The sequence below is a fragment of the Rhodopseudomonas faecalis genome, assembly GCF_003217325.1.
Taxonomy (GTDB): domain Bacteria; phylum Pseudomonadota; class Alphaproteobacteria; order Rhizobiales; family Xanthobacteraceae; genus Rhodopseudomonas; species Rhodopseudomonas faecalis.
In genome coordinates, this window is sequence record NZ_QJTI01000005.1 from 1 (window position 1) to 111,044 (window position 111,044).

The following is a 111,044-nucleotide window of genomic DNA, read 5'->3' on the forward strand; positions in this document are numbered from 1 at the left end:
GCCTCTGGCAGGTGCCACGCGCCTTGCGCGGCGAACGCCTCGCCGTGCGGCCGCTCGACCAGGACGGTCGCTATGGCATCTTCTTCGGATCGTGGCCAGTCGCAACGATCGACTTGACCACGCCCAAAAGTGTCAGTGATGTCCCCGAACAGGTGTCCGACATGTCCCCGGGCTAAACAACAAGCGCGGGCATGACGAGTCAATGGTAGGAGCCGTTGGTGTGAGCTGTGTCCCCGCTTGATGATCAGTCGATAACGCTTGCCTAGCTCGTGTTCGATGCCCGCCACGCCCGCAGCTTAGCCATGCGCTTGATGGCGGTCGCAGCGAGGTTTTGCGCCAGATCGAGCGACGCCTGATCGTTCGCGCGCTCTGCTTCATCAAGGTAGATGGCGGCAAGCTGCTCAGCGTAGCGGATCGCGCGCTGCGGGGCATGTTCAGGAGCGTTGGTGTCGGGCATGCGGAGCAACTCGACGTCGTCCGCCTCGGGGATCGCATAGCCGGCTGCCGCGAACAATTGGTTCCGCTCAGCGTCAGCCAGCATCATCGACCACCGAACTACTTCCTTGAACAACAGGCTCTCGATCAACGCCGCCGACAACAGATTTCCCGAACTCTGGCTGCCGCTTTCAGTGTTTATGGATTCACGTTCCGCCCGCCAGGCACGCCGACGCTCGTGACGAAGGATGCTGGCGTCGAACAGTGCTTCGCGCGCGAAGCCTTCTGATTCCGATTGCACTGACGTCTCGATCGCATGTGCCGCAACGTAGGTCCAGAACACAAATTCACGTTGCCGGTGACGCACTGCCAATTGCCACACCTGGGATGGTGTCGACAGCGCCGAGTCCGCAATGTCGGACAGTTCCTTCGATGGAACGAGATTAGTAGCGGCGTCCGGCCAGGACCGCGCGAGCAGCGACTTGTCTGCAGAGTATTGACACCGTAATATAATCCTATCGCCGCGTGTTCGCTCGTGCTCGCACAGTAATTCGACGGCGTTGCGAACCTGAGCCATCGCACGATCCGCTGCGTTGGTCAGCGACATTGCAAGATCGCGGTACCTGCTGGTTGAGCGTTCCGCCTGCGCGATAGCGAGCGCGTAAAGTTCCGGCAAAGTTGTGACCACCTTGGTCGGAGGTGCAGTCAGAAGCGGAGTGTCACGCATAGCAGCCTCCAAAACAGCCGCGTGAATTATGCTTCTTATTTGCTCCGGAGCAAATAAGCGCCTTCATCGACTGCTATTGAGAGTTCGACCACGCAACGCACAACAAGCTGGAAGTGGGCCGTTGAGAACATTGCGCGCCATCCTGGTCCTTCTGGTTGTCGTACTGCTCGGCACTGTTGAGGCAGACGCTGCCGGCCGGCTCGACCAGTTCCTGTCGCGGGCTGCTCCGGCTGAACTGGTTCCCGGCGCCGACCGGCTTGGTTCGCTCCAAGGTGATCCCGCGATTGCGCCAGCCTATCAAGGCGATCGGCTGTTGGGGTTTGTCTATCTCAACTCAGATTTCGCCAATTCGGTCGGCTACTCCGGTAAACCCATTCACATGTTGGTGGGCATCACGCCAGCGGGGGTGATCACTGGCCTGAAGCTGGTCGAGCACAAAGAACCGATTGTCCTGATTGGCATTCCGGAAGCCAAGATCCTCGCTGCGGCCAACAAGCTGATCGGCGCTGATATTGCTCCGGTCGTGCACGGCCGGGGGTCGGCGCCGCAGGTCGATATTGTCAGCGGCGCGACGGTGACAATGCTGGTGATCGGCGACAGCATTGTGCGTTCGGCAACCAAGCTGATCCGAAGCGCGCGGATCGGCATGGGGGCGGAACAAGTCGTAAGCACGGCCGCGCCGCCCGTCGTGAAGACGATTGATCTTGAAAGGAGCGAGATACGCGAGTGGGAGGGGCTGCTGGCCGATGGTGCCGTGCGGCGGCTGGTGCTGACCAATGCCGATGTCAATCACGCGTTCGAAGCGTCGGGCAATGCCGAAGCTGCAAGCCGGCCTGAGCCAGGCGATCCGTCGGAAACCTTCATCGAGCTGTACGCCGCTGACGTTGCCGTTCCCACGATCGGGCGCAGCCTGCTCGGTGACACCGGCTATGCGCGGCTGTCGGCGCGTCTCAAGCCGGGGCAGCAGGCGCTGGTGATCGGCGGACGCGGCAATTATTCGTTCAAAGGCTCGGGCTATGTGCGCGGCGGCATCTTCGATCGCATCGAGCTGATCCAGGACGGCAACAGCATCCGGTTCCGAGATCATGACCACACAAGGCTCGGCGATTTCTTGGCCGCCGGTTCGCCCGACCTGCCGGAGATTGGGCTGTTCGTCATTCCCAGCGATTTCGGCTTCGATCCCGTCGAGCCCTGGTCGTTGCGGCTGTTTGTGCAGCGCGCGACTGGCGTCCGGGATAAGGCGTTTCTGACGTTCGACCTCGGCTACACGCTCCCCGACGCTTTCATCAAGCGCGAGCAGCGCGCCGTGACGGTCAGCGAACCTGCCACGCTCCAGTCGGTACCCACGGCGGCGCCGAGCGGCTCCACGGCTGCGGAACAGGCTGCATTGCCTGATCTGCCACATGAGGAAGCGCTGTGGATTCGGATCTGGCGCGGCGACGTGATCAGGATCGGGCTGCTCAGCCTCGCGCTGGGAGCGCTGACTCTGATCTTCTTCTTCCAGAACCAGTTGGTGAGGCGGCCGACGCTGTATGTGTGGGTGCGGCGCGCCTATCTGGCGTTCATTCTGGTGTGGCTCGGCTGGTACGCGAACGCTCAGCTGTCGGTGGTCAACGTCCTGACCTTCACCAATTCGCTGATCACCGGCTTTAGCTGGGAGTATTTTTTGTCGGCGCCGCTGATCTTCGTGCTGTGGGCGTCAGTGGCGGCGGCGCTGCTGTTCTGGGGCCGGGGACCGTATTGCGGTTGGCTGTGCCCATTCGGCGCGCTGCAGGAACTGCTCAACAACGCCGCGCAGGCCCTGAAGGTGCCGCAGTTCCGAGTGCCGTGGGGGCTGCATGAACGGCTGTGGCCGATCAAATACATCGTGTTTCTCGGTCTGTTTGGATTGTCGCTCTATTCGACGGCGGCGGCCGAGCATTTCGCCGAAGTTGAGCCGTTCAAGACCTCGATCATTCTAAAATTCGCGCGCGAATGGCCATTCGTGGTGTACGCGGCGACGCTATTGTCAATCGGTCTGTTCATCGAGCGGTTCTTCTGTCGCTATCTGTGTCCGCTCGGCGCCGCGCTCGCGATCCCTGGGCGCGTCCGGATGTTCGAATGGTTGCGGCGTTGGCCGGAATGCGGCTCGCCGTGCCAGCGCTGCGCCAATGAATGTCCGGTGCAGGCCATCCACCCCCAGGGGCATATCAACGTCAATGAGTGCATCTACTGCATGCATTGTCAGGAATTGTATTTCGACGATCATCGCTGCCCGCACATGATCCAGGTGCGCCTCAAGCGCGAGAAGCGGGAAGCGCTGTCGTCGACCTCGATGCGTAGCGGCAAGGGACCGGCGACGGTGATCGTCGGCAGCGGCAGGCAGATCCACGGACCAGAACTCTGAAACGTCAACCACTCGCCAAGGTCGAGAAACCGGAGGAAGACGATATGAGCGATCAGGAACAGGGCAATCCGCTCAGCCGGCGAACGCTGCTCGCCACCAGCGCCGCGGCCGGCATTGGTCTGGTCGGCGGTGCAACACTGACCTCGCGCGGCGCCATGGTGCCGACCGCCGAAGCGCAGACTAGGCCCAGTGCGCCGGCACGGGCAGCGGTGCAGAAGACCGAAGTGCATCCCGGCGAGCTCGATGAGTACTACGTCTTTGCATCATCCGGTCAGACCGGCGAGCTGCGTATTCTCGGGCTGCCGTCGATGCGTGAGCTGATGCGTGTGCCGGTGTTTAACCGCTGCAGCGCCACGGGATGGGGGCAGACCAACGAGAGCCTCAAAGTGCTCACCGAAGGTCTGCTGCCCGAAACCCGCGAGTTCCTGAAGACCCGCGGCGGCACCTATATGAATGGCGACCTTCACCATCCGCACGTCTCGTTCACCGAGGGCACGTATGATGGTCGCTACGCCTTCATGAACGACAAGGCCAACACCCGCGTCGCCCGGGTTCGGCTCGACGTGATGAAGTGCGACAAGATCATCCAACTGCCGAACCAGCATACCGTGCACGGCCTGCGCGTGCAGAAATATCCACGCACCGGCTACGTGTTCTGCAATGGCGAAGACCGCGTGCCGGTGCCGAATGACGGCCTGAATCTCACCAAGACCAAGGATTATCACGCGATCTTCACGGCGATCGACGGCGACACCATGAAAGTGGCCTGGCAGGTGATGGTCGACGGCAACCTCGACAACGTCGATGCCGACTATCAAGGCAAATACGCGTTCGCCACTTGCTACAATTCGGAGGAGGGCGTCACCGCCGCCGAGATGACCGCCAATGATCAGGATTGGGTGGTGATCTTCAATCTGAAGCGGATCGAAGAAGCGGTGAAGAAAGGCGACTTCAAGGAGATCAACGGCGTGCCGGTGATCGACGGTCGCAAGGGATCGCCCTGCACGCGTTACGTGCCGGTGTCGAACAGTCCGCACGGTATCAACACCGCGCCAGACGGCATTCATGTGGTCGCCAATGGCAAGCTGTCGCCGACCGTCACTGTGATGGACGTGCGCATGTTCGACCAGTTGTTCGACGACAAGATCAAGCCGCGCGAGGTGGTGGTCGCCGAACCGGAATTGGGGCTCGGGCCGCTGCACACGGCTTATGATGGCAGGGGCAATGCCTTTACGACGCTGTTCATCGACAGCCAGGTTTGCAAGTGGAACATCGATCTGGCGCGGCGCGCCTACAAGGGCGAGAAGGTCAATCCGATCGTCGACAAGCTTGATGTGCATTACCAGCCGGGCCACAACCACACCTCCATGGGGCAAACCAAGGAGGCAGACGGCAAATGGCTGATCTCGCTGAACAAGTTCTCCAAGGACCGGTTCCTGAACGTCGGGCCGCTGAAGCCTGAGAACGATCAACTGATCGATATCTCTGGCGACAAAATGAAGCTGGTCCACGACGGACCGAGCTTTGCCGAGCCGCACGACGCCACCATCGTGCATCGTTCCAAGATCAACCCGATCTCGGTCTGGGAGCGTGCCGACCCGATGTTCGCCGACGCAGTGAAGCAGGCCAAGGCGGACGGTGTCACGCTGGAATCCGATTCCAAGGTGGTTCGCGATGGCGACAAGGTGCGCATCTACATGACCTCGAGCGCGCCAATGTTCAGCCTCACCGAATTTCAGGTGAAGCAGGGCGAACACGTCACCGTCTATGTCACCAACATCGACTCGATCGAAGACCTGACCCATGGCTTCTCGATCGTGAACTACGGCATCCAGATGGAAGTGGCGCCGCAAGCGACCGCGTCGGTGTCATTCACCGCCGATAAGCCCGGCGTCTATTGGTACTATTGTTCGTGGTTCTGTCACGCCATGCACATGGAGATGAAAGGCCGGATGCTGGTCGAACCGAGGACCGCCTGATCGTGGTGACAACGATGCGCGGACTTGCGACTGCGATGGCGGCGCTGCTGGTCGGCTCGGCGGGGGGCGCAGCTTCCGCCGCGCAGATCGACGTGGTGCCGGCATCGGATCTGCAGTCCGTGCTGAATGCGGCGAATGATGACGACGTGATCAGGCTTGCACCGGGCGATTACCTCGGTCCGATCCGCATCGAGCGCAAGCTGACGCTGATCGGCCGGGCCGGCGCTGCGGTGATCGGCCAAGGACAAGGCAGCGTCATCACCGTGGCGGCGCCCGACGTGACGGTGCGCGGGCTGACGGTGCGCGGCTCGGGACGCGATCTGCAGGCGATGGATTCCGGCATTTTCCTGATGGAAAGCGCGGAACGCGCCGTGGTGGAGGGCAACGCTATTGTGGGCAATCTCTATGGCGTCAATGTCTATGGCGCGCGCGGTGCGCGCGTCAGCGCCAACGCCATCGACGGGTTGCGCGGCCTGCGTTTGAACGAGGCCGGCAACGGCGTCAGGGTCTGGAATGCACCGGGTGTGGTGGTGGACGGCAACACTATCCGTTACGGCCGAGACGGAATTTTTTCGATCACCAGCACCAAGGATCGTTTCACCAACAACCGCTTTGAAAAGCTGCGCTTTGCTGTCCACTACATGTACACCGACGACAGCGAGGTCAGCGGCAATGTCTCGGTCGCCAATCACGGCGGCTTCGCGATCATGTATTCCAAGCGCCTGATCATTCGCGGCAACGTGTCCGAGCGCGATCGCGACTTTGGGCTGCTGTTCAACTACGCCAACTATGCCAGCGTCGACGGCAATCTGGTTGTTGGTGGTCCGTTGTCAGGCATCAGCGCCGATTTCGATGTCACTGACAACGAGAAGGGCATGGTGCCCAAGCAGGAGGCGTCGGGCACGGCCGATATCGGGCCGGGCAAATGTGTGTTCATCTACAACAGCAACAAGGGCCGGTTTCGCGACAACTGGTTTGAGTCCTGTGGCATCGGCGTGCATCTGACGGCGGGCTCCGAAGGCAACGAGATTGCCGGCAACGCCTTCGTCGCCAATCGCAACCAGGTGAAATATGTTGGCACCCGCGACCTTGACTGGTCGAAGGGCGGGCGCGGCAATTATTGGAGCGACAATCCCGCTTTCGATCTTAACGGCGATGGCATTGCCGACACCGCTTATCGACCGAATGATCTGGTCGACCGCGTGCTGTGGACCGCGCCAACCGCGAAACTGTTGATCAACAGCCCAGCGGTGCAGGTGCTGCGCTGGGCGCAAAGCCAGTTTCCGGCGCTGTATCCGGGCGGTGTGGTCGACACCCACCCGCTGATTTCGCCGCCCAGCAAACCTTCTGCGCGCAGGATTGAGCCATGAGCGCGACCGTCGCATTGCATGATGTCGCCAAGAGCTATCGCGCGGTGCGCGCGCTACGTGGCGTGTCGTTCGAACTGGCGCCGGGGCGGATCAGCGCGCTGGTCGGTCACAACGGCGCCGGCAAGACCACGCTGATCAAATTGATGCTCGGGCTGATCCAGCCCGATCGCGGCACCATCAGGGTGCTGGGCGAAGATCCGGCCGCGGGTGCGTTCGCCGGTCGCCGTGCGCTCGGCTTCCTGCCGGAAAACGTCGCCTTCAACGCCGCGCTGACCGGCAAGGAAACGCTGGCGTTTTACGCGCGGCTGAAGGGCATCAATCCGCGCGATGGTGCGGCGCTGCTCGACCGGGTCGGTCTTGGCGAGGCGTCGCGTCGCCGTGTCGGCACCTATTCCAAGGGCATGCGTCAGCGGCTCGGTCTCGCGCAGGCGCTGCTCGGGTGGCCGCGCGTATTGTTGCTCGACGAGCCGACCACAGGGCTCGATCCGGCACTGCGGCAGAGTTTTTATGACATTCTCGATGAGCTGCGCCGCGACGGCGCCACCGTGCTGATCTCGTCGCACGCGCTCCATGAACTGGAAGACCGCGCCGAGCAGGTGTTGATCATGAATCAGGGCTCGCTGGTCGCCGACGGCACGCTGGCCGAGCTTCGGGCGCTGTCGCGATTGCCGATCCGCATGACGCTCAAGCTCGCCGAACACGTTGCGCGGCCGGATTGGATCCCCAATCACGCCGCGCTGCGCGGCGGCGCATGCGAGGTCGACATCATCGATCCCAGCGACAAGATGCGGCTGCTGCGCAAGGCCGCGGCCGATCCCGCGGTGCAGGACATTGTGGTAACCGAGCCGACGCTCGATGAACTCTACGCGCATTTTCTGCGCGCGCAGGAGCAGGCGGCATGAGGGCGATCCTGTTCATTGCGCTCAAGGAAATCCAGGAGGGCCTGCGCAATCGCTGGGTGCTGGCGGCGACGCTGCTGCTCGCGGGACTGTCGCTGTCGCTCACGCTGCTCGGCAGCGCGCCGACTGGGCGGATCGGAGCCTCCGCGCTCGACGTGGTGATCGTCAGCCTGTCGAGCCTGACGATCTTCCTGCTGCCGCTGATCGCGCTGCTGATCTCACACGATGCCATCGTCGGCGAGATGGAGCGCGGCACGATGATCCTGCTGCTCAGCTATCCGGTGTCGCGCGCCCATGTGGTGCTCGGCAAATTCTGTGGCCACATCGTGATCCTCGGCTTCGCCACGCTGATCGGCTATGGCGCCGCCGCGGCAGCGTTGGTGCTATCGGGCGCAGCGATCGCGCCGGAGAGCTGGCCGGCGTTCGCCTCGATGCTCGGCACCTCGGTGCTGCTCGGCGCGGTGTTCGTCGCCATCGGTTATGCGGTGTCGAGCCTGGTTCGACAGCGCGGCACCGCGGCTGGCATCGCGATCGGCGTCTGGCTGCTGCTGGTCTTGGTGTTCGATATGGCGCTGCTCGGCGTGCTGGTGGTTGATCAGGGGCGGCTGATCACGGCTGGCGTGCTGGATGCGCTGCTATTCCTCAACCCGACCGATTTGTATCGGCTCAGCAATCTCAGCGGCACCAATGTCAGCCAGTTCGCCGGCATGGCCGGGCTCGCCGGATCGGTCGGGCACAGTTTCGGCGTGCTGATGGCGGCGATGGTCGTGTGGATCGCACTGCCGCTCGGCCTTGCCATCGTCGCCTTTGGCCGGAGGGACTTATGAAAGCTTCGATCATCGCGGCAGTTCTGCTCGCCGCTATACTCGGCGGCTGCAACGATCGCAGCGGCAGCGCGGCGATGCCGCCGCCGGTCGCGCTCAATGCCGATGCCATGGGCGTGTTCTGCGGCATGAACTTGGCCGAGCACCCGGGCCCCAAGGGCCAGATCATCACCGCAAGCCGGATCGATCCGTATTGGTTCTCGTCGGCGCGCGACGCCTTGGCGTTCACCCACATGCCGGACCAGCCGCGCGACATCAAAGCGATCTACGTCTCCGATATGGGCCGTGCCCAAAGCTGGGATCAGCCGGGCGAGACCAACTGGATCGACGCCAAACAGGCATACTACGTCATCGAGAGCCGCAAGCAGGGCGGTATGGGTGCGGCCGAGGCGGTGCCGTTCGGGGAGCGCACCGCGGCTGACACCTTTGCCGCCGCCAATGGCGGACGGGTGGTGCGGTTTGATCAGGTTCCGCAGAGCTATCTGCTCGGCAGCGATACGTCGACGGCCGACGATTAGTCGCCGGCATTCACGACGAACCATCGATTGAAGAGGCGAACATGCCACAAGCCGCCATCACCCGCCGCCGGTTCATCACCATCGCCGCATCCGGAATGGCGATCGCGGCGCTCGGCAATGTGCGTGCGGCATGGACGCGTGACATTGCGCCGATGCGTTGGCGCGGCAGCGCGCTCGGCGCGCAGGTGTCGATCGAGATCCATCATCCGGACCCGCGCGCGGCGATGGAACTGGTCGACGCCAGCGTTCACATGGTGCGGCGGTTTGAACGCCTGTTCAGCCTTTACCGGTCGGATTCGGCGATCTGCGAGCTTAATCGCAGCGGCGTGCTGATCGCCCCCGAACCGGACATGGTCGAACTGCTGCGCGCGGCGCTGCGGCTATCACAGCTCACGGACGGCGCGTTCGATCCGACAGTGCAGCCGCTGTGGCAATGCTGCGAACGGCATTTCGCGCGTGCGGGTGCCGATGCCGCGGGGCCGCCGCCGCAGGAGCTTGCCGAAGCGCTGGCGAAGGTCGGCTATGCCGGGCTGCGGGTGTCCGATGATCGTATCGCGCTGGCGCGGCGCGGCGCTTCGATCACGCTCAACGGCATCGCGCAGGGCTATGCCACCGATCGCGTGGTCGAGCTGCTGCGGCGCGGCGGACTCTCGACCACGCTGGTCGATATTGGCGAGATCCGCGCGATCGGCGCGCGGCCGGACGGCACGCCGTGGCGGATTGGCCTGGCCGATGCGGACGCCGCAGGGCGAACATTCGCCACCATCGATCTGATCGATCGCGCGGTTGCGACCTCGTCCGGATCGGGCTTCCGTTTTGATCGCGACGGAAAGTTCAATCATCTGTTCGATCCGGCGACCGGTCGAAGTTCTGCGCGCTATCGATCGGTCAGCGTGGTCGCTGCCACTGCGACCGAGGCTGACGCGCTGTCGACGGCGTTCAGCGTCATGAGCGAGCAGCACATCGCCGAGCTGGTGGCGGCGCGGCCCGGGCTGGAAGTGGTGTTGTCCAATGCAGCCGGACAGCTGCGGACGCTGCGCAGCTAGTTGGACGAGTGCGGTGCTCGACTGGCCGACCATGTTCCGCATCATCCACGTGCTCGCCGTGGTCCATTGGATCGGTGGGCTGCTGTTTGTCACGTTCGTGCTGCTGCCGAGCCTTTCGGAATTCGAGCCGGCACGCCGGCTGCCGCTGTTCGACGCGCTGGAGCGGCGGTTCGCACGGCAGGCGAGGGTGTCGACGCTGCTCGCCGGCATCTCCGGCTTCTACATGCTGTACGCCTATGACCATTGGAGCCGGGTGCTCGACCCGCGGTTCTGGTGGCTCGGCGCCATGCTCGCGCTGTGGGCGCTATTCACGGTCATGCTGTTCGTTGCCGAGCCGCTGGTGCTGCACAGGTGGTTCAGCGCGGCGGCGAAGCGCAATCCCGATCGCGCGTTCCGGATCGCGCTTCGTGGCCACCGCGTGCTCAGCACGGCGGCGCTGATCACCGTGCTCGGCGCGGTCGGCGGCGCGCACGGCTTGTTCTTCTGATCGTCGGCTGAGCGCGGCTTTCGTTCGGGAGCTTGCTCCAGAACAACTTGCGCTTGGCGCCGCAGGCTAATTTGTCGGCCTTGGCAGGAGCAGGGCACGCATGAGCAATCAGGCCGCGAGGGTGGATGACAGCCAGCGTTGGCATGACGTCGACGGGCTCCACATCGACGTTCGCGGCCTGCCGTGCCCGGAACCGATGGTGACGGTGCTGCGCCTGATCGATAGCGGCACGATCGAGGGACCGCTGCTGGCGCATATCGGCCAGGAGCCGCTGCTGCTCTATCCCGAACTCGACGCGCGCGGCTGGACTTATCAGTTGATCGCCGAAAGCGACGCTGACGGCGTGGTGCTGCAGATCACGCGGGCCGCGCCATGAATGCCGGCGCCTTTCTCGGCTCGGCCAAAAGCCGGCTGTTGCCGGCCTCGGTGCCGTTCCGGTTCTTCATCGCCGCGCAGGCCTGCCACATCCTGCTGTGGGTGGCGCTGATAGTCGCAGCCGCCGATTTTACGCGCTTTCGCGGCGGTGCCGGCCCGGCGCTCGCCACGGTGCACCTCCTGACCATCGGCGTGCTGACGCTGACGGCGATCGGCGCCGCGGTGCAACTGCTGCCGGTCGCGACAGTGAAACCGCTGGCCGCGGTGTGGCCGATCAGGCTGGCGTTTTGGCTGCTGCTGCCGGGCGTGGCGGCGCTGATTGCCGGCATGGCGATCGTCGACGTCACGCTGATGATCGGCGGCGCGCTCGCCTGCACGCTCGGGCTCGCTTTATTCGCGGCGCTGCTCGCCGCCAATTTGCGCCGCGCCGGCAGCATGCCGGTGGTGAGCGCCTATGGCTGGGCGGCGTTTGGATCGCTGATCCTGCTGGTCGCGCTCGGCGTCGCGCTGGCGCTCGATAACAGCTCGGGCTTCCTGTCCGATCATGCCGGTGTCGCGCTCGCTCACATGATCCTCGGCGGCTTCGGTTTCATGGGCATGCTGGCGCTCGGGTTCAGCCACATCCTGGTGCCGATGTTCGCGTTGTCGAACGCGCCCAAAACATCGCTGGCCTGGAGCGGATTTGGTGCCGCCTTGGCCGCGCTCGTGCTCGGCGTGGCTGGCGCGCTGCTCGCGGTGCATGCGCTACTGATCGCGGCCTGCATGATCGGCGTGATCGCCGCGGCGCTTCATCTGTGGCTGATGCACACCGTGCTGATGAACGGCATGCGCAAACGGCTCGGGCTGTCGTTCGTGCTGGTGCGCGTGTCTTGGGCGATGCTGGCGGTGACCCCGTTGTTTGGCGTTGCCGCCGTGCAGGGCTGGGCCGGCGATGGCGCGCCGACGCTGTTCGGGCTGATCGTGCTCGGCGGCTGGCTGACGACGTTTCTGTTCGGCGTGCTGCAACGGATTCTGCCGTTCCTGGCGTCGATGCACGTCACCCGCACGAGCGGCGGCCCGCCGCTGCTAACCGACCTCGGCGGCGCGATGCCGCTGCGCATTCACGCCGTCTGCCATCTGGCCGCGTTGGCCGGCCTCGCGGCCGCGATCGCGATCGATAGTCCGCCGCTCGCGGCGGTCGCGGCGCTGATCGGCCTGGGCGGCGCGCTGGCGTTCGCCGCCTATGTCGCCGGCATTTTGAAGGCACTGGTCGCCGCGCCGGTGCCGCGCTCAACACACAAGGGAGCCCGTCATGTTCGCCAACCGCATCAGCCAGACCCTGCACGATGAGCACCGCGCCACCATCGCCTTGATGGAACGGCTCGAGCGCGCCATCACCCGCCGCCAGCCGATCGACGTCGCCGACAGCGAGGGCCGGCGGCTGTTGGACGACCTTGCGGCGGCGATCGAAGCCGACACGCTCCGCCATTTCGATTTTGAGGAAACCGAGCTGTTCACGCTGTTCGATTCAGTTGGTGATCAGTTGATCGGCGATCACCTGACCGAGGAACACAGTTTTATGCGGCCGCTCGGCCAGCAACTGGTGACGCTGGCGCGCCGTGCCTCGGCCGGCGGCTTCGACACTGACAGCTGGCACGAGTTCAGCCGGGCCGGTGCCGAACTGGTGCAGCGCATGGTGGTGCATGTGCAGAAAGAGGAAATGGCGCTGCTGCCGCTGCTCGATCAGACGCTCGACGACGCCACCGAAGCGCGGCTGCTCGACGCTTATCTCGGCACGGCAACCCCGGCGTCTTGAGGCGGTGAGACGCGCCTAAGGCATTCGCGAGCTTGCTCGATGGCTCCTGCATCGCTGTCCAGTTCGGTATCTAGTTTCAAGAAGGGGAACGAGGAGTCTGCGTATCGATCCGATTCCGGATCGCGTCTGCGATGTGATTGGTTGAATAAATTACCACCGAAATCAGAGCGCTGGTGAAATAGATGATTGCCGCAAGCATTATGTCCATGATGGAGCGGCTGTTGAAAGCCAATGCGAAGCAGACCACTAGAGCGACAACACTGACAACGACCGTGAACAGATCGCCAGATCGCGCAGCAAAGATCAGAGGCGCAAGTGCTGTCAGCAGCAGGCAAATGGCGATGGCTAGTACCGCTACAACCGAGCCTCCATTCGAAATGGATGGCATGAGCTGCTTAGCCAAGCTCGTAATGTCAGGAGCCGGCAAGTCTCCCATATAGATCAAGCTAATATATGCTCCGATGACGATCAAAATTGTCAGGGAACCGAGCAGTTTAACGGTGAACTTCACGTATTCCATTGACCGCGGTCTCTGTCTGCTGAGGACACGCGTCATTCAACTATAAGCTGTAAGGAAAGGAAAGGTTGGTTGTATTTTGCTTGCGGCGAAACCGCCAACTTAAATCGGTCGCAAGGATGTGGTCGCCTGAACGCCCCCGAAAACGTTCGCTTAACCCGCGATCAAAATCTTTGCGCTTGCGGTAGATATGGTGAGCGCGGAGGGACTCGAACCCTCGACCCCATGATTAAAAGTCACGTGCTCTACCGCCTGAGCTACGCGCTCACGTGAGGGCTGTGTAGGGGGCGGACCGCGCCGGGTCAAGCCTGCATGCAATCCTAGCCGGACCATTTCCGCAGCCAAATTGGCCGCGAAGGCCACGGGCTTACAGCTTTGTCTTCACCTTTAGCTGTAAGCCGCGTGGAGAGATTTTCCCGTTCTTACCGGACGCCGTCCTTGGGCAATTCCGAGCCGACCGGCTGCCGCGCCGGAATCGCGCCCGGCAGCCCCACCGGCCGCAGGCCGATCAGTTCGGCGGTGCGGATGCCGGTATTGCGCCAGAACGCGAACGAGTTGATGCGCGAGTTTTCCAGAATCGCGATCGCCACCGCGGCCAGGAACGGCAGGCTTTGCAGCACCAGCACGCCCGCGAAGATGTAGATCTCATGGATCTCGCGATAGGCGTTGGAAGCCAGCAGCACCGCGGCGCCGACCAGCAGCAGCACGCCGATCACCGCTTCCCAAAACGCCTGGAACTCGACCGACATCATGGTCAGGCCGCCCTTGGAGGTGCGGGCGAAGGCGAGGTGCTCGGTGATCAGGCCCTGCGCCACCGCGCGCGACACCGTCCATTGCACCGACATCGCCGCGATCATGGCGCCGAGCATCTGCGGCACCTTGATGGCGACCCGCAGCCGGTACAGCACCAGGAAGTGCATCAGCGTCACCACGAACGAGGCAATGATCGGCAGCGTCAGGATTTTGTCCGGGATCGCGATGTCGGCGAACGCCACGATCGGCACCCAGATCAAATTGAGCAATGCCACCACCACGCCGATGCTTTCGGCGCCGAGCCAGTTCAGCCAGCCGAGCGCGAATTCGCGCCTCTGATCGGGCGTCAGCCGGCTGGCACCGGGCATGAACCGGCGCCAGTGCTTCTTGATGATCTGGAATCCGCCATAGGCCCAGCGATGGCGCTGCTTCTTGAACGCCTCATAGGTGTCCGGCAGCAGGCCGAAGCCGTAGCGGGTGTTGGTGTAATGGGTGAGCCAGCCGTGCTCCATGATCTCGAGGCCGAGGTCGCTGTCCTCGCAGATGGTGTCGCTCGACCAGCCGCCGGCCATGTCCATCGCCGCGCGCCGGATCAGGCACATGGTGCCGTGCACGATGATGCCGTTGACCTCGTTGCGCTGCACCATGCCGATGTCGAAGAACCCGGCATATTCGCCGTTCATGATGTAGTGCATCAGCGAGCGGTCGCCGTCGCGATGCTCCTGCGGCGCCTGCACCAGGCCGACCCGCGGGTCGTCGAACGCCGGCACCAGGTCCTTGAGCCAGTTCGGCGTCACCACATAGTCGGCGTCGATGATGCCGATGATCTCGGCGTCGGCCGCGGTGCGCTCCATGGCGATGCGCAGCGCGCCGGCCTTAAAGCCTTGCACCTTTTCGGCGTTGATGAATTTGAAGCGCTCGCCGAGCTCGCGGCAGTGATCCTGGATCGGCTGGGTGAAGGCCGGGTCCGGAGTGTTGTTGATGATCACCACGCATTCGAAATTCGGGTAGTCGAGCCGCGCCAGCGCGTCGAGCGTCTGCTTCAGCATCTCCGGCGGCTCAAAATAGGCCGGGATGTGGATCGACACCTTGGGCGGCAGCGGCGCTGCGGCGGGCTCCGGCTCGGCGGCCGGTGACAGCGGCGCATCGGCAGCGTCCGTGGCGGCGAGCGACTTGATCTCGGATGGCGCGGCGGCGGCGGGCAGGGCGGCCATGTCGGCGCTGGCTTCCGGCGCCTTCCACAGCCGGCGCGGACCGCGGCCAAAGGCGATCGCGGCGATTTCCTCGATGCGCGCCATCGCGATCAGCACCAGCGGCACCAGCAGCGTCAGGCCGAGGGTGAGCGCGAATGCCGAGCCCCAGACGAAATAGTGCCCGGTCCAATAAGCGAACACGGTCGCGACCCAGGCGCCGACGCCATTGGCGGCCGCTGACAGCAGCAGCGCCTGCATCATGGTCGGCCGGGTCAGCCGGAAGATCGGGGTGGAGAGCAGGAAGCCGACCAGCAGCGCCACGGTCGCGAGCTTCCAGTAGTCCTTGTTCACCACCGGGCCGGTCCAGTTGAACTTTGGCTCGCGGGAGGCGTTCAGGATGCCCCAGTAAGGACCGACGCCGCCTTCAAAGAACTTCCAGGGCTGATCGATCGCTTCAACGATGTTGTATTCCATGCCGACCGCTTCGGCGCGGTGCACGAAGTTGCGCAGCGTGACCGCCTGCTCGAACGGCCCGGGCATGGCCTTCTTGAGATTATAGCCGGCGCTCGGCCAGCCGAATTCCGCGATCACAATGCGCTTGCCGGGGAAGGCGTCGCGCAGCTTCTGATAGATGATCAGCGCCTGGTCGACCGCCTGCTTGTCCGAAAAACCTTCCCAGTACGGCAGGATGTGCGCGGCGATGAAGTCGACCGAGGACGCAAGCTCGGGGTGCTCGATCCAGATGTTCCAGATTTCGCCGGTCGTGACCGGTACGTTGACCTGGCCCTTCACGCGCTGGATCAGCTTGATCAGGTCTTCGACCTTCTGCTCACCGCGGTAGATGGTTTCGTTGCCGACAACGATGCCGTTGACGTTGTTGTTGCGCTTGGACAGCTCGATCGCCGCCTGCATTTCGCGTTCGTTGCGGTCGAGATTTTTGTCGATCCAGGCGCCGACCGTGACCTTGAGGCCAACCTCATTGGCGATCGGCGGGACCAGTTCGACGCCGCCGGTCGACGAATACAACCGGATCGCCTTGCTCATCGGCGCCAGTGTTTTCAGGTCGGAGCGGATTCGTTCGGTGGTCGGAATATTGTCGACGTCCGGGTGTCCGGTGCCGTCAAACGGCGCGTAGGACACGCTCGGCAGCACGCCTCGGAAATCAGGCGCTGGTTGCGATTCTCTGAGGAGACCCCAGAGCCCAGCGTGAACAGCGGTGACGAAGATCAGAACAGCGACGACAGCGCGCATCGCGACACAACCATACGGGGCTAGCATGGCAGGGAAACGGACCCGTCCCCGAGGTCCGACCGATTAGAGATTGTGCTGCCGGATCACGACACAATTCATATCACGACAACTCATATCACGACGTGGCGAATTGAGGGCGGCGCGAACGCCAACCCCGAATATTCGCCATCGTTCCGATCCGCACTGGCCAAGGCATGTGATCCGACCCTTGATCCCAAAACCATTTTTGTAAGTCCTGGGGTCAAGGTGTTGGTTCAAACCGAAGCCTTGCGGCGTCTTACTTGCCGGCCGGAGCCGGCGCCGGGGCCGGTGCCGGAGCCGCGGGTGCAGCCGGCGTCGCGGCGGCCTGCGGCTGGGCATTCGGATTGACCCAGCAGGCATGCACGCGGCCGCTCAGGCTTTCCGGCGCCTTCGGGTCGATGCCGCCGATTCGAACCAGGCAGCGGAAGGTGGCCTGGACATGGCCGCCCGGGCAGCCGAAGCGGTCATAAAGGTCGAGGTGACGGAAGGCGGTGTCGAGATCGTCACGCCACATCAGCCCGACCACACGCCGGCCCAGCCAGACGCATTCCGGGTTGCCGGCCGGACCGTTGATCGCCTGCGCCGCTTCGACGAATTCGTCGGTCTTGCGCTGGTTGTCCTTGGCGGCATCGCTCGGCGCGGTCGCGGCCGGGGTGCTCGGATTGGCGGCTGGCGCTTTGCCCTGATCCTGGGGGCGCAGATCACCGCTCTGGGCGAGAGCGCCTCCGATTCCAAGGGTCAGCAGCAAGCCAGTTGCAGCTACGCAACGCACGACGGCAGTTTTGCGCTCGATCAGCAGTCCACGCATGAAGTCCCCGATTATCTCTGGCCTTCCCGATCAGCCATCACAGCTCTTGATGGCCTTCATTGGTCCTGAAATCGGCCAAGGCCCGGCAGATTCCCATGACTGACATTTTCAGCTTTGTCCAGCGAAGGCGATTACCTCTTGTAACATGACTGGCAGGTGAACAGCGCGTTGCTGAACGGCTAGCCTTTAGGAGGGATTTGCCATGTTCATTCCGGCCTTGGCAGATCGGCGGTGAACGGCTATCGACGGTCCGCCTTTTGCGGAGGACGGAACCCATTTCTTATCGGACGCCACTGGCGCTTCTCCTGGTCTCGCTCAGCCTCATCGTTGCCGCGTGGTGGTGGCTTGCCACTCCCGTGTCGCTGAGCCGTGCCCCCATCGATCCGAGCGATAAGCTCGAATGCGTGTCCTATGCCCCGTTCCGCGGGAGCCAGACGCCTTTGATCGCCTCGACACAGATCGCCGCGGAGCAGATCGCGGAAGATCTGGCGCAGCTTGCGAAAATCTCGAAATGCGTGCGCACTTATTCGATCCAGAACGGCATGGATAAGGTGCCGGAGCTGGCCGAGAAGGTCGGGCTGAAAGTGATGCTCGGCATCTGGCTGGGCGGCGACCGCTACAAGAACGCCGCCGAGATCGCCGGCGCCGCCGCTCTCGCCAAGGAATATCCCGGCGTGATCACCGCGGTGGTGGTCGGCAACGAGGTGCTGCTGCGCGGCGAAATGACTGCCGCCGATCTGGCTGCGACGATTCGCCAGGTGAAGCCCAAGGTCAAAGTGCCGGTCACCTATGCCGACGTCTGGGAATATTGGCTGCGGCATCGCGACGTCTATGACGCGGTCGATTTCGTCACCATTCACATCCTGCCTTATTGGGAAGACCTGCCGGTGCGCGCCCGCTACGCCGCCGCCCATGTCGATTCGATCCGCAAACGCGTTGCGGTGGCGTTCCCGAACAAGGAAATCCTGATCGGCGAGACCGGCTGGCCGAGCGCCGGGCGGATGCGCGAAGGCGCGCTGCCCTCGCGCGCCAATCAGGCGCGGGTGGTGTCGGAAATTCTCAGCCTGGCAAAGCGCGAGAACTACCGCGTCAATCTGATCGAAGCCTATGACCAGCCGTGGAAGCGGCAGCTGGAAGGCACGGTCGGCGGCTATTGGGGTCTGATCGACGCCGACCAACGGGCGTTGAAATATCCGGCGGGTCAGCCGGTCAGCAATTATCCGTTGTGGAAGATCTATCTCGGCTGCGGCCTTGGGCTTAGCGTGCTGGTGTTCGGCGCGGCGATGCTGACCGCGCGGCGCCGGCCGTGGTCGCCGCGCTTCTTGTCGTGGCTGGCGGTCGGGGTCTCGGCGACCGCGTCCGGCGTGCTGTTTGGCATCGCCGTCGACAAGATGATCTATGAAAGCCTCGGCTATGGCGGCTGGGCGATGTGGGGGCTGCTGCTGGCGGCCGGTACGCTGGCGCCGATTCTGGGCGCGAGCGCGCTGATCGCGGGCCGGGCGCTGCCGAGTTTCCTCGAACTGATCGGACCGCGCGAGGGCCGCACCAAATCCTGGCTGGCGCGTGGTTTGGTGCTGTGCTTCGGCGTCACCACCGTGATTGGGGCGATGACCGCGCTCGGCTTCACCTTCGACCCGCGCTATCGCGACTTCCCGTTCGCGTCGCTGACCATGGCGGTGCTGCCGTTCCTGGCGCTGGCGCTGCTCAACCGGCCGACGCATGGCACGCGGCCTATCGCCGAAGCGGTGTTTGCCGGGGTGTTTGCCGTGACCGCGATCTATACCGGCTTCAATGAGGGGCCGAAGAACTGGCAGGCGCTGTGGACGGTCGCGGCCTATCTGATGATGGCGGTGACGCTGTGGCGGGCGCGGGGCGAGCAGCCCCACGACGACAATAACCGGCCGGCGCAGTCCGAGCCGAGGCTGGACGCTGCCGCCGCCCTGTAAAGGCGACAGCGAGACCTGACGACAAGCGCGCGCTGCGGTTCTGATCACACCAGAGCCGCAGCGCGCTGCGTTTGGGCGGGCTTTTTGGGGTGTGGCTGCGCTGGTTGCCGCGAGCCTGCCGGAGGGCCTCGCCGCCCAACAGGTGGTCTCGCACGCAAAAGCGTTCCGTGCGCTCACACAGCTGCGGCGACCATTATTTGCTGAATCGTCGGGAAGCGACGGAGCGGTGGCCGGCGCTGGTGAGCAGCGCCGCCACTTGAGCGATTGCCGCTACGCCGTTTCCGGCGCGGGGCGGGCAAAGCCGAGGATCAAAAGGCCGATCGCCACGCCCGACAGCGCCACATTGTAGAGCACAATGCCGAAGCCCGCGGCCACCAGGCCCGCGGTGAGCAGCACGATCGACGGCCGGATCACGTGCAGAACCGCGATCACCAGCGCGGCAATGCCGAACACCGAATGGCGGAACAGATAGGTCATCAGCGATCGGGTCTGGCACAGCATGCTCTGCTGGCCGGCCTCGCAGGCCAGCGACACGGTCGAGAATTCGATCGCGAGATAGCGAAGGTAGAGCGCATAGCCGACCGTCGTGAAGCCGACGATCAACAGCCACTGCACCTGATAAGGCGTCAGCCGAAAGGGATGTTTCTTCATCTCGTAATTATGCGGCGATTTGCGACCAAGAACAACCGCGACGGACGGCGCAAGCTTTGGCGAAAGTCCCGTTCAGCGCAGGCCGAACAGCGAGTTGAGCGATGACGGCTGCAGCGACGAATGCGGCGGCGGTGTCGGCGGGTTTTGCGGCTGCGGCGGCACGTGCTCCGGCTCGGGCTCGGGCGAAAACCGGGCGCTGGTGCGCTTTTTGGTGGTGGTCGGCTGCGGCTGCGGCGGCGGCGCGGGCGTCGCCCGTTTGGTCGACAGCCGCTGGCCGTCATACATCGCGGTTTCGCAATACTGATCGGCCGCGGTCAGCCCGGCGCACAATTTGGCGGCGGTCGCGGCGTCGGTGATCGGCCCGGCGATCAACCGCAACTGGGTGCTGGAGCCGCGCTCTTTGACCGTTACGACCGGGGTCAGAGCGCTCAGCGTCTTGTGGGTTTTGATCATGCGCGCCCACATCACCCGCAGATTGTCGAGCGAGTTGCCGCCGCCAAGATCAATGCCGAATTCGGTGCGCGGCACCGGAACGCTCGGCTGCTTTGGCTCGGCCGCCGCCGGTTCCGGCTCCTGGGTGGTGCTGACCACCGCCGGTGGCGCCATTGGGCGCGGCGCCGCGACCAGGCTTGCGCGCGAGGCTAGATGCGGGTCGGTCGGCGACGCCGTGGCGGCAGCCGGCGTGGTCGCAGCGGCGGGGTCGATCAGCCGCCCGGCGGCGGGATCGGGCGGCCCCAGCATTGCTCGCGAGATCACCACTTCCGGTTTGGAGGGGGCGGACGGCGGCGCGGACGGGGTCGCGGCAGCTCCGGCGGCCGCCGGGGCAGGCGTTTCGGCAGGCTTGGGCGCTCCGGTCTCAATTTCCGGTCGGGACGCGGGCACCGGCACTGGTTCCGCCGCGGGGGACGCCGGCCGCGCGGCTTCGGCGACGGTTTTGTCGCCGTCCTGCGCCGGTCCTGGAGCCGGGGGCGTGGCCCGTGCGGCTGATTTCGGCGCTGGGTGGGCAGGCTGAGCGGCCACCACCGGCAGATGCGGCGGGAAGGCGGCCGCGCCCCTGGCGATCGATCCGGTGACCGATTCCAGGTTCTGCTCCATCATAGTGACCCGGGTGAACAGCCGGTCGCGATCGCTGTTCAGGGTTTCGATCGCGGCGCCGAGCCGGGACAGCTCGCTCTGGGCCTCCTTGGTCAGGCGCTGGATCTGCTGGGCCTGGCGTGCCAGATCGGCAGAGACCATTTGGCCGTGCTGGTCCTGCCCGGAGGATTGGCTGACCAGGATCGCCAGCACCAATGCACCGACCGCGCTCACCGCCCATGAGCCGAGCCGCCACAGCGCGCGCTGATCCAAATCCTCTTCCTCGGCCAAAACGCCGAACAGACCCCGATCGGGGTCGGTATGCAGGCGTTCCGCCAAATCAGCGTGTTTGGTGGTCATACGATCTCTGCCGGCCCCTTCGCGGCGCGAATCATGGGCCAAGGATATCAGGGAAAGCGAACTGCATCGTGGCTGATGGTATCCCCGGACGAGGCGGCAAGGTTTGCAGAACCGCCGAAAGGCATTATGAAAACCTTCCCCGCCGCCTGAGGATCGTGACCGAATCCATGTCTGCCCGCACCAGCCTAACCATTGTGCTCGCCGCTGGCGAAGGTACGCGAATGCGTTCGTCCTTGCCGAAGGTGCTACATCGCGTCGCAGGTGAGACCCTGCTGGCGCATGTGCTGAAGGCCGCGCCGGGCGGCGATGGCGCTGCGCTCGCCGTGGTGATCGGTCCCGATCACGCCGCGGTCGCCGAGGAGGCGCAGCGCGTCCGTCCGCAGGCCGAAACTTTTGTGCAGAGCGAGCGGCTTGGCACCGCGCATGCCGTGCTGGCGGCGCGCGCCGCGCTCGAACGCGACGCCGACGACGTGCTGATCGCGTTTGGCGATACCCCGCTGATTTCTGCCGAGACGTTTGCGCAACTGCGCCAGCCGCTGGCGCAGGGCGCGGCGCTGGTGGTGCTTGGTTTCCGGCCCAACGATCCGACCGGCTACGGCCGGCTGCTGGTCGAAAACGGCGCCCTGGTCGCAATCCGCGAACATGCCGACGCCTCCGAGCAGGAGCGCGCCATCGGATTGTGCAATGCCGGCTTGATGGCGATCCGGGGCGATGTGGCGCTGTCGATCCTGGAGCGGATCGGCAATGCCAATGCCAAGGGCGAGTACTACCTCACCGACGCGATCGCGATCGTCCGCGAGCGCGGCCTTCAATCGATCGTGGTCGAAGCCGACGAAGACGAAGTACGCGGCATCAACACCAAGGCGCAGCTCGCCGAGGCGGAAGCGGTGATGCAGGCCCGGCTGCGCCGCGCCGCGCTCGACGCTGGCGTCACCATGATCGCGCCGGAAACGGTGTTTTTGGCGGCTGATACTGTTTTTGGAAAGGACGTCACCATCGAGCCGTTTGTGGTGATCGGCGAGCGCGTCTCGATTGGCGACGGCGCGGTGATTCACGCCTTCTCGCATCTGGCGCAGGCGGTGGTCGGCAAGGACGCCTCGGTCGGTCCTTATGCGCGGCTGCGGCCCGGCACTTTGCTCGGCGACGGCGCCAAGATCGGCAATTTCGTCGAGACCAAAGCGGCGCAGATCGATGCCGGCGCCAAGGTCAATCACCTGACTTACATTGGCGACGCCCATATCGGCAGCAAAGCCAATATCGGCGCCGGGACCATCACCTGCAATTACGACGGCTACGGCAAGCACAAGACCGAAATCGGCGCTGGCGCCTTTGTCGGCTCGAACACTTCGCTGGTAGCGCCGGTCAAGATCGGCGCCGGAGCCTATGTCGGCTCGGGCTCGGTGATCACCCGCGAGGTGCCGGATGACGCGCTGGCGCTCGAGCGCGCCGAGCAATCGGTGCGGGAGGGCTGGGCCAAGCGCTATCGCGACGCCAAGACCCGCGCCAAATCCAAAGATAAGTCACATCGCGCGTGAGCCGTGACCGGCAGCGGTTGCGACCCACGCGATCGCTTGTCTTAGTTCGCAATGAATATTGATTATCTGCGATTGTAGAGAACCCAGTAAGACACGCGAGACGTTTGGGGCTGTCTGCATTCGATTCTGGAGTAGTTGATCCGCATGTGCGGCATTGTCGGCATTTTGGGGCAGGGTCCGGTCGCGGATCTGCTGGTGGATTCGCTGAAGCGGCTGGAATATCGCGGCTATGATTCAGCAGGTGTGGCCACGCTGGAAGGCGAGCATATCGAGCGGCGCCGCGCCGAGGGCAAGCTGCGCAATCTTGAGGCGCGCCTGAAGGATGCGCCGCTGCAGGGGCGCGTTGGCATCGGCCATACCCGCTGGGCGACGCATGGCAAGCCCACTGAAAACAACGCCCATCCGCACGCCACGGAGCGCGTCGCGGTGGTGCATAACGGCATCATCGAGAACTTTCGCGAGCTGCGTCAGCAGCTCGAAAGCACCGGTGCGCAATTCACCAGCGACACCGACACCGAGGTGGTGGCGCATCTGGTCAACTCCTATCTGGAGCAGGGCCAGTCGCCCGAACAAGCGGTGCGGCTATCGCTGCCGCAGCTGCGCGGCGCGTTCGCGCTCGCGTTCCTGTTCACCGGCCATGATGATCTGATGATCGGCGCCCGCAAGGGATCGCCGCTTGCGATCGGTTATGGCGACAGTGAAATGTATCTCGGCTCGGATGCGATCGCTTTGGCGCCGTTCACCGACACGATCAGCTATCTCGAAGACGGCGATTGGGTGGTGCTGACCCGCACCGGCGCGGTGATCCGCAACGCCGATGGCGAGGTGGTGAAGCGCGAAACGCTGAAATCCGGCGCGTCGTCATTCGTGGTCGACAAGGCCAATTTCCGCCACTTCATGGCCAAGGAAATTCACGAACAGCCCGAAGTGGTCGGCCATACGCTGGCGCGCTACATCGACATGGCGACCGAGCGCGCGGTGCTGCCCGCCGAGCTGCCGTTCGATTTCCGCGACATTCAGCGCGTCTCGATCACCGCTTGCGGCACGGCGAACTACGCCGGCCACGTTGCCAAATACTGGTTCGAGCGTTTTGCGCGGCTGCCGGTCGAAATCGACGTCGCGTCCGAATTCCGCTACCGCGAAGCGCCGCTGTGCCGCGGCGATCTTGCGATCGTGATCTCGCAATCGGGCGAGACCGCCGACACGCTGGCCGCGCTGCGCTACGCCAAGGAGCAGGGGCTGCATACGTTGTCGGTGGTCAATGTGCCGACCTCGACCATCGCCCGCGAAAGCGAGGTGGTGATGCCGACCCTGGCCGGGCCGGAGATCGGCGTAGCGTCCACCAAAGCCTTCACCTGTCAGCTGATGGTGCTGGCGGCGCTGGCGGTGGCAGCCGGGCGGGCGCGTGGCGAATTGTCGGAGGCCGACGAAACCAAGCTGGTCCATGGCCTGATCGAAGTGCCGCGGCTGATGTCGGCGGCGCTCGCCACCGAGCCGCAGATCGAACGGCTGGCGCGCGACATCGCCAAGCGCCAGGACGTGCTCTATCTCGGCCGCGGCACCAGCTATCCGCTGGCGCTGGAAGGCGCGCTGAAGCTGAAGGAAATCTCCTACATCCACGCCGAAGGCTATGCCGCCGGCGAGCTGAAGCATGGCCCGATCGCGCTGATCGACGAGAATATGCCGGTGGTGGTGATCGCGCCCTTCGACCGGGTGTTTGAAAAGACCGTGTCGAATATGCAGGAAGTGGCGGCGCGCGGCGGCAACATCATTTTGATGACCGATGCCAAGGGCGCGGCGGAAGCCAGCGTCGAGGCGCTGGTCAACATCGTCTTGCCCGACATGCCGTCGGCGTTCACGCCGATCGTCTATGCGATCCCGGTGCAGTTACTTGCCTATCACACGGCCGTCGTGATGGGCACCGACGTCGACCAGCCGCGCAATCTGGCGAAATCGGTGACCGTGGAATAAGGGCAGGGCACGGCTAGGTCGCGGAGTGCACCGCCCGGTTGCACCGCGGCCACAATTTCCCGATAAGCTTTGGACAATTCTGGCCAGCGGCGATTGCGCCCGCGCCGTTGGCACCAGATATGCAATACTCCAGCTGCGCGTGCGGATTCTCTCGCGGTGTCCGGCACTGGCGGCTAGCGCGAGTGTTCATGACTGAACTGCATGACTGACCTGGATGCCCAATGACCGGCGACGATAAATCCCTGCAGCCCGCCATCGACAACAAGACGGAGCCGCCACGCGGCTTCGCGGGACGCATCCGCAACTACTTTCTGACCGGCATCATCGTCGCTGGCCCGATCGCCATCACCTTCTATCTGACCTGGGGTTTCGTAAACTGGGTCGACAGTTTTGTGCGCCCGTTCGTCCCGGTGGATTACCGGCCCGAAACCTATCTGCCGTTCGCCGTGCCGGGGTCAGGTCTGGTGGTGGCGTTTGTGGCGCTGACGCTGCTCGGCTTTCTGACCGCCAATTTGATCGGCCGCACCTTGGTCGATTTCGGCGAACGGCTTTTGGGCCGGATGCCCGTGGTGCGGGCGATCTATCGCGGCCTCAAGCAGGTGTTCGAGACGCTGTTCTCGGCAACCGGGTCGAGTTTCCGAAAAGTCGGTCTGGTCGAGTTTCCGGCGCCGGGTATGTGGTCGATCGTGCTGATCTCGCAGCCGCCGAGCGTTGAAGTGTCGTCAAAATTGCCGGGGCGTGAGGAGCACATCTCGGTGTTTCTGCCCTGTGCGCCGAACCCGACCACCGGCTTCTTCTTCTACGTTCCCAAGAGCAAGATCATCGAAGTCGATATGACCGCGGACGCTGCGGCGACGCTGATCATGTCGGCAGGCGTGGTGCAGCCGGGCTCCGATCCGCAGAAGAAGATCGCGGCGCTGGCTGGTTCGGTGATCGCGGCGCGCGCCGCGGCCGATCAGCCGGAATCGGCGTTTTCGCGCCGCCGCGTCAAAGCGGACTGATCAGCCGGCGCCGAGCAGCGGCAGCGCTTCGTCGCGCTCATAGAGATAGAGCAGGCAGCGCAGCGCTTCGCCGCGCGGGCCCTGCAGCTTGGGATCTTCCTTGAGGATGGTCAGCGCTTCGTCGCGCGCCTGCGCGATCAGCTGGGCGTGCACCTCGGAACGCGCGATCCGGTAGCCGGGCAGGCCGCTCTGCCGCGTGCCGAGCACGTCGCCTTCGCCGCGCAGCTTCAAATCCTCTTCGGCGATCCGAAAACCATCGGTGGTTTCACGGATCACCTTGAGGCGCGCCGCCGACATCTCGCCCAGCGGCTCGCGATACAGCAGCAGGCAGGTCGAAGCCTCCGAGCCACGGCCGATCCGGCCGCGCAGCTGATGGAGCTGCGCGAGGCCAAAGCGCTCGGCATTCTCGATCACCATAATGGTTGCGTCCGGCACGTCGACGCCGACTTCGACCACCGTGGTTGCGACCAGCACGCTGATCTGCCGGCCGGCGAATTCGGCCATCACCCGGTCTTTCTCGGTGCCGCGCATCCGGCCATGGACCAGTCCGACCTGATCGCCATAGCGCTCGCGCAGGCTCTCGAAACGCTGTTCAGCGTCGGTCAGATTGACCGCCTCGGATTCCTCGACCAGCGGGCAGATCCAATAGACCAGCTTGCCGGCGGCGATCGCGCGGCCGACCGCATCCATCACTTCGGCCAGCCGGCTGCTCGGGATGGCGCGGGTGTCGATCGCCTGGCGGCCAGCTGGCTTTTGGCGCAGTTCGGAAACATCCATGTCGCCGAAATAGGTGAGCACCAGAGTGCGCGGGATCGGCGTTGCGCTCAGCACCAGCACATCGACGCTGGCTCCCTTGGAGGTCAGCGCCAGCCGCTCGCGCACGCCAAAGCGGTGCTGCTCGTCGACAATCGCCAGCGCGAGGTCGTGGAACACCACGTCGTCCTGAATCAGCGCGTGGGTGCCGATCACGATGTTGAGCTCGCCGCTGGCGAGCTGCTGCAAAATCTCGCGGCGCTCCTTGCCCTTTTCGCGGCCGGTGAGAATGGCGGTGCGCAAGCCCGCGGCGGCGGCGAGCGGCGCGATGGTCTTGGCATGCTGCCGCGCCAAGATTTCGGTCGGCGCCATCAGCGCGGCCTGTTTGCCGACTTCCGCCACGGCAGCGGCGGCCAGCAGCGCCACCACGGTCTTGCCGGCGCCGACGTCGCCCTGCAGCAGCCGCAACATGCGCACCGGCTGGCGCAAATCCTCGGCGATCGCCGCAATTGCGTCGTGCTGAGAGGCGGTCAGTTCATAAGGTAGCGCTTCGATCACGCGGCGGCGCAGCGCACCGTCGCCGGCATTGCGGCTGCCGGCCGGGCGGCGCAACTGCGCGCGCACCAAGGCCAGTGCCAATTGCCCGGCGAGCAGTTCGTCGTAGGCGAGGCGTGACCAATACGGGCTGGCCGGCAGCGCATCGCTGGGCTCGACCGGGCGATGGACGCGCTGCAACGCCTCGGCGAGCGGCGGAAACTGGCAGCGCCGCAGCACCTCGGGGCTGATCCATTCCGGCAGCTCCGGCAGTTTGCCGAGCGCTTGCGCGATCGCGCGGCGCAGCGAGCCGAGCGCCAGGCCCTCGGTGAGCGGATAGACCGGATCGATGCCGGTGAATTGCGCCAGACCCGCTTCATCGACGACGCGGTCGGGATGCACGATCTGCAGCGTGCCGTCGAACAGCTGCGCGGTGCCGGACACGTAACGCTTGGTGCCGACCGGCAGCAGCTGTTCCACATAGCCGGGCTTGGCGCGGAAATAGGTCAGCACCACGTCGCCGGTGTCGTCGCTGGCATAGACGAGGTGCGGCGCGCGCGAGCGGCCGGGCGGGGCCGGGCGATGGCGATCGATAGTGACTTCCAGCGTCACCACCGTGCCCGGCACGGCGTCGCGGATTTTGGGCCGGGCGCGGCGGTCGATCACGTTGGACGGCAGATGCAGCAACAGATCGACCAGCCGCGGCGTCTGGTCGCGATCCAGCAGATAGCGGAACAGTTTGTCTTGCTTCGGGCCGACGCCATTCAGGCTGGTGACCGGCACGAATAAGGGATTGAGGCGTTCTGGACGCATCCGCCGACTCAGGGGTTGCTCAAGCTGTGCGTGGCTGTTGGCTTGGATGCATTTTGTGGCGAATGCAATGCACAGGCTGAGGCTGACAGCGCCGCCCGACACCGCTATATCGGGCGGGCCCGGCACCGTCCGGGCTTTTGGCGTTGAAGCGGATGGTGACAATGACGGGAACGACACGATCGAGCGGTGGGCTCGACGACCGGCGCAAGCGGCTGCTGTTTCGCTGCTGGCATCGTGGCACGCGCGAAATGGATCTGATCCTCGGTCAGTTTGCCGATGCCGAGATCGGCAGCCTGACGGACGCCGAGCTCGATGAATTGGAGCGGCTGATCGAGGTCAACGATCACGATCTCTATGCCGCCGTGTCCGGCGGCGGCAAACTGCCGCCGGAATTCGAGGGCGGTCTGTTCGAGCGGATCAAGCGCTACGGCAATTGGGATCGCGACGCATGAAGGCCCCGCACCGTTCGCCTGCCGATCTTCTAAATCCGGGGCAGCCGCTGACCTTCGCCAATGTGGCGGAAGGTGCGGAAGGTCTGATCATTTCCGATCTGGCCCGGACGGTGGCGGCGAAAGCCAAGCCGCCGGCGGTCAGCCTGGCGGTGATCTGTCGCGACGGCTCGCGCATGCAGCAATTGGCGCGTGCGCTGGAATTCTTCGCGCCCGATCTGGCGGTGATGCAATTTCCAGCCTGGGACTGTCAGCCCTATGACCGGGTGTCGCCGCATGGCGGCATCCTGGCGCAGCGGCTCACAGCCTTGGCGCGGCTGTCGCGGCTGACCGGCAGCGACAAGCCGCTGATCGTGCTGACCACGGTCAACGCCGTGGTGCAGCGCGTGCCGGCGCGCGAGCAGGTGGCGGCGCAGGCGCTGTCGGTGGCGCCGGGCAATGTCGTGCCAATGGACTCGATCGTCGCCTGGCTCGAGCACAATGGCTACAACCGCGCCTCGACCGTGCGTGAGCCCGGCGAATATGCGGTGCGCGGCGGCATTCTCGATCTGTTTCCGGCCGGCCTCGATCAGCCGGTGCGCTTTGATTTCTTCGGCGATCAGCTGGAATCGATCCGCACGTTTGACGCCGAGACCCAGCGCACGCTGCATGCGATGCGCGGCCTCGATCTCGTGCCGGTGTCGGAGTTTCAGCTGGTCACCGAAACCATTCGCCGGTTCCGGATGGGCTATGTCGCCGAATTCGGCGCGCCGACCCGCGATGACGGGCTCTATGAAGCGGTCAGCGAAGGCCGGCGCTATCCAGGCATGGAGCACTGGCTGCCGCTGTTCCAGGATCGCATGGACACGCTGTTCGATTATCTCGACGGCACGCCGGTTGCGATCGAACCGCAGAGCGAAGACGCCGCGCGCGAACGCTTAAAACAGATCGCCGATTACTATCTGGCGCGGAAGGAAGCACGCGACCTGCCCGGCAGCGGCGCGATCTACAATCCGTTGCCGCCGGACCGGCTCTATCTTTCCGAGGACGAATGGGACAAGCGGTTGCAGGGCCGGGCGCTGGCGCGGCTGACGCCGTTCGCGATGCCCGAACAGGGCGGCGCGGTGATCGACGCCGGCGCCAAGCAAGGCCGCAATTTCGCGCCGGAGCGTGCTGATAGTTCGGTCAATGTGTTCGAGGCCTTGGTCGCGCATATTAATAGCCTGCAGGCCGCGCGCAAAAAGGTGGTGGTGACGCTGTGGAGCGAAGGCTCGCGCGAGCGCATGGCGAGCATGCTGGCCGACCACAAGCTGCACAACATCACCAGCGTCAACACCTGGCGCATGGTGCAGGCCACGCCGCGCAACGAGACCATGCTGGCGGTGCTCGGCATGGAGTCCGGTTTCGAGACCGACGCCTTTGCGGTGATCAGCGAGCAGGACATTCTCGGCGACCGTTTGGTGCGGCCGCGGCGCGCCAGCCGCAAGCTCGACAATTTCATTTCCGAAGTCACCAGCCTGACGACCGGCGACATCGTGGTGCATGTCGAGCACGGCATCGGCCGCTTTGTCGGGCTGCAGACACTCGAGGTCGGCGGCGCGCCGCATGACTGCCTCGAACTGCATTACGCCGGTGATACCAAGCTGTTTCTGCCGGTCGAAAACATCGAGCTGTTGTCGCGTTATGGCTCGGACAGCGCCACGGTCGAGCTCGACCGGCTCGGCGGCTCGGGCTGGCAGGCGCGCAAGGCCAAGCTCAAGAACCGCATCCGCGAGATGGCGGGCGAGCTGATCAAGATCGCCGCCGAGCGTCATCTGCGCGAAACGCCCAAAATCGTGTTGCAGCCCTCGCTCTATGACGAGTTCTGCGCGCGCTTCCCCTATGAGGAGACCGAGGATCAGCTCGGCGCCATCAACGCCGCGCTGCACGATCTGGAAAGCGGCAAGCCGATGGACCGCCTGGTGTGCGGCGACGTCGGCTTCGGCAAGACCGAAGTGGCACTGCGCGCCGCCTTTGCGGTGGCGATGGAAGGCAAGCAGGTCGCCGTGGTGGTGCCGACCACGCTGCTCGCGCGCCAGCACGCCAAGACCTTCACGGAGCGGTTCCGCGGTCTGCCAGTCACGGTCGGTCAGGCGTCGCGGCTGGTGACGCCAAAGGAGCTGTCGCAGGTCAAGAAGGGCATCGCCGACGGTTCGATCGACATCGTGGTCGGCACCCACGCGCTGCTCGGCAAGGCCATCAAGTTCAAGGACCTCGGCCTGTTGGTGGTCGACGAGGAGCAGCATTTCGGCGTCACCCACAAGGAACGTCTCAAGCAGCTGCGCGCCGAAGTGCACGTGCTGACGCTGAGCGCGACGCCGATCCCGCGCACGCTGCAATTGGCGCTCACCGGGGTGCGCGATCTGTCGATCATCGCCTCGGCGCCGGTTGATCGGCTGGCGGTACGCACCTTCGTGGCGCCGCACGATCCGCTGATGATCCGCGAGGCACTGCTGCGCGAGCGCTATCGCGGCGGCCAGGCGTTTTATGTGGTGCCGCGCATCGACGATCTCGCCGGCGTCAAGGAGTTCCTCGACAAGAACGTGCCGGAAATGAAGGTCGCGGTGGCGCATGGCCAGATGCCGCCGACCGTGATCGAAGACATCATGTCGGCGTTCTATGACGGCAAATACGACATCCTGCTCTCGACCACGATCGTCGAGTCCGGTCTCGATATTCCCAACGCCAACACCTTGATCGTGCACCGCGCCGACATGTTTGGCCTCGCCCAGCTCTATCAGCTGCGCGGCCGGGTCGGGCGCTCCAAGCTGCGCGCCTATGCGCTGTTCACGCTGCCGTCGCAGCACAAGATCACCGCGCAGGCCGAGCGCCGCCTCAAGGTGCTGCAATCGCTGGAAACGCTCGGCGCCGGTTTCCAGCTCGCCTCGCACGACCTCGACATCCGCGGTTCCGGCAATCTGCTCGGCGAAGAACAGTCCGGCCACATCAAGGAAGTCGGCTTCGAGCTCTATCAATCGATGCTGGAAGAGGCGATCACCAACCTCAAGGCCGGCGTGGTCGAGCCGGTCGCCGATCGTTGGTCGCCGCAGATCACCATCGGCATGCCGGTGTTGATCCCGGAAGAATTCGTCTCCGATCTGTCAGTGCGGCTGTCGCTGTATCGCCGGTTGGCTGATCTCGACACCGAGGACGAGATCGACGGCTTTGCGGCCGAACTGCGCGACCGTTTTGGCCCGCTGCCGGACGAGGTGCGCTATCTGTTCAAGGTCGCGACCATCAAGTCCTATTGCCGGCGCGCCAATGTCGAGAAGGTCGATGCCGGTCCGAAGGGCGCGGTGATCGCGTTTCGCGACAATGCGTTCGCGCATCCGGAGAAGCTGGTCGGCTTCATCAAGATGCACGGCCAGGCCGCCAAGGTGCGGCCGGATATGAAGGTGGTGTTCCTGCAGCACTGGGCGACGCCGGAAGAACGGCTGGCCGGCACCACCGACATTCTCAAGCAGCTCGCCAATCTCGCCGACGGCCGCAAGGCGGCCTGATCGGCGGCGCGGCGCCGTCAGCCGGCGGCGACCGCGCGCTCTGGCGGCGGCTGCAGCCGCGCCAATAGCGACTTGGCGGAATCGCCGGGCGCCAGCGACGCGATCGCGATGTCCGGATCGATCCGGGCCTCGCGCCGGGTGCCGTGCGAGGTCTGTTTCATCACGCTGGCGAGCCGGCGCGTGATCGATTGCGCGCTGCGCTGATCGGCGCCGATCAGGACCAGCAGCAGCGAGCCGTCATCCTGCAAGGTGCCGAAATCCATGCGCCGCATCAGCCGGCTGGCGATCAGCGCGGCGTCGGTGCGCACCCGCAGTTCCTTGTGTTCGAAGGTGAAGCGCGCCACTGACAGCCCGCCGCCGCGCGCCTGGGTCTGATACACCGCGGTCGCAAAATCGCGCTCAAAGGCGGATGGGGTCAGCAGGCCGGTGCGCGGGTCGATCAGGCCGCCCTGGTCGAGCGATTGCAGTGTGCGATTGAGCCGCGCGGCAAAGGCGTGCTGCCGGAACAGCGCCAGCGCATCCGCGGCAATGCATTCCGGGTCGCCAAGCGCGATTTCCATGTTGGGCAGTTCGCTCGCCACGGTCGCGCCCGGCACGGTGACGATGATCGGCAGGTGCCGGAACCGGGAATCCTCGGCCATCACCGTCAAAAACGCTTCCACCACGCGCGGGCTAAAACCGTCGCCAAGCACGATGCCGTCGAGCTCGCGGCTGTTGAGATGTTTGGCGGCGCCCTCGATGCTCAAGGTGCCGACCACGCCGACCCGCTCGCCAAGCGCGACCGACAGCGCGGCATAGCCGCCGCCGCGGCCGAGCAGCAGCACGGTGGCGTCGGTGCGCGGATCGGTGGCTTGCAGCGAGGTCCGCAGCGTCAGGTCGTTGCCGATGCGGCGCAGCACGGTGTCATGCAGGCTGCGAACCCGCAGCGCCGCTTTGAGCCGCGGCACCAGCCGCTGATAGCGACCGTCGATCGGGTTGAAGGCGATTGCGGTGCTGGGCAGCGTATCGCGCGGCTCGACCACGATCAGCGGCACATAGGGCTCGCAGCTTGCCACCCGGCGCGCCAGTTCGTGCAGATGATGGTTCTGATCGGGGGCGGCGACGATCACCGCGGCCGGCTGCAATTGCTGCACGCTGTCCAATGCGTCGCGCCAGCCGGCTTCGAGCACCGGAGACAGTCCGGCTTCTGACAGGGTTTCTGTCACTCTCGACTGCAGCGCGGACGACACCAGGACGATCGGACCAGGGTGCGACATCAATCACCGGAACAGAGCGTTGAACACGCTTCTGTTCTAGCCGCGCCGGCTTAATGCACTGTCAACGTCGCTTGCCGTTCATCGGCCTGTGAAGAACTGTCTCTAAAGGCCTCAACCATAAGAGGATTCAGGCCAAGTTCAGAGAGCGCTTCCCGCGCCTTGGAATTGTCGGCGGCGCGGCCGGCCAGCCGGTAGCCGCTCAGTTTGTCGGGCAGGGCGGTCAGCAGCGCGCCATGTCCGAGCCGCTTGGCCCATTCTAGCAGGTCCTGCGACAGGAACCGATAACCGCCTACGGTGATGATGCCCGGCGGCGGCGCGGTGATGCACAGCGCGCCGGTGGCCCGGTCGGTGCGTGCCGCATAGCCGGTGTCGACATAGTCGGGCGGAGCGGAATCGATGTCCATCCGGCTGGGAGCGTCCGGCGCATAGGCCGCGATCGGCACCATCGGGCCACGCAGGCCGAGCGTGCCGTTGCTGGTCAGCAGCGTCTCGCCCGCGGTCGAAGACGACGCGGCCTCGCGCGGCACGCCATGCACGCCAAGCTTGATCGGCAGCGGGGCGCCATTGTCGGGGCGGCGCGCCGCCAGCAATCCGGCCTCGCCGAAAAGATAGACGTCGGTCAGCGCGGCCGACGCCTCACCCCATTGCGGGCTGGAAAACACTTGTTCGGGCGTGCGCCAATGCGCCAGCACGCTTTGCAGCCGCGGCGCGCCGGCGAGCACACCGGCTTCCGACAGCCGCATCGCCAGCCCGGCCGGGATGCTGAGCGCATCGCAGCCAAGCTCGTTGATCTGGCGTTCCAGCACTTCGATGTCGAACGGATGATGCAGCGCCAGCGTGCCGCCGCTCAGCAGCCAGGCGACCAGCGACGACGCCAGCCCGGCAAAAGAGGTCGGCGCCATCGCCGACAACAAGGTGGCGCGTTGCGGCAGCCGGCTTTCCAGCGCCAGCACCAGCCCGCCGGCGGCCATGTGCAGATGGGTGCGCGGGATCGGCCGAAAACCCTGGGCGGTGACGTCAAAGGTCACGATCGCCGCGCGCCGGGAATCCTGGCGGGCCGCGGTTTCGATGATCGGCGGCGCCGCCATCACGTCGTCAAGCGGCGCCATGCCTTCCGGCAGATTGCTGCCGAAGCCGGCGACGTAGCGGATCGAAAATGCCTCGGCGGCGGCGGCCATCGCCAGGTCGGCATGGTTGACGCCGTCAATGCGGCTGGTGGTGACGATCGCGCGCGCGCCGGTGCGGTTCAGCGCCATGGTCAGCTCGGCCTGGCGCCACAATTGCGGGAGCAGCGCTACCACCAGTCCGGCGCGGTGCGCGGCCAAGATGGTCAGAAACAGCTCGATGCAATTGGGCATTTGCACGGCGATCACCGCGTTGACCGGCAACCCGGCCGCGGTGAAATGCGCCGCCAGCGCCGCGATCGCGCGGTCCGCCTCGGCATAGGTCAGGCGCTGCGGGGCCTGGCCGGTGATCCGCATCTTGTCGGCCGGATCGATCAGCGCCATCAGGCCGGGCTCGCGCGCCACAATCCGGCGGAACATGTCATCGAGCGTCGGCGACGCGGCGTTCTGGCTCACGGGATCACCTTTGCGATGGTCGAGGCGGCGCAAACCACCACGTCTCGGGCAGGACGCCGGAGAGGGCGGTACTGGACGGCATTTGTATCCGATTCCAGCGGGCGATCCATTGTTCAGGCACGTTATAGGCTGGAATCGCATAGAAACCGGCGATCAGCACCCGGTCGAGCGCGCGCACCGCGCTGACGAACTCCTCGCGGTCGCGGGCCTCCAGCATCGCTGCGATCATGGCGTCGATCGCCGGGTCCTTGGCGCCCATGTAGTTGCGGGTGCCAAGCACCTCGGCCGCGGCGCTGCCCCAGTAGAACGCCTGCTCATTGCCCGGCGACAGCGACTGATCCCAGCGGTTCTGGATCATGTCGAACGCGTAGCTGAGCCGGCGCTGGTCGAATTGCACGCCGTCCACGGCGCGAATCTCGGCTTCGATGCCGGCGCGTTTCAGATCGCGGGCATAGGCCAGCGCGATCCGCTCCTGATCGCGGGTGGTGACCAGGATTTCAAAGCGCAGCGGCTGCCCGGTGTCTTGGTGTTTCAGGATGCCGCTATCGAGCGCAAAACCGGCCTCTGCCAGCAGCGCCAAGGCGCGCCGCAGGGCGTCGCGGTCGCGTCCCGAGCCGTCGCCAGCCGCCAGGCGGAAGCTGCCGTCGATGATCTCGGCCGGCAGACGGTTGAGATAAGGCGCCAGCAACTGCCGTTCGCGATCATCGGCCGGGCGCTGATAGGCCGAGAGCTGCGAGCCGGGGAAATAGCCGGCAACCCGGCCATAGAGCCCGAAGAAGTAGTTGCGGTTGATCCAATCGAAATCGAACAGCAAGGTCAGCGCCTCGCGTACCCTGATGTCGGCAAACACCGGCCGGCGGGTGTTGAACACCAGATATTCGGTCGGCTGCGGCAGTCCGGTCTTGATGGTGTCGCGCCGCACCTCGCCGTGTTTCACGGCCGCGAATTTGTAGCCCTCGTGCCAGCGCAGCGGCTCGTGCTCGATCCGGGCGTCATACAGGCCGCGCTTGAAGGCTTCGAACTGGCCATTGGCCTCGCGATAGAAGTCGAGCCGGACCTCGTCAAAATTCCACAAGCCGCGGTTCAGCGGCAGGTCGCGGCCCCAATAATCGGGATTGCGGGTCAAGGTCACGCTCGCGGTGGGACGGACCGCCGTGACCTGATAGGGCCCCGATCCGAGCGGCGCGCTGAGTGTGGTTTCCTCAAACTTCTCGGGATCGACCGCGTGCTTGGCCAGGATCGGCATCAGCCCGAGAATCAGCGGCAATTCGCGGTCGGCGGCGCCGCCGAAATCGAAGCGGATGGTGCGCGCGTCGATAATCTCGGCCTTGGTGACCTTGGCGTAGTACAGCCGGTAGTTCGGCCGGCCCTTGTCGCGCAAGAGCTGCCAGGAGAATAGCACGTCCTCGGCGGTGACCGGGCGGCCATCGGCAAAGCGCGCCTGCGGCCGCAGCCGGAAGGTGACGTAGCTGCGCGCCTCGTCGGTCTCGACGCTCTCGGCGAGCAACCCGTACAGCGTAAAAGCCTCGTCATGACCGCGGGTCAGCAGGCTCTCGATCACATAGCCGCGCATCTGCGGCACGGCGATGCCTTTGACGATGAACGGATTGAGGCTGTCGAAGGTGCCGGAAAGCCCGAGAATCAGCCGCCCGCCTTTCGGCGCGGCTGGGTTGGCATAGGGCAGGTGGCTGAAGTCCGCGGGCAGCGCCGGGGTGCCGTGCATGGCCAGCGCATGGGCCGGGCCGGGCTTCTGTTCGGCAGCGGCCCCGGATAGTGCCTGAAACAGGCAAAAAGCCAACCCCGCGGCCAATTTGGCCGCCCAAAGCAGGGACTTGCCCCGTTTGCAGCGCGGTGATTCGATCAACGGCACGGCCCATCTCTAGCACATCTGCCGGGGGCTTCGATTGGGGTTGGTAATGGCAAGCCGGCATTGATCTTTTCAACCGCCGCTGTATTGAATGCCCCCACATTGACCATGCCGCGAGGCCTGCCACGTATCCGCCGCAATCGGTTTCGAGACAGGCGCCGGCGAGATGTCGGCCTCCGCTGCATTTTGGGGGCGCTACCGTTCAGAAAGGGTCTCCGCAATGAATTTCCGTCTCTTGGCCGCGTCGGCTCTGCCGCGCGGGGGAGCTATCGCCCTGCTGGCGGCGACGTTGACCGCCATGACCGCGATCCCGGCGGCGCAGGCGCAGCAGGCTCCTGCCGCGCAGGGTGCGCAGCCTCAGGGTGCGCAACCGAAGGCCAAGGCTGCCCCGGCGCCCGCTCCGGCGCAGAAGGGTGCCGCGCCGCAGCAGGCAACGCCGCCCGCCGATCAGCAGGTGCAGCTCATTTACGCGCCCTGGACCAAGTTCTGCCTGAAGGGCCAGGAAGCCAACGCCAAGCAGGTGTGCTTCACCGGCAAGGACGGCCGCATTGAATCCGGCCAGCCGGTGATCGCTGCCGTGATCATCGAGCCGGAAGGCGAGCCAAAGAAGATTTTGCGCGTGACGCTGCCGCTCGGCATGCAGCTCGTGCACGGCACCCGCGTGATCGTCGACAGTAACCAGCCGATGCAGAGCCCCTATGTGATCTGCTTCGCCAATGGCTGTATGTCGGACTACGAAGTGACGCCCGATCTGCTGTCCAACCTGAAGAAGGGCCAGAACCTGATCGTGCAGGCGATCAACGCCAATGGCGCGCCGCTGACGCTGCCGCTGCCGCTGGCTGAGTTCGCCAAGGCCTATGACGGCCCGCCGACCGACCCGAAGCAGTTCGAAGAAACCCAGAAGAAGCTGCAGGAAGAACTGCAGAAGCGGGCCGAAGAGCAGCGCAAGAAGCTCGAGGCTCAGCAGCAGGCCAATCCGGCCGCCAAGTAATCCGCGCAAGCAACATGACCAAGGGGAGCCCAATCGGCTCCCCTTTGTTGATCTGGACTTCTTTTGTCTGAAGTTCCGTGCTTGAGAGCCGATCACGCGCAGAGCTGATCGCTGCCTGCGCGGTTCGCTCAGGTGGTCAGTTCAGCGACGAATTGCGCGGCCGGTAGCAGCCGGACTTGTCGCGCACAAAGATCTCCGACACCTGCGAATGCCGGATCGGCTCGCTCGAGTCGTCCGCCACCAGATTCTACTCCGAGACATAGGCGACATATTCGGTGTCGGCATTTTCGGCGAGCAGATGATAAAACGGCTGATCCTTGTGCGGTCGAACGTCCTCGGGGATCGACAGCCACCATTCTTCGGTGTTGTCGAACACCGGATCGATGTCGAAGATCACGCCCCGGAACGAAAACACCCGATGGCGAACGATCTGTCCAATCTGGAAACGGGCAGTCCTGATCTTGATCATCCCACGTCGAATAAACCAGGAAGAGCCGCGAGGCTAGAGCCGGCGCGCGGCGCCGGCGTAGATCGGACGCGAACAAAAATAACAAATAAAATTCAATGATCGAGATCCTGAACCTGGCGCTTCCTTACTTCGGCCTGATCTTCATCGGCTTTGCCTGCGGCCGCTGGCAGCGGTTGCCGGAAAACGGCCTCGCCTGGATGAATTTCTTCCTGCTGTACGTGTCGCTGCCGGCGCTGTTCTTCCGGATCATGTCGAAGACGCCGTTCGAGGAACTCAACAATTTGCCATTCGTGGTCGCGACCACGCTTGGCACCATGATCGCGTTCACGCTGGCGGCGCTGGTGGCGTGGCTGCTCGGCGGCCTGAAACTGCGCGACACCGCGATCGCGGCGCTGGCCGGTGGCTATGGCAATATCGGCTATATGGGCCCGGGGCTGGCGCTGGCGGTGCTGGGCAGCAAGGCGGCGGTGCCGACCGCGCTGATCTTCTGCTTCGACAGCATTTTTCTGTTCTCGATCGTGCCGATCCTGATGGCGCTGGCCGGCGGCGATGGCCGGCCGGTGTGGGTCACGGTCGGCCAGATGCTGCGCGCCATCATCTTCCACCCGCTGATCGTGTCCGCCTATTGCGGGGCGCTGGCCGCGGCGCTGCATCTGCAATTGCCGGCGGCGGTCGATAACACCTTGCAGTTTTTGCAAAACGCCGCGGCGCCGGTGGCGCTGTTCGTGCTCGGTGTCACGGTGGCGCTGCGGCCGTTCGGGCGGGTGCCGTGGGAAATCCCGGCGCTGATCAGCATCAAGCTGGTGCTGCATCCGCTGATCGTGTTTGGGCTGATGATCGCGTTCGGGCCGTTCAGCTATGAATGGGCGGCGACCGCGGTGCTGATGGCCTCGCTGCCGCCGGCGCTCAACGTGTTTGTGATCGGCCGGCAGTATAACAGCTGGGTGGAGCCGGCCTCGGTGGCGGTGCTGACCGGCACCTTCGTGTCAGTCATCACGCTGACCAGCGTGATGTGGCTGCTGCGCAATGGCGCGATCGTATTTCCGACCCTGAACTGATCGCGCGACAGGCCCAATACCCAATATAGACTTGACGAGACGGGCGGGCGGCTTAACGCCGCCCGGGCCGCCACGCCATCGCCAGTCCCTCGCGCATCGCCAGCCGCCGCAGCACGCCGACGCCGCTGAGCAGGTGCAGGCCGAACGCGCGCGCCGCCTGCACCGGCAACAGGTCGCTGAGCAGCGAGCGATTGACGAGGTCGATCACCATCGAACGGCCGTTAATATCGCCGCGCCGCGCGCTCTCAAAGCGCTGTAGCACCGCCGGGCTGCCGAGATCGTCGCCGCGCTCGCGCGCCTCGCGCACGATGTCCGCGAGCGCACCGGCGTCGCGCAGCCCCATGTTCAGCCCTTGGGCGCCGATCGGCGGCACCACATGGGCCGCTTCGCCGACCAGCGCGATGCGCTTGCTGGCGAAGTGCTGCGGCCGCTCGAACGACAGCGGAAACAGGTTGCGGCCGGGCTGCACGGTGATCTTGCCGAGGATCGAATGCGACTGCTTTTCCGCGGCGGCCGCCAGCTCGTCATCGCTGAGCGCCAGCATCCGTTCGGCGTCGCGCGGCTGCATCACCCAGACCACGCTGGAATTGCGTCCCGGCAGCGGCACGAACACGCACGGGCCGGCGCTGGTGTGGAATTCGGTCGAGACGTTACGGTGCGGCCGGTTGTGGCTGACATTGAAGGTCAGCGCCGCCTGCGGCAGCAACTTGCGCGACACCGAAATGCCGGCGGCGTCGCGGCATAGCGATTTGCGGCCATCGGCGCCGACCACCAGCGCCGCCGACAACAGCCGGCCTTGCCGGGTGCTGACCGCCACCGCGGTTTCTTCCGGGCTGACGATCTCCGCTTCGTCGTCGAACCGGATCAGATGCGGCAGTTCGTCGGCGCGCTCCTCGAGCGCCACCATCAGATGGCGGTTCTCGATATTGTAGCCGAACGCGTCGAGGCCGATTTCCTCAGCGCGGAATGCCACTTCGGGCGCCCGGATCAGGCGGTCGGTATCATCCACCAGACGCATCACCCGCAGCGCCGCGGACTTGCTGGTGCAGCGCCGCCAGACGTCGATCCGGTCGAGCAGGTCGATCGAATCGCCGAGCAGAGCGGTGGTGCGGTTGTCGCCATAGGGCAGTCGCCGCGCGATCAGCGCGGTCGAGGCCCCGGTGGATGCAATGGCAATGGCGGCGGCGACGCCGGCCGGACCGCCGCCGATCACCATGACATCGAAATGGTCGGGCTGGGGAAGAATGTCGCTCATGCCACACATTTGACGCCGCCGCCGACTTTTTCAAGTGCCACGCTGCCGCGTCCGGTTCCGGTCCTGGTAGGCAGGGGCCGGTCATTCCTGATAAGCACGATTCCTCATGACGATGCCTGATCCGCCAGCACCGCCGTCCGATTCGCGCACCATGCGCGCGGCGGCGCTTGCCGTGCACTGGCTGACCGCGTTCGGCGCCGGGTTGGCGCTGCTGGCGCTGTTCGAGGCGGTGCGGGCCCATTGGGTCGGCATGTTCGTCTGGCTCGGCGTGGCGCTCCTGGTCGATGGCATCGACGGGCCGCTGGCGCGCTGGCTCAATGTGCAGCGCTTGCAGCCGAACTGGTCGGGCGAGGTGCTCGACCTGGTGGTCGATTTCCTCACTTACGTGTTCGTGCCCGCTTACGCGATCGTCGCCAGCGGCTTGCTGCTGCCGATCATCGGGCCGCTGCTCGGGGTCGGTATCGTGGTGACCAGCGCGATGTATTTCGCCGATCAGCGCATGAAATGTGACGACCACCATTTCCGCGGTTTCCCGGCGCTGTGGAACGCGGCGGCGTTCTACCTGTTCCTGCTGCAGCCGCCGCCGGTGGCGGCCAGTGTTGCGATCGCCGCTTTGATCGTGCTGACCTTCGTGCCGTTTCATGTGATTCACCCGGTCCGCGTGCAACGCTGGCGCTGGCTCAATCTGGCGCTGATCGCGATCTGGGCTTTGCTCGCCGGGTGGACCATGTTCAAGGATTTTGAGGTCGGTGCGCCGGTGCAGATCGTGCTGTGCTCGATCGCGCTGTACGTGATGTTTGCCGACCTCGTGATACGCATGCTGAAAGGCCGCCGCCAATGATGGAACTACTGACCAGCCCGGAAGCTTGGGCTGCGCTCCTGACGCTGACGGCGCTGGAAATCGTGCTCGGCATCGACAATGTCATCTTCCTGTCGGTGATCGTGGCGCGGATTCCGCCGCGGCAGGCCAAGCGGGCGCGGCAGATCGGGCTGACGCTGGCGCTGGTGTTCCGGATCGCGCTGCTCAGTGTGCTGGTCTGGCTGATCGGTCTCACCGAGGATGTGATCCGGATCGGCGAGTATGGTTTCTCCTGGCGCGACATCATCCTGATTGCCGGCGGCCTGTTCCTGATCGCCAAGGCGACCCACGAAATCCACGCCGAAGTCGATGCCGATGACGATGAGCCGGCGCCCAGCACCGGACGCACCGCGTTCATGTTGGTGCTCGCGCAGATTGTGGTGATCGATCTGGTGTTCTCGGTCGACTCGATCATCACCGCGATCGGCATGGCACGCGACCTGCCGATCATGATCGCCGCGGTGATCATCGCCATGGTGGTGATGTACCTGTCGTCCGGGCCGGTCGCGCGGTTTGTCAGCAATCATCCCACCACCAAGATGCTGGCGCTGGCGTTTCTGGTGATGATCGGCGTGGCGCTGGTTGCGGACGGTTTCAAATTCCACATCCCGCGCGCTTACATCTATTTCGCGATCGCGTTCTCGGTCTCGGTTGAATTCTTCAACGTGCTGGCGAGTCGCAACCGCAAGCGAGCACGGCAACGTCAGCAGCAGACCAGCACGGCGCCGTCCGAGTGAGTTGACAACCAAGCGGCGATGGCTTTGGCTCCGACGATCGCAGGAGGGACGGAATGACGAAGGCGGTGCAGGTCCACAAGGTCGGAGGACCGGAGGCTCTGGTCTATGAGGCAATCGATTTGCCAGAGCCGGGGCCTGGCGAGGTGCGCATCAAGCAGCACGCGGTCGGCCTCAACTTCATCGACGTCTACTACCGCACCGGGCTGTATAAGGCGCCCGGACTGCCGTTCATCGTCGGCAATGAAGCCGCGGGCGAGGTGACCGAGGTCGGGCCCGGCGTCACCAATTTTCATCCGGGCGACCGGGTCGCCTATTACACTAATCTCGGCGCCTATGCCACGCAGCGCAACATCGCCGCCGACCGGCTGGTGAAGCTGCCCGACCACATCACCTATGAGCAGGGCGCGGTGTTGATGCTGAAGGGCCTCACCGTCTGGTATCTGCTGCACAAAACCTTTCAGGTCGGCCCCGGCCATCGCGTGCTGATCCATGCCGCGGCGGGCGGCATCGGCCTGCTGGCGTGCCAATGGGCGCGGGCGCTCGGCGCCCATGTGATCGGCACGGTCGGCTCGCGCGCCAAGGCTGAAATGGCGGAAGCCGCCGGCTGCGATCACGTGATCGTCTATACCGAAGAAGATTTCGTGGCGCGGGTGAAGCAGATCAGCCGCAACGAATTGTGCGACGTGGTCTATGACGGCGTCGGCAAAACCACGTTCCCCGGCTCATTGTCCTGCATCCGGCCGCGCGGTCTGTTCGTATCGTTCGGCAATGCGTCCGGCCCGGTGCCGCCATTCGCGCTCGCCGAGCTGAACACGCACGGCTCGCTGTTTGCGACCCGGCCAAAACTCAACGATTACATCGGCACCCGCGCCGAACTGATCGAAGGCGCCGACACGCTGTTTTCGGCGATCATCGGCGGAAAACTGCGCATCCAGATCAACCATGCCTATGCGCTGAAAGACGCGGCCAAGGCCCATATCGATCTGGAAAGCCGCGCCACCACCGGCGCCTCGATCCTCAAGCCGTAACGGTTCGACACCACGCGCTGGGCCATGGCGCCAGCGCGTGATGCTGTTAGTGCGAGGCGCGTGCGACCGCCTCAGAAACCCGACACAGTGCCGTACAGATCGTAAGCGTCGGCGCGCTCGATCTTGGCGGTGACGATCTCGCCGACCCGCAGCGGGCGGCGGCTGCTGAGAAAGACGTTGCCGTCGATCTCCGGCGCATCGGCCTTGGAGCGGCCTTTGGCGCCGCTGGGACCGACTTCGTCCACAATCACTTGCTGGCGCGTGCCGACCTTGCGCTTCATGCGCCGCGCCGAAATCTTCTGCTGGCGCGCCATCAGCGCGTTCCAGCGCTCGCTCTTGACCTCGTCGCTGACCTGATCGGGCAGAGCGTTGGACGCCGCGCCGGCCACCGGCTCATATTTGAACGCGCCGAGCCGGTCGATCTCGACTTCCTCGAGCCAGTCGAGCAGTTCGGCAAATTCCTGTTCGGTCTCGCCGGGAAAGCCGACGATGAAGGTCGAGCGCAGCGTCAGATCGGGGCAGGCCGCGCGCCAGGCCTTGATGCGCTGCAGCGTCTTGTCCTGCGCGGCCGGCCGCTTCATCCGCGTCAGTACCGAGGTCGAGGCGTGCTGGAACGGGATGTCGAGATAGGGCAGCACCTTGCCCGCGGTCATCAGCTCGATCACCTCATCGACATGCGGGTAGGGGTAGACGTATTGCAGCCGCACCCAAGCACCGAGTTCCCCAAGCTCGCGCGCCAGATCGAAGAAGCGCGCGCGCACCTCGCGGTCCTGCCACGGGCTGGTCGCGTATTTCAGATCGACGCCATAGGCCGAGGTGTCCTGCGACACCACCAGCAATTCCTTGACGCCGGCCGCCACCAGCTTCTCCGCCTCGCGCAGCACCTCGGCCGCGGGGCGGGACACCAGATCGCCGCGCAGCTTTGGGATGATGCAGAACATGCAGCGGTTGTTGCAGCCTTCGGAAATCTTCAAATACGCGTAGTGCCGCGGCGTCAGCTTGATGCCCTGCGGCGGCAAAAGATCGAGATGCGGATCATGGCGCGGCGGCAGCGCGCGGTGCACGGCCTGCAGCACGTTTTCATATTGCTGCGGCCCGGTGATCGACAGCACATTCGGATAGGCGGCTTCGATCTGCTCGGGCTCGGCGCCCATACAGCCGGTGACGATCACCTTGCCGTTTTCGGCCATCGCCGCGCCGATCGCCTCCAGCGACTCTTTCTTGGCGCTGTCGAGAAAGCCGCAGGTGTTGACGATCACCAAATCGGCGCCGTTGTGCTTGCGGGCCAGCTCATAGCCTTCGGCGCGCAGCCTTGTAATGATGCGCTCGGAATCCACCAAGGCCTTGGGGCATCCGAGCGAGACGAAGCTGACTTTGGGCGCGGCCGCCTGTTCCATGATCTGTTCTGTCCGGGTTGATCGGCAGCAGCTAGCCTTGATCACCGCGCTTGACAAGGGCATCGCCGCCTTTTGACCGGCGAAGGATTTTGCTGCGCCGGGGCCGCCTCGGGAAAGAAATCCCCCAAAAAGCGAACCTTGGCAGGGGTGGCGTCGTTATTTTTCCGCAGCGATTGCCGGAGCCTGCAATCCGCTGTTGTTGTGGCCTGGAAACCGCACCGGAGCAGGATCATGCGCCAGACATCGCTGGAGATCAGTTCTGATTGGGCTGGCCGCGCCGCTTGGCTGCGCAGGCAGGTCGATTGGCTGCTGCCTTATGCAGCGCTCGCGGTGATCGCCGCGATCGCGTTCGGCATGCCGTCGCCGCATTCGTTCTAAGCTGGCTGATAAGCTGGCTGCGCCGAGGCTCACGGCCGGGCGAATGGCGCCACCGTCACACCAGCCTGCTGCAAGCGCTGCCGCAATTGCCGGGCGATCTCGATCGCGCCATCGGTATCGCCATGGATGCAGACCGTGTCGGCGCGCAGCTTGATCTCCTTGCCGGTCACGGTCACCACGCTGCCGTGTTGCACCATGCGCAGCACGCGCTCGGCAATCAGCTCAGGATCATGCAACACCGCGCCCGGCTTCTTGCGCGACACCAGCGTGGCGTCATCCTCATAGGCGCGGTCAGCGAATACTTCATGGGCCAGCGTCAGCCCGGCCGCTTCCCCGGCGCTTGCCAATTTAGAACTCGCCAGCACCACGAAGACCAGATTGCGATCAACCGCCTTGATCGCCGCAGCGATCGCGCGCGCGGTCATATCGTCCTCGCAGGCGACATTGGACAGCGCGCCATGCGCTTTGACATGGGTGACCTGATAGCCGGCGAGCGCGGCCACCGCCTGCAACGCGCCGACCTGATAAGCGACCAGATTCTCGATCTCGGCGGCGGTGATGCCGGGCACCGGCCGGCGGCCAAAGCCGTGCAGATCGCGGAAACCGGGATGAGCGCCAACGCTGACGCCGCGTGCCTTCGCCAGTTTTACGGTGCGATGCATGATGTCGGCGTCGCCGGCATGGAAACCGCAGGCGACATTGACGCTGGTGGCGAGTTTGATCATCGCCGCGTCGTTGCCCATCTCCCAGGGCCCAAACCCTTCGCCGAGATCGCAGTTCAGATCGATGGTGGTGCTCATGCCGTCGAATCCATCCCAAAGTAACCACGCAGCTTGGCTGCAGGTTCAGCAGTTAAAGTCGCGCATAGCGCGCAACCATATCAGTCATGATCAATCGTCGAAGGCGCTAATGGCCATGCCCGCCACATTGGCGTGATGCAGCGCTTCGAGATTGAACGCGGCTCGCACGGGTTGCAGCTGGGAAGGCAGCGCGCGGATCAGCCGCATCATGGCCCGGTAGTGTTGCTGAGCCGTTGCGATCTCCACCGCTTCAAACCGGAACTTGCAGCCCGGCGGGATCTGTGCCAGCCGGCCGAGATCGGCGCTGATCACCGTGGCGATTTTGGGGTAGCCGCCGGTGGTGCCGCGGTCGGGCATCAGCACGATCGGCTGGCCGTTGCCGGGCACCTGAATGCTGCCATTGACGGTGCCGTCGGACACGATGTTGTGGCCGTGATGATGGCTGAGTGTCGGGCCTTCCAGCCGGTAGCCCATCCGGTCGGACGCCGCCGACACCGTCCATTCGCTGTCCAGCAGCAGCGGCACCGCGTCGCTGAATTCATCGTGCTGCGGGCCGAGCACGATCCGGATCGGCGCTTCCGGAGCTTGCGGCCAGTTCAGCGTCAGTTCCGCCCGAGGGAGTGCATCAGGCGCGTCGATACTATCGCCGCTCTGCAAAGGCCGCGGATACGGCGAGCCGAGCCCGGCGCGCGCATGGACCGCGAGGCTGCCAAAACTTGGCTCGCCCACAATGCCGCCTTCGATCGCGAGATACGAAAACACCCCGCCGCGCGCCGCGCCGAGTTTGAGGCTTTCGCCGGGCTTGAGCATCACGCTGCGCGGCATGATCACCGGCTGGCCGGCCAGCTCCACCGCGCGCGCTGCACCCGCGATCGCAACCCGCACGGCGCCATCCTGCGCGGTGAAGGTGGCGCCGAGCGGTCCGATTTCGATCGCCGCCGCGAACGGCGCATTGCCGAGCAGCGTGTTGGCGACCGCCAGAGACAGCAGATCCATGGCGCCGCTTGGCGGCAGGCCATAGCGCTGCGCGCCGGGCCGCCCGGCATCCTGCACCGAACTCGCCGGACCGATACTGTCGATCACCAGCCGGCTCATGGCTTGATCCGCTCCGCGACCTGTTCGCCCGCCGCCGCCGCGCGGTCGAGCTCATCGAATCGCTTGGCATCGATTGGCACAAAATGGATGGCATCGCCCGGTTCGAGCAGGAACACCGGCGTGCGCTGTAACTGATAGGTGCGCACCGGCGTGCGACCTAACAAATGCCAGCCGCTCGGTCCGGCGAGACATTGGATGCCCGCTTGCACGCCGCCGATCGACACCGCGCCAGCGGGCGTCGCGAGCCGCGGATTCTGGTGGCGCGGCAGTGCCAGCGTGGGATCAAGGCCCGAGAGATAGGACCAGCCCGGCGTAAAACCGATCATCGCCACCTGATAATGTCCGGCGGCATGGCGCCGGATCAGCTCGTCAGCAGCAAGGCCGAGCTTCTGTGCCGCAGGTTCGAGATCGATGCCATGCTCGCCGCCGTAGCACACCGGAATGCGCCAATGCCGTGTGTCATTGGCTGCGGAGATCGGGGGCGCCTGGGCCAACGCGGTCAGCTTGGCGCTGAGCTCATCGAATGCGATCAGTTCGGGATCGTAATGCACCAGCAGCGAGCGATAAGTCGGCACCGTCTCGCGCACGCCGGCAATCGGCTGCGCACTGAGCGCGCGGTCGAGCGCCAGCACGCGCTGATTGGCAGCGAAATCGATCGTGCGGCCGAACTCGACCGTCACCGCGGTATCACCGCTGAGCAGGATGCGAGGTGGAGCAAGCGGTGCGGTCATAAAACTCCAGCGCGTTGGGATCAGTTCTCTTAGCTGGTTTCGCGAGGCCGCAAAATCCAGATCGCACATGGCGTGAACAACGCGCTGTGGGCATAAGTGCGCAGCGAGGTTAGCGATAAGCCGCGCTGATAGATGCCCGTATGATCAGTTTCGAGCGATGGCTTCGACCGGATGCGGCTTGACGCCGCGACGGCGCCGGTGAAGATGCCGCGCCCACAGTTCGGATCGGGAGACCATCCATGCCGCTGTCCGCCGAAGCCAAGGCCATCCTCACGCGCGTTTCCACCGCCACCATCACCACGGTGCTGCTCAAGAAAGGACTACGCAATGTCTGGATGCGCGGCGCGCGGCCGCTCCGTCCCGGGCAACCGCGCCTGGTCGGCGAGGCGTTCACGCTGCGCTTCGTGCCGGCGCGCGAAGATCTCGCCACGCCAGAATCCTGGTCGTCGCCGATCTCGACCCGGGCGGCGATCGAAGCGATGCCGGAGGGCGCGATCGCCGTGGTCGATGCCATGGGCGTCAGCGACGCCGGCATCTTTGGTGACATCCTGTGCGCGCGCATGGTGAAGCGCGGCATTGCTGCCTTGGTCACCGACGGCGTGGTGCGCGATCTGGAGGGCGTGCTCGGCACCGGGCTGCCGGTGTGGTGCAATGGCGCCGCGGCGCCGCCCTCGGTTGCCGGGCTGACCTTTGTCGGCTGGGGTGAGCCGATCGGCTGCGGCGGTGTGGCGGTGCTTCCGAACGACGTGGTGGTCGCCGATCAGGACGGCGTGGTGCTGATTCCGCAGGCCTTGCTCGACTATGTGGTCGCCGAGGGCGAGGAGCAGGAGCGCATGGAGGCCTGGATCGTCGGCGAGGTCAACGCCGGTGCCATGCTGCCGGGTCTGTACCCCATGAACGCCGAGACCAAGGCGCGCTATGCCGCCTGGAAGGCCAAAGGCTGATCCGGCTGCGGCCGACAGGACCTTTCGTCGCCGCACCAGACTCGGTATGACACGCCCAACACACAGCAGCACGCGACGACGGCTTGTCCAGGCCGCGAATTGAGTCAGGAGAACAGCTTTGGCCGACACCAGCAGAATCCGGGGGTCTTTCACCGCCCTGGTCACGCCTTTCAAGAATGGTTCGCTCGATGAAGAGGCGTTCCGCAAGCTGGTCAACTGGCAGATCGAGCAGGGGACCCATGGCCTGGTGCCGGTCGGCACCACTGGCGAGAGCCCAACGCTGAGCCACGAGGAACACCACAAGGTGGTGGAGTGGTGCATCGAGGAGGCCAAGGGCCGGGTGCCGGTGATCGCCGGCGCCGGATCGAACTCGACCCGCGAGGCGATCGAACTGGCGCGCCATGCTGATCGCGCCGGCGCCGACGCCGCGCTGGTGGTGACGCCGTACTACAACAAGCCGACCCAGGAAGGCATGTACCAGCACTTCAAGGCGGTGAACGACGCGATCGGCATTCCGATCATCATCTACAACATTCCGCCGCGTTCGGTGGTCGACATGTCGGTCGACACCATGAGCCGGCTGTTCGAACTGAAGAACATTGTCGGCGTCAAGGACGCCACCGGCAATCTCGCCCGGGTGTCGCAGCAGCGTCAGGCGATGGGGCCGGATTTCATCCAGATGTCCGGTGAGGACATGACCGCGCTGGCCTACATGGCGGCTGGCGGCCATGGCTGCATTTCGGTGGTGTCCAACATCGCCCCAAAACTGTGCTCGGAGCTGATGACTGCGGTCGCCAAGGGCGACTATGCCGGCGCGTTGCAGATCCAGGACCGGTTGGTGCCGCTGCATGATGCAGTGTTCAAGGAGCCGGGTCTGGCTGGCGCCAAGCATGGCCTCGCGCTGCTCGGCCGCCTCAAGGAAGAGGTGCGGCTGCCGCTCTTGCCGGTCACCGAGCCGACCGGCAAGGTGATCCGGGCCGCCATGGTCGATGCCGGGTTGATCAACTGATCAACCTTGGCCCGCCGCCCGCACCGCCGGCCAGAGGCGGGCGCTTGAGCCAACAGAGCTGTGCTGGTGCCCGCGGCGTTGACCGCCGCGGCGATGCGCCTACATTGAGCCGACACCCGTAAGCCGAGTGCGATGGCCGAGAAAAACGAACGCCCCATCAAAGTGGTCGCCGAGAATCGCAAGGCGCGGTTCAATTATGCGATCGACGATACCGTCGAGGCCGGCATCGAGCTGACCGGCACCGAGGTCAAGTCGGTTCGCGGCGGCAAGAGCACGATCGCGGAATCCTATGCCGATTCCCGCAACGGCGAGATTTGGCTGATCAACGCGAATATTCCGGAATATCTACAGGCCAACCGCTTCAACCACGAGCCGAAGCGGCCGCGCAAACTGCTGCTGCACCGCAAGCAGATCAACAAGCTGATGGCGGCGGTCGAGCGCGAGGGCATGACGCTGATTCCGCTCAAGCTGTATTTCAACGAGCGTGGCCGGGCCAAGCTGCTGCTGGCGCTCGCCAAGGGTAAGAAGCTGCACGACAAGCGCGAGACCGCCAAGAAGCGCGACTGGGGCCGCGAAAAGGGCCGGCTGTTGCGGGCGAGGGGCTGAGCGCAAGAGGTGCTCGGCCGCTGCGCCGTTCAGCGCTCCAGATCGGCGCGCACCTTGGAAAACACCGCTCGGAACATGGCCGGGGTCAATACCCCGGTATTGGTGTTGTAGCGCGAGCAGTGGTAGCTGTCATATAACCGGTAGTGGCCGGCGTCATGGACCGCGCCGTGGCCGAACGGCGCCTCTTTGGCGCGCAGATTGAGCGCTTTCACCGTGGAATCATGGGCGATCCGGCCGAGCGCCACGATCGCGCGCAGCTTGGCCATGCCGGCGATGGTCTGCGTCAAAAACTGGCGGCAGGTGTTGATTTCCAGCGGCAGCGGCTTGTTCTGAGGCGGCACGCAGCGCACCGCATTGCTGATCCGGCAGCCGAGCAGTTTCAGCCCGTCATCGGGCCGCGCCTGATACTGCCCGGCGGCAAATCCGTATTCCAGCAAGGTCGCGTACAGCAGGTCGCCGGCATAGTCGCCGGTGAACGGCCGCCCAGTACGATTCGCGCCCTGCAGCCCCGGTGCCAGCCCGACGATCAACAGCCGGGCATCGGCGTCGCCAAAGGACGGCACCGGCGCGTTGAACCAGCCCGGTTCGCGCTGGCGCGCTTCCTCACGGAAGGCGGCCAGACGCGGACAAAGCGGACAATCGCGGCCCGGCTCGCATAAGGCGGCCGGGCAAGCCGAGGATTTGGCAGTCATGATGAGGCCAGATTGGCGGCAAGCGCCGGCGGAGGCAATCAGTCCTCGAATTCGTCCTCAACCTGGCGGGTCGGAACGGTGGCGGGCCGCTGCAGGAATTGCGGCGTGTGGTGGCGCGGTTCACGCGGTGCCGGCCGTTCGGCGGGATCGCGGCCGAGCTTGGACTGCAATTCGACCAAATCGGTGAACACGTCGGCCTGACGGCGCAGTTCATCGGCGATCATCGGCGGCTGGCTGGCAATGGTCGAGATCACCGTGACGCGCACGCCGCGGCGCTGCACCGCTTCGACCAGCGAACGGAAATCGCCATCGCCGGAGAACAGCACCATCTGGTCAATGTGCTCGGCGAGCTCCATGGCGTCGACCGCCAGCTCGATGTCCATGTTGCCTTTGACCTTGCGGCGGCCGGAGGCGTCGATGAATTCCTTGGTGGCCTTGGTGACCACGGTGTAGCCGTTATAGTCGAGCCAGTCGATCAGCGGCCGGATCGACGAATATTCCTGATCTTCGATGATCGCGGTGTAGTAGAACGCCCGGACCAGCGTGCCGCGGCTCTGAAATTCCTTGAGAAGACGCTTGTAATCGATGTCAAAACCGAGAGTTTTCGCGGTTGCGTAAAGATTTGCTCCATCAATGAAGAGTGCGATTTTATTAGAAGCAGACATCAAGTTTTCTCACGTTTGTTGTAGGTTTTTGGCACGGCAGCAAGCCGGCATTCCAAAATGGGAACGGCAGTGTTGTTATTGATGCGCGTAATCGCTCAGCACATTGATCGCGGATCGAGCGTCGCTAGCAAATAACTTTACCGTTGTTTACCCGTCTCGCCTTCGGTTTTGATCAAATCCACACCGGGGCGCTTCGTCGCAGGGGCCGTCCAACATTGCGCACCCGCGATCGGCCGCCTGAAAGGGGACTTGGGGCGCTGGGGCAAATTGGTTCTTGCGCATTTCGTTGTCCCTCTATACCTAGCGGAGATAACCCGCATATTCGGTCCCTGACTTAACGGAGCGACAGTCGATGGCGCGCGTCACCGTGGAAGATTGTATTGACAAGGTCGACAACCGGTTCGACCTGGTTCTTCTGGCTGCGCACCGCGCTCGGATGATCTCGTCGGGTTCGCCGCTGACGATCGACCGAGACAATGACAAAAATCCGGTCGTTTCGTTGCGAGAAATCGCCGAACAGACGATTTCGCCGGAAGACCTGCGCGAAGAGCTGGTGCATTCGCTGCAGAAGTTCGTGGAAGTCGATGAGCCCGAGCCGGACACCGTGCCGCTGATCGGCTCCGCCGGCGCCACCGTCGATGCCGACGACACCGAGGTTGCGGTCGATCGCATGACCGAGGAAGAGTTGCTGCGCGGCCTGGAAGGACTGACGCCGCCGGAAGAGCAGCCCGAGGAAGACGAGTAGGGCGCTCGCTCTCATCCAAGAATTCAACAACGGTCCGGAAACCCTCCGGGCCGTTTTGTTTTTCGGCGTCGGGAACCTGGTTGGCAGCGCGGCGATCGCGGTGTCGGTCCGGTTTTGCTGCGATGCGGTGCGGCCATCTCACTCAACCGCGAGGTTTTGATGCGAAACGGCTTCACATCACCGCAAAACGTTTTACTGTTGGAACATTCGCATTCGCCGCTGCCGGCCGATCGGCCCGCCGGCGGAACGCGCGTCATAATCGCCGAAGGCATTGACTTTGCTTCATTTTGGTTGAGCGCCCGCGTGTCGGTCGCGCTCACGGCCAACGGGAAGTCCTCAATCGGCCAGCCGGCACAATCCGCGGTTCCATGCGGAACGCGGTGATGAGGTAGTGATTCGATGGCGTCATCGCGCCGCAACAACAAGCAGATGGAAGCTGCTGCAGATGCCGCGGCGCAACCCGCGGCGGCCAAGCGTGCCTCGCGGCCGAAAATGATGCGGCAATACGATCTGGTCGATCGGGTGCGGTCCTACAATCCGAACACCGACGAAGACCTGCTGAACCGCGCTTATGTCTACGCCATGATGGCCCATGGCGAGCAGACCCGGGCCTCGGGCGACCCGTATTTCTCCCATCCGCTCGAAGTCGCGGCGATTCTCACCACTCTCAAGCTGGACGACGCCACCATCGTCGCCGCGCTGCTGCACGACACCATCGAGGACACCGAGGCCACCCGCACCGAGATCGACAACATCTTCGGTCAGGAGATCGGTGCGCTGGTCGAGGGGCTGACCAAGCTCAAGCGGCTGGAACTGGTGTCGCGCGAAGCCAAGCAGGCCGAAAACCTGCGCAAGCTGCTGCTCGCCATCTCCAACGACGTCCGGGTGCTGCTGATCAAGCTCGCCGACCGGCTGCACAATATGCGCACGCTGGAATTCGTGCCGCCGGCCTCGCGGCAGCGGATCGCGGAGGAGACGCTCGATATCTATGCCCCGCTCGCCGCGCGCATGGGTATGCACGAGATACGCGAGGAGCTGGAGGATCTGGCGTTCCGCACGCTCAATCCTGAAGCCTATACGGTGGTGATGCAGCGACTGGACGCGCTCGCCGACCGCAACCGCAATCTGATCGGCGAGATCGAAAGCCAGCTCACCGCCAATCTCCTGCAGAACGGCATCACCGCCCGGGTGTTCGGTCGGCGCAAACGACCATTCTCGATCTGGACCAAGATGGAGCGTAAATCGGTCGGCTTCGAGCAATTGTCCGACATCTATGGGTTTCGCGTCATCCTCAAGGATATCGAGGCCTGCTACCGCGCGCTCGGGGTGGTGCACACCACCTGGCCGGTCGTGCCCGGCCGCTTCAAGGACTACATCTCGACCCCGAAGCAGAACGATTATCGCTCGATCCACACCACGGTGATCGGCCCGACCCAGCAGCGCGTCGAACTGCAGCTGCGCACCGAGGAGATGGACCAGATCGCCGAGATCGGCATCGCCGCCCACGCCCTGTACAAGGACGGGGCCGGCTCGCCGACCGAACTGTTGAAGCGCGAATCGAACGCCTTCGCCTGGCTGCGCCGTACCATCGAACTGCTGTCGGAAGCCTCCAATCCGGAAGAGTTTTTGGAGCACACCAAGCTCGAACTGTTCCACGACCAGGTGTTCTGCTTCACCCCCAAGGGCAAGCTGATCGCGCTGCCACGGCACGCCAACATCATCGACTTCGCCTATGCGGTGCATACCGATGTCGGCAACTCGGCGGTTGGCGGCAAGATCAACGGCAAGTTCGCGCCGCTCGCTTCCGAGCTGCAGAACGGCGACGAAGTGGAAGTCTTGACCTCGTCGGCGCAGTCGGCGCCGCCCTCGGCCTGGGAAACGCTGGCGGTCACCGGCAAGGCGCGCGCCGCGATCCGCCGTGCCACCCGAGCGGCGGTGCGCGATCAGTTCGCTGCGCTCGGCCGCCGGATCGTCGAGCGGCTGTTTGCGCGCGTGAAGATCGAATACGCCGACGACAAGCTGAAGGGCGCGCTGCCGCGCCTGGCACGCAGCTCGATCGAAGAGGTGATGGCCTCGGTCGGTCGCGGCGAACTGCGCGCTGCCGACGTCGCCCGCGCCATGTATCCAGACTACAAGGAAGAACGGGTCGGCCGCTTCGCCGGCAAGAAAGACGCCTCAACCGACAAGGTGCTGCCGCCGCGCGCGCCTTCGGTGGTCCCGATCCTGGGGATCAACTCCAGCCTTCCGGTCAAATTCGCGCCCAATGGCGGCGCGGTGCCCGGCGATCGCATCGTCGGCATCGTGACCCCGGGCGAGGGCATCACCATCTATCCGATCCAATCTCCGGCGCTGAAAGATTTCGAGGAGATGCCGGAACGCTGGATCGACGTGAAATGGGATATTGACGAAACCACGCCGCAGCGCTTCCCGGCGCGGCTGTTTGTGCAAAACGTCAATGAGCCCGGCAGCCTGGCACAGATCGCCAGCGTGATCGCCGAACACGACGGCAATATCGATAATATCAATATGAGCCGGCGCTCGCCCGATTTCACCGAACTCACCATCGACCTTGAAGTCTACGATCTGAAGCATCTGAGCGCGATCATCGCCCAGCTCCGTGCCAAGGACGTGGTCGCCCAGGTCGAGCGTGTGAACGGCTAAGTCTTCCTACTCTTCCAAAATAGCCTGCCGCGAGTCTGCCATGCCGAAAGCTCCCGCGCTCCGTCTCGGAGTCAACGTCGATCACATCGCCACGCTGCGCAATGCACGCGGCGGCAAGCATCCGGATCCGGTGCGCGCGGCGCTGGCGGCGATCGAGGCCGGTGCCGACGGCATCACCGCCCATCTGCGCGAGGACCGTCGCCATATCCGCGACGCCGACATGGCGCGCCTCAAGGCGGAGATTTCCAAGCCGCTCAATTTCGAGATGGGCGTGACCGACGAGATGGTGGCGATCGCGCTCAAAACCAAACCGCACGCGGTCTGCCTCGTGCCGGAGCGACGCCAGGAACTGACCACCGAAGGCGGGCTCGACGTGGTCGGCCAGCGCGATCATCTCGCGCCCGCGATTGCCCGTTTCAACGATGCCGGCATCCGGGTGTCGCTGTTCATCGCCGCCGATCCGGCGCAGATCGAGACCGCCGCCGCGGTGAAAGCGCCGGTGATCGAGATTCATACCGGAACCTGGTGCGATGCCATCGACAGCGGCAATCGCGCCAAGGCGGAAGCCGAGTGGCAGCGCATCGTCGCTGGCGCCGCGCTGGCGCAGAGCGTCGGGCTCGAAGTCCATGCCGGCCATGGTCTCGACTACGCTACCGCGGAGCAGATCGCCGCGCTGCCGCAGATCGCGGAACTCAATATCGGCTTCCACATCATGGGCGAGGCGCTGTTCATCGGTCTTGGCAATAGCGTGCGTCTGATGCGCGCGGCGATGGATCGCGGCCGTGCCACGCTCGAGGCGTCGGCATGATCATCGGCATCGGCTCCGACCTGATCGACATCCGCCGGGTCGGGCAGGTGATCGAGCGCCATGGCGAGCGCTTCCTGAACCGGGTGTTCACGCCGCAGGAACAGGCCAAGGCGGCCAGACGCGCCGCCAACGACAAAATGGTGGTGGCGACCTACGCCAAGCGCTTCGCCGCCAAGGAGGCCTGTGCCAAGGCGCTCGGCACCGGCATCCGCCATGGGGTGTGGTGGCGCGATATGGGGGTGGTCAACCTGCCGGGCGGCCGGCCGACCATGCAACTGACCGGCGGTGCCAAGGCGCGGCTTGATGCCTTGACCCCGCCCGGTTGCGAGGCCCGCATTGATTTGTCGATCACCGATGATTGGCCGCTGGCGCAAGCCTTTGTGATCATTTCGGCGGTGCCCGCGGCAACGGCCGTCACCGCTACCGGCCCCGGGCCACAGTCATAAACGACTGATATGCCATGCAGTTGCGGTCACCTCGCGTCAGCCTTGATTGCGCGGTGACCCGCAACAGTCTAAAACCCGCGGGAATCTGGGCGAGCCAGGTTCGGCGACAACCGGCGCCCGCGGGCGAAGGTATTCGCCCCGTTCACCCTCTCATCGCGAAGCAATTGGCTTCTGTTGAGAATTTTGGCGCTGCGCGGCGACGCGACAGGAATCGGAAAGCGATGAGCGTGAGTTCCGGGACGAAATCAGAAGGCGGCTTCGGCGAAACCATCCGCGTCATCATCCACGCTTTGATCATCGCGCTGGTGATCCGCACCGTACTGTTCCAGCCGTTCAACATTCCGTCCGGCTCGATGAAATCGACGCTGCTGGTCGGCGACTATCTGTTCGTCTCCAAATACACCTATGGATACAGCCGCTATTCGATGCCGCTGTCGCCGCCGTTGTTCTCGGGACGCATCTTTGGCTCGGAGCCGAACCGCGGCGACGTGGTGGTGTTCCGGCTGCCGAAGGACGACTCCACCGATTACATCAAGCGCGTGATCGGCTTGCCGGGCGACCGCATCCAGATGCGCGAAGGCCAGCTCTACATCAACGAAGCCCCGGTGGCGCGCGAGCGGCTCACCGACTATGTCGGCGAAGATCCGTGCGGCAGCGACATCAACGCGAGGGTGCGGCGCTGGAAGGAAACGCTGCCGAACGGCGTCAGCTACGAAACGCTCGATTGCGTTGATAACGGCTTTTACGACAACACCAATGTCTACACCGTGCCGCCCGGCCATTTCTTCATGATGGGCGACAACCGTGACAATTCCACCGACAGCCGGGTGCTGTCGGCGGTCGGCTACGTGCCGTTCGACAACATCATCGGCCGTGCGCAGATGATCTTCTTCTCGATCGCGGAGGGCGAACAAGCCTGGCAGATCTGGCGCTGGCCGGTTGCGGTGCGCTGGAATCGGTTGTTCACCATCGTGCGATGACGGCGGGCCCGACCACTATCGATCCCGATGCGAGCCTAGAACAGACGCCGAGCGCCGAGGCCGCACTGGGTGAAGCGGCTGCCGGCCGCAACAAGCGCCGCAGCAAGGCTGACGCCAAAGCGGCGATGGCTGCGATCGAAGGCCGGATCGGCCATGCGTTCAAGGACCCGGCGCTGCTGGCGACCGCCTTCACCCATGTGTCGGCGCTGCGCTCATCCGGCAATCGCTACGACAGCTATCAGCGGCTGGAATTTCTCGGCGACCACGTGCTCGGGCTCGTGGTATCCGACATGCTGTACCGGGCCTTTCCAAAGGCCGACGAGGGCGAGCTGTCGAAACGGCTCGCTGAACTGGTGCGCAAGGAAACCTGCGCCGATGTCGCGCAGTCGCTCGGCCTGTTGGAAGCGATCAAGCTTGGCGCGGTTGGCGCCGGCGCGGGCGCGCGCCTGCGCAAATCCGTGCTTGGCGACATTTGCGAGGCGGTGATCGGCGCGGTCTATCTCGACGGTGGCTATGCGGTCGCCGCGGAGTTTATCGAGCGCAACTGGATTGAACGGATGCGCAAGCCGTCACGGCCGCTGCGCGATCCGAAAACCATGCTGCAGGAATGGGCGCAAGCGCAGGGTCTGCCGACGCCGGTCTATCGCGAAGTCGAGCGCACCGGGCCGGATCACGATCCCAGGTTCCGCGTTGCCGTCGAACTGCCCGGGCTGATGCCCGCGGAAGGAATCGGCAGCAGCAAGCGCGTCGCAGAAAAAGAGGCAGCGTCAGCGATGTTGGCGCGGGAAGGGGTCAGCAGTGGCTGAAGATACCAACGACACCGACACCAGCGGTGCCAACACCGCCGAAACGCGCTGCGGCTTCGTCGCCCTGATCGGCGCGCCCAATGTCGGCAAGTCGACGCTGGTCAACGCCCTGGTCGGCTCCAAGGTCACCATCGTGTCGCGCAAGGTGCAGACTACGCGCGCGCTGATCCGCGGCATCGTGATCGAGGACAATTGCCAGATCATTCTGGTCGATACGCCCGGCATTTTTCAGCCCAAGCGCCGGCTCGACCGCGCCATGGTCAACACCGCCTGGAGCGGCGCCTATGACGCCGACATGGTGTGCGTGCTGCTCGACGCCCGCGCCGGCATCAATGATGAGGCCGATGCGATCCTGACCAAGCTCGCCGAGGTCAAGCATCCCAAATTCCTGGTGCTCAACAAGATCGATCTGGTGCCGCGCGACAAGCTCTTGGCGCTGGCGCAGAAAGCCAATGAGCGGCTCGATTTCGAGCAGACTTTTATGATCTCGGCGCTGTCGGGCGATGGCGTTGACGATCTGCGCGGCGCGCTCGCCAAGCGGCTGCCGCCCGGGCCGTTCCATTATCCGGAAGACCAGATGTCGGACGCGCCGATGCGCCAGCTCGCCGCCGAGATCACCCGTGAGAAGATCTATCGGTTTTTGCACCAGGAGCTGCCGTATCAGTCCACGGTCGAAACCGATACGTGGCAGGACCGCAATGACGGCTCGGTGCGGATCGAGCAGACCATCTTTGTCGAGCGCGACAGCCAGCGCAAAATCGTGCTCGGCAAGGGCGGCGCCACCATCAAGGCGATCGGCGCCGAAGCGCGTAAGGAACTTGCGGAAATCCTGGAACAGCCGGTGCATCTGTTCCTGTTCGTCAAAGTGCGTGAGAATTGGGGCGACGATCCCAGCCGCTATCGCGAGATGGGGCTGGAATTCCCGAAGGATTAGCGATGCCGCTTCCCCGGAATGTGCGTCTGTTTGCAGCGTTGCTGTACGCCTCGCTCGGTCTCGACGCGCTGTCGGTGGCGTTTCAGGATCGCACGCCGACCGCGACGATCGGCAGCGACGTGATCATGATGGCGCATCTGATCGCCGCGGCGTTGATCCTGACGCTGGTCTATCTGGTGCGGATCGCCTCCGAGGATCGGCGCAACTGGGCGCGCTGGCTGCTGGTGGTGTCGCTGGCACTGTCGGTGCTGTCGCTGTTCCAGTTGATCAGCGACAGCGGGCTGCAACTCGACAATCTGATCGAGACCATTTCCTGCGCGCTGACCGGCGCTGGCCTGTATTATTCCTTCACCGGCGACGCCCGCGGCTGGTTCGACCGCTAGCCGGCCGAGCCGCGGCGGCGCGCACGCCCGTTTCGGATCGTTTTGACCGATGGAATGGACCGACGACGGCATCGTGCTCGGAGTGCGGCGGCATGGCGAGAGCAGCGCCATTGTCGAGCTGCTGACGCGCGAGCATGGCCGCCATCTCGGCCTGGTGCGCGGCGGCGCTTCGTCACGGCTGCGGCCGATCCTGCAGCCCGGCAACAGCGTGCAGGCGGTGTGGCGGGCGCGGCTTGAGGACCATCTCGGCATGTATGCGCTGGAGGGCGTCCGGCTGCGCGCCGCGACTCTGCTGGCGGTGCCGCATGCCGCCTATGGCATCACCCACCTGGCGTCGCTGGTGCGGCTTTTGCCGGAGCGCGATCCGCATCCCATGATGTTCGCCACGGTCGGCGCCATTTTGGACGATTTTGACGACGCGCTCAGCGCTGGCGCCCATCTGGTGCGGCTGGAACTGGCGATGCTGGCGGAACTCGGCTTCGGATTGGAACTGTCGGCCTGTGTGGCGACCGGCGCCACCTCCGAGCTGATTTACGTGTCGCCGAAATCGGGCGGGGCGGTATCGAGGTCCGCTGGCGAGCCGTGGCGCGACCGGCTGCTGCGATTGCCGCCGTTTTTGCGCGACGAGGAGCTGGATGCCCCCTATACCGCCGAGGACCTGCGTGACGGCTTTGCTTTGACCGGCCGGTTCCTGCTGCGCGATGTGCTGGAACCGCGCGGGCAGGGCCATTCCGATGCCCGCGAGGGGTTTATCAATGCGGTCACCGGGCGTAGTTCACTGCGCTCCGGGTCCGTGGAACCGGCCTAGGTGCGCCTAGGTGCCGCTCGCAGCTTGTCCGCGCCGCCGTCAGAGGATAACCCGACCCCATGGGAAAACGATTGATTCCGCCGGAGCCGGCCGAAATCCACGAGGTCCAGCTGCGCGAGGCGCTGGAAGAGCGCTATCTCGCTTATGCGCTGTCGACCATCATGCACCGCGCGCTGCCGGATGCGCGCGATGGCCTCAAGCCCGTTCATCGCCGCATTCTATACGGCATGCGGCTGCTGCGGCTTGAGCCGGGCGCCGCGTTCAAGAAATCGGCCAAAATCGTCGGCGACGTGATGGGTTCGTTCCATCCGCACGGCGACCAGTCGATCTATGACGCCTTGGTGCGGCTCGCCCAGGATTTCGCCGCGCGCTACCCGCTGGTCGATGGCCAGGGCAATTTTGGCAATATCGACGGCGATAACGCCGCGGCCTATCGCTACACCGAAGCGCGCATGACCGATGTCGCGCGGCTGTTGCTCGATGGCATCGACGAGGACGGCGTCGCGTTCCGCGCCAATTACGACGGCCAGTCGAAAGAGCCGGTGGTGCTGCCGGGCGGCTTTCCCAACCTGCTCGCCAATGGCGCGCAGGGCATCGCGGTTGGCATGGCGACCGCAATCCCGCCGCACAACGCCGCCGAATTGTGCGACGCCGCGCTGCATCTGATCGAAAAGCCCGACGCCAAATCGAAGGCGCTGCTGAAATGGGTCAAGGGGCCCGATTTCCCGACCGGCGGCGTGATCATCGACTCGCGTGAAAGCATCGCCGAGGCCTACACCACCGGGCGCGGCGCGTTCCGCACCCGCGCCAAGTGGCATCAGGAAGACGGCGCGCGCGGCACTTTTAGCGTGGTGATCACCGAGATCCCGTGGCTGGTGCAGAAGTCGCGGCTGATCGAAAAGATCGCCGACCTGCTCAACGACAAGAAGCTGCCGCTGGTCGGCGATGTCCGCGATGAATCCGCCGAAGACATCCGGCTGGTGATCGAGCCGAAATCGCGCTCGGTCGATCCGGCGCTGATGATGGAATCGCTGTTCCGGCTGACCGAGCTCGAGAGCCGGATTCCGCTCAACCTCAATGTGCTGGTGGGGGGCCGGATTCCCAAGGTGCTCGGGCTCGCCGAAGCCTTGCGCGAATGGCTCGACCATCTGCGCGACGTGCTGCTGCGCCGCAGCCAGTATCGCAAGGCGCAGATCGAGCACCGCCTGGAAGTGCTCGGCGGCTATCTGATCGCCTATCTGAACCTCGACAAGGTCATCAAGATCATCCGCACCGAGGACGAGCCGAAGCCGGTGCTGATGAAGGCCTTCAATCTCACCGAGATTCAGGCCGAAGCGATTCTCAACATGCGGCTGCGCAGTTTGCGCAAGCTGGAAGAGATGGAGATCCGCACCGAGGACAAGAATTTGCGGGCGGAGCTGAAGGACATCAACGCGGTGCTCGGCTCGGAGCAGCTGCAATGGGCCAAGGTCGGCGAGCAGGTGCGCAAGGTGCGCGAGCTGTTCGGGCCGAAGACGCCGCTCGGCAAGCGCCGCACCAGTTTTGCGGACGCGCCTGAGCATGATCTTGCCGCGATCGAAGAAGCGTTCGTCGAGCGCGAGCCGGTCACCGTGGTGGTGTCCGACAAGGGCTGGGTGCGCACGCTGAAAGGGCAGGTCGCCGATCTGTCCGGATTGTCGTTCAAGCAGGACGATAAGCTCGGCTTTGCGTTCTTCGCCGAAACCACCTCAAAACTGCTGCTGTTCGCCACCAACGGCCGGTTCTACTCGCTTGACGTCGCCAAGCTGCCCGGCGGGCGCGGCCATGGCGAGCCGATCCGGATGTTCATCGATCTCGATCAGGACGCGGCGATCGTCTCGCTGTTCGTGCATAGCGGTGGCCGCAAATTCCTGGTGGCCAGCCATGACGGCCAGGGTTTTGTGGTCAACGAGGATGATTGCGTCGGCAACACCCGCAAGGGCAAGCAGGTGCTCAATGTCGAGATGCCGAACGAGGCGCGGGCGCTGACGCTGGTCGGCGAGGGTGCCGACACCGTGGCAGTGATCGGCGACAACCGCAAAATGCTGCTGTTTCCGCTCGACCAGGTGCCGGAAATGGCGCGCGGCCGCGGCGTGCGGCTGCAGAAATACAAGGATGGTGGCCTGTCGGACATCATCACCTTCAACGCCAAGGAAGGGCTGACTTGGCGCGACTCCGCCGGCCGCGAGTTCAACGTCAGCATCAAGGAGCTGGCCGAATGGCGCGGCAATCGCGCCGATGCCGGCCGGCTGCCGCCGAAGGGATTTCCCAAATCCAACAAATTCGGCCACAGCCTCGGATGATGCACCCCGCCTGCGCGCTGCCGTGCAGGTGGGGTTTCGCTGTTCAACTCTGCTGAAAGGAACCGATGACCGGACGCTGGCTGCGCTGCTACCGCCTGCTGATCATGATCGTGATCGTTGCGCTATTACCGGGAGTCGCGCAGGCGGCGGAGCTGGATGGCGCCGCGCTCGGCTGGGTCTGGGGCATGCCCTTTGCTGGCATTCTGCTATCGATCGCGCTCGGGCCGCTGCTGTTTCCGAAAATCTGGCACACGCATTACGGCAAGATCGCCGCTGGCTGGGCGCTGCTGACCTTATTGCCGATCACCCTGGTCTATGGCTGGCAGACCGCGCTGGCGGCGGCCATTCACGCGCTGCTCGGCGAGTATCTCAGCTTCATCGTGCTGCTATTTGCGCTGTTCACGGTGTCCGGCGGCATTCTCGTCACCGGCACCATGCGCGGCACGCCGCTGCTCAACACCATGCTGCTGGCGCTCGGCACCGTGTTTGCCAGCTTGATCGGCACCACTGGCGCCGCGATGGTGCTGATCCGGCCGCTGATCCGCGCCAATATCGGCCGGCAGCACAATGTCCACGTCATCGTGTTCTTCATCATCCTGGTCGCCAATGTCGGCGGTGCGCTGTCGCCGCTTGGCGATCCGCCGCTATTTGTCGGCTTCCTGCGCGGCGTCGATTTCTTCTGGCCGCTGCAGCAGCTTTGGCCGCAGACCCTGATCGTGGCCGGCCTGCTGCTGGTGCTGTTCTTCCTGGTCGACCTGTGGTTTGCGCGCCATGAGCCGCGTTCCAGCACACGGCCGGAGCCGCTCGGATTTCGCGGCGGCATCAATTTCGTGCTGATCGCGGCGATCATCGCCATGATCCTGCTGTCGGCGGAATGGCAGCCGGGAATCGTGTTCGATGTCTATGGCACCAAGGTCGCGCTGCAGAATCTGGTGCGCGACGTCGCGTTGGTGCTGATCGCGCTATTGTCGCTGTGGCTGACCGCCGACGAGCATCGCTCCGCCAATGATTTCGCCTGGGAGCCGATCCGCGAGGTCGCCAAACTGTTTGCCGGCATTTTCATCGCGATCATTCCGGTGCTGGCGATGCTCGGCGCCGGCAAGCACGGCCTGTTCGCGCCGCTGCTTGAAGTGGTGACCGCGCCGGATGGCACGCCGCGCGAAGTGCCGTATTTCTGGATGACCGGACTGTTGTCGGCGGTGCTCGACAATGCGCCGACCTATCTGGTGTTCTTCGAGCTGGCCGGCGGCCATGCCGCCGAACTCACCGGCCCACTGGCGGGCACGCTCGGCGCGATCTCGATGGGCGCGGTCTATATGGGCGCGCTGACCTATATCGGCAATGCGCCGAACTTCATGGTCTATGCGATCGCAACTGAGCGCGGCATCAAAATGCCGGGCTTCTTCGGCTATGCGCTGTGGGCGAGTGCGGTGCTGATCCCGCTGTTCCTGCTGCTGACCTATCTGCCGATCGTGCCCAACCTGCGGCTGGATTGAAGCCGCGCCGGATCAGGCGACGCTGCTACTTGGCCACGGGCGCGCTGCTGGTGGTCGCCGGCACCAGCCCGGGATGCCGGTTCGGCTTGAGCGAGCCGACATAGAACGACACGCCGCCGATCAGCACCACGGCGACAAAATACGCCAGATAGGCTTGCGGCGGGGTCATCAGCCAGCGGATCAGGCCGGGGCGGCTCGGCTGCTCTGTCATGGCGTTGTTGTGCCGTAACTCGGACGCCAAGAAAAGCCCGCCATCTGCTGAAGTTTGTGGCGCTCGGTCGGCGCCGTGACCCGCGTCCGGTGGAAAGAGCCGCACTCGGCAGCACCACAGGCGGGCGGCGCGTGACGATTGCACTGCACCGTGTCACGATAGAAAAGCGCGAGCGATTCCGGGGCAGGTGGCCCAAAATCAGCTCCACTATTCCCAGTCAGGGCGTGTTGCTTATGCAAATCAGTTGCATAAAGAGCAAAAAGCGGTCATGCTCGGGCCATGGATTCGAGAATTTCGCCATTGCCCGTTGATCAGGCCCCCGTTGTCAGTGACCAGCCCAAGCCCAATGGCTGGCGTAATCCGCGCGGCGAGCCGTCGCTGTCCGGCGTGTTCGGCTCGATCCGAACCAAATCCTCTGGTTCGCTGCTGCGCAAGCTGGTCGCCTTTCTCGGCCCCGGCTATCTGGTCGCGGTCGGCTATATGGACCCCGGCAATTGGGCGACCTCGCTCGCTGGCGGCTCGAAATTCGGCTATGCGCTGCTGACGGTGGCGCTGCTCTCCAATCTGATGGCGATCGTGCTGCAATCGCTGTGCGCGCGGCTTGGGGTTGGCGCCGGCCGCGATCTGGCACAGGCCTGCCGCGACGCCTATCCGCGCTGGGTGTCGTGGCCGCTGTGGTTGTCGGCGGAAATCGCCATTACCGCCACCGATCTCGCCGAGGTGATCGGCACCGCGATCGGCCTCAATCTGCTGTTCGGGATTCCGCTCGAACTCGGCGTGATCATCACCGCGCTCGACGTCTTTCTGGTGCTGGCGCTGCAGGCGTTCGGCTTCCGCTGGATCGAAGCCTTTGTGGTGGCGCTGCTCGGCGTGATCGCGGCCTGCTTTGCGATTCAGATCGCGATGGCCGATCCCGATTGGGGCGCAGTGATCCGCGGCTTTGCACCGACCACGCAGATTCTCACCGAGCCGGGCATGCTGTACCTGGCGCTCGGCATCATCGGCGCCACCGTGATGCCGCATAACCTCTATCTGCATTCCGGGCTGGTGCAGACCCGCGGCTATGGCAGCAGCGTCGCCGAGAAGCGCGAAGCGATCAAACTGGCGACCATCGACTCGACGCTGGCGCTGTGCTTCGCGCTCACCATCAATGCCTCGATCCTGATCCTGGCTGCCGCCACCTTCCACCACGCCGGCCAGACCGACGTCGCCGAGCTCGATCAGGCGCACGCCTTTTTGGCGCCGCTGCTGGGCTCGACGCTGGCGCCGACGCTGTTTGGCGTCGCGCTGCTGTGCTGCGGGCTCAACTCCACCATCACCGCCACTTTGGCCGGTCAGATCGTGATGGAGGGCTTTATCCGCTTCAAGATCGCACCCTGGATGCGGCGCATGGTGACACGGATGATCGCGATCGTGCCCGCGGTGGTGGTGACGATCTGGTACGGCGAAAAGGGTACCGGCCAGCTGTTGATCCTGAGCCAGGTGGTGCTCAGCCTGCAATTGCCGTTCGCGGTGGTGCCGCTGGTGATGTTCACCGCCAGCCGCGCCAAAATGGGCGAGTTCGTCGCGCCGCGCTGGCTGACCGCGATCGCGCTGCTGATCGCCGCGATCATCATCGTGCTCAACGCCAAGCTGGTGCTGGATTTCGTGCTCGGCAGCTAATCCTGCGGCTCGTTCCAGTCGTCGCCCTCGGTGCTGACCCGGTCCCAGCCGGACGGCGACAGCCGCTGCTGCGGCAGATAGCGGCCCTTGTAGTCCATCTTCTGCGAGCCTTCGATCCAATAGCCGAGATAGACGTAAGGCAGGCCGAGCCGGCGCGCGCGGGCGATGTGATCGAGGATCATGAAGGTGCCGAGCGAGCGGCGTTGCTCGGCGGGCTCGAAGAACGAATACACCATCGACAGCCCGTCATGGAGCACGTCGGTCAGCGCCACCGCCAGCAGCTCTTCGCCGCGGCCATTGCTGCCGGGGCGCAGCCGGCGCCGACGATATTCGATGATGCGGGTTTTGACGTGGCTGTCCTCGACCATCATCGCGTAGTCGAGCACGGTCATGTCGGCCATGCCGCCATCATGATGGCGCTGGTCGAGATAGCCACGAAAGATCGAATATTGTTCGGAGGTCGGCACCGGGCTGCGCAATTCGCCGACGATGTCGGAATTGCGCGCCAGCACCTTGCGCTGGGCGCGCGAGGGTCGGAATTCGTTGGCGATCACCCGCACCGAGACGCAGGCCCGGCACTGATCGCAGGCCGGCCGGTAGGCGATCGACTGGCTGCGGCGGAAGCCGCCATGGGTGAGCAAATCGTTGAGCTCACCCGCCTTCGGCCCGACCAGATGGGTGAACACCTTCCGCTCCTGCCGGTCCGGCAGATATGGACATGGCGAGGGCGCCGTCAGATAGAACTGCGGGGTGTCACGTGAATGCTGGGTCACGGGCTTGCGGCTGTCCTCCGAATTGCACCAGCTTCGCGCGCGCTCGCGCGCAGGTCAATGTCTGCCAGCCAGAAACGTTCGAGGGCGCGCTCAATAGCGCGCTGGATGCGCGGGACTATCGAGCGCGGAACTGTTGAGCACCACGGTTCCGAGCACGATATCGTGCAGCAACCGGCGCCGCGCATTGAACGGGCCGACCAGCAGCACCAGCGGCGACAGCATGGTGATCGACAGCCAGAACAGGATCGCGTGCACCGCCCCCATCACGAAGTAACTGGGCTCGCCGTACCAGGTGCGCATCTCCAGATCCATCGCCCGCATGCCGAGCGTGGCCGAGTAGGGACCGCCGAGCGTGGCGCCGTAATAGACCAGCGCCCAGATCACCGTGGCCGGCGACACCAGCCAGAACAGCGACCAGCCGAGCCCGAGCGTCACCAGGCCGAACACGCTGATGAAGGTCACCGCCAGCACCACCGGAATCGCCAGCAGCATCAGGTCGATCAGGAACGCGGCGACACGGCGGCCAAGCACGCCGCGAAACAATTCCGGCTGCAACCAGGGATCAAACGCCGGTCCGCGCTGATCGCCCGCAGCCCAGTCGGCATTCCTGCGATAATCGCTGTCCGACATCACCCAATCTCCCTCGGCAATGATTGTCGATCGACATGGCCACGCGGCTGCGTGGTTGCAAGACGGGTCGTGGGAACAATTATCTTACATTGATAATGACTTGAAGCTAGCCTTGGCTGATCTTTTGCGATCAAACGGCCATCAGGCTGGCGGGCGCCGCGTTGTCTTGAGGCTGCGTCCCGGACAGCGCCTGTCGCGGCGGAGCACCCCTCAGATGCGTCCGCGCAGAGAGCCTTGCGGCGGCCGCAGCCCGTGGGCTGCGGCGCGTTGGTGGAGCCGGACGCGGCTCAACCCTTCTTGAGCTTTTCGGCGACCTGCGGGGCGAAATAGGTCAGCACGCCGTCGGCGCCGGCGCGCTTGAACGCCAGCAGGCTTTCCAGCATCGCCCGCTCGCCGTCGATCCAGCCATTGGCGGCCGCGGCGGCGATCATCGCGTATTCACCCGACACCTGATAGGCGAAGGTCGGCACCGCAAAAGTGTCCTTCACGCGGCGCAGGATGTCGAGATAGGGCATGCCCGGCTTGACCATCACCATGTCGGCGCCTTCGGCCAGATCGAGTTCGACCTCGCGCAGCGCTTCGTCGGAATTGGCCGGGTCCATCTGATAGGTGCGTTTGTCGCCGGTCAGCGCCTTGGCCGAGCCGATCGCGTCGCGGAACGGGCCATAGAACGCCGAGGCGTATTTGGCGGCATAGGCCATGATCTGCACGTCGACGAAGCCGGCAGCGTCCAGGCCGTCGCGGATCGCGCCGATCCGACCGTCCATCATGTCCGACGGCGCGATGATGTCGCAGCCAGCTTCCGCCTGCACCAGCGATTGCTTGACCAGCACCTCGACGGTCTCGTCGTTGAGGATCTTGCCCTCGCTCAAAAGGCCGTCATGGCCGTGGCTGGTGAACGGATCGAGCGCAACGTCGCACAACACGCCAAGCTCGGGGAATTCCTTCTTGAGCGCGCGCACCGAGCGGCACACCAGATTGTCGGAATTGGTCGCTTCGGTGCCGTTCTCGTCGCGCAGCGACGGGTCAGTGAACGGGAACAGCGCGATGCAGGGGATTTCCAGCTTCACCGCGCGCTCCGCAGCGCGAACCACCTGATCGACGCTGAGGCGCTCGACGCCCGGCATCGACGCCACCGGCGCGCGCTGGTTCTCGCCGTCGATCACAAACACCGGCCAGATCAGATCATTGGTGGTCAGAACGTTTTCGCGGATCAGCCGCCGAGCCCATTCGGACTTGCGGTTGCGGCGAGGGCGGACGGTGAGATCGAGCGAGGGGCTGGAGAGCGGGACTTCTGGCCGCGGGGTATCACGCATTTCAATAGGACGGCCGAACTTGATCGCCATTTTTCCACCACTCCTGGGAAAGATTTCGTGAGTTTCTAATCCATTATTTTGGCATCCTCCAGTCAGCGTGCTGTTGATTTGCCGCAACTGCAATTGATTTTGCCGCATCAAGGCGGCAAGACTCCGGTCCGAACCCGCCCGAACCGGCCTTTGGACCTGAGCAGCGAGCCGAATGTCAGAGCTGACCCCGCGCGAGCCCAGTGCACGCGACGCCATTTCTGTGGCGGCGATCTCATCCGAGCGTCCCGCAGGAGAGGACAATCTGTGGACGCGCCGCCTGGTGCTGTTCCTGCGGGTGATGGCGCTGCTGGCGGTCAGCAAGGGCCTGTACCACTGGGCCCAGGTCACCGGCTTTGTCGGCGGTGAAGACGACGCTTTCGAATATCAGCCGATGGCCTGGCAGACCGCGACCGTCTACTTCGCGGTGATTGACCTTGTGGCCGCGGTCGGGCTGTGGCTGGCGACGCCGTGGGGCGCGGTGGTGTGGCTCACCGCCGTGGTGTCGATGGCGGTGATCGAGCTGATGTTCCCGGCGATCTATGGCGGCAGCCTTTTGGCGGTGGCGATCGAGGCGCTGCTGCTGGCGGCCTATCTGACGCTGGCCTGGATGGCGGCACGCGAACGGCCGCCATAGAGCCGTTCTCAATCCGCGCACAGAAAAACAACCGCGCGGCAACAACAAGGGAGGACAACCATGCACGAGCTTCACTCCGGCGGAACCGGGGGCAGCCTGATCATCAGCGCGATCGCCCGCTATGGCGACCGTCCGGCAATCGCCGACGGCACGATCCGCTGGAGCTATCGCGAACTCGGCGACGCTATCGGCCGCTTCATCACGCTGTTCCGCTCGGTCGGCCTGCGGCGCGGCGCCGCGCTGTCGATCCTGTCCGGCAACCGCGCCGAGTCCTGGGCCGCGATCGCAGCGGCGATGGTGATGGGGCTGCGCTACACGCCGCTGCATCCGCTGGCCGCCGAGGACGATCACGCCTTTATCGTTGAGGACGCCGAGATCGAGGCGCTGATCGTCGAGAGCGGCAAGTTTGCCGCGCGCGGCGCTACGATCCGCCGCCGCGTGCCAGCGCTCAAACATCTGTTGTCGTTCGGTCCTGTGGAAGGCGCGCGCGATCTGCTCGCCGAGTTGCCAAACGTTGCCGCGGCGCCGCTGATCGACGACAGCGCCACCTCTGATATCGCCTGGCTCGCCTACACCGGCGGCACCACCGGGCGGTCCAAAGGCGTGATGATTCCGCATCGCGCACTGACCACCATGACGGTGCTGCTCTATGCCGATTGGGATTGGCCGGCCGAGATCCGCTATCTCGCGGCAACGCCGATCAGCCACGCCGCCGGCGTCACCGTCTATCCGGTGATGCTGCGCGGCGGCTTCGTGCGCTTGGTGCCGGGTTTCGAAACCGAGTCCTATTGCCGGGTGATCGAAGAGGAAAAGATCACCGCGGTGTTCCTGGTGCCGACGCTGATTTATGCGCTGGTCGATGCACCGCAGATCCGCGCCAAATTCGATCTGTCATCGCTCGACATGATCGTCTATGGCGCCGCACCGATGTCGCCTGATCGCTTGCGCGAGGCGATCGAAATCTTTGGCCCGGTGTTCGTGCAACTGTATGGCCAGACCGAAGCGCCGCAATGCATCACCACGATGCGCAAGAGCGATCATGATCTGTCAAAGCCCGGCCGGCTCGGCTCGTGTGGCCGGCCGAGCCCGCTGCTCGACGTAAAACTGTTCGATCGCGAGATGCGTGAGGTCGCGGTCGGCGAGCCCGGCGAAATCTGCGTGCGCGGCACGCTGGTGATGGATGGCTATTGGAAGCGGCCAGAGGCCACCGCAGAAGCGCTGCGCGGCGGCTGGCTGCATACCGGCGATGTCGCGATCAAGGATGAAGAAGGCTACTTCTATATCGTCGATCGCACCAAGGACATGATCATCTCCGGCGGCTTCAACATCTATCCGCGCGAGGTCGAGGATGCGTTGATGGCGCACCCTGCTGTGGCGTCGGCCGCGGTGATCGGCGTGCCCGATCCGAAATGGGGCGAAGCTGTGAAAGCGTTCGTGGTGTTGAAGGATGCCGTCGTGTGCGATGCCGCGACACTGCAAGCGCATGTCAAAGATAAGCGCGGTGCGCCGTGGGCGCCGAAGTCGATCGATTTTGTTGGCACCATTCCTGTGACCGGACTCGGCAAGATCGATCGCAAGATGCTGCGTGCACCATATTGGGAAGGCCGCGACCGCGGCGTCGCGTAAATTTCAATCGCTGTGTTGCCGGCGCAAGGATTTACTCACCCTAACGCGCCGGTGACCTTCGTTACGCAAGTCCTTCCAATTTGAATGATGCTGTCCTCGAATGCGACAACGCCTCAGACGAAGCGTGAACAAAGGCGTCGATCCGTGAAGGAGAAGTTTCAAGAAGTGGCCGTTTCATCGGCTTAATATGCGATTCACTCTCTCAAATTCATGATCTCTTTATTGTCTTTTTTAGGCGGATGTTCAAACGCCCAAGCTAAGTTGCAGCTATCAGGCGAGACACAAGTTTCGTCGAATAAGCTGAAAAACGACAACAGGGGAATGTCATGATGAAAGCCGTTGCCACCGCGGTTGATACCGCGTCGGCTGCGCCCGCTAGCTCGCCGGTGCAGCCTCTCTATCTCGAAGCTCTGACCTTGGTGGAACGACTGCATCGCCGTCTGCTCGATGTGATCAAGGATGAGTTCGACCGGCGCGGCCGCTCTGATATCAACTCTGTGCAGGCGTTGTTGCTGTACAACATCGGCGACAAGGAACTGACCGCCGGTGAGCTGCGCACGCGCGGTTACTACCTTGGCTCGAACGTGTCCTACAATCTCAAGAAGCTGGTCGAACTCGGCTTCCTCGATCATCAGCGCTCGCGCGTCGATCGCCGCTCGGTGCGCATTCGGCTGACGCCGCAGGGCCAGGAGATCCGTCATATCGTCGACGCGCTGTATCAGAAGCACGTGCGCACGGTGGAGCAGGTCGGCGGCATCTCCAACGAAGAATTCGCGACCCTCAACAAGTCGCTGCATCGCCTGGAACGGTTCTGGACCGACCAGATTCTGTATCGGCTCTGAGCGAGGTCTTCCCCTCGACGGCGGCGAGGAGGGCGGCGGCATCAGCCGCCAGCCCAGCCGCAGAAGCAGCCAGCCGTCGTTGCGACCAAGCACAGGCTATACAGCAGTTACGATCCGGCCTCCCTCTGGGAGGCCGTTGTCGTTCGGGGGCATTAAACCGACCGTCGCCCGGAACCATCTGCCGCATCGCAACTTGTCTTATTGGGGACAGACGGAGGAAAGCCATGCTGCAAGAGCCCAGTGTGCGGGTGATGAATGTCGATGTGATCGGCAAGGCTTACGATATTGCAGCCAACTATCTGCGGCGCACGGGGGCGATCGCTGAGCAGCCGGCCACCAATGAAGCGCTGCTGCAATTGATCGTGCAGTTGTTCGAGCATGGCGACCATCATCAGGTCAGCCTCGCCAATCGCGCCATCATGCGTTATCAGCGCCGCTCCGCGCGTGTTGAGGCCGCCTGATGCAGGCCGCGCTCGATCGTATTCTGCAGACCTATGCGTTGCTCAATAGCAGCGCAGCCGCTGACGCTGTGCGCGACCAATTGCAGCGCTATCTACAGACCCTGCATGACGGCGGCGAGACTGACGTCGACCGCTTAACAGTGTGCGGTCTGGTCTATCTGCGCCAGCAGGACGGAAGGCTTGACCCGGTCAAGGCCGGCTATACGGGGATGTGAAGTCACCGGTGCGGTCAAATGGCCGCACGACGCGCTGGGGGCACGCTACGAGCGTTATCCGTATTTGCCCCCACATCATCGGGCTGAACGAAAACGGCGCCCCAGAGGGCCGCCGCAGGCGCTTGGAGCGATGTCAGGCGTGCCGCTCGCCGTAGCTAGGTGGCGGCTGCCGCGCGCAGTTCGTCGGTCGAGTGCTCGGCAGACGGCGGCGGCGCGTTGTCCGGAACCTGACCGGAACTGATCAACCGATTGAGGTCCTCAGTGCGCAGCGCCGGGCTGAACAGATAGCCCTGCATCTGGGTGCAGCCGATCTTCTTCAGCAGGTCCCGTTGCTCGCTGGTCTCCACGCCTTCGGCGAGGGTGATGCGATCGCCCGAAGCGGCGATCTGCACGATCGCCTGGATGATGGTCAACGAGCTTTGCTCGTCCGTGAGGCGGGCCACAAAACTCTTGTCGATCTTGATCTTGTCGATCGGGAAGCGGTGCAGATAGCTCAGTGACGAATAGCCGGTGCCGAAATCGTCCAGCGCGATCTTGATGCCGATGTTGCGCAGCTCGGTGAGGGTGGCGAGTGTGGTGTCGTTGTCGCGCAGTAGCAGCGCTTCGGTGATCTCGAGTTCCAGCCGATGCGCGCCAAGGCCGGCGCGCGCAACCGCGAGTGCGACGTTGAGCGCAAAAGTCTGACGCTTGAACTGGATCGGCGACACGTTGACCGCCACGGTCATGTGGCTCGGCCAGGTCGCGGCTTCGCGGCAGGACTCGGCCAGCACCCATTCGCCAAGTTCTTCGATCAGGCCGATCTCTTCCGCGAGCGGGATGAATTCCGCTGGGGAGATCGCGCCGCGCGTCGGGTGATGCCAGCGCAGCAGCGCCTCGCAGCCGGAGATCTGCCCGGTGGCCAGATCGACCAGCGGCTGGAAGTGGATGTCGAACGCGCGATCGGCGACCGCGCGACGCAGTTCGACCGCCAGTTCATGTTTGGCGCGCGCCGTAATGTCCATCTCCGGCTCAAAGAACCGGAATGTGCGGCGCCCATCCGACTTCGCGGCGTACAGCGCCATGTCAGCGTGGCTGATCAACTGGTTCGGATCGCTGCCATGCTGCGGGGCAATAGCGATGCCGATACTGACATCGCTGGAGATCGCGTGCCCGTCGCAATCATAGGTGTCGCGTACCGCCGCATGGACCATTTTGGCGAAATTGCCGATCTGGTGCGCCGAATGCTGGTCATGCAGCACGATGGCGAACTCGTCGCCGCCAAGCCTTGCAATATAGTCGTCGTGGCGCAGGCAGCTCTCCAGGCGGTCGGCAATCGCTTTCAGCAACTGGTCGCCGATCGGATGGCCGAGCGTGTCGTTGACGGTCTTGAATTCATCGACGTCGATATAGAGCAGCGCCAGTGGATTACTGTCCTTTAGTGAAGCGAAGGCGGCGTTGAGATGGTCGCGGAACGAGGTACGATTGGGCAATCCTGTCAGCTCGTCGAAATGCGCCAGATGCGCGATCCGTTCCTGAGCCTTTTTACGGTGCGTGATGTCTTCGTGCGTTGTTACCAATCCGCCTTCCGAAATGATCTGCCGGGTGATCAGCACGGATTTGCCATCGCTGAACGAGACTTCGACGGTTCCCTTCTGATCTTTGTGGCTCGCCACAAATTCGAAGTATTGCTGAAGCGGCTCTTCTTCGCCTCCGATCTCTCGAAAATGCGCCACGATTTCTTCAAAAGTTATGCCTGGTTTGACGACCTCGGAGGATAGTCCGTAGATGTCGAGGTAGGGCTGGTTGAATACTTCCAGCCGCCCGGCCGCATCGAACATCGTCAGGCCGTGCGACATGTTGTTGACGGCAACATCAAGCCGCTTTTTGTCCATCTTCAGCCGATATTGCGTTTCCTTGTGCTGCTGGAGCAGTCGGCGCGCGAACATCGAAAGAACCAGCGAGATCACGATGGCGAGGGCCGCGGCAATCGACAGCAGCAGTTCGGTCTGCTTCCGCCAATCCGTCAGAATGGCGGGGATGCTCCTGGAGGCCACCAGGAGCAACGGCACGTGTTTGAGCGGGCGTGAGACTGCCAGCCGCAACGAGCCGTCGAACGGGCTCGGTGACTGGAAGGTCATCGAGCCATCGCGGAACAGCTGCTCAAGCGAGCCGAAGCGAAACACTTTGCCGATAGAGTCGTGTGCTTCCGGATAGCGCGCCACAAGGGCGCTGTCGTCCAGAAACAGCGCGAGCGCGGCCTGCTCGCCAAGCGCCACCGACGAAAAGAAGGTTTCATACAACGATGCCGGGATGCGGCGCACGATGGTGCCGATCAGCGTGCCATCCTGATCGGTGATCGGCCGCGACAGCACGATAATCCAATTCGTCGTCACCGCATCGCGGATCAGACCGATGCTGCTCTTGCGACCGGCGATCGGCTTGAGCTGTTCAGCGGGAGGAAATTGCTGCTGGCTGAGCGTTGCCCCCACCCAGGCCCGGGATGAATTGACCTGCATGCCGACAGCATCGAACAGCTCGAATTCACCGATGCCGCTGGCTTTGGAGCGCAGGATTTCATGAACGGATTTGGCACCCAGTTGAAAGTTCAGCGCGCCCGCGCCCAGAAGCGTACTGATGTCGCGCTGATCAGACAGCAGATCCTCGAACTCGCGGTCCAGATGCCGGGTCAGAATCAGCGCTGTGTTGGATAGCTCGCGTTCGCCGTTGTGCAATGCGCGATCACGCGTGGCGAGAACGGCCCAGGCGGTCACTGAAATGATGATGATCAGGAGCAGGGCGCCGATCGCTGCAATCCAACGGGTCGGCGTATGATGCGCCGCCCATCGGGAACCGCTCGACCATTCTTGAACATCATGCGCCATGCAAAAATTCCAACTGCGCCAATACTGTCATCCATCGGTAATGGCGCCGTATGGAGATCGCGTTAGCAAGCTGAGTTACTGGAATGCAAAAGTTCGCGTAAATTGAATGGTGATCGTACGTCTTTGCGTGTTTTCAAACGCCTGGGTTGCGGCATTGGAATTTGTGCGCCAAGCGAACGGTGGCGTGGGCGGGGAGGGCTCGCGTCATGCAGTTGGCGCCGAGCGCGTGTGGCGAAGCGTTCGTGGCCTGCGGATCGTGCTGCCTCGCGCCATCAAAGCCGGGCAGCGTGCGGATGAGCGCGTTAAACGGCAGTTGGCGCGGCGCGCGGAAAGGTTGATAACGGCGCAGGTCGGCAAAGGGATTTTGGGCGATGGACAAGGCGGCAATGCGCGCGGAAGCCGAGCGGCTGATGCGCGAGGCGATGGAGAACAAGGCGCTGGTGGTCAAGCACGGCAACACCGTGATCATGGCGACCTGCGGCAAATGCGGCGCGGTCACCAAGGTGTCGGCGCCCAAGGGCGAAAGCCGCGTCGATTACGTCTGCAAGGAATGCGGCGCCAAGCAGCGCACGATCTGAACGCCGTCGTTTGACGGAAGCGTTTGCGGCGCAGCGTAATAGATCGCAGGGCTGCGGATCTCACAAAGCGCTCAATGGGCGGCGATATTGTACAGATCGCGCGCTGGAACGGCTTGAACCAAGGTGTCGGCGACGCTGTCCAGCGATCGGCGATTGGCATCGAGCATCAGCAGGCCGGCAAGGTCTGTCGGCAGTTCGGTCGTCGCAGCTTCGCGGGAAGGGGGCAAAACCGCCAGCACGGGCTTGCCAAGCGCCTTGGCCGCTCCGGCTTCAAACCAGATAGCGTTCCGGTTCGGCTCGGTCTGCGAAGGGATCAACAACACCAAAGCATTGGCGCTTTCGATCTGCCGGCGCAGCCCGTCACGCCAATCGCTGCCGAAACTGGCGTCGAGATTGCCGGCCACGGCGACGCCGCGCTGTATCATCAGATCGCCGATCTGACGCGCGAAGTCGCGATCTTGTCGCGCATAGGAAATGAACACTCGCTTGTGGTCTTCAGGCATCGGCAGCGCTCACTCGTTTGCCCAATTCTACAAGATAGGTATCGAATTCATTCAGGCCAATCACGTTGGTGGGCGACAGCATCGCCAAGCCGCCGTGGTTCTTCTCGATCTCTTCGAGTGACAAGCCGTAGATGACGCCAACATAGCGCTTTCGCAGCGCCCAGGCTCCTGCCATCTCGCTCCACACCCAGTTGCGATCCACCGACCATGGAGTGAGCAACGACACCAATTCCGTGCATCCGCTCAATCCGGCGTGGACACGTTGTTCAATCCGATCGCCGCTTTGGATGTTAAGACCTGGGCGCCGGTCTCGGCGACAATGCTGCTCGCCATCTGCCGGGCGATCCAGCGGTCGTGCCATCCGTGTGAGACAAACACGTTGTAGGGCATTATTGCACCCAATAACAACTCCTGATTGAATTGAGCATGGCGACAAGTCGGTGCCAAGGGATTTGCTGACAGGTGACGCACCTGCAACCTTCTCGCATCCACCATATCTGGCCAAAGCCGCGTTCGCCGGGCGCAATAGCTTGGCCGGAGGCCCGCGATATGGTAAGGGCACGCTCCGCTTCCGACCGCACTAGCTGGCCGCCCGCGCCCTCCGGAAGGGCTGCGGCGGTGGAGAGTTTTTTCCTATGAGCACACCTGCTACGTCCGCCTCCGCGACCGACTCGTTCTTTTCCACCTCGCTCGAGCAAGCCGATCCGGAGATCGCCGCCGCCATCAAGGGCGAGCTCGGCCGGCAGCGCCACGAAATCGAGCTGATCGCTTCGGAAAACATCGTCAGCCGCGCCGTGCTTGAGGCGCAGGGCTCGGTGCTCACCAACAAATACGCCGAAGGTTATCCCGCAGCCCGTTACTATGGCGGCTGCGAATTCGTCGACGTCGTCGAAAACCTCGCGATCGACCGCGCCAAGAAGCTGTTCGGCGCCAATTTCGCCAATGTGCAGCCGAACTCCGGCAGCCAGATGAATCAGGCGGTGTTTTTGGCGCTGCTGCAGCCCGGCGACACCTTTATGGGCCTCGACCTCGCGGCCGGCGGCCATCTCACCCACGGCGCCACCGTCAACATGTCGGGCAAGTGGTTCAAGCCGGCGCATTACACCGTGCGCCGCGAGGACCAGATCATCGATATGGACGCGGTCGCCAAGCAGGCGGAAGAGGTGAAGCCGAAGCTGATCATCGCCGGCGGCTCGGCCTATTCGCGCGCCTGGGATTTTAAGCGGTTCCGCGAGATTGCCGACAGCGTCGGCGCCTATTTCATGGTCGACATGGCGCATTTCGCCGGTCTGGTCGCCGGCGGCGCCCATGACTCGCCGGTGCCGCACGCCCATGTCGTCACCACCACCACCCACAAATCGCTGCGCGGTCCGCGCGGCGGCCTGATCCTCACCAATGACGAAGTGCTGGCCAAGAAGTTTAATTCGGCGATCTTCCCCGGCCTGCAGGGCGGCCCGCTGATGCACGTGATTGCCGCCAAGGCGGTGGCGTTTGCTGAAGCGCTGCAGCCGGAGTTCAAGGTGTACGCGAAGAATGTCGTCGAAAACGCCAAGGCGCTTGCGGAAACGCTGCGTGGCCATGGCTTCGACATCGTGTCGGGCGGCACTGACAACCACCTGATGCTGGTCGATCTGCGGCCCAAGGGCCTGAAGGGCAACGTCTCGGAGAAGGCGCTGGTGCGCGCCGGCATCACCTGCAACAAGAACGGTATCCCGTTTGACCCGGAAAAGCCGTTCGTGACTTCGGGCATCCGGCTCGGCACCCCGGCCGCCACCACCCGCGGCTTCGGCGTCGCCGAATTCCAGCAGGTCGGCGGCATGATCGCCGAGGTGCTCAATGCCATCGCGCAGTCCGCCGACGGCACCGCGCCGACGGTGGAATCCGCGATCAAGCAGCGTGTCAAGGAGCTGACCGACCGCTTCCCGGTCTATCCGTAAAGGGCGGCTCGCGCCCGAGGTGAAGGCATGCGCTGTCCAAGCTGCGGCTCTCTCGATACCCAGGTCAAGGATTCCCGCCCCACCGAAGACTCCACGGTCATTCGGCGGCGGCGGGTCTGCCTGACCTGCAACTTCCGCTTCACCACCTTCGAGCGGGTGCAGCTTCGCGAACTGACGGTGATCAAGCGTAATGGTCGCCGTGTGCCATTCGACCGCGACAAGCTGGTGCGCTCTGTGCAGATCAGTCTGCGCAAGCGCCCAGTGGAGCCCGATCAGCTCGAAGCGATGGTTTCGGCCGTGGTGCGCGAGCTGGAAAGCGGCGGCGAATCGGAAATCTCCTCCGAGGCGATCGGCGAGATCGTCATGGAGCATCTGCGCAAGCTCGACGACGTCGCCTATGTCCGCTTTGCCTCGGTCTATCGCAATTTCCGCGAGGCCAAGGATTTTGAGGCGGTGCTGGGCGAATTGTCCGCCGACGAGCTGGCGCGGGCGGCGCTGCTGCGCAAATGATCTTCCGCCTGCTGGAGGACCAGTTGGCGGAACGCGGTCGAGCCGCCAAGGCGGCCGACCAACGATTCATGCAACTCGCTTTGACGCTCGGCCGTCGTGGGCTCGGCAATACCTGGCCGAACCCCGCGGTCGGCGCTGTGCTGGTGCAGGACGGCGTCATTGTCGGCCGCGGCTGGACCCAGGCCGGCGGTCGGCCCCATGCCGAAGTCGAGGCGCTGGCGCAGGCCGGCGCCAAGGCGCGCGGCGCCACGCTCTATGTCACGCTGGAACCATGCTCGCATCACGGCCGCTCGCCGCCCTGCGCGGACGCGCTGATTGCGGCCGGCGTGGCGCGGGTGGTGTCGGCGATCGAGGACCCCAATCCGGAGGTGGCCGGGCAGGGCCATGCCAAGCTGCGCGCGGCCGGCATCAAGGTTGATATCGGCATCGGCGCGGCTGAGGCGGCGCGCGCTCACGCCGGCCATTTCCGCAAAGTGCGCGACGATCGTCCTCATGTGATCCTGAAACTCGCGGTGTCGAGCGATGGCAAGATCGCCGGCGCCGGGCGGCAGCGGGTGGCGATCACCTCCAGCGCCGCGCAGCAGCGCGTCCATTTGTTGCGCGCGCAGTGTGATGCCATCCTGGTCGGGATCGGTACCGTGCTCGCCGACGATCCGGAACTGACTTGCCGGCTACCGGGTCTTGCGCCGCGTTCGCCGGTGCGGGTGGTGCTCGATCGGGCGCTGCGCATACCGGGCGCCAGCAAACTGGTGCATTCGGCGCGCGCGACGCCGCTGTGGCTGATCGCGGCGGAAACCGCCGAGGCCGCTGCCGCCACCAAGCTGACCGCTGCCGGCGCCGAGCTGCTCCGGCTCAATGTCGAGCCCGATGCACCGGGCTTTGATCTTGGCGCGGTGCTGCCGCTGTTGGCCGCGCGCGGCATTTCAAGGCTGATGGTGGAGGGCGGCGCAAAAGTCGCCGCATCGCTGCTCAAGCAAGACCTGGTCGATGAAATCTGGCTGCTGCGCGGCCCGGCGCCAATCGGCGATGACGGCGTGCCAGCGCTCCATGACCTGCCGCTGACCGCGATCACCGACGCGCCGGCATTTCGGCTTCACACGAGCACCACGCTCGGCCCCGACACACTGACCATTTACGAGCGCAACTGATGTTTACCGGAATCATCACCGACCAGGGCGAGATCGTCGCGCTGACCCCGACCGTGCCCGGCCAGCTGCACCGGCTGCGGATCGCTTGCGGCTATGACCGCGCCACCATCGCCGATGGTGCCTCGATCGCTGCCAATGGCATCTGCCTCACCGTGGTCGGCACCGGCGAGCAGGGTGGCCGCAGTTGGTATGAGGTCGATGCCGGCGCCGAAACGCTGGCCAAGACCAGCGCCCAGCATTGGGCGGTCGGCACCCGGCTCAATCTGGAGCGCGCCTTGAAGATTGGCGACGAACTGGGCGGCCATCTGGTTACCGGCCATGTCGATGGCATCGCCAAGGTCACCGCCCGCGAGGAACTGGAGGGCATGGTGCGCTTTGAGCTCGATGCGCCGCGCGATCTGGCCCGGTTTATCGCCACCAAGGGTTCGGTAACGCTGGACGGCGTGTCGCTGACGGTGAACAGTGTCGAGGATACCCGGTTCAGCGTATTGATCATTCCGCACACGCTGGCCGTGACCACTTTGAGCGGCTGGCGAACCGGCAGCGATGTCAATCTCGAAATCGACCTGATGGCGCGCTATGCCGCACGGCTCCGCGAGACGACCTGACGGCTTTGTGGCCTGTTTGGGGCTTGGCTTTATCCGGGGGCCCGCCTAGAACGCGGGCCATCTCTCTCAATTCATGGCGCTCAGGCGCACCGGCGCTGTCGCGGGCCATGGGACCAATTCTCGCCTTATCCGGCAAGTCGCGGCGTTGGCCGTGCCGCAGGATGAGGCTGTTATGATGCTGATGGAAGTTCAATGGCAGAGCCGCGACGCGCACGACTGAAGGACGACACCGACATTTCTGGCGCGCGCGCGCTGATCGTCGAAGCACGATTCTATGACGATCTGCAGGACGCGCTGCTGGCCGGCGCCCGGGCCGAGCTCGACGCCGCCGGCGTCAGCCATGAGGTGATCACGGTGCCGGGCGCGCTGGAAATCCCGGCCGCGATTGCGATCGCGCTCGATGCTGCGCAGGCCGCGGGCCGTCCCTATGACGCGGTGATTGCGCTTGGCTGCGTGGTGCGCGGCGACACCATTCATTTCGAGATCGTGTCGATGGAATCCTCGCGCGCGCTGATGGATCTCGCGGTCGCCCGGCAGATTCCGCTCGGCAACGGGATTTTGACCGTCAACACCGAAGAACAGGCATGGGCGCGGGCGCGCGCCTCGGAACTCGACAAGGGCGGCGATGCCGCGCGTGCCGCGCTGGCGATGCTGCGGCTAAAACGCCGGCTGGCGCGGGGGTGACGGCGATGAACGATTTCCGAAAGCCCGTCATGAAACATCCGGCGCCGAAGGGCGATCGCAAGGCCAACCGGCGTGGCGCGGCGCGGCTCGCCGCGGTGCAGGCGCTGTATCAGATGGATGTCGGCGGTGCCGGCCTCAACGACACCTTTGCAGAGTTCGAAAGCCATTGGCTCGGCAACGAGGTCGAGGGCGAGCAGTATCTGCCGGCCGAAGCCGCGTTCTTCCGCGACATCGTCGCCGGCGTGGTTCAGGAGCAGAAAGAGATCGATCCGCTGATCGACGAGGCGCTGTCGCGCGGCTGGCCGCTGGCCCGCATCGAAGCGATTCTGCGCGCGGTGATGCGTGCAGGGACCTATGAGCTGCAATGGCGCAAGGACGTGCCGGCGCGGGTGGTGGTCTCGGAATATGTCGACGTCGCCCACGCTTTCGTCGATGGCGACGAGATCGGCATGGTCAACGCCGTGCTCGACCAGATCGCCCGCCAGTTCCGCGCCGACGAGTTTGCGCGGGGGTAGGATCAGACGTTGCGGCGAGGCGATAATGCTGGCCGCGGACTCAGTTCACCTCTCCCCGCGTGCGGGGAGAGGTCGACCCGGCGAAGCGCAGCGCTGCCGGGGCGGGTGAGGGGGCGCTTCACCAGGTCTCTGCCTCGCTGAGGCGCCCCCTCACCCCAACCCTCTCCCCGCAAGCGGGGAGAGGGAGCGCGCCGTGCAATCGAGCGAAGATTGCGGAATAGCGCTGAGGTTCTGGCTCCGATGCCCTCCGGTGAAGACGATCTGATCGCGAAATATTTTAAGCCGCTGGCGACGGATGCCGGCGCGCTCGGGCTCGTCGATGACGCCGCGGTGCTGGCGGCCACGGCGGATGATCTGGTGCTGACCACCGACGCCGTGGTCGAGGGCGTGCATTTTCTGCCCGACGATCCGCCACACACCATCGCCCGCAAGGCGCTGCGGGTGAATCTGTCCGATCTCGCTGCCAAGGGCGCGACGCCGGCCGGCTTTTTGCTGACGCTGGCGCTGCGCAGCGCCGATCCAGCGTTTCTGGAGCCGTTTGCCGCGGCGCTCGGCGAAGATGCCGAGACCTATCGCTGCCCGCTGCTCGGCGGCGACACGGTCTCGACCCCCGGGCCGCTGATGATCTCGGTGACCGCGTTCGGCCGGGTGCCGCCCGGCCGCATGGTGCGCCGCGACCGGCTGCGCGCCGGCGATCTGATCGTGGTGTCCGGCACGATCGGCGATGCCGCGCTCGGGCTCGATGTGCTGCAGGGCCGACTCACGGAACTTACGACCGACCATCAGGCGTTTCTGATCGATCGCTATCGCCAGCCGCAGCCGCGCTCGGCGCTGGCTGTCGCGGTGCGCGACCATGCCGGCGCCGCGATGGACGTGTCCGACGGCTTGGCCGGCGATCTTGCCAAACTATGTGCGGCGTCCGGCGTTTCGGCGACCATCAATGCCGCCGCGGTGCCGCTGTCGGCCGCCGCGCGCGCGGCGTTCGGGCAGGCGGGACTGGCACGGCTGCTGTCGGGCGGCGACGATTATGAGATTTTGTGCGGTGTCGCCGCGGACGCGATCGACTCATTCAAGGCCGCCGCCGATGCGGCCGGCGTGCCAGTCGCGGTGATCGGCACCGCGGCGCCGGGCAGCGCGCCGCCGCAATTCCTCGATACCGATCAACGTCCGATCGCGCTCAAGCGGTCCTCGTTCAGCCATTTCTAGCGCTGTCCGCGTAGCGGTTGCGGCGCCGCACAAGGGTTTGCGAACAGCTCCCAAAAGTGACGGCTTAGCCCTTTGGCAGCGTTGCGGAAGGTTTACGATTTTGGCAAGGTCCGCCACGATTTGAGGCCGCCCGTGCGGGTCGGCCTTTTATTTGTGCGTCCTTCGCCTCCGCGGCTCGGGACGCGGGGCGAGACCAAGGACCTGAGGCAAAATCAATGACAGCTTTATGGGTGATTGTGCTCTGCGGAGCGCTTTCCATTGTCTACGCCATCTGGGCGACCTCGTCGGTGCTGAGCGCCGACCAGGGCAATGCCCGGATGCAGGAGATCGCGGCGGCCGTGCGCGAAGGTGCGCAGGCCTATCTGAAGCGCCAGTACATGACGATCGCGGCCGTCGGCATCGCGATCTTTGCGCTGCTGGCCTACTTCCTCGGCGTGCTGGTGGCGATCGGCTTTGCGATCGGCGCGGTGCTGTCCGGGGCGGCCGGCTTCATCGGCATGAACGTCTCGGTGCGCGCCAATGTGCGCACGGCTCAGGCGGCGACCACCTCGCTGGCCGGCGGCCTTGAGCTGGCGTTCAAGGCGGGCGCGATCACCGGCCTGCTGGTCGCTGGTCTGGCGCTGCTCGGTGTCACCCTGTACTTCATCTACCTGATCCACTTCGCGGGCCTCGACGCCAACAGCCGGACCGTCATTGACGCTCTGGTGGCGCTCGGCTTCGGCGCTTCGCTGATCTCGATCTTCGCCCGTCTCGGCGGCGGCATCTTCACCAAGGGTGCGGACGTCGGCGGCGACATGGTCGGCAAGGTCGAAGCCGGCATTCCGGAAGACGATCCGCGCAACCCGGCCACCATCGCCGACAACGTCGGCGACAACGTCGGTGACTGCGCCGGCATGGCCGCGGACCTGTTCGAGACCTATGCGGTGACCGCGGTCGCCACCATGGTGCTCGCCGCGATCTTCTTCGGCATGGCCGACAAGGCCCAGCTGCAGAGCATCATGACCCTGCCGCTGGCGATCGGTGGCATCTGCATCCTGACCTCGATCATCGGCACCTTCTTCGTGAAGCTTGGTGCCTCGCAGTCGATCATGGGCGCGCTCTACAAGGGCCTGATCGCCACCGGCGTGCTGTCGCTGTTCGGCGTTGCCGGCGCGATCTACTGGCTGGTCGGCTTCGGCCCGCTGCCGGGCGTCAGCTACACCGGCCTGGCGCTGTTCGAGTGCGGCGTGGTCGGTCTGGCCGTCACCGGCCTGATCATCTGGATCACCGAATACTACACCGGCACCGACTATCGCCCGGTGAAGACCATCGCCGCGGCGTCCGTCACCGGCCACGGCACCAACGTCATCCAGGGTCTCGCCATCTCGATGGAAGCGACCGCGCTGCCCGCGATCGTGATCATCGCCGGCATCCTGGTGACCTACAGCCTTGCCGGCCTGTTCGGCATCGCCATTGCCACCACCACCATGCTGGCGCTGGCCGGCATGATCGTTGCGCTCGACGCCTTCGGCCCGGTCACCGACAATGCCGGCGGTATCGCCGAAATGGCCGGCCTGCCCAAGGAAGTGCGTAAGTCGACCGACGCGCTCGACGCGGTCGGCAACACCACCAAGGCCGTCACCAAGGGCTACGCGATCGGCTCCGCCGGTCTCGGCGCGCTGGTGCTGTTTGCCGCTTACAATGAAGACCTCAAGTTCTTCATCGCCAACAGCGCGCAAAACACCTACTTCCAGGGCGTCCAGCCGGACTTCTCGCTGAGCAACCCCTACGTCACCGTGGGTCTGCTGTTCGGCGGTCTGCTGCCGTACCTGTTCGGCGCCATGGGCATGATGGCGGTCGGCCGCGCGGCCAGCGCCATCGTGGAAGAGGTCCGTCGCCAGTTCCGCGAAAAGCCCGGCATCATGAAGGGCACGGAGAAGCCGGACTACGGCAAGGCCGTGGACCTGCTGACCAAGGCGGCGATCAAGGAAATGATCATCCCGTCGCTGCTGCCGGTGCTGTCGCCGATCTTCGTCTACTTCGCGATCTACTTCATCGCGGGTGGCGGTGCGGCCGGCAAGTCGGCGGCGTTCTCCGCGGTCGGCGCCATGCTGCTCGGCGTGATCGTCACCGGTCTGTTCGTCGCGATCTCGATGACTTCGGGTGGCGGCGCCTGGGACAACGCCAAGAAGTACATCGAAGACGGCCACCACGGCGGCAAGGGCTCTGACGCCCACAAGGCTGCGGTGACCGGCGACACCGTCGGCGATCCCTACAAGGACACGGCTGGTCCGGCCGTGAACCCGATGATCAAGATCACCAACATCGTGGCGCTGCTGCTGCTGGCCATCCTGGCCCACAACTAAGCCGCAAAGCCAACGACCAAAACGAAACCCCGCGGTGCGAGCCGCGGGGTTTTTCTTTGTGTGCCATCGGGTCGTATCAACGGCCGCCATACCCGCGCTTGTCCCGGGTATCCACGTCTTGAAATCGCTGCAGGACCCAAGACGTGGATGGCCGGGACATGCCCGGCGCACGACGTGCGGGATAGGTTGGTGTCGATCGCTGGCATCACGCCACGGAGCAGGGTGGGGCGCGCCGCTCGATGATAGGCACCGACGCGGAGCTTCATTCGGCTTTGCAGGCGGAGATGCTGCCAAGGACCGCCGCGCGCCGCATCGGCGTTCGCACCATTCGCGCATGACGAAAACCCCGCGGCTATTCGCCGCGAGGCTGGTGCAGATTGAGGCTCAGCAAAGGCCGATCAGCGGAAGCTGATCAGCTTGAACAGCGGCGTCAGGTAGCTCAGCTCCTGCCCCGAGGTCGGTGTGGTCCGGCTGATGAAATCGAAGATCTTGCCGTCCTGCAGCCCATAATTCGCGATCCGGCGAACCTGCCGGTTCTGGTCGAAATAGATCGCGATGACGCGCTGATCGATCACCTTCTGCGGCATAAACGCCACCGGCCGTTCAGCGCGCTGCGAAATGTAGTAAAACACCTCGCCGTTCAGCGTCGCGACGGTGGACGGGGTGCCCATCACGATCAGCACCTGATCCTGGCTGGCGCCGATCGGAATCTGTTCGAGGGCGCCGGGGGGCAAAATGTAGCCTTTTTGGAACTGTTCTGAGGTACAAGCCGTCAGCGCGACGCAGACGGCCGCCGCTGCAATCGCGGGCTTCAACCGTCGCCAGAAACCAACCGATGGGCGAACCATTCCAGTCCTTAAACCTTCATTCCAAAGAGTCATCGCGGAGTTTGTCCGATCCGCTTGCATCGAGCACGGTGTTGCCGTACCCGGCAGCCTCCACCATGGCAGAACCAGCTGCGGGTGCGAACCCGCAGTAGCAGGAACTCAACATGATTTGGCCGTTTGATCAATTCACTAGCCCTAGGTCGCCGTCGCGCGGCACCATCGAGACCATCTATGGCATGATCGTGACGCAAGCGCGAGAACCGGCTTTTTACCAAAAACTCGGGGTCGAGGACACGGTTAATGGCCGTTTCGAGATGATTGTGCTGCATCTGTGGATGGTGCTGCGCCGGGCCCGCGAGGACTCGGAGAACACCGCTTTCGTGCAGATGCTGTTCGACCACTTCTGCAGCGACCTCGATGCCAATCTGCGCGAGATGGGCGTTGGCGATCTCGCCGTACCGAAGCGCATGCAGAAGTTCGGCGAAGCGTTTTACGGCCGCTCGGCCGCCTATGACCGCGCCCTGGCCGACGAGGACGATCCGCGCGGCGCCATGACCAAGACGCTGTGCCGCAACGTGCTCAACGGTTTTGGCATGGACAATGCCAAGCAGCTCGAGGGCTATGTGCAGGACACGATCGCCAAGCTGGCCCGGGTCGATGCCGCCGCGCTGCGCTCCGGCCGGTTCAGCTTCCCGGCCGTGCCCGCCGCCAACTGAGCCTGGTGACACCATGACCGATTCGAGCCATCCCTGGAGCCTGCCGGTCATGGTGGCGCAGATCCCCGAGAACGGCCTCCATCAAAAGCTGACCGCCAACGCCGAGCAGCGTGCCGCCATCGCCGCGCTCGGCGGCTTGCGGGAGGTGATTGAGGCCAATGCGTCGTTCGATCTGATGCACATCCATGATGGCCGGGTGAGAGTCACCGGCCGTCTACAGGCGGTCGTCGGCCAGACCTGCGTGGTGACGCTCGATCCGGTCGACAATCGCATCGACGAGGCGATCGATCTGGTGTTTGCCCCGCCGGGGCAGATTCCGGAAATGGCCGATCTGGTCGATGACGATCAGTTGCCGGGCGCCGACACGCCCGATCCGCTGGAGCCGATCGAGCGCGGCATCATCGATCTCGGCCATGTCGCGGCCGACGCGCTGTTCCTGGCGATCGATCCGTATCCGCGCCGGCCTGATGCGGTGTTTCAGCCGCCGGTCGAGCCGCAGGATCCCGACGAGCACCCGTTTGCGGCGTTGAAAGCGTTGCAGACGCCGGCCGCAGGCAATCCTAAGCGTCGCGACGACTGACTACGCTGCACTGCGGAAATCAGTTCGCTGCGCAGCCGAGTGACGGCGCGATGCATTTGCGCACCAAATGACGCATTTGCGCCGTAAATCATGCGGAGTTCGACTAAAACGGGTTGCTCCGGATGTTGTATCGGAGCCGAGAAACGTTATTGTCCGCCCCGACGGGAGCGTGGCGCTGCGCTCCGCCGCGTGCCTGCTGTGGCGCGTTTCATCCGTCCGCTGCCGGGCGCTCCAAGGCCGCGACACTTCAGGTTTTACTAGTTTCCGGAACGTTCATGTCCCAAAAGGTTCGAATCGCGCTTGACGCCATGGGCGGCGATTTCGGCGCTTCGGTCGTCGTTCCCGGCGCGGCTATTTCGCTTACCCGGCATCCCGACACTGAGTTTTTGCTGTTCGGCGACAGCGCCCTGATCAACAAGGAATTGCAGGCGCATCCGGCGCTGAAGGCCGCCTCTCAGGTGATTCACACCGACGTCGCCGTCAGCATGCACGACAAGCCGAGCCAGGCGCTGCGCCGCGGCCGCAAGACCTCGTCGATGTGGCTGGCGATCGAAGCAGTGAAAAACGGCAAGGCCGATGTCACCGTGTCGGCCGGCAACACCGGCGCGCTGATGGCGATGTCGCGATTCTGTCTGCGCACGCTGCCGGGCGTCGACCGGCCGGCGATCGCGGCGGTGTGGCCGACCTTGCGCGGTGATTCGGTGGTGCTCGACCTGGGCGCCTCGATCGGCGGCGATGCCGAGCATCTGCGCACGTTGGCGGTGATGGGCAGCGCGATGGCGCGGGTGCTGTTCGACCTGGAACGGCCGACCGTCGGCCTGCTCAATATCGGCGTCGAAGAGATCAAGGGCGGCGAGGAGATTCGCGCCGCTGCCGACCTGCTGCGGGCGATGGATTCGCCGCAGTTCGATTTCATCGGCTTCGTCGAGGGCGACGGCATCGGCAAGGGGGCCGCCGACGTGATCGTCAGCGAGGGCTTTGCCGGCAATATCGCGCTCAAGGCCGCCGAAGGCACCGCGCGCCAGATCAGCGAATATCTGCGCTCGGCGATGTCGCGCACCTGGCGCTCCAAGCTCGGCTACCTGTTTGCTCGCCAGGCGTTCCGCTCGCTGAAAGACAAGATGGACCCGAACAAGTCCAATGGCGGCGTGTTCCTCGGCTTGAACGGCGTGGTGGTCAAAAGCCATGGCGGAACCAGCGCAGACGGCTTTGCCTATGCCGTCGATGTTGGCTATGACATGGTTCGCTACGATCTCCTGACCAAAATCAATCAGACGCTCCATCGCGATCCTGCCGCGCTGGGTGTGTTACCGACCGCACAAGAGGCTGTTTCGTGACTGTCAAACGCTCGGTTGTTATCGGCTGCGGCTCCTATCTGCCGGAGCGAATTCTGACCAACGCCGAGCTGGCGGCCAAGGTGGACACCTCGGACGAATGGATTGTGCAGCGCACCGGCATTCGTGAGCGCCACATCGCCGCCGAGGGCGAGTTCACCTCGCATCTGGCGATCAAGGCCGCGCAGGCCGCGCTCGACAATGCCGGCATCGAGGCCCAGGACATCGACCTGATCGTGCTGGCCACTTCGACCCCCGATCTGACCTTTCCGGCGACCGCGGTTCAGGTGCAGGCGGCGCTCGGCATCACCCAGGGCTTTGCGTTCGATCTGCAGGCGGTGTGCTCGGGCTTTGTGTACGCGCTCGCCACCGCCGACAATTTCCTGCGCTGCGGTTCGGCGAAGCGGGCGCTGGTGATCGGCGCCGAAACATTTTCGCGGATTTTGGACTGGAACGATCGCTCGACCTGCGTGCTGTTCGGCGACGGCGCCGGCGCGGTGGTGCTGGAGGCCCAGGAAAACTGGGGCACCTCGGCCGACCGCGGCGTGCTCACCACCCATCTGCGCTCCGATGGTCGCCACAAGTCAAAACTCTATGTCGATGGCGGTCCGTCCTCGACCCAGACCGTCGGCTATCTGCGCATGGAAGGCCGCGAGGTGTTCAAGCACGCGGTCTCGATGATCACCGGCGTGATCGTCGATGCCTTCGAGGCCAGCGGCACCAGCGCCAACGACATCAACTGGTTCGTGCCGCACCAGGCCAATAAGCGCATCATCGATGCGTCCGCGCAAAAGCTGCATCTGGCGCCGGAGAAGGTGGTCTTGACCGTCGATCGCCACGGCAACACCTCCGCGGCGTCGATCCCGCTGGCCTTGTGCACCGCGGTCGCCGATGGCCGCATCAAGCGCGGCGATCTGGTACTGCTCGAAGCGATGGGCGGCGGTTTCACCTGGGGGGCGGCCTTGGTGCGCTGGTAATCGCGCTGCTTAAAGGTCTTGGCGTATTGCCTTGTACTTCCATGCTTTCATGGCGATCGAAGGTTGACCGCAGGCCGGTAACCTCCTAATTTCGATCGTAGAATTTTGTTCGCCTTGATTTGGGGCAGGCGATGACCGGAACTGGAAAAACTGTAACGCGCGTCGATCTGTGCGAAGCCGTCTATCAGAAGGTGGGGCTGTCACGCACGGAATCCTCGGCATTTGTCGAGCTGGTTCTGAAAGAGATCACCGACTGCCTGGAGAAGGGCGAGACGGTGAAACTGTCGTCGTTCGGCTCGTTCATGGTGCGGCAGAAGGGCCAGCGGATCGGCCGCAACCCGAAGACCGGAACCGAGGTGCCGATTTCGCCGCGGCGCGTGATGGTGTTCAAGCCGTCCGCGATCCTCAAACAGCGCATCAACAGCCAGCTTAACAGCCACGCCAAAGCGACGCCGGACGAAATAAAGGCCGAGTGATCGCCCAAGCCGGGGGAGCATGCGTTTGGACAAAGCGCCGGATGCCTTCCGCACCATCAGCGAGGTCGCCGACGACCTCGACATTCCGCAGCATGTGCTGCGGTTCTGGGAGACCCGCTTCGCGCAAATCAAGCCGATGAAGCGCAGCGGCGGTCGCCGCTATTATCGTCCCGACGACATCGATCTTTTGCGCGGCATCCGCCGGCTTTTGTACGGCGAGGGCTACACCATCCGCGGCGTGCAGCGCATTCTGAAAGAGCAGGGCGTCAAAGCCGTGCAGGCGCTGGCCAGCGAGAGCGCCACGCTGCAGCCGCGTGCGGCCACGGCCACGCGGCAATCGGCCGCTGATGAGCCTGTGTTCGAGCATCATGATGATGCCGAATTGCTGATCGAGGCTGATGAGCCGGACGACGAGATCGACGAGCAGGAGCCTGAGCCCGACCAGGAGCCGTTTGTGGAGCCGGAACCGCTGGCGGTGCGCCGTGAGCCGGTGCTGATCCGGCCGGCGGCGCCACCGCAGCCGGGCGCCGTCGAGCGGTCTGCCGCTTTGGAAGAACAGCGCGAGCGCGACCACGCCCAGATCGACAAGGTGCTGCGCGAACTTGTCGAATGCCGGCGCATTCTCGATCATGCCCTGCAAAGCGCGGGTCCTGAGCCTGCGACATTCGAGCATCTTCTCAATAATCCCCCAGAAGTCAAAGATAAGAATAGAAATTCCGAGAACTAGGAGCAGTGTCGGCACAGCGCGGATGTCGGCCTCCCAACGAGTGATCATGAACGCTCCGACCGACCCTTCGCAGATCGCCACCGTTCACAGCGCTTCTCAGCAGGCCGCGCCAGCTCAGCCGGCGCAGCCGCCGCATATTCGCCGCCACACGTTGGAGCGCGTTGCTCATGCCGCGCTGCAGATCGGAGCGACGCTGTCGCAAAATGGCGCGTCGTTGCGGGTCGCCCATGAGGGCGCGCGCATGATCGCCAACGGCTTTGGCGTCGAGGTGCTGGGCATGCGCTCCGGCTACACCTCGTTCGAGATCACCGTGGCCTATGGCCGCGATGCCATCACCCGCATGACCCAGATCGGGCCGCATGGCGTCAATCACCGGCTGGATTTCGCGGTGCGCGAGCTGGCGCTGCGCGCCTCGGCCGGAACGATGGCGCCCGAAGAAATCGAGACCGAACTCGAGCGCCTCAAGCGCGATACGCCGCGCCATCCGCCGTGGCTGGTGGCGATCGCCACCGGCGCCGCCTGCGCGGCGTTCGGCCGGCTGCTCGGCGCCGACTGGCTGGCGTTCATTCCGGTGCTGGCCGCGGCTTCGGTCGGGCAGGGGCTGCGCCATATTCTGATCAAGCGCCGCGTCAACGTGTTCGTGGTCGCCGCCATCATCGGCTGCGTGTCGGCGACGCTGGGCGGGCTCGGCGCCCGGCTGGCCGGCAGCCACACCATGGAACTGGCGATGATGGCCTCGATCCTGCTGCTGGTGCCGGGCGTGCCGTCCACCAATGCCCAGACCGACATCATGGATGGCTATCCGACCATGGGCAGCGCCCGCGCCATCTGGGTGGTGATGATCATGGTGTTTGCGGTGACCGGGCTGTGGATCGCCGAATTCCTGTTGAAGGTGCAGATGTGACCGACGCTATTCTTGCGATGCTGCCGCATCTCGGCCACCAGGCGGTATTTGGCGCCATCGCCGCCGCCGGGTTCGGCGTGCTGTTCAATTTTGGCTGGCGGGCGCTGGTTTGGTGCGCGGTCGCAGGCGCCTTGGCGCTGGCGGTGCGGACGTTTGGCCAGAGCCAGGGCGCGAGCCTGGAGGCCGCCACCTTTGCTGCCGCCGCCATCACCTCCTGCGCCGCGATTCTGTGCCGGCGCTGGCTCGGCGTGGCCTGTCATGGCATCGCGCTGGCCGGCTGCATCCCGATGGTGCCGGGCGCGTTTTTCGGCCAGGCGCTGCTCGGTTTTATGTCGGTGTCGTCGCTGTCGGCCGAACAATCCGTGACCACGGTGATTTCGTCGCTGCAGGCCGGCTTGCGGGTGGTCGCGACCGTCGGCGCAATCGGCGCCGGGCTGACGATCCCGGCCTATCTGCTGCGCAGCCGCGAGTTTTGAGGGGCGGCGAGGTGCCGCGGCCTCACACGACAGCTGCGATCGATAAGACATGTGCTTGGAAAAATGGTCGGAGCGAGAGGATTCGAACCTCCGACCCCTAGTCTCCCAGACTGAAGAATGTGCTTTTCATCCTATTTCATCTAGTCTCAAAATACCCAAATTGTCCTTGCGTTACAGATACAAATAGCCTCTCTTAGTCTCAATTGGGTCCAGCGCGTCGCGCAATTGGGTGACCCAAATTGGACCCAACGATTTTCGTAGTCCGCTCTGGACTGAAGGTCGCGGGTTGGAGGGCATGACATGCCGCGCCGCGAACTCACGTCAGCCGGCCTCAAGGCGGAACGGCCGCCAGAGACGGGCATCCTTGAGATTTGGGACACGCTATCGCGTGGTCTTTGCTTCCGCCTGATGCCGAGCGGCAAGGCCACATGGTCTTTTCGGTACCGTCCGGCAGATGGCGGACCGCGCCGGCGTATCGCTCTTGGCGACTACCCGACCGTAGGACTGGCGGAGGCGCGGAAGCGCGCCGATCGTCACCGCGGGAACGTTGCCGACGGTGCCGACCCACAGGGCGCGCGGCAGGCAAAACGTGAAGCCCCAACGCTCGACGCCGTGATCGACCGTTTTCTCGCCGAACACGTGGAGCCGAAAAAGAAGGCTTCGACGGCCGCGCTCTACCGGCATTACCTCAAGAACCTTGCCGGCCCGGTGCTGGGCGCGAAGAAGGCGCACGCGATCTCCCGAGCCGAAATGGCGACCCTGCACCGCGACCTCGGCGCCGATCGTCAAGCGACGGCCAATCGCGTGCTGGTCACGTTGTCCGGCGTCTACACATGGGCGGCGAAGTCGGGGTTGGTGCCGGAAGGCGTCAACCCGGCGCGCGGCGTCGAGCGGTTCAGGGAGCAGGGCAAGGAGCGCTATCTATCGACCGACGAGTTATCCCGCCTCGGCGCCGTGCTGCGCACAGCCGAGACGGAAGGGCTGACGTGGCCGGAAGACGATGGCAAAGCGGCGTCAAAGCACAGCCGGAAGGCGGAGAACAGGCGAACCGTATTGCCACCGCACGTGGTCGCAGCGTTCCGACTGCTGTTGTTCACAGGATGTCGGTTACGCGAGATCCTGAACCTTAGGTGGTCAGAGGTCGATTTCGAGCGCGGCTTGCTGCTGCTACCGGATTCGAAGACCGGCAAGAAGGCGGTGGTGCTCAACGCGCCGGCCCTCGAAGTGCTCAAGGGAATTCCACGGCTGGGATCATGCGTTGTGCCCGGCGATGATTTAGAGAAGCCGCGCGCCGATCTGAAAAAGCCATGGGACTTGATCCGGCATCATGCCGGGCTCGCAGACGTGCGGCTTCACGATTTGAGACACACCCACGCATCGGCCGGCGCCGGCGCAGGGCTAGGCCTGCCGATTGTCGGCAAGCTGCTTGGTCACCGCAGCGTCACCACAACGGAGAAATACGCGCATTTGGATGCCGACCCACTGCGGCGAGCATCGAACACCATCGCGTCGACACTCGCCGCTGCGATGGGAGAGGGGGCGTCGACCGCCGTCGTGGTCCCGATCGGACGGCGGCGATGAACAATCGGGACACGTCTCAAGTCAAAACGCGCGGCTCCGTGGTGCCGCTGCATCGTGCCGAGGGGTAACGGTGGTGGCGAAGAAACCGGCAATCCCAGAACGCAAGGCCCGATTGATCAATGTCTCGGGCAAACCGCCAGCGCAGAGAAAGCCCACCCCAAACAGCACCAAGGGCAGGGCGAAGGATGTCGTTGCGCATCCGGGTGGCACGATCAGGATGTACAGACGGCTTCCCTTTGGTGAGGCTGCCGTTGATCAAGTCGCCTGCCGTCTCGCCGAGCAAATGGGCCGGGAGCCGGCTTCCATTTCAGCGGCGCTTCGCAGTGCCGTCGACGCGGCAAATGCAGGGGCGATGGATCGCGTGAACGACTTCAATCGTGCGGACATTCGAGGGCGCACAGAGGACGCGCTGGCAGTAGTCACACCGCTTGCAGCGGCCTTTTCCGCTCCTGATCTTCGCGAGCGGTTGTTGATGGTCTTAGATATCTTTGACCATGATAGCCATCGCAAAGGTCGCGATCTGTTCGATCTGCTTGCAATGGCGCAGGTCGTCGCACGTATGGAAAAGTCGCTCACCGCCGCGGCGCGATCGTCAAAGCCGCGACCCAAACAGCAAAATCTCGGCAACCCGTATCAGAAAGCTCTAATCGGGCTCCTCGTCATGTTCTGGCGAGACTATGTCGGCGTGCTGCCAAGCAAGAAACCTGCAAGCGTAAACACGGCATCACTTCGCGGGATGTTTTGGGATTTCGCTGTCGCGAGCCTCATCGACCTGCACATACCCGACAAAAACCTAGCGTTTGCTCACTACGTGCGCGACGCGGTCGATTGTTTGGAGCGCGGGGAGCAACCCAAGATGCTGGACGTTGATCCGGCGAGAGCCGAAGCGCTGGAGCGCCTATTGGGTGTGAGACCCATCAAATAATTCGCTCAAACAGGGGTAGTCCCTCACCCTGTTCTCAAATGACTTTCTTTGCCTGCAAGCGCAATTCTTTGCGTGTAGCAGCGGCTGCATGACGCGGACCGCGACGGCATCGGAGGTCAGAATTGATGAATACCACGAACACGGATCAGAACACGGCGCCGCGCAAGCTCAAGCGGCTCAAGGCGTGGCGTGAGGAACTCGGCATTTCTGCGGCCACGGCCTGGCGCTGGAATAAGTCTGGCCGGATCAAGATCGTCACGGTCGGCGGCGTGTCGTTCGTCGATGTCGCGTCCTTCGACGCGACGATCGAGGCGGCAATCGAGAAGGCCGCCTGATCATGAGCACCGCCACCAACACCACGCCGCGGCGCGACGTCGATCTGAGCGCAGCCGTCGCCGCTTATTCCGGCCGCACACTGTTGGGCTGGCTCAAGCACAAGTCAGAACGCTGCGAAGCTATCACGCCGGATGGTCGAAGCCTTGGGCTTTACAACAACGTTCGCGCGGCATGGGGCGCCCTCGCTGAGCTGCATCACCAAGGGGCGCCTGCATGACGGACGCCGCGGACAGTGATCGCGAGCGGTTGAAGGCGTTCACCGGCCAGAAGCTGGATTGGATGTCGGCGCTATGCGCCGACCCGCGTATCGGCCCGAGGGCGTTTCAGGTGGGGTTTTGCATCGCGCAGCACATCAACCGCGAAACTGGCTTGGCGATCCTCTGCGACGACACGATCCGCGACAAGACCGGGATTGCTAATAGGTGGATTGCCAGAGCCCGAAACGAGCTTCGGGATGCCGGTTGGATTGATTGGCGTCGCACCAGGACAGCCAACGTCTACACCACCAGTGACGGACCGATGAACATGGTCATAGATCGGCAGATGCTGCTCAAGGAAGAGCGGGACGAGAGACGGGAGAAGCGCAAGTCTCTCCGTCAAGAACTGCCACCCGTGGCATATCTAAAATCGGAAGAACTGCCACCCGTGGCAGAACAAGATTTGCCACCCGTGGCAGAACAAGATTTGCCACCCGTGGCAGACAAACACCTTAGTAATTACACCGTAGATATTACACCTTCAAAGCTGGGACTATCGATAGAGGAACAGACCATACCACCGCAGCCGGACAGCGAGCCGATCACGGCGAGCGCTGTTGCCGGGCCGGCCCCTGCGGACCTTCCGCCAGCCGAAGAACCGCTTCCCGCCGTTGCGCATCCGCAGTTGGCGGAGATGCGCCTGATAGACGAGCTAGGCGATGGAGACCCGGATCGCGGCGTTGAGGTGGCGGCGGCTATAGGCGGGAGGCGGTTTGAGTACCTACGCAGTGAATTGATGCGCGGCCACCTGTACCCCAGCGCAATCAGGGCGGCGTCGCGCTGCGTCCGCGGAGTTGCGGCATGACCACCACCAAGATCGGCCGGCGCCCTCAAGGCGCCGGGCCTGGTGTCGAGATCAGCGCTTCGACTTCAAGCCGAGCGCGGTCAATTGGCGAATGGCTTCCGGCCGTGTCGGCGGGTCGTCCTGCCGCTCGATCCAACGATCGATCTCGGCGAGCTGTTCGTCGGGCAGACGGACCAGAATTCCAGCCTTGCGGCCTCCGGTTGACGGACGGCCACGCCCCTTTTTTTGGATATCCCGAATTGACTTCACCATGAAAAAGGGATATCCCAAAAGTGAGCCGAGAGCAAGGTGCAGCGCGCTCCCGGCCTTAGCCAACCGCTGCAAGGCTGTTTCCGTGATGACCCGGTCTGATGGCGCGCTTGGCGCGCAACGGGTCGTCGCGCCCTGAACCACACCGCACGGCACTGGGGCAGCCGCGCGGCGATCACCAGCCCCACCACAGAAGGAAAACACCATGACCACCGATGACAACTTCAAGAAACGCCGATCGACCACGATCCTGATCGAGCTGACGCGCCGAATTTACGATCAGTGCATCGAACAGGGACGCGAGGATCTGGCGAACGGCGTATGGCTGCTTGAAAAGCTCGCGCTCGCGAACCCGGAAGCGGTGCGCAACAGCCGGGCCGAACTGCTCGACGTCCTGAAGCAAGACGACTGGATTATCGAGACCGCCGAATACATCACGACCATCAATAACGCCGTCGCCGAAGGGAAGCTCGTGCGCCTGCATTAACCGCCGACGGCGCCGGCACCGGGGCGCGCCGCGCGCTGATCTATCCCGCCCCAGCGGCCCGGCGTGGTGTTGCAACCACCACGCCCGGCCTGACCACATCAACGGAAGGACCGCAATTATGGCTATCGAACCGAATACCACACCCATCGCCGCACCGTCACCCGCTATGGCCGCGGGACTGGCCCATTCCAGCGACGACGCCGAACTCGTTCGTCTCGCCGGGGTGATGGATGTCTTGTGGGCGCGAAATCGGGCGGCGAACGCGCAATATCGCGAGGCCGCTGCCCGTTACGACGCGATTGCGCCGGCGAAGCCGGACGCGGTGTCTGGCCCGGCGTTCGACGACTGGAAGGCGGCCGATAACGCCGCTGGCGAGCTGAGCGGGTTGGACGCCGCCAATGCTGAGATCGAAGCCGTCATCGCGGCGGAATGCTCCGTCTTGGAGCAAATGCTTGCGCTCCGGCCGACGACCGTTGCGGGATATCAGGCCATAGCGACGGGGCTAGTGGTCGCGTGCTGGGGGAACGACATTTTTGACGGCACCGGGTCGTCGCTGGATCAGCGGACGATCGCGCACATCATGGCTAACCTCACCGGGCGCCCGAACCCGTTCGCGATCGAGGTGGCAGCATGAGCACGGTTCTGACAAGCACGGCGCGGTTCTGGTGGGTCAAGGTGAGGAGCGGCAGCCTCGATATACTGAAGGGCGTGGCCGACCTCAGTATGCGCCTGCTGACGCTGTCGTTGCGAGGCGAGATCGACTGCCAATTGGCGGCCGGCCTCCAAGAGAAGCTGCGCCACGCGGAGAGACTTCGCGCCAGCGGGGCCGATGAAACGCAACGTCCCATCGACTTGGCGCTGAGCCTCGTCGATGAGGTCAAGGTCGAGGTGGCGCGGCTCGAATCGGGGTGGGCGGAGACATGACGACAACAGCCGAGATCCGCTCGATTGCCGACGACATGCAGGATGACGCGTTGACGATCAAAGACCTGGCCCATGCGATCTGTTCTCTCGCGAGCCAGATCGATAACGACGACTGCGCCGCGATCGATCGGATCGCCTCGCTGATCCAAGACCGGGCCATTGAGATCGAAGGGAAACGCGAGAAGATTTGGCAGGGCCTCGCCGCTGCCGACTGACGCCACCGGCCGCCGGGGCGATCCGGCGGCCTTCATTTGCAGTACCCAGCAACCGAGGATGCGATGAGTGAAGGTGAACTCCACGAAAAGCTGATCGCCATGGCCGAAAGGCTGCGCCCGCAGCTAGCGGATGAAGCCAGCGCAATTTCGATCATCAAAGACCTAATTAACTCGCCCGGCGTCATCACTGTGGGCATCTATCCTGACGCGGATAGCCCAAGTGGCTACGGCGAGTTGTACATCAAAGGCGGCGAGATCATCAGCAACCAACTTTGGGCTGCAAGCGCTGCCGGCGCGAATAATATGGTATCTCTGAACCGATTTTCAGCCATACCCTGTTCGGACGAAAACTACGCCAAATGGCTTCAGATGACGTTCGGAGACGGGGCCACCTATCCCCTTGAGGTGCTGACGGACCCGCTGAAGAGATCTGCTGCATCCGTTCTAAAGGTCGGGGGCGGGCGCGGGTTCGTAGTCGAAGGCAAGCAAAACCGTCTTGTGATCACTGCTGCTCATTGTTTGCCGAGCCTGCCGCCGGCCATGCCCGCCGCCTACACAGAAGAAAAGACGTTCCCCCGTCTGCTCGGACCGCTGGGAGGCGGACCATCCGTCGCGGCGGAATGTCTCTTTGTCGACCCCGTGGCCGACATAGCGATACTCGGGCAAGCGGACTACGAGTTCGAAGAGGAGAACTGCGGCGCGTATCAGAACCTCGTCGAGGCCTGCGAACCTATCATGGTCGACGTGTGCCGGCATGAAGATCGCCTTTTCCTGCTATCGCTCGACAACGATTGGCATGAATGCATGGCGCGGCATTCTGGCGGCGGCGTGTGGTTCAGCGAGGCAGGCAACGGCATCTGCGCGGGGATGTCAGGGTCGCCAGCGATAAACACCGATGGAAAGGCTGTGGCGCTGGTGAGCGTGGCGGAGGGCATGAAGGGCACCAGGGGCGGTCCGAACCCAAACCTTGCGGCGCATCTTCCCGGATGGGCGCTCACCGAACTGATGAACGCCAAGGACTGATCGACGCGCCGCGCCTAATCGTATTCCTTGATGCAGCCGCGCCCCCGGCCCGTCCGGCGGGGTTTTTCTATGTGCAGTCCTTCACCAGTGTCCGCCGCTTTCCGTCCCGCTGCGGTTCAATGAAGCGCAATTCGCGCGGCCGACGCGACCCGACAACGTTCTTGATTTCTTGCCAGGAGAAACCGCCGCTGAGACACGATAACAAGTGCGTAGTTAGCGCATTGCGTTGAACAAATGCTTCAGTTCGCATATACTAACTAACCAAATCGGAGCGCATCGTTGATGGCAAAGTCGAAGAGATTTGAGGCCCGGATAACCTTCTGTATCCCTCACGAATTGGGCGAGAAGCTCTACGCGGCAGCAGATCGCAGCATGTCGTCGGTGAGCGACTTTTGCAGGCGCGCGATCGTCGAGAAATTGCAGCGCGATGGAGCCATTCCTCCGGTCACCGACGGGCGCGCCGAATGAAGAAGCACCTCGCTCCTGATCTATCCGCCCTGATCTCAACCGCTGCCGCAGCTCAACTGCTGATGGTCACGCCGACGTGGCTTCGCCGGCTGGAACGGGATGGCTGGTTCGCCAAGGCTGAGCGCGGCCAGTATCGCCTCACTGATTTGGTACAGGGTTTCATTCGATATCTTCGCGACGAAGATCGGCGCGCGACCAAGACTGCCAGCTTCGCCAAGGTGCAGGACAGCCGCGCCGAGGAAATCCAGCTCAGGATCGACGAGCGGCGCAAGGTGCAGATCGCGGCCGGCCAGGCCGCGGCGGTTCAGGTGATCGACGAGTTCTTTGGCATCCTCAAGGCCGATCTTCTCGCAATCCCGGCCCGTGTGACGCTCGACGTGGCGCTGCGCCGGAAGATTGAAGACGAGATGGGAGCTGCATTTGGTGCAGCCGCCAAGCGAGCTTGCGCCGCCGCGGACTGCGTCGAGAACGCTGGCGCGACCATCAATCATGCGGTCCACGGCGCGCCTCGACGGAAGGGACACAGATGATCGATGAAATCGTGGTGCAGGCCGCGATCGTCTTCCGTGAGACGCAAAAGCTGATCGCCATGATGCCAGGGCTGCCGATAGCTGCAGCACCTGACGATGAGCCGCACGACTTGATTGAGCTCGGTGTCGCGGCGCAGATCGCCCGCCGCTCGAAGAGTGTCGTCCGAAAATGGTGCGCCAAAAACCTTATGAGCGGCGGCGGCTTTGCCATGAAGATCGCCGACCGGTGGTACGTTTCGGCTTCTCGATTTAGAGCCTATATCCGGCGCTGAGCGAATTGCGCGCTTTGCGCGCTGCGCTTGCGCGCGCGACCTGCTGTAGTCGCGCCATGCAGAGCAAAGTTCCCGACCGCATTGATCTCAACGCGAAGGTCACCGCACCAGTGACCGAAGAAATCGCCGACGCGATCAAGGATGCAGCGCGACTGCAGCGCATCAGCCCGGAAGATTTCATCCGATCGGCGATTAGCGACCGGCTCGACCGGCTCGGCGCGCCGCATTTCCGACTTCCGATCTTGCGGCGGTTCTAATCCATCAACCCGGCAAACCCGAAGGCACCCTATGAAGGCAACGAAGGCAATCGCCGCCGCAGAGGCGGCACTTGAACAAGCCAAGGCTGATCTGTCCGCGGCACAAGCCCGCAAGGAAACCATCGCCGCCGCTGAATCCGACGCCGTCGCGGATGCCTCGGCCTACGCCAAATGGCGCGCCGACAACGAGGCGGCCGGCGTCGAGGTGACCCGCACCACAGCTCTCGTCGCGAAGCGCGAAGCCGAACTTCAAGCGGCCGAAGGAAAGGCTGCCGCCGACGAACAGGCGCGTCTCGAGGACGACTTCAACAAGTCTGCCGACAAGGTCGCGAAGCTGATCACCGACAATCTCAAGGCGATGGCGCGCCTGGCGCGCGAGACGGTCGAGGCGGTCGCCAGGTCCGAACAGCAGCGGGAAGCGGCGCAGCGAGGACGGGCCGAGGGGTTGCCGGCGCTGCAATCTGCTGAGGGGCGCGCGCGTAACGTGGCCGAGCAGCCGCGCAAGAATATCTCAGAAACGATCGTCACGCATTGGGTCTACGTCTCCAATGGCAACGTGATCACGTCCCCCGAGCAGTCGGCCGACGTTCGCCCGACTGGTGGTCGAGAAGGCCGTCTTGGCGACAGCATGGTCGAGCAGCGCGATTTTCGGTTGATCAAGTACCACCCTGCTACGAACACTCAATTTGCCAAAGATCTGGTGCGCGAGCTGCGCGTGCCAGGCGTCCGCGCCAACGATCCGCCGGGTTGGGACAATTGGCGCGACCTCACGAGCCCCCATTCCCTCCTGGCCGAGCTAGAAAAGCTCGTTGAGCTGGATAAGGCCGGACCGCAGCGGCAGGTTTGCGAAGAGTTAGTTCCGTTCCAGCCGAGCCTCGCGAAGCGCGCGTTCGGCAAATTGGCTGCGGCTTTCGGCTCATCCGAAGATGCGGAGAGCGAAGATGTTTAGCGTCGAAATGATCGCCGCCGTGAATTCTGCCTATAGGGTCGTGGGACCGACTTCGCTGCTGCTGGCGAGGCAGCGGCGCGACATGGCCGCGATCGTCGGTGGGGAGATTGCAGAAGCCGGTAAACACGCCATCGAACGGGCGACGGCTCACGTCCGCCAAGCGCTCGCCACTGCTGATGCGGTGGTTGCCCGCGCCCAGTACCAAGAGGAACAGCCCGATGCAAAGTGACAACACACTGATCCGCGCCGTCGACGCCGTGAACGCCAGCCGCGCCGGCCGAGTCTATCGGCCGCCGGCGAGTGCCGACAGCAAGATGGCCCCGCTCGCTGCGGCGGTCGCGACCGTCAATGCACGTCGGACTAGGATCCTCGGCCGATCGGCTGTCGCCGATGCCGTCGCCACACTCAACAAGCAGCGCCAGGCGGCTGCGTAAGCAGCCAGCTGCTCAATCCACCAACCAGAGGAACTTGAAATGAGCGACACCGTCACCGTGGCCCTGTCGAAGCCGATCACCCACGAGGGCAAGACTGTTTCCGAGCTGGTATTCAATGAGGCCACTGTCGGCGATGCCTGCCTTGCTGATAGCGTCAAGGGCGAGACCAGCAAAATTCTCGCTATTCTTTCTGGGATGAGCGGCCAGCCGATGCCGTTGCTGATGAAGCTGTCGTTTCCTGATTTCAACAAAGTGGTTGACGCGACGGTGCCTCTCATGGGGGAGCTGCAACAGCAGTCGGATGGGTCGATGCCGTAGCGCTGATTGCCTCCGAGTTATCGACGCCAATTTCGGAAGTCGAGCGCATGAGCCCGACGAAGGCGTTGCAGTATCACGCCGCGGCAATCCGATTGATCAAGGCAAGGGACGGGACAAAGTAGATGGGTGTTCTCACTTCAAAACTGATCCTTGAACTGATCGATCGGCTGACCGGGCCGGCGAAGAAAGCCAACGCGGCGTTGACGTCATTGAAGGCCGCGCAGGCGCGCAACAGCGCCATGCTCGCCGCAACCTCGCAAAAGCTGGTTGTGGCGGGCGCTGCAGCCTACGGCCTCGCCCGAGGCATTGGGGCTCCCATCAAGGCGGCGATGGAATTTGAGAGCGCGATGGCCGACGTCAAGAAAGTCGTAGACTTCGAGACGCCGGAAGGGCTCAAGAACATGAGCCGCACCATCATCGAGATGTCCAAGCGCATCCCGATCGCGGCAACTGGCCTGGCAAAGATCAGCGCCGCGGCCGGTTCGTCCGGTATGAAGGAAGGCGAAATCCCCGCCTTTACCGAGATGGTCGCCAAGCTGGCGACGGCCTTTGACATGACTGCCGGCGACGCCGGCGAGGCGATGGCGAAGATCAAGACCGGGCTCGGCTACACGGTCGAACAGACCGGCGCGCTCGCCGATGCGTTCAACCACCTGTCCAACAACGTGGCGGCGAAGGCGCCGCAGATCATCGATTACATGAAGCGCGTTGGCGTTTCTGGAAAGCAGTACGGTTTCTCGGCTGAACAGACTGCAGCCCTCGGCGCGGCGATGATCGCGGCTGGTGCTGAATCCGAGGTCGCGGCGACGTCGTTCCGCAACATCGGCAAGGCGCTTAGCAAGGCGGACAACGTCAGCAAGGACACCGCCGCTGCATTCAAGAAGCTTGGCCTTAGCTCGATGGGCGTAACCAAGGCGATGCAGAAGGACGCGGTCGGAACCTTCAAGGACGTCCTCAAGCGTGTGGCGAAGCTGCCCAAGCACCTGCAAAAGAGCGTCCTGACGCAGATCTTTGGCGAGGAGGCGCGCGGGATGGACCCGCTCGTTGATAACGTCAAGCTCCTCGACGAATCGCTCGGCATGGTCGCCAACAAGACGAACTACCTCGGCTCGGCGACAAAGGAGTTCAAGGCAAGAACGGAGACCACAGCGAATGCTGTCCAGCTATTTAAGAACAGGCTGGAAGCGCTATCGATCGCGATCGGCGTGGCACTGCTCCCAGGTGTGAGAGACGCAACGACGGCGATGAACCCACTGATTGAGCGGCTGACAAAGTGGGCTGAAAACAACCCCGCCATTGTTCGAGCTGTGACACTCACGACGGCCGGATTGCTCGGCCTGCGCATTGCTGCACTTGGCTTGAAGTGGGCATTTGGTTGGCTCTGGGGCGGCGCCCTTTGGGTCGCGCGTGGCGCTCTGGTCGCGCTGGGTGCGGCATCCGCGCCTCTTACAATCATCCTCGGCACGCTCGGCGCCGCTGCGATTTACGCTTATCGCAATTGGGATGAGATCCTGCAGCTCTGGCAGCGCATGAAGGAGCCTTGGCTAAATCTGGGCACGACGATTTCGGCAACGTGGGAGAAGATCGCCGCGCCGATGCGGACCAAGTTCGCCGAGATCGTCACCGCAGTGCAGGAGTTGCCGGAGAAGGTGAAGGCTGCGGCCTCTGGGATGTACGACGCCGGCGTGGCGCTGATCACTCAGCTCTGGGAGGGTATGAAAGCCAAGGTGCAGGCGCTGCTCGGCTGGGTTTCAGGCATTGGGTCGCGGATCAAGAGCGCGATTGGTCTTGGCGGTGCGGCGCCTTCCAGTAGTCCGGCTGTTGCCGGCTCAAGGGCTACGGGCGGCCCTGTCCAGCGTGGCAAGTCTTACCTGGTTGGCGAGCGCGGACCGGAGCTGTTCACGCCGGATGCGCCCGGCCAGATTTCAACCGCTGCCGATACGGTCCGCATGATTAAGGACCGCGCCTTGTCTGTGGCGGCACTGCACAAGGTCGCTTCTCCGGTCATGCCGCAGATCGCAGCGCCAGTGATCCAGGCTCCGGTCATGCCGCAGATCGCAGCGCCAGTGATCCAGGCTCCGGTCATGCCGCAGATCGCAGCGCCAGTGATCCAGGCTCCGGTCATGCCGCAGATCGCAGCGCCAGCGTCGGTCGATACGTTGCAGGCCATCCGCGAGATCAAGGCACAGCAATCACAGCGTCAGGCCAGCGGCGGAACGGTGAACAACAACACATTCACGTTTCACGTCCAGGCCGCTCCGGGCCAATCTCCTGAAGCAATCGCCGCGGCCGTTGAGCGCCGTCTCAGTGACAAGCTCAATCAGTTGTCCCGCGGCGCCTACAGTGACGGGGCGTATGCATGAGCGGGACAGGAAAACCCGTCGATGGTCGGGAAAAATGGCGCCGCCGGAATGCACGGTCGTCCGTGAGCTTCACACGACGCTATCCGACGTGGGCCGAGGCAACCCGCCAGCCAACGCAGGGCGGAGGTGTTGTCGTCAAGGCTGACGAAGGGAACCGCACCAAGTCTGCGGTCACCTACCAGGAAGCTCTGTCGCACCCATCGGCGCGCGAAATCATGACGCGGGCGTCCAAGTTGTCCGGTGAGACTTAACCCGACGGATCGGCAGGAAAGCAGGAATGACGGCAATGACGAACGAGAATGAAGACGACGGCCAGGCTCAAACGCTGTCAGTGCAGGAACAGCTTATTGCGGCCCGGGCCGAAGGCGCGCGGGAGGTGATGGGCCGGCTGACAGCCGCGATCGGCGCCGACGAAGTTAAGCGTCATCCGCTACGCCTTGCCGCCGCGGTCGACTTGCTGACCCGGGCGCCGGATATGCCAGGCGAGGCCATTGCGGCGTTCGTGGTCAACAACATCGCGGCCGCAAATCCGCAGGAGACCGCATCGGATGGTTACGCGGCCCGGCGCGCGGCAATGCATGTTGCCTGGACGCGACCAGAGGCGGCAAAACCGGACCGGGTCTTGCCAACATCGGACGAAGCTACTGGGGATTGACGCGCTGGCGTGGCTGCGCCGCCTTCAGCAGCACCGTCCATCGCATCACGGCCAGCCGGCGGTGCCGCATAACACCGGCCAGCGGGAAGGCGCCGGGAGCCTTCCCGCATCACCGGCCTGCAGAGGGATGCTGTGACCAATACGAACTACCCCATCGGAATTGTGCTGACTGAGGAAGACATGCGCGCGCTTGAGCGCGCAGCGGGCGCGGCCGGGCTTTCACCAGTTATGTTCATCGAAACCGTCCTTGCCCGCGCTCTCGTCGAGACCGGGCACCTTGAACCCGCGGCGTCCTGACATTGAGGCGCCCATCAGCCTCAGCAGCCGATCAGCCTGCCAGAAATGCGGCGACGGTTTGCACGCCATCCGGTCCAGCAAACCTCAATATCGGAATACCGAAATATGCTCGAATTTCGGGGCGGCGCCCCGCAGGCCCCGAGCGCAAAGGAATACGGTCCCTGCGCCGTAGGTAGGCGTCTCAGCGGGCTTCACCCATGCGTTAAACCCGGTCTGACGCGGAAAGGCGTTGGCCTCGTGAACAGCGCTGTACGGCTTCGCCTGCGCGTCCTACAGCCATTCACGCTCGCCGCACGAGGCATTCCGCCCCGGCAGACAAAAGGGACCGTGCTGCAGCGAAAGCGCGAGACGGGCGCGCTCGACTGCCGCTTTTTCCTAGTAGGTCGATTGAAAACCGGTACACGGACCCGTGCAGATGCACACGTGGCCGCTGCACAGGTCGTCTAACCGCATGGCCCTACAGGCAATTCGGCCGACAACCGGCTCACGGGTCACGTGTGCACGCACGGATCGCTGCACGCGTCGCTGCACAGGTGCACGCGTCCGCTCATCACCAGCGCCGCGGCCAGCACACTCCACGACAGAGAGCAGCACGGATAGCCGGTGCCATCCCTGATGACCTGGCGCGGCAGCGCCGGCCAGCCCGACGCCGTCATGAGGCGGAACCAACAGCACAGGCCATAGGGCTCGCAGGGAAGCCCACACAGAACGCCAGCCAGCAAAGGCGCGGGGGGTCCTGAAAGATCGGACGGTCGCGTCTCCGGGCCCCGCAGCGGCGTCTGAGGCATGCCTTACCCCTACGGGGGTATAGGGACCGTACAAACCGCTGACCTACATGCGCAAGCGCGCGAGTGCGGGATTTGCGCGTTTTTGGGGTTTGCGTTTTCTCACTTTACTGTCGGGTCCCACCCCTCCTATCCTTTGAAAATGCCCGCGAATTCGCGATTTAAGACCCGCTTTGGCGTCATCGAGGTTGCAGCCAATGTCGACCTTGAACGACGTCTGCGCGCTGCCCTTCGGCGTCATGGCCCGCTGACCGCAGTCGAGGCCGCGGACCTGGCGTATTGGAACCGGCCACCCGGATCGAGGATGAGCCTGCAGTGGGTGGCCAATGCCAGCGCACGGTCGGCGACCCGGCGCGCACTGGCCCGGCTGCGTCGCAATGGTGAGGTTGAGGCCGTCAGGCGATCGGGGCGCGCGTTCGTATACGACCTCGCCGGATTCCGATCGGGCCGCGGCTGACATCGGGCCAACGTCCGCCAGGTTGCCGGCTATTCATGCGTCGCCCCCGACAGCATCGCCAAGCAACACAGCAATCTCAGATACGTTTACCTGCAGTTGTTTGCGCAGCCTGATATGGCAATAATCGAAGTAAATCCGCGATCTATTTGGAAGACGTAGGCGCTGATCTATGCTTTACGTTGTTCCTGCACTCGATTTGCTGACCGACGACGGGGGATTGCTATGCCGCAAGCCGTGCTCGCCGATACCGACAAGGCGCCCCAGCGGGGCGCGCTGGTGCGATTTCCGAAACGCAAGGGGAGACGGCCGAAGGCCAGCACCGACGAACTCCAATCGATCCTGGCGGCGCTCGATATCCGCCTGATCGGGTGCACGGAGACGCGGCGCGACCACGAGACGACGGCCGGCGAGGTGTTGCGCAAGATGATCGCGGCGCACGGCGCCGAGCATGTCACCCTTATCCTCCGGACGATCCGGGAGAGCCGCGGCAACGAACGAGCGCTGACAGATCCGATCATCAACGCGGTGTCTGCCGTTGCCTTGGCGTTCCCGGCATGGCCGGCAACCGGACTGCGCTGGATCGAGGCATTCGATCAGGTGCCGTTGGTCGAGCTCTACGCCAAGGTCCGGCCGCTGAAATACGCTGTGAAGGGTTCGGCCTGGTGCTTCCTCGCCGGGATGATTGCCGAGCGTCTCTACCCCGTGTTCGCCGAGCAGAAGATCGCGCCGCCGAAGCGGGTGAACCTGCCCAAGCGGCCAGTCGCCGGCGCCCGCCGCATCGTCGAGAAGGGCTTGGAATTGCTGCCGCACAAAGGGCCGCACAACACCAGCCCGGTTCCTCGCGACGTGTGCGAGCGCGTCGGGGTCGAGAAGTATCAGGCGGGCTTCCACATCCGCGCCGCCCGCATGTACGGCGATCGGCTCGAACTGATCGAGCGGCTGAAACCCGAGGCGCTGCGGGTGCTCATAAGCCCGACATTCCCGGCGGAGATCCGCGCCCAGGTCGAGCGGCGGCTTGCCGACGGCGAGAAGTTCAGCGGCCGGCAATTGAAGCGCATGGCGGGCATCACCACCCGCCGCCGTCAACGGAAGTGATCCTCCATGGCTCAATCGGCATTGCGCGACGACCCGGTGGTGTCGTTTCCGCGGCGGAAGGCCAAGGCCGCGCCAGACGAGCTCGCCGCGCTGCTCACCTCGCTCGATATCAAGATCATCGGCCCGAACGATTATCGGCACCAGAACTGCACGACGGCCGTTGAGACGTTGCGGAGCCTGCTCGCCAAGCACGGGGCGGAGCACCTGACGATCGTCCTGCGTGCCATTGTCGAGAGCGCGGGCAACGCCCGCGCGCTGATCGATCCCGTCATTCGCGCCATGAGCGCGGTGGTCCTGGCGCACCCCGAGTATGTCGCCAAGGGGCTGGAGTTCGTCGAAGCCTTCGACGACTTTCCGCTGCTCGACTGCTACCGCGGCACAGCGGCGCTGAGGAAGACCGCGCCGGCGCCGGCATGGGCTGCGCTCGCCGGAATGATTGTGCTGGTGCTGCGCGACGGGTTCGACCGTGACCGCAAGCGGCACCGCACGCGCGCCGAGATCGCTGCCGATCGAGAGGAGCGCGAGGAAGCCGAGCGGGCCCGCGTTGCCGCTGCGAAGGTCAGCCGAAACCGCCGGAAGATCGAAACCGGGCTGCAGCTGATCGAGCTGAAACGGAAGGCCGGCCGCGGCCAATTCCTGCGCCTAGCGCAGCAGCGGTTCGGGCTGGCCTATCCCGGCGAGGTCGCGGCGCTGGTGCGCGTGGCCGCGCTCTACGGAGAGCGGGAGCCGATATGGTCGCGGGTGTCCTGGCAGGTGCTTGGGGTGCTGGCTGCGCCGGCCATGCCGTCAGATCTGCGGACAGAGTACGAAGCCCGCATCGAGGCCGGAGAGCACATCACCGCCAAGGAGGTCGCCCCGCCGCCGATCGGACGGCCCCGCAGTCGCCCATAAATCAGGGTTGCGCGCGTTTCCAGCGAATTGCTGCCTGGCCGCTTGGAGCGCGAAAAACGCGTCAACTTGCCTGAGATTGGCATGAAACAAGGCGCCATCTGCGTTGATAGGTCGCGCGTAGTCGAGTTTCTTTCCAGAGCAGGAACACGATGCTACGCTTTAGCATGTGTTTTATTTCCAGCTTCTCTAGTGCAGGGTGTCATGATCATTGGAGACTATGGGAAGGATGCATTGGACTTTATTGAAGAATTGGAGGCTTATTCGACGGTTTCGTCTGCCTTCGACGCAATAAAATCCGGGTTCTATGCTTTTGGGTTTGAGACAATAATCATTACAGGGATCCCGAGCTACCATCAGAAATTTGCTCAGATGGTGATGGCTAAGCGTTGGCCGGACGAATGGTTCGCCATTTATACGCAGAAGAACTATGATCAGTTTGATCCAGTCGTGAAGCATCTGCGACGAACGATCAATCCATTCGAATGGTCAGAAGCTAAGTACGATCGGGCATACGATCCGCGTGCGGCAGAGGTTATGGATCGCGCCGCTGAATTCAGGATGGTTCGAGGATTTGCCGTTCCGATTCATGGGCTCGCAGGCTATGAGGCGGCGATCTCGTTAGGTGGATCGGACATCGATCTGAACTCGCGCAGCAAGCCCGTGCTGCATCTGATGGCCATGTATGCCTTTGATCGAATTCGAATCCTTTCAACTCCGGAGCCAGTTGTCCCACGGTTGACCAACAGGGAACGCGAGGCGCTTAGTTGGGCGGCGCTCGGAAAATCAGCTTGGGAGATTGGTGAGATACTCAGAATCACGCAGCGGACGGCAGAAGAGCACATCGCAACTGCATGCCGGAAGCTCGGAGCCGCCAACAAGACGCATGCCGTGGCTCTCGCGATCCGCCAGAATCTGATCTCTCTATAGCCGACAACGACACTGGGACTTTTCCCAATATCGAGTTTTCGATTGTTGCCGGCAAGATCGCCTCACGTACTAAAGGGGAGGCGGGAATGATCCACGTGATTACGGCTACCAATCGTCACCTATATCACGAGGCGATCGAGCAACACTTCAAGATCAGGCACAATGTCTTTGTCGACGAACGTGGATGGAAGACGCTTGAGCGCTCGGACGGTCGCGAGATTGACCAATACGACAATGACGACACGGTCTATTTGCTCGCCATGGAAGGGGACAGAGTGGTGGGAGGGCATCGCCTATATCCGACCACCAAGCCGACTATGATCAGCGAGGTGTTTCCTCACCTCGCTGCCGTGAGTAGCTGTCCTTCGGCGCCGGACATCTGGGAGTGGTCACGGTATTTCATAGTCCCGGAGCGGCGGGACGGAGATTTGAATCTGCGGCTCATGGCTGCCGTTCAGGAGTTTTGTCTCGACGAAGGCATCTCCCAGGTTTCCGCAGTATTCGAGATGTGGTGGTTACCTCGCTTTCAGCAGGCCGGATTCGTTATTAAGCCGCTCGGCATTCCTGCTCTTGTCGAGAATGCTTGGACGATCGCGGCGCTGATCGATGTCAGTGACAGCACGTTTAGAGCAGTGAGCCAAAAAGTCGGCCAGCGTAGCGTGTTGAAGCGATGCGGTCCTCAGCGGAGGCACGTTGATCACTCAAAGAGGCTACAACAAGAGCATCTCGAGCGTTCACTTCTGTCCTGATAGGACGCTCTGCGCGAACTCAATCACTTGCTGCCGTCCGGCTGGTGACGAGATTCGAGAAAAGAGCCGGACGAGAACCAAGCTCTCATACGGTGGGGCGAAATCTCCCTCCGCGGAGGTCGGCCGGTTGGGCCTCTGAAAATAGGGGGCCACCGTCTCATCGTCCGGTTTGTCGCGATTAACCAAAACAGCCTCCCGAGGTGAGGAAATGGCTACCGTCGATCAGTTGAACCTGCTCCGGAGGTCTGTGGATGACGCTCGGGAGCTGGCTATCAAACTTGATATGACCATGACCGCCTACATTCTGGCAATGGCGTGCTTGGAGATTGCAGAGTCGATCGACGACAAGATGTCCCGCGAAGTCTGCGCGCCCAATAGCGAACATGAATCAGACGAATAGCCGAATAGGGATATTCCCAGGTTGAAGCTCTCCGGTGTCGGCGCGCCCGAATGCCGCAGCCCCCCGGCGGAACTCCGTGGGTTGGCATGCCGGTCGGTCTAGCTTGGCGCCACACCCCAACCGCCGCACGCCGCAACCTCGGCTTGAATGGTCTCTTCTGGCGTCTGGAATGGCTGCTAGCCTCCTGAGCGAGCTTCGGGACTCCATTCACTGGTCGCATGTGTTAAGCCGCACCTGACCGGAGGCGATTGGGTGCGATGCGAAGCTTGTTAGGTTTGACGGTCTGTTG

At 64.0% G+C, this 111,044-nt stretch carries 115 protein-coding genes, 1 tRNA gene and 2 pseudogenes; 87 read left to right on the forward strand and 31 right to left on the reverse strand.

Annotated features, from left to right (window positions below):
• Positions 1-176 (forward strand): annotated as a pseudogene (locus BJ122_RS19535) (IS481 family transposase); the annotation flags it as partial.
• A gap of 86 nt (positions 177-262) precedes the next feature.
• On the opposite strand, the gene BJ122_RS05715 reads toward BJ122_RS19535, so the two are convergent.
• Entirely contained in the window at positions 263-1,162 is a 900-nt protein-coding gene (locus BJ122_RS05715; RefSeq protein ID WP_110780317.1) for a hypothetical protein, read from the reverse strand.
• Positions 1,163-1,283: 121 nt separating this feature from the next.
• On the opposite strand from BJ122_RS05715, the gene BJ122_RS05720 reads away from it, so the two are divergent.
• From BJ122_RS05720 to BJ122_RS05770, 11 genes are all read left to right on the forward strand, one after another.
• Positions 1,284-3,548: a NosR/NirI family protein gene (locus tag BJ122_RS05720; RefSeq protein ID WP_430694760.1), complete on the forward strand. Its 2,265-nt coding sequence runs from the start codon at positions 1,284-1,286 to the stop codon at positions 3,546-3,548.
• 44 nt (positions 3,549-3,592) lie between these two features.
• Positions 3,593-5,527, forward strand: a complete 1,935-nt coding sequence (gene nosZ / locus BJ122_RS05725; protein WP_110780171.1) for a TAT-dependent nitrous-oxide reductase — start codon at positions 3,593-3,595, stop codon at positions 5,525-5,527.
• 14 nt (positions 5,528-5,541) lie between these two features.
• Entirely contained in the window at positions 5,542-6,897 is a 1,356-nt protein-coding gene (locus BJ122_RS05730; protein WP_110780172.1) for a nitrous oxide reductase family maturation protein NosD, read from the forward strand.
• Positions 6,894-7,799, forward strand: coding sequence for an ABC transporter ATP-binding protein (locus BJ122_RS05735; protein ID WP_110780173.1), 906 nt, complete (start codon positions 6,894-6,896; stop codon positions 7,797-7,799). Before BJ122_RS05730 ends, BJ122_RS05735 begins: the two co-directional genes overlap by 4 nt.
• On the forward strand, positions 7,796-8,623 hold the full coding sequence (locus tag BJ122_RS05740) for an ABC transporter permease (RefSeq protein ID WP_110780174.1): 828 nt from the start codon (positions 7,796-7,798) through the stop codon (positions 8,621-8,623). Before BJ122_RS05735 ends, BJ122_RS05740 begins: the two co-directional genes overlap by 4 nt.
• On the forward strand, positions 8,620-9,138 hold the full coding sequence (locus tag BJ122_RS05745) for a nitrous oxide reductase accessory protein NosL (protein ID WP_110780175.1): 519 nt from the start codon (positions 8,620-8,622) through the stop codon (positions 9,136-9,138). The genes BJ122_RS05740 and BJ122_RS05745 overlap by 4 nt, the downstream gene beginning before the upstream one ends.
• A 41-nt stretch (positions 9,139-9,179) precedes the next feature.
• Complete coding sequence (locus tag BJ122_RS05750) at positions 9,180-10,184, forward strand: FAD:protein FMN transferase (RefSeq protein WP_110780176.1); 1,005 nt, start codon at positions 9,180-9,182, stop codon at positions 10,182-10,184.
• Positions 10,185-10,197: 13 nt separating this feature from the next.
• Positions 10,198-10,671: a hypothetical protein gene (locus BJ122_RS05755; RefSeq protein ID WP_110780177.1), complete on the forward strand. Its 474-nt coding sequence runs from the start codon at positions 10,198-10,200 to the stop codon at positions 10,669-10,671.
• Between the two features lie 100 nt (positions 10,672-10,771).
• Positions 10,772-11,047: a DUF2249 domain-containing protein gene (locus BJ122_RS05760; protein WP_110780178.1), complete on the forward strand. Its 276-nt coding sequence runs from the start codon at positions 10,772-10,774 to the stop codon at positions 11,045-11,047.
• A complete protein-coding gene (locus BJ122_RS05765) occupies positions 11,044-12,375 on the forward strand; it encodes a hypothetical protein (RefSeq protein WP_245407630.1) in 1,332 nt (443 codons plus the stop codon). The genes BJ122_RS05760 and BJ122_RS05765 overlap by 4 nt, the downstream gene beginning before the upstream one ends.
• Positions 12,338-12,841 carry a hemerythrin domain-containing protein gene (locus BJ122_RS05770; protein WP_110780179.1) on the forward strand — a complete coding sequence of 168 codons (504 nt, stop codon included), beginning with the start codon at positions 12,338-12,340 and terminating at the stop codon, positions 12,839-12,841. The genes BJ122_RS05765 and BJ122_RS05770 overlap by 38 nt, the downstream gene beginning before the upstream one ends.
• Positions 12,842-12,917: 76 nt before the next feature.
• Here the strand turns inward: BJ122_RS05770 and BJ122_RS05775 are convergent, their stop codons facing one another.
• From BJ122_RS05775 to BJ122_RS05790, 4 genes are all read right to left on the reverse strand, one after another.
• Positions 12,918-13,361, reverse strand: coding sequence for a hypothetical protein (locus tag BJ122_RS05775; protein WP_110780180.1), 444 nt, complete (start codon positions 13,359-13,361; stop codon positions 12,918-12,920).
• A gap of 188 nt (positions 13,362-13,549) precedes the next feature.
• Positions 13,550-13,625: transfer RNA gene (locus tag BJ122_RS05780), tRNA-Lys, on the reverse strand.
• Positions 13,626-13,780: 155 nt separating this feature from the next.
• The gene (locus BJ122_RS05785; RefSeq protein ID WP_110780181.1) at positions 13,781-16,555 is read right to left on the reverse strand and encodes a glycosyltransferase; all 2,775 of its coding nucleotides are present in this window, start codon (positions 16,553-16,555) and stop codon (positions 13,781-13,783) included.
• Positions 16,556-16,832: 277 nt separating this feature from the next.
• On the reverse strand, positions 16,833-17,384 hold the full coding sequence (locus tag BJ122_RS05790; RefSeq protein ID WP_110780182.1) for a beta-1-3, beta-1-6-glucan biosynthesis protein: 552 nt from the start codon (positions 17,382-17,384) through the stop codon (positions 16,833-16,835).
• A gap of 257 nt (positions 17,385-17,641) precedes the next feature.
• On the opposite strand from BJ122_RS05790, the gene BJ122_RS05795 reads away from it, so the two are divergent.
• Positions 17,642-19,330 carry a glycoside hydrolase family 17 protein gene (locus BJ122_RS05795; protein WP_110780183.1) on the forward strand — a complete coding sequence of 563 codons (1,689 nt, stop codon included), beginning with the start codon at positions 17,642-17,644 and terminating at the stop codon, positions 19,328-19,330.
• A 270-nt stretch (positions 19,331-19,600) separates the two neighbouring features.
• Here BJ122_RS05795 and BJ122_RS05800 read toward each other — a convergent pair whose 3' ends face one another.
• Positions 19,601-19,981: a hypothetical protein gene (locus BJ122_RS05800; RefSeq protein WP_027277290.1), complete on the reverse strand. Its 381-nt coding sequence runs from the start codon at positions 19,979-19,981 to the stop codon at positions 19,601-19,603.
• Between the two features lie 72 nt (positions 19,982-20,053).
• Positions 20,054-21,415 (reverse strand): hypothetical protein, encoded by a 1,362-nt coding sequence (locus tag BJ122_RS05805; protein WP_110780184.1) that lies wholly within the window; start codon positions 21,413-21,415, stop codon positions 20,054-20,056.
• A 167-nt stretch (positions 21,416-21,582) separates the two neighbouring features.
• Between BJ122_RS05805 and glmU the strand changes: the two genes are divergently transcribed.
• From glmU to BJ122_RS05820, 3 genes are all read left to right on the forward strand, one after another.
• The gene (glmU, locus tag BJ122_RS05810) at positions 21,583-22,950 is read left to right on the forward strand and encodes a bifunctional UDP-N-acetylglucosamine diphosphorylase/glucosamine-1-phosphate N-acetyltransferase GlmU (protein ID WP_110780185.1); all 1,368 of its coding nucleotides are present in this window, start codon (positions 21,583-21,585) and stop codon (positions 22,948-22,950) included.
• A 144-nt stretch (positions 22,951-23,094) separates the two neighbouring features.
• On the forward strand, positions 23,095-24,921 hold the full coding sequence (gene glmS / locus BJ122_RS05815; protein ID WP_110780186.1) for a glutamine--fructose-6-phosphate transaminase (isomerizing): 1,827 nt from the start codon (positions 23,095-23,097) through the stop codon (positions 24,919-24,921).
• Positions 24,922-25,142: 221 nt separating this feature from the next.
• Complete coding sequence (locus tag BJ122_RS05820; RefSeq protein ID WP_103010567.1) at positions 25,143-25,922, forward strand: DUF502 domain-containing protein; 780 nt, start codon at positions 25,143-25,145, stop codon at positions 25,920-25,922.
• Here BJ122_RS05820 and recG read toward each other — a convergent pair whose 3' ends face one another.
• Positions 25,923-28,022 carry an ATP-dependent DNA helicase RecG gene (recG, locus tag BJ122_RS05825; RefSeq protein WP_110780187.1) on the reverse strand — a complete coding sequence of 700 codons (2,100 nt, stop codon included), beginning with the start codon at positions 28,020-28,022 and terminating at the stop codon, positions 25,923-25,925. It lies immediately after the preceding gene.
• A gap of 161 nt (positions 28,023-28,183) precedes the next feature.
• Between recG and BJ122_RS05830 the strand changes: the two genes are divergently transcribed.
• Positions 28,184-28,474, forward strand: a complete 291-nt coding sequence (locus BJ122_RS05830; RefSeq protein ID WP_103010568.1) for an FAD assembly factor SdhE — start codon at positions 28,184-28,186, stop codon at positions 28,472-28,474.
• On the forward strand, positions 28,471-31,989 hold the full coding sequence (gene mfd, locus BJ122_RS05835; protein WP_110780188.1) for a transcription-repair coupling factor: 3,519 nt from the start codon (positions 28,471-28,473) through the stop codon (positions 31,987-31,989). Before BJ122_RS05830 ends, mfd begins: the two co-directional genes overlap by 4 nt.
• Positions 31,990-32,006: 17 nt before the next feature.
• Here mfd and BJ122_RS05840 read toward each other — a convergent pair whose 3' ends face one another.
• The 3 genes from BJ122_RS05840 to BJ122_RS05850 are packed head-to-tail and all read right to left on the reverse strand — an operon-like array spanning position 32,007 to position 36,548.
• The gene (locus BJ122_RS05840; protein ID WP_110780189.1) at positions 32,007-33,245 is read right to left on the reverse strand and encodes a GGDEF domain-containing protein; all 1,239 of its coding nucleotides are present in this window, start codon (positions 33,243-33,245) and stop codon (positions 32,007-32,009) included.
• A gap of 50 nt (positions 33,246-33,295) precedes the next feature.
• Complete coding sequence (locus BJ122_RS05845) at positions 33,296-34,825, reverse strand: AMP-binding protein (RefSeq protein ID WP_181418882.1); 1,530 nt, start codon at positions 34,823-34,825, stop codon at positions 33,296-33,298.
• A 4-nt stretch (positions 34,826-34,829) separates the two neighbouring features.
• Positions 34,830-36,548 carry an extracellular solute-binding protein gene (locus BJ122_RS05850; protein ID WP_110780319.1) on the reverse strand — a complete coding sequence of 573 codons (1,719 nt, stop codon included), beginning with the start codon at positions 36,546-36,548 and terminating at the stop codon, positions 34,830-34,832.
• 364 nt (positions 36,549-36,912) lie between these two features.
• On the opposite strand from BJ122_RS05850, the gene BJ122_RS05855 reads away from it, so the two are divergent.
• A complete protein-coding gene (locus BJ122_RS05855) occupies positions 36,913-37,683 on the forward strand; it encodes an invasion associated locus B family protein (RefSeq protein WP_110780190.1) in 771 nt (256 codons plus the stop codon).
• 136 nt (positions 37,684-37,819) lie between these two features.
• On the opposite strand, the pseudogene hspQ reads toward BJ122_RS05855, so the two are convergent.
• Positions 37,820-38,152 (reverse strand): annotated as a pseudogene (gene hspQ / locus BJ122_RS05860) (heat shock protein HspQ).
• Between the two features lie 95 nt (positions 38,153-38,247).
• Here hspQ and BJ122_RS05865 point away from each other — a divergent pair.
• The gene (locus BJ122_RS05865; RefSeq protein ID WP_110780191.1) at positions 38,248-39,210 is read left to right on the forward strand and encodes an AEC family transporter; all 963 of its coding nucleotides are present in this window, start codon (positions 38,248-38,250) and stop codon (positions 39,208-39,210) included.
• A 52-nt stretch (positions 39,211-39,262) separates the two neighbouring features.
• Here BJ122_RS05865 and BJ122_RS05870 read toward each other — a convergent pair whose 3' ends face one another.
• Positions 39,263-40,465, reverse strand: a complete 1,203-nt coding sequence (locus BJ122_RS05870; protein ID WP_110780192.1) for a UbiH/UbiF family hydroxylase — start codon at positions 40,463-40,465, stop codon at positions 39,263-39,265.
• Between the two features lie 106 nt (positions 40,466-40,571).
• On the opposite strand from BJ122_RS05870, the gene pcsA reads away from it, so the two are divergent.
• Genes pcsA through BJ122_RS05885 form a run of 3 tightly spaced genes read left to right on the forward strand, consistent with a single transcriptional unit; the run spans position 40,572 to position 43,089 of the window.
• Positions 40,572-41,306 carry a phosphatidylcholine synthase gene (gene pcsA, locus BJ122_RS05875; RefSeq protein WP_110780193.1) on the forward strand — a complete coding sequence of 245 codons (735 nt, stop codon included), beginning with the start codon at positions 40,572-40,574 and terminating at the stop codon, positions 41,304-41,306.
• Positions 41,303-42,061: a TerC family protein gene (locus tag BJ122_RS05880; protein ID WP_110780194.1), complete on the forward strand. Its 759-nt coding sequence runs from the start codon at positions 41,303-41,305 to the stop codon at positions 42,059-42,061. Before pcsA ends, BJ122_RS05880 begins: the two co-directional genes overlap by 4 nt.
• A 53-nt stretch (positions 42,062-42,114) precedes the next feature.
• Entirely contained in the window at positions 42,115-43,089 is a 975-nt protein-coding gene (locus tag BJ122_RS05885; RefSeq protein WP_110780195.1) for a quinone oxidoreductase family protein, read from the forward strand.
• Between the two features lie 71 nt (positions 43,090-43,160).
• Here the strand turns inward: BJ122_RS05885 and rimO are convergent, their stop codons facing one another.
• Positions 43,161-44,486: a 30S ribosomal protein S12 methylthiotransferase RimO gene (gene rimO / locus BJ122_RS05890; protein ID WP_110780196.1), complete on the reverse strand. Its 1,326-nt coding sequence runs from the start codon at positions 44,484-44,486 to the stop codon at positions 43,161-43,163.
• A gap of 231 nt (positions 44,487-44,717) precedes the next feature.
• On the opposite strand from rimO, the gene BJ122_RS19190 reads away from it, so the two are divergent.
• Positions 44,718-44,864: a hypothetical protein gene (locus BJ122_RS19190; protein ID WP_161631923.1), complete on the forward strand. Its 147-nt coding sequence runs from the start codon at positions 44,718-44,720 to the stop codon at positions 44,862-44,864.
• Positions 44,865-44,893: 29 nt separating this feature from the next.
• Here the strand turns inward: BJ122_RS19190 and BJ122_RS05895 are convergent, their stop codons facing one another.
• The 3 genes from BJ122_RS05895 to pxpB form a co-directional block, all read right to left on the reverse strand.
• Positions 44,894-45,664, reverse strand: coding sequence for a LamB/YcsF family protein (locus BJ122_RS05895; protein WP_110780197.1), 771 nt, complete (start codon positions 45,662-45,664; stop codon positions 44,894-44,896).
• Between the two features lie 90 nt (positions 45,665-45,754).
• Positions 45,755-46,759, reverse strand: coding sequence for a 5-oxoprolinase subunit C family protein (locus tag BJ122_RS05900; protein ID WP_110780198.1), 1,005 nt, complete (start codon positions 46,757-46,759; stop codon positions 45,755-45,757).
• Positions 46,756-47,490, reverse strand: coding sequence for a 5-oxoprolinase subunit PxpB (pxpB, locus tag BJ122_RS05905; protein WP_110780199.1), 735 nt, complete (start codon positions 47,488-47,490; stop codon positions 46,756-46,758). Before pxpB ends, BJ122_RS05900 begins: the two co-directional genes overlap by 4 nt.
• Before the next feature lie 239 nt (positions 47,491-47,729).
• Here pxpB and BJ122_RS05910 point away from each other — a divergent pair, with 239 nt between their 5' ends.
• From BJ122_RS05910 to smpB, 3 genes are all read left to right on the forward strand, one after another.
• Complete coding sequence (locus BJ122_RS05910) at positions 47,730-48,434, forward strand: ribonuclease activity regulator RraA (RefSeq protein ID WP_110780200.1); 705 nt, start codon at positions 47,730-47,732, stop codon at positions 48,432-48,434.
• Between the two features lie 118 nt (positions 48,435-48,552).
• On the forward strand, positions 48,553-49,443 hold the full coding sequence (gene dapA / locus BJ122_RS05915; protein WP_110780201.1) for a 4-hydroxy-tetrahydrodipicolinate synthase: 891 nt from the start codon (positions 48,553-48,555) through the stop codon (positions 49,441-49,443).
• 132 nt (positions 49,444-49,575) lie between these two features.
• Positions 49,576-50,049, forward strand: a complete 474-nt coding sequence (gene smpB / locus BJ122_RS05920) for an SsrA-binding protein SmpB (protein WP_110780202.1) — start codon at positions 49,576-49,578, stop codon at positions 50,047-50,049.
• A gap of 29 nt (positions 50,050-50,078) precedes the next feature.
• Here the strand turns inward: smpB and BJ122_RS05925 are convergent, their stop codons facing one another.
• Positions 50,079-50,741 carry a uracil-DNA glycosylase gene (locus BJ122_RS05925; protein WP_110780203.1) on the reverse strand — a complete coding sequence of 221 codons (663 nt, stop codon included), beginning with the start codon at positions 50,739-50,741 and terminating at the stop codon, positions 50,079-50,081.
• A gap of 38 nt (positions 50,742-50,779) precedes the next feature.
• A complete protein-coding gene (locus tag BJ122_RS05930) occupies positions 50,780-51,409 on the reverse strand; it encodes a LabA-like NYN domain-containing protein (protein WP_027277264.1) in 630 nt (209 codons plus the stop codon).
• 349 nt (positions 51,410-51,758) lie between these two features.
• On the opposite strand from BJ122_RS05930, the gene rpoZ reads away from it, so the two are divergent.
• The 11 genes from rpoZ to BJ122_RS05985 all read left to right on the forward strand — a co-directional run bounded on the left by rpoZ (position 51,759) and on the right by BJ122_RS05985 (position 63,794).
• Positions 51,759-52,151 (forward strand): DNA-directed RNA polymerase subunit omega, encoded by a 393-nt coding sequence (rpoZ, locus tag BJ122_RS05935; protein ID WP_027277263.1) that lies wholly within the window; start codon positions 51,759-51,761, stop codon positions 52,149-52,151.
• Positions 52,152-52,550: 399 nt separating this feature from the next.
• A complete protein-coding gene (locus BJ122_RS05940) occupies positions 52,551-54,812 on the forward strand; it encodes a RelA/SpoT family protein (RefSeq protein ID WP_110780204.1) in 2,262 nt (753 codons plus the stop codon).
• A 40-nt stretch (positions 54,813-54,852) separates the two neighbouring features.
• Positions 54,853-55,620, forward strand: a complete 768-nt coding sequence (locus tag BJ122_RS05945) for a pyridoxine 5'-phosphate synthase (RefSeq protein WP_110780205.1) — start codon at positions 54,853-54,855, stop codon at positions 55,618-55,620.
• On the forward strand, positions 55,617-56,066 hold the full coding sequence (gene acpS, locus BJ122_RS05950; RefSeq protein WP_110780206.1) for a holo-ACP synthase: 450 nt from the start codon (positions 55,617-55,619) through the stop codon (positions 56,064-56,066). The genes BJ122_RS05945 and acpS overlap by 4 nt, the downstream gene beginning before the upstream one ends.
• Positions 56,067-56,287: 221 nt before the next feature.
• Positions 56,288-57,046 (forward strand): signal peptidase I, encoded by a 759-nt coding sequence (gene lepB / locus BJ122_RS05955; RefSeq protein WP_110780207.1) that lies wholly within the window; start codon positions 56,288-56,290, stop codon positions 57,044-57,046.
• A complete protein-coding gene (rnc, locus tag BJ122_RS05960) occupies positions 57,043-57,852 on the forward strand; it encodes a ribonuclease III (protein ID WP_110780208.1) in 810 nt (269 codons plus the stop codon). The genes lepB and rnc overlap by 4 nt, the downstream gene beginning before the upstream one ends.
• On the forward strand, positions 57,845-58,786 hold the full coding sequence (gene era / locus BJ122_RS05965; RefSeq protein ID WP_110780209.1) for a GTPase Era: 942 nt from the start codon (positions 57,845-57,847) through the stop codon (positions 58,784-58,786). Before rnc ends, era begins: the two co-directional genes overlap by 8 nt.
• A gap of 2 nt (positions 58,787-58,788) precedes the next feature.
• Complete coding sequence (locus BJ122_RS05970) at positions 58,789-59,169, forward strand: hypothetical protein (RefSeq protein WP_027277257.1); 381 nt, start codon at positions 58,789-58,791, stop codon at positions 59,167-59,169.
• A 49-nt stretch (positions 59,170-59,218) separates the two neighbouring features.
• Positions 59,219-59,977, forward strand: coding sequence for a DNA repair protein RecO (gene recO / locus BJ122_RS05975; protein WP_110780210.1), 759 nt, complete (start codon positions 59,219-59,221; stop codon positions 59,975-59,977).
• Positions 59,978-60,036: 59 nt separating this feature from the next.
• A complete protein-coding gene (gene parC, locus BJ122_RS05980) occupies positions 60,037-62,298 on the forward strand; it encodes a DNA topoisomerase IV subunit A (RefSeq protein WP_110780211.1) in 2,262 nt (753 codons plus the stop codon).
• 65 nt (positions 62,299-62,363) lie between these two features.
• Positions 62,364-63,794, forward strand: a complete 1,431-nt coding sequence (locus BJ122_RS05985) for a sodium:proton antiporter (RefSeq protein WP_110780212.1) — start codon at positions 62,364-62,366, stop codon at positions 63,792-63,794.
• A gap of 25 nt (positions 63,795-63,819) precedes the next feature.
• Here the strand turns inward: BJ122_RS05985 and BJ122_RS05990 are convergent, their stop codons facing one another.
• Complete coding sequence (locus tag BJ122_RS05990; protein ID WP_110780213.1) at positions 63,820-64,005, reverse strand: hypothetical protein; 186 nt, start codon at positions 64,003-64,005, stop codon at positions 63,820-63,822.
• 279 nt (positions 64,006-64,284) lie between these two features.
• Between BJ122_RS05990 and BJ122_RS05995 the strand changes: the two genes are divergently transcribed.
• Entirely contained in the window at positions 64,285-65,667 is a 1,383-nt protein-coding gene (locus BJ122_RS05995; protein WP_110780214.1) for an Nramp family divalent metal transporter, read from the forward strand.
• On the opposite strand, the gene BJ122_RS06000 is transcribed toward BJ122_RS05995, so the two are convergent.
• The 3 genes from BJ122_RS06000 to hemB all read right to left on the reverse strand — a co-directional run bounded on the left by BJ122_RS06000 (position 65,664) and on the right by hemB (position 68,416).
• Complete coding sequence (locus BJ122_RS06000) at positions 65,664-66,440, reverse strand: arginyltransferase (RefSeq protein WP_110780215.1); 777 nt, start codon at positions 66,438-66,440, stop codon at positions 65,664-65,666. The genes BJ122_RS05995 and BJ122_RS06000 overlap by 4 nt on opposite strands.
• 90 nt (positions 66,441-66,530) lie before the next feature.
• Positions 66,531-67,070, reverse strand: coding sequence for an RDD family protein (locus BJ122_RS06005; protein WP_110780216.1), 540 nt, complete (start codon positions 67,068-67,070; stop codon positions 66,531-66,533).
• A gap of 287 nt (positions 67,071-67,357) precedes the next feature.
• A complete protein-coding gene (hemB, locus tag BJ122_RS06010) occupies positions 67,358-68,416 on the reverse strand; it encodes a porphobilinogen synthase (protein WP_110780217.1) in 1,059 nt (352 codons plus the stop codon).
• A 172-nt stretch (positions 68,417-68,588) separates the two neighbouring features.
• Here hemB and BJ122_RS06015 point away from each other — a divergent pair, with 172 nt between their 5' ends.
• From BJ122_RS06015 to BJ122_RS06035, 5 genes are all read left to right on the forward strand, one after another.
• On the forward strand, positions 68,589-69,050 hold the full coding sequence (locus tag BJ122_RS06015; RefSeq protein WP_110780218.1) for a DUF6163 family protein: 462 nt from the start codon (positions 68,589-68,591) through the stop codon (positions 69,048-69,050).
• Positions 69,051-69,110: 60 nt separating this feature from the next.
• A complete protein-coding gene (locus BJ122_RS06020; protein ID WP_110780219.1) occupies positions 69,111-70,676 on the forward strand; it encodes an AMP-binding protein in 1,566 nt (521 codons plus the stop codon).
• A 326-nt stretch (positions 70,677-71,002) separates the two neighbouring features.
• Entirely contained in the window at positions 71,003-71,518 is a 516-nt protein-coding gene (gene ldtR, locus BJ122_RS06025; protein WP_110780220.1) for a transcriptional regulator LdtR, read from the forward strand.
• Between the two features lie 224 nt (positions 71,519-71,742).
• Positions 71,743-71,979 carry a hypothetical protein gene (locus BJ122_RS06030; RefSeq protein WP_110780221.1) on the forward strand — a complete coding sequence of 79 codons (237 nt, stop codon included), beginning with the start codon at positions 71,743-71,745 and terminating at the stop codon, positions 71,977-71,979.
• On the forward strand, positions 71,979-72,194 hold the full coding sequence (locus BJ122_RS06035) for a hypothetical protein (protein ID WP_110780222.1): 216 nt from the start codon (positions 71,979-71,981) through the stop codon (positions 72,192-72,194). The genes BJ122_RS06030 and BJ122_RS06035 overlap by 1 nt, the downstream gene beginning before the upstream one ends.
• 155 nt (positions 72,195-72,349) lie before the next feature.
• Here BJ122_RS06035 and BJ122_RS06040 read toward each other — a convergent pair whose 3' ends face one another.
• Together BJ122_RS06040 and BJ122_RS18960 are read right to left on the reverse strand one after the other, a co-directional pair.
• On the reverse strand, positions 72,350-74,905 hold the full coding sequence (locus BJ122_RS06040) for a bifunctional diguanylate cyclase/phosphodiesterase (RefSeq protein ID WP_245407631.1): 2,556 nt from the start codon (positions 74,903-74,905) through the stop codon (positions 72,350-72,352).
• 283 nt (positions 74,906-75,188) lie between these two features.
• Positions 75,189-75,434 (reverse strand): hypothetical protein, encoded by a 246-nt coding sequence (locus BJ122_RS18960; protein WP_146227157.1) that lies wholly within the window; start codon positions 75,432-75,434, stop codon positions 75,189-75,191.
• Here BJ122_RS18960 and BJ122_RS06045 point away from each other — a divergent pair.
• Positions 75,427-75,633 carry a hypothetical protein gene (locus tag BJ122_RS06045; RefSeq protein WP_027277242.1) on the forward strand — a complete coding sequence of 69 codons (207 nt, stop codon included), beginning with the start codon at positions 75,427-75,429 and terminating at the stop codon, positions 75,631-75,633. The two genes, BJ122_RS18960 and BJ122_RS06045, sit on opposite strands and share 8 nt — an antisense overlap.
• Before the next feature lie 71 nt (positions 75,634-75,704).
• Here the strand turns inward: BJ122_RS06045 and BJ122_RS06050 are convergent, their stop codons facing one another.
• From BJ122_RS06050 to BJ122_RS19415, 3 genes are read right to left on the reverse strand one after another with little or no spacing between them, the layout of a single operon-like run.
• Positions 75,705-76,136 carry a toll/interleukin-1 receptor domain-containing protein gene (locus BJ122_RS06050; RefSeq protein ID WP_110780224.1) on the reverse strand — a complete coding sequence of 144 codons (432 nt, stop codon included), beginning with the start codon at positions 76,134-76,136 and terminating at the stop codon, positions 75,705-75,707.
• Positions 76,129-76,362, reverse strand: coding sequence for a hypothetical protein (locus BJ122_RS19410; RefSeq protein ID WP_210205433.1), 234 nt, complete (start codon positions 76,360-76,362; stop codon positions 76,129-76,131). The genes BJ122_RS06050 and BJ122_RS19410 overlap by 8 nt, the downstream gene beginning before the upstream one ends.
• 17 nt (positions 76,363-76,379) lie before the next feature.
• Positions 76,380-76,526, reverse strand: coding sequence for a hypothetical protein (locus BJ122_RS19415; RefSeq protein WP_210205434.1), 147 nt, complete (start codon positions 76,524-76,526; stop codon positions 76,380-76,382).
• 245 nt (positions 76,527-76,771) lie between these two features.
• On the opposite strand from BJ122_RS19415, the gene glyA reads away from it, so the two are divergent.
• The 8 genes from glyA to BJ122_RS06095 all read left to right on the forward strand — a co-directional run bounded on the left by glyA (position 76,772) and on the right by BJ122_RS06095 (position 85,089).
• The gene (gene glyA, locus BJ122_RS06060; protein WP_110780225.1) at positions 76,772-78,073 is read left to right on the forward strand and encodes a serine hydroxymethyltransferase; all 1,302 of its coding nucleotides are present in this window, start codon (positions 76,772-76,774) and stop codon (positions 78,071-78,073) included.
• A 27-nt stretch (positions 78,074-78,100) separates the two neighbouring features.
• Positions 78,101-78,583, forward strand: coding sequence for a transcriptional regulator NrdR (nrdR, locus tag BJ122_RS06065; protein WP_110780226.1), 483 nt, complete (start codon positions 78,101-78,103; stop codon positions 78,581-78,583).
• Positions 78,580-79,731 carry a bifunctional diaminohydroxyphosphoribosylaminopyrimidine deaminase/5-amino-6-(5-phosphoribosylamino)uracil reductase RibD gene (ribD, locus tag BJ122_RS06070; RefSeq protein WP_110780227.1) on the forward strand — a complete coding sequence of 384 codons (1,152 nt, stop codon included), beginning with the start codon at positions 78,580-78,582 and terminating at the stop codon, positions 79,729-79,731. The genes nrdR and ribD overlap by 4 nt, the downstream gene beginning before the upstream one ends.
• The gene (locus BJ122_RS06075) at positions 79,731-80,339 is read left to right on the forward strand and encodes a riboflavin synthase (protein ID WP_110780228.1); all 609 of its coding nucleotides are present in this window, start codon (positions 79,731-79,733) and stop codon (positions 80,337-80,339) included. The genes ribD and BJ122_RS06075 overlap by 1 nt, the downstream gene beginning before the upstream one ends.
• Before the next feature lie 192 nt (positions 80,340-80,531).
• A complete protein-coding gene (gene ribH / locus BJ122_RS06080; protein WP_110780229.1) occupies positions 80,532-81,023 on the forward strand; it encodes a 6,7-dimethyl-8-ribityllumazine synthase in 492 nt (163 codons plus the stop codon).
• Between the two features lie 5 nt (positions 81,024-81,028).
• Positions 81,029-81,538, forward strand: a complete 510-nt coding sequence (gene nusB, locus BJ122_RS06085) for a transcription antitermination factor NusB (RefSeq protein WP_181418883.1) — start codon at positions 81,029-81,031, stop codon at positions 81,536-81,538.
• Positions 81,539-81,778: 240 nt separating this feature from the next.
• Entirely contained in the window at positions 81,779-82,744 is a 966-nt protein-coding gene (gene thiL / locus BJ122_RS06090) for a thiamine-phosphate kinase (RefSeq protein ID WP_110780231.1), read from the forward strand.
• Positions 82,745-82,959: 215 nt separating this feature from the next.
• A complete protein-coding gene (locus tag BJ122_RS06095) occupies positions 82,960-85,089 on the forward strand; it encodes a sodium-translocating pyrophosphatase (protein ID WP_110780232.1) in 2,130 nt (709 codons plus the stop codon).
• Positions 85,090-85,487: 398 nt separating this feature from the next.
• Here the strand turns inward: BJ122_RS06095 and BJ122_RS06100 are convergent, their stop codons facing one another.
• The gene (locus BJ122_RS06100; protein ID WP_245407638.1) at positions 85,488-85,970 is read right to left on the reverse strand and encodes an outer membrane protein assembly factor BamE; all 483 of its coding nucleotides are present in this window, start codon (positions 85,968-85,970) and stop codon (positions 85,488-85,490) included.
• 110 nt (positions 85,971-86,080) lie between these two features.
• On the opposite strand from BJ122_RS06100, the gene BJ122_RS06105 reads away from it, so the two are divergent.
• From BJ122_RS06105 to BJ122_RS06165, 13 genes are all read left to right on the forward strand, one after another.
• Positions 86,081-86,632 carry a ubiquinol-cytochrome C chaperone family protein gene (locus BJ122_RS06105; protein ID WP_110780234.1) on the forward strand — a complete coding sequence of 184 codons (552 nt, stop codon included), beginning with the start codon at positions 86,081-86,083 and terminating at the stop codon, positions 86,630-86,632.
• Between the two features lie 13 nt (positions 86,633-86,645).
• Entirely contained in the window at positions 86,646-87,212 is a 567-nt protein-coding gene (locus tag BJ122_RS06110) for a DUF177 domain-containing protein (RefSeq protein WP_110780235.1), read from the forward strand.
• A gap of 275 nt (positions 87,213-87,487) precedes the next feature.
• On the forward strand, positions 87,488-88,549 hold the full coding sequence (plsX, locus tag BJ122_RS06115) for a phosphate acyltransferase PlsX (protein ID WP_110780236.1): 1,062 nt from the start codon (positions 87,488-87,490) through the stop codon (positions 88,547-88,549).
• Complete coding sequence (locus tag BJ122_RS06120) at positions 88,546-89,523, forward strand: beta-ketoacyl-ACP synthase III (protein WP_027277228.1); 978 nt, start codon at positions 88,546-88,548, stop codon at positions 89,521-89,523. The genes plsX and BJ122_RS06120 overlap by 4 nt, the downstream gene beginning before the upstream one ends.
• Before the next feature lie 131 nt (positions 89,524-89,654).
• Positions 89,655-89,999: an integration host factor subunit alpha gene (locus BJ122_RS06125; RefSeq protein ID WP_110780237.1), complete on the forward strand. Its 345-nt coding sequence runs from the start codon at positions 89,655-89,657 to the stop codon at positions 89,997-89,999.
• Between the two features lie 25 nt (positions 90,000-90,024).
• Complete coding sequence (locus tag BJ122_RS06130; RefSeq protein WP_110780320.1) at positions 90,025-90,726, forward strand: MerR family transcriptional regulator; 702 nt, start codon at positions 90,025-90,027, stop codon at positions 90,724-90,726.
• A gap of 46 nt (positions 90,727-90,772) precedes the next feature.
• The gene (locus tag BJ122_RS06135) at positions 90,773-91,630 is read left to right on the forward strand and encodes a threonine/serine exporter family protein (protein WP_110780238.1); all 858 of its coding nucleotides are present in this window, start codon (positions 90,773-90,775) and stop codon (positions 91,628-91,630) included.
• A gap of 17 nt (positions 91,631-91,647) precedes the next feature.
• Positions 91,648-92,106 carry a threonine/serine exporter family protein gene (locus BJ122_RS06140; RefSeq protein ID WP_430694762.1) on the forward strand — a complete coding sequence of 153 codons (459 nt, stop codon included), beginning with the start codon at positions 91,648-91,650 and terminating at the stop codon, positions 92,104-92,106.
• Positions 92,107-92,406: 300 nt separating this feature from the next.
• Positions 92,407-93,687: a tyrosine-type recombinase/integrase gene (locus BJ122_RS06145; RefSeq protein WP_110780239.1), complete on the forward strand. Its 1,281-nt coding sequence runs from the start codon at positions 92,407-92,409 to the stop codon at positions 93,685-93,687.
• A 73-nt stretch (positions 93,688-93,760) separates the two neighbouring features.
• A complete protein-coding gene (locus BJ122_RS06150; protein ID WP_146227158.1) occupies positions 93,761-94,612 on the forward strand; it encodes a hypothetical protein in 852 nt (283 codons plus the stop codon).
• A gap of 125 nt (positions 94,613-94,737) precedes the next feature.
• Positions 94,738-94,947 (forward strand): hypothetical protein, encoded by a 210-nt coding sequence (locus BJ122_RS06155; RefSeq protein WP_110780241.1) that lies wholly within the window; start codon positions 94,738-94,740, stop codon positions 94,945-94,947.
• Between the two features lie 2 nt (positions 94,948-94,949).
• A complete protein-coding gene (locus BJ122_RS06160) occupies positions 94,950-95,165 on the forward strand; it encodes a hypothetical protein (RefSeq protein ID WP_110780242.1) in 216 nt (71 codons plus the stop codon).
• Positions 95,162-96,010 (forward strand): hypothetical protein, encoded by an 849-nt coding sequence (locus BJ122_RS06165; protein ID WP_110780243.1) that lies wholly within the window; start codon positions 95,162-95,164, stop codon positions 96,008-96,010. The genes BJ122_RS06160 and BJ122_RS06165 overlap by 4 nt, the downstream gene beginning before the upstream one ends.
• A gap of 51 nt (positions 96,011-96,061) precedes the next feature.
• Here BJ122_RS06165 and BJ122_RS06170 read toward each other — a convergent pair whose 3' ends face one another.
• Complete coding sequence (locus tag BJ122_RS06170) at positions 96,062-96,334, reverse strand: ribbon-helix-helix domain-containing protein (RefSeq protein ID WP_110780244.1); 273 nt, start codon at positions 96,332-96,334, stop codon at positions 96,062-96,064.
• Positions 96,335-96,464: 130 nt separating this feature from the next.
• Here BJ122_RS06170 and BJ122_RS06175 point away from each other — a divergent pair, with 130 nt between their 5' ends.
• The 16 genes from BJ122_RS06175 (at position 96,465) to BJ122_RS19195 (ending at position 105,451) form a co-directional block, all read left to right on the forward strand.
• A complete protein-coding gene (locus tag BJ122_RS06175) occupies positions 96,465-96,746 on the forward strand; it encodes a hypothetical protein (protein ID WP_110780245.1) in 282 nt (93 codons plus the stop codon).
• Positions 96,747-96,864: 118 nt separating this feature from the next.
• Entirely contained in the window at positions 96,865-97,380 is a 516-nt protein-coding gene (locus BJ122_RS06180) for a hypothetical protein (protein WP_146227159.1), read from the forward strand.
• Positions 97,377-97,670 (forward strand): hypothetical protein, encoded by a 294-nt coding sequence (locus tag BJ122_RS06185; protein WP_110780247.1) that lies wholly within the window; start codon positions 97,377-97,379, stop codon positions 97,668-97,670. Before BJ122_RS06180 ends, BJ122_RS06185 begins: the two co-directional genes overlap by 4 nt.
• The gene (locus BJ122_RS06190; RefSeq protein ID WP_110780248.1) at positions 97,667-97,885 is read left to right on the forward strand and encodes a hypothetical protein; all 219 of its coding nucleotides are present in this window, start codon (positions 97,667-97,669) and stop codon (positions 97,883-97,885) included. The genes BJ122_RS06185 and BJ122_RS06190 overlap by 4 nt, the downstream gene beginning before the upstream one ends.
• Before the next feature lie 63 nt (positions 97,886-97,948).
• Complete coding sequence (locus BJ122_RS06195) at positions 97,949-98,908, forward strand: S1 family peptidase (protein ID WP_146227160.1); 960 nt, start codon at positions 97,949-97,951, stop codon at positions 98,906-98,908.
• Between the two features lie 282 nt (positions 98,909-99,190).
• Positions 99,191-99,376 (forward strand): hypothetical protein, encoded by a 186-nt coding sequence (locus BJ122_RS06200; protein ID WP_110780250.1) that lies wholly within the window; start codon positions 99,191-99,193, stop codon positions 99,374-99,376.
• A complete protein-coding gene (locus tag BJ122_RS06205) occupies positions 99,373-99,906 on the forward strand; it encodes a hypothetical protein (RefSeq protein WP_110780251.1) in 534 nt (177 codons plus the stop codon). Before BJ122_RS06200 ends, BJ122_RS06205 begins: the two co-directional genes overlap by 4 nt.
• Positions 99,903-100,178, forward strand: coding sequence for a MerR family transcriptional regulator (locus BJ122_RS06210; RefSeq protein WP_110780252.1), 276 nt, complete (start codon positions 99,903-99,905; stop codon positions 100,176-100,178). Before BJ122_RS06205 ends, BJ122_RS06210 begins: the two co-directional genes overlap by 4 nt.
• A gap of 56 nt (positions 100,179-100,234) precedes the next feature.
• A complete protein-coding gene (locus tag BJ122_RS06215; RefSeq protein ID WP_146227161.1) occupies positions 100,235-100,435 on the forward strand; it encodes a hypothetical protein in 201 nt (66 codons plus the stop codon).
• A gap of 31 nt (positions 100,436-100,466) precedes the next feature.
• Positions 100,467-101,384, forward strand: coding sequence for a hypothetical protein (locus BJ122_RS06220; RefSeq protein WP_110780254.1), 918 nt, complete (start codon positions 100,467-100,469; stop codon positions 101,382-101,384).
• Complete coding sequence (locus BJ122_RS06225; protein ID WP_110780255.1) at positions 101,377-101,613, forward strand: hypothetical protein; 237 nt, start codon at positions 101,377-101,379, stop codon at positions 101,611-101,613. The genes BJ122_RS06220 and BJ122_RS06225 overlap by 8 nt, the downstream gene beginning before the upstream one ends.
• The gene (locus BJ122_RS06230; RefSeq protein WP_110780256.1) at positions 101,603-101,818 is read left to right on the forward strand and encodes a hypothetical protein; all 216 of its coding nucleotides are present in this window, start codon (positions 101,603-101,605) and stop codon (positions 101,816-101,818) included. Before BJ122_RS06225 ends, BJ122_RS06230 begins: the two co-directional genes overlap by 11 nt.
• Positions 101,819-101,857: 39 nt before the next feature.
• Complete coding sequence (locus BJ122_RS06235; RefSeq protein WP_110780257.1) at positions 101,858-102,136, forward strand: phage tail assembly protein; 279 nt, start codon at positions 101,858-101,860, stop codon at positions 102,134-102,136.
• Positions 102,137-102,258: 122 nt separating this feature from the next.
• Positions 102,259-104,499: a phage tail tape measure protein gene (locus BJ122_RS06240; RefSeq protein ID WP_110780258.1), complete on the forward strand. Its 2,241-nt coding sequence runs from the start codon at positions 102,259-102,261 to the stop codon at positions 104,497-104,499.
• 286 nt (positions 104,500-104,785) lie between these two features.
• Positions 104,786-105,154: a hypothetical protein gene (locus BJ122_RS06245; RefSeq protein ID WP_210205435.1), complete on the forward strand. Its 369-nt coding sequence runs from the start codon at positions 104,786-104,788 to the stop codon at positions 105,152-105,154.
• A 132-nt stretch (positions 105,155-105,286) separates the two neighbouring features.
• Positions 105,287-105,451: a hypothetical protein gene (locus BJ122_RS19195; protein WP_181418884.1), complete on the forward strand. Its 165-nt coding sequence runs from the start codon at positions 105,287-105,289 to the stop codon at positions 105,449-105,451.
• Positions 105,452-105,942: 491 nt separating this feature from the next.
• Here BJ122_RS19195 and BJ122_RS19200 read toward each other — a convergent pair whose 3' ends face one another.
• A complete protein-coding gene (locus tag BJ122_RS19200; RefSeq protein WP_181418885.1) occupies positions 105,943-106,107 on the reverse strand; it encodes a hypothetical protein in 165 nt (54 codons plus the stop codon).
• 808 nt (positions 106,108-106,915) lie between these two features.
• Between BJ122_RS19200 and BJ122_RS06250 the strand changes: the two genes are divergently transcribed.
• The 5 genes from BJ122_RS06250 to BJ122_RS06270 all read left to right on the forward strand — a co-directional run bounded on the left by BJ122_RS06250 (position 106,916) and on the right by BJ122_RS06270 (position 110,755).
• On the forward strand, positions 106,916-107,788 hold the full coding sequence (locus BJ122_RS06250) for a hypothetical protein (protein ID WP_110780260.1): 873 nt from the start codon (positions 106,916-106,918) through the stop codon (positions 107,786-107,788).
• Between the two features lie 6 nt (positions 107,789-107,794).
• A complete protein-coding gene (locus BJ122_RS06255) occupies positions 107,795-108,679 on the forward strand; it encodes a hypothetical protein (protein WP_110780261.1) in 885 nt (294 codons plus the stop codon).
• 201 nt (positions 108,680-108,880) lie between these two features.
• Entirely contained in the window at positions 108,881-109,606 is a 726-nt protein-coding gene (locus BJ122_RS06260; protein WP_110780262.1) for a LuxR family transcriptional regulator, read from the forward strand.
• An 86-nt stretch (positions 109,607-109,692) separates the two neighbouring features.
• Positions 109,693-110,355 (forward strand): acyl-homoserine-lactone synthase, encoded by a 663-nt coding sequence (locus BJ122_RS06265; protein WP_110780263.1) that lies wholly within the window; start codon positions 109,693-109,695, stop codon positions 110,353-110,355.
• Positions 110,356-110,563: 208 nt separating this feature from the next.
• Positions 110,564-110,755 carry a hypothetical protein gene (locus tag BJ122_RS06270; RefSeq protein ID WP_110780264.1) on the forward strand — a complete coding sequence of 64 codons (192 nt, stop codon included), beginning with the start codon at positions 110,564-110,566 and terminating at the stop codon, positions 110,753-110,755.
• Positions 110,756-111,044 lie beyond the last annotated feature (289 nt).

What these genes read in the sequence shown, in the direction of transcription:
- BJ122_RS06110 (WP_110780235.1), top strand. Translation starts at nt 86,646, where the DNA reads ATGACCGATTCGAGCCATCCCTGGAGCCTGCCGGTCATGGTGGCGCAG.
- nosZ (WP_110780171.1), top strand. Translation starts at nt 3,593, where the DNA reads ATGAGCGATCAGGAACAGGGCAATCCGCTCAGCCGGCGAACGCTGCTC.
- BJ122_RS06215 (WP_146227161.1), top strand. Translation starts at nt 100,235, where the DNA reads ATGCAGAGCAAAGTTCCCGACCGCATTGATCTCAACGCGAAGGTCACC.
- BJ122_RS06105 (WP_110780234.1), top strand. Translation starts at nt 86,081, where the DNA reads ATGATTTGGCCGTTTGATCAATTCACTAGCCCTAGGTCGCCGTCGCGC.
- BJ122_RS06135 (WP_110780238.1), top strand. Translation starts at nt 90,773, where the DNA reads ATGAACGCTCCGACCGACCCTTCGCAGATCGCCACCGTTCACAGCGCT.
- BJ122_RS05910 (WP_110780200.1), top strand. Translation starts at nt 47,730, where the DNA reads ATGCCGCTGTCCGCCGAAGCCAAGGCCATCCTCACGCGCGTTTCCACC.
- thiL (WP_110780231.1), top strand. Translation starts at nt 81,779, where the DNA reads ATGCCCTCCGGTGAAGACGATCTGATCGCGAAATATTTTAAGCCGCTG.
- BJ122_RS05750 (WP_110780176.1), top strand. Translation starts at nt 9,180, where the DNA reads ATGCCACAAGCCGCCATCACCCGCCGCCGGTTCATCACCATCGCCGCA.
- pxpB (WP_110780199.1), bottom strand. Translation starts at nt 47,490, where the DNA reads ATGACCGCACCGCTTGCTCCACCTCGCATCCTGCTCAGCGGTGATACC.
- BJ122_RS05820 (WP_103010567.1), top strand. Translation starts at nt 25,143, where the DNA reads ATGACCGGCGACGATAAATCCCTGCAGCCCGCCATCGACAACAAGACG.
- BJ122_RS06245 (WP_210205435.1), top strand. Translation starts at nt 104,786, where the DNA reads ATGACGAACGAGAATGAAGACGACGGCCAGGCTCAAACGCTGTCAGTG.
- plsX (WP_110780236.1), top strand. Translation starts at nt 87,488, where the DNA reads ATGTCCCAAAAGGTTCGAATCGCGCTTGACGCCATGGGCGGCGATTTC.
- BJ122_RS05730 (WP_110780172.1), top strand. Translation starts at nt 5,542, where the DNA reads ATGCGCGGACTTGCGACTGCGATGGCGGCGCTGCTGGTCGGCTCGGCG.
- BJ122_RS05735 (WP_110780173.1), top strand. Translation starts at nt 6,894, where the DNA reads ATGAGCGCGACCGTCGCATTGCATGATGTCGCCAAGAGCTATCGCGCG.
- BJ122_RS06175 (WP_110780245.1), top strand. Translation starts at nt 96,465, where the DNA reads ATGACCACCGATGACAACTTCAAGAAACGCCGATCGACCACGATCCTG.
- pcsA (WP_110780193.1), top strand. Translation starts at nt 40,572, where the DNA reads ATGACGATGCCTGATCCGCCAGCACCGCCGTCCGATTCGCGCACCATG.
- acpS (WP_110780206.1), top strand. Translation starts at nt 55,617, where the DNA reads ATGATCATCGGCATCGGCTCCGACCTGATCGACATCCGCCGGGTCGGG.
- glmU (WP_110780185.1), top strand. Translation starts at nt 21,583, where the DNA reads ATGTCTGCCCGCACCAGCCTAACCATTGTGCTCGCCGCTGGCGAAGGT.
- BJ122_RS05840 (WP_110780189.1), bottom strand. Translation starts at nt 33,245, where the DNA reads ATGTCGCACCCTGGTCCGATCGTCCTGGTGTCGTCCGCGCTGCAGTCG.
- BJ122_RS06155 (WP_110780241.1), top strand. Translation starts at nt 94,738, where the DNA reads ATGAATACCACGAACACGGATCAGAACACGGCGCCGCGCAAGCTCAAG.
- BJ122_RS05830 (WP_103010568.1), top strand. Translation starts at nt 28,184, where the DNA reads ATGACGGGAACGACACGATCGAGCGGTGGGCTCGACGACCGGCGCAAG.
- BJ122_RS06160 (WP_110780242.1), top strand. Translation starts at nt 94,950, where the DNA reads ATGAGCACCGCCACCAACACCACGCCGCGGCGCGACGTCGATCTGAGC.
- BJ122_RS19190 (WP_161631923.1), top strand. Translation starts at nt 44,718, where the DNA reads ATGCGCCAGACATCGCTGGAGATCAGTTCTGATTGGGCTGGCCGCGCC.
- BJ122_RS05770 (WP_110780179.1), top strand. Translation starts at nt 12,338, where the DNA reads ATGTTCGCCAACCGCATCAGCCAGACCCTGCACGATGAGCACCGCGCC.
- nrdR (WP_110780226.1), top strand. Translation starts at nt 78,101, where the DNA reads ATGCGCTGTCCAAGCTGCGGCTCTCTCGATACCCAGGTCAAGGATTCC.
- BJ122_RS19415 (WP_210205434.1), bottom strand. Translation starts at nt 76,526, where the DNA reads ATGCCCTACAACGTGTTTGTCTCACACGGATGGCACGACCGCTGGATC.
- BJ122_RS06050 (WP_110780224.1), bottom strand. Translation starts at nt 76,136, where the DNA reads ATGCCTGAAGACCACAAGCGAGTGTTCATTTCCTATGCGCGACAAGAT.
- lepB (WP_110780207.1), top strand. Translation starts at nt 56,288, where the DNA reads ATGAGCGTGAGTTCCGGGACGAAATCAGAAGGCGGCTTCGGCGAAACC.
- BJ122_RS19200 (WP_181418885.1), bottom strand. Translation starts at nt 106,107, where the DNA reads ATGACGGCGTCGGGCTGGCCGGCGCTGCCGCGCCAGGTCATCAGGGAT.
- rnc (WP_110780208.1), top strand. Translation starts at nt 57,043, where the DNA reads ATGACGGCGGGCCCGACCACTATCGATCCCGATGCGAGCCTAGAACAG.
- BJ122_RS06200 (WP_110780250.1), top strand. Translation starts at nt 99,191, where the DNA reads ATGGCAAAGTCGAAGAGATTTGAGGCCCGGATAACCTTCTGTATCCCT.
- BJ122_RS06045 (WP_027277242.1), top strand. Translation starts at nt 75,427, where the DNA reads ATGGACAAGGCGGCAATGCGCGCGGAAGCCGAGCGGCTGATGCGCGAG.
- BJ122_RS06125 (WP_110780237.1), top strand. Translation starts at nt 89,655, where the DNA reads ATGACCGGAACTGGAAAAACTGTAACGCGCGTCGATCTGTGCGAAGCC.
- BJ122_RS06165 (WP_110780243.1), top strand. Translation starts at nt 95,162, where the DNA reads ATGACGGACGCCGCGGACAGTGATCGCGAGCGGTTGAAGGCGTTCACC.
- ribD (WP_110780227.1), top strand. Translation starts at nt 78,580, where the DNA reads ATGATCTTCCGCCTGCTGGAGGACCAGTTGGCGGAACGCGGTCGAGCC.
- recG (WP_110780187.1), bottom strand. Translation starts at nt 28,022, where the DNA reads ATGCGTCCAGAACGCCTCAATCCCTTATTCGTGCCGGTCACCAGCCTG.
- BJ122_RS05985 (WP_110780212.1), top strand. Translation starts at nt 62,364, where the DNA reads ATGACCGGACGCTGGCTGCGCTGCTACCGCCTGCTGATCATGATCGTG.
- BJ122_RS06035 (WP_110780222.1), top strand. Translation starts at nt 71,979, where the DNA reads ATGCAGGCCGCGCTCGATCGTATTCTGCAGACCTATGCGTTGCTCAAT.
- BJ122_RS05805 (WP_110780184.1), bottom strand. Translation starts at nt 21,415, where the DNA reads ATGACCACCAAACACGCTGATTTGGCGGAACGCCTGCATACCGACCCC.
- BJ122_RS05765 (WP_245407630.1), top strand. Translation starts at nt 11,044, where the DNA reads ATGAATGCCGGCGCCTTTCTCGGCTCGGCCAAAAGCCGGCTGTTGCCG.
- BJ122_RS05970 (WP_027277257.1), top strand. Translation starts at nt 58,789, where the DNA reads ATGCCGCTTCCCCGGAATGTGCGTCTGTTTGCAGCGTTGCTGTACGCC.
- ldtR (WP_110780220.1), top strand. Translation starts at nt 71,003, where the DNA reads ATGATGAAAGCCGTTGCCACCGCGGTTGATACCGCGTCGGCTGCGCCC.
- BJ122_RS05740 (WP_110780174.1), top strand. Translation starts at nt 7,796, where the DNA reads ATGAGGGCGATCCTGTTCATTGCGCTCAAGGAAATCCAGGAGGGCCTG.
- BJ122_RS05790 (WP_110780182.1), bottom strand. Translation starts at nt 17,384, where the DNA reads ATGCGTGGACTGCTGATCGAGCGCAAAACTGCCGTCGTGCGTTGCGTA.
- BJ122_RS06220 (WP_110780254.1), top strand. Translation starts at nt 100,467, where the DNA reads ATGAAGGCAACGAAGGCAATCGCCGCCGCAGAGGCGGCACTTGAACAA.
- BJ122_RS05865 (WP_110780191.1), top strand. Translation starts at nt 38,248, where the DNA reads ATGATCGAGATCCTGAACCTGGCGCTTCCTTACTTCGGCCTGATCTTC.
- BJ122_RS05775 (WP_110780180.1), bottom strand. Translation starts at nt 13,361, where the DNA reads ATGGAATACGTGAAGTTCACCGTTAAACTGCTCGGTTCCCTGACAATT.
- BJ122_RS05940 (WP_110780204.1), top strand. Translation starts at nt 52,551, where the DNA reads ATGGCGTCATCGCGCCGCAACAACAAGCAGATGGAAGCTGCTGCAGAT.
- BJ122_RS06095 (WP_110780232.1), top strand. Translation starts at nt 82,960, where the DNA reads ATGACAGCTTTATGGGTGATTGTGCTCTGCGGAGCGCTTTCCATTGTC.
- recO (WP_110780210.1), top strand. Translation starts at nt 59,219, where the DNA reads ATGGAATGGACCGACGACGGCATCGTGCTCGGAGTGCGGCGGCATGGC.
- nusB (WP_181418883.1), top strand. Translation starts at nt 81,029, where the DNA reads ATGAACGATTTCCGAAAGCCCGTCATGAAACATCCGGCGCCGAAGGGC.
- BJ122_RS06210 (WP_110780252.1), top strand. Translation starts at nt 99,903, where the DNA reads ATGATCGATGAAATCGTGGTGCAGGCCGCGATCGTCTTCCGTGAGACG.
- BJ122_RS05850 (WP_110780319.1), bottom strand. Translation starts at nt 36,548, where the DNA reads ATGCACGGCACCCCGGCGCTGCCCGCGGACTTCAGCCACCTGCCCTAT.
- rpoZ (WP_027277263.1), top strand. Translation starts at nt 51,759, where the DNA reads ATGGCGCGCGTCACCGTGGAAGATTGTATTGACAAGGTCGACAACCGG.
- BJ122_RS06255 (WP_110780261.1), top strand. Translation starts at nt 107,795, where the DNA reads ATGGCTCAATCGGCATTGCGCGACGACCCGGTGGTGTCGTTTCCGCGG.
- BJ122_RS06075 (WP_110780228.1), top strand. Translation starts at nt 79,731, where the DNA reads ATGTTTACCGGAATCATCACCGACCAGGGCGAGATCGTCGCGCTGACC.
- BJ122_RS05900 (WP_110780198.1), bottom strand. Translation starts at nt 46,759, where the DNA reads ATGAGCCGGCTGGTGATCGACAGTATCGGTCCGGCGAGTTCGGTGCAG.
- BJ122_RS05885 (WP_110780195.1), top strand. Translation starts at nt 42,115, where the DNA reads ATGACGAAGGCGGTGCAGGTCCACAAGGTCGGAGGACCGGAGGCTCTG.
- BJ122_RS06265 (WP_110780263.1), top strand. Translation starts at nt 109,693, where the DNA reads ATGATCCACGTGATTACGGCTACCAATCGTCACCTATATCACGAGGCG.
- BJ122_RS06190 (WP_110780248.1), top strand. Translation starts at nt 97,667, where the DNA reads ATGACGACAACAGCCGAGATCCGCTCGATTGCCGACGACATGCAGGAT.
- BJ122_RS05870 (WP_110780192.1), bottom strand. Translation starts at nt 40,465, where the DNA reads ATGAGCGACATTCTTCCCCAGCCCGACCATTTCGATGTCATGGTGATC.
- BJ122_RS05945 (WP_110780205.1), top strand. Translation starts at nt 54,853, where the DNA reads ATGCCGAAAGCTCCCGCGCTCCGTCTCGGAGTCAACGTCGATCACATC.
- BJ122_RS06195 (WP_146227160.1), top strand. Translation starts at nt 97,949, where the DNA reads ATGAGTGAAGGTGAACTCCACGAAAAGCTGATCGCCATGGCCGAAAGG.
- BJ122_RS05895 (WP_110780197.1), bottom strand. Translation starts at nt 45,664, where the DNA reads ATGAGCACCACCATCGATCTGAACTGCGATCTCGGCGAAGGGTTTGGG.
- BJ122_RS05925 (WP_110780203.1), bottom strand. Translation starts at nt 50,741, where the DNA reads ATGACTGCCAAATCCTCGGCTTGCCCGGCCGCCTTATGCGAGCCGGGC.
- ribH (WP_110780229.1), top strand. Translation starts at nt 80,532, where the DNA reads ATGGCAGAGCCGCGACGCGCACGACTGAAGGACGACACCGACATTTCT.
- BJ122_RS06235 (WP_110780257.1), top strand. Translation starts at nt 101,858, where the DNA reads ATGAGCGACACCGTCACCGTGGCCCTGTCGAAGCCGATCACCCACGAG.
- BJ122_RS06260 (WP_110780262.1), top strand. Translation starts at nt 108,881, where the DNA reads ATGATCATTGGAGACTATGGGAAGGATGCATTGGACTTTATTGAAGAA.
- BJ122_RS06005 (WP_110780216.1), bottom strand. Translation starts at nt 67,070, where the DNA reads ATGTCGGACAGCGATTATCGCAGGAATGCCGACTGGGCTGCGGGCGAT.
- BJ122_RS06030 (WP_110780221.1), top strand. Translation starts at nt 71,743, where the DNA reads ATGCTGCAAGAGCCCAGTGTGCGGGTGATGAATGTCGATGTGATCGGC.
- BJ122_RS05745 (WP_110780175.1), top strand. Translation starts at nt 8,620, where the DNA reads ATGAAAGCTTCGATCATCGCGGCAGTTCTGCTCGCCGCTATACTCGGC.
- BJ122_RS06185 (WP_110780247.1), top strand. Translation starts at nt 97,377, where the DNA reads ATGAGCACGGTTCTGACAAGCACGGCGCGGTTCTGGTGGGTCAAGGTG.
- BJ122_RS05785 (WP_110780181.1), bottom strand. Translation starts at nt 16,555, where the DNA reads ATGCGCGCTGTCGTCGCTGTTCTGATCTTCGTCACCGCTGTTCACGCT.
- mfd (WP_110780188.1), top strand. Translation starts at nt 28,471, where the DNA reads ATGAAGGCCCCGCACCGTTCGCCTGCCGATCTTCTAAATCCGGGGCAG.
- parC (WP_110780211.1), top strand. Translation starts at nt 60,037, where the DNA reads ATGGGAAAACGATTGATTCCGCCGGAGCCGGCCGAAATCCACGAGGTC.
- BJ122_RS06250 (WP_110780260.1), top strand. Translation starts at nt 106,916, where the DNA reads ATGCCGCAAGCCGTGCTCGCCGATACCGACAAGGCGCCCCAGCGGGGC.
- BJ122_RS05715 (WP_110780317.1), bottom strand. Translation starts at nt 1,162, where the DNA reads ATGCGTGACACTCCGCTTCTGACTGCACCTCCGACCAAGGTGGTCACA.
- BJ122_RS06015 (WP_110780218.1), top strand. Translation starts at nt 68,589, where the DNA reads ATGTCAGAGCTGACCCCGCGCGAGCCCAGTGCACGCGACGCCATTTCT.
- glyA (WP_110780225.1), top strand. Translation starts at nt 76,772, where the DNA reads ATGAGCACACCTGCTACGTCCGCCTCCGCGACCGACTCGTTCTTTTCC.
- hemB (WP_110780217.1), bottom strand. Translation starts at nt 68,416, where the DNA reads ATGGCGATCAAGTTCGGCCGTCCTATTGAAATGCGTGATACCCCGCGG.
- BJ122_RS06180 (WP_146227159.1), top strand. Translation starts at nt 96,865, where the DNA reads ATGGCTATCGAACCGAATACCACACCCATCGCCGCACCGTCACCCGCT.
- smpB (WP_110780202.1), top strand. Translation starts at nt 49,576, where the DNA reads ATGGCCGAGAAAAACGAACGCCCCATCAAAGTGGTCGCCGAGAATCGC.
- BJ122_RS06140 (WP_430694762.1), top strand. Translation starts at nt 91,648, where the DNA reads ATGCTGCCGCATCTCGGCCACCAGGCGGTATTTGGCGCCATCGCCGCC.
- BJ122_RS06020 (WP_110780219.1), top strand. Translation starts at nt 69,111, where the DNA reads ATGCACGAGCTTCACTCCGGCGGAACCGGGGGCAGCCTGATCATCAGC.
- BJ122_RS06240 (WP_110780258.1), top strand. Translation starts at nt 102,259, where the DNA reads ATGGGTGTTCTCACTTCAAAACTGATCCTTGAACTGATCGATCGGCTG.
- BJ122_RS06100 (WP_245407638.1), bottom strand. Translation starts at nt 85,970, where the DNA reads ATGACTCTTTGGAATGAAGGTTTAAGGACTGGAATGGTTCGCCCATCG.
- BJ122_RS05990 (WP_110780213.1), bottom strand. Translation starts at nt 64,005, where the DNA reads ATGACAGAGCAGCCGAGCCGCCCCGGCCTGATCCGCTGGCTGATGACC.
- BJ122_RS05760 (WP_110780178.1), top strand. Translation starts at nt 10,772, where the DNA reads ATGAGCAATCAGGCCGCGAGGGTGGATGACAGCCAGCGTTGGCATGAC.
- rimO (WP_110780196.1), bottom strand. Translation starts at nt 44,486, where the DNA reads ATGGAACAGGCGGCCGCGCCCAAAGTCAGCTTCGTCTCGCTCGGATGC.
- BJ122_RS05855 (WP_110780190.1), top strand. Translation starts at nt 36,913, where the DNA reads ATGAATTTCCGTCTCTTGGCCGCGTCGGCTCTGCCGCGCGGGGGAGCT.
- BJ122_RS05880 (WP_110780194.1), top strand. Translation starts at nt 41,303, where the DNA reads ATGATGGAACTACTGACCAGCCCGGAAGCTTGGGCTGCGCTCCTGACG.
- BJ122_RS06205 (WP_110780251.1), top strand. Translation starts at nt 99,373, where the DNA reads ATGAAGAAGCACCTCGCTCCTGATCTATCCGCCCTGATCTCAACCGCT.
- BJ122_RS06270 (WP_110780264.1), top strand. Translation starts at nt 110,564, where the DNA reads ATGGCTACCGTCGATCAGTTGAACCTGCTCCGGAGGTCTGTGGATGAC.
- BJ122_RS06145 (WP_110780239.1), top strand. Translation starts at nt 92,407, where the DNA reads ATGCCGCGCCGCGAACTCACGTCAGCCGGCCTCAAGGCGGAACGGCCG.
- glmS (WP_110780186.1), top strand. Translation starts at nt 23,095, where the DNA reads ATGTGCGGCATTGTCGGCATTTTGGGGCAGGGTCCGGTCGCGGATCTG.
- BJ122_RS05995 (WP_110780214.1), top strand. Translation starts at nt 64,285, where the DNA reads ATGGATTCGAGAATTTCGCCATTGCCCGTTGATCAGGCCCCCGTTGTC.
- BJ122_RS05800 (WP_027277290.1), bottom strand. Translation starts at nt 19,981, where the DNA reads ATGAAGAAACATCCCTTTCGGCTGACGCCTTATCAGGTGCAGTGGCTG.
- BJ122_RS06225 (WP_110780255.1), top strand. Translation starts at nt 101,377, where the DNA reads ATGTTTAGCGTCGAAATGATCGCCGCCGTGAATTCTGCCTATAGGGTC.
- BJ122_RS06230 (WP_110780256.1), top strand. Translation starts at nt 101,603, where the DNA reads ATGCAAAGTGACAACACACTGATCCGCGCCGTCGACGCCGTGAACGCC.